This is a genomic window from Streptomyces sp. NPDC000878 (assembly GCF_053599695.1).
In genome coordinates, this window is record NZ_JBSFMT010000028.1 from 1 (window position 1) to 114169 (window position 114169).

Sequence of the window (114169 nt, forward strand, 5' to 3'; positions counted from 1 at the left end):
AAGTGGAGTCAGAACTCACCGACATCAACTGCCCACCGACATCACTGGAGTCAGAACCCACCCACAACTGGCCTCAAGACTCACCTACAAAGCCAACCAAGCGAGCGCCGCCGTGATGGCGCTGCGGTTCGGTTCACCCCCGCGTCGGCGGGGACCACGCCCGTGAGGGTGGGAAGCAAGGTCACTTCTCCGGTTCACCCCCGCGTCGGCGGGGACCACAAGATCGCCGCAGCCCTGGTCGGCCTAGGCGAAGGTTCACCCCCGCGTCGGCGGGGACCACTTCCAGTCGAGGCTGGCGTAGGTCGTGACGTCCGGTTCACCCCCGCGTCGGCGGCGAGCAGGTGGTGGGCCGCTCCATGCCGTTGACCCACGGTGGTTCACCCCCGCGTCGGCAGGAACCACGCGCGCAGTACTGCGGTGACCTCCTGGGCCTGCGGTTCACCCCTGCGTCGGCGGGGAGCACGGGTCGGCGCAGGCCAGCTTGACGAAACCCTTCGGTTCACCCCCGCGTCGGCCGGGAGCACCTGCTCTCCAGCGAGACCCGCCTGCACAGGCATGGTTCACCCCCGCGTCAGCGGGGAGCACCAGTATCCAGCCCCGAAGTGCTGCGGGTGCAGCAGTTCACCCCCGCGTCGGCAGGGACCACCCTGTCGCCCACTGCCATGCCCTCGTCGACACCGGTTTACCCCCGCGTCGGCGGGGAGCACCTCGGCGTGATCGCTCCAGTCGTGTTCCTACTCGGTTCACCCCCGCGTCTGCGGGGAGCACGGCACCTTGGCCTGGACGTGCTCGAACCAGAACGGTTCACCCCCACGTCAGCGGGGAGCACGGATTGATCACGACGACGGCGCCGGGCCACTTTGGTTCACCCCCGCGTCGGCGGAGACCACACGGCTCGTCGGCGGCAACTTGGCTTCCGTCTCGGATCACCCCCGCGTCGGCAGGGACCACGGCTCCGAGTCGCCAGCCACCTTGTTTACCACCGCTTCGGCGGGGATTATTCCAGGCACATCCGGACGTCGCGGTAAACGTACGGTTCACCCCCGCGTCGGCGAGGACCACCGGTCGGTGACGTCCCGGGCCTCGATCCACTCCGGTTCACCCCGGAATCGGCAGGAACCACCACGACAGGGGCAAACTCCGCCTTCATCGGGTCGGTTCACCCCCGCATCGGCAGGGAGCACCCGGACGCGTCGTTGAGGGCCTTGGCCATGTTTGGTTCACCCTCGCGTCGGCGGGACCACCATGAGCTTGATGCCGCGGCTCATTTCGGAGACGGTTCACCCCCGCGTCGGCGGGGGCCACCACCGTAGGGCGCATCCGGGCCGTGGACGCAGCGGCGGCGGGAACCACTTGGCCAGGCCGATAGCCCCGTTCAGGGCTGACGGTTCACCCCCGCGTCAGCCGGGACCACAGCAGCTTGGTCGTGGCCTCGGAGCCGTCCGGCTGTTCACCCCCTCGTCGGCGCGGACCACTCGGTGGACGTGATCGCGATGATCCCGGGGATCGGTTCACCCCCGCGTCGGCGGGGAGCACGCGAGGGTGGTGCGGGCGAGGTCGAGGTAGTCCGGTTCACCCCCGCGTCGGCGGGGACCACACGTCCAGCCCGATCGAGGGCTTTCACCCCGGGACGGTTCACCCCCGCGTCGGCAGGGAGCACAGCCTGTCCGCCATCCTCGGCCTCGTCGTCACCGGTTCACCCCCGCGTCCGCGGGGACGACAGTTCTGCCGCACGCTCCGCCGCCTCGATCCGCGGTTCACCCCCGCGTTGGCGGAGACCACTGCAGCAGGACGGCGATGTCCCCGTACGCGGTCGGTTCACCCCCGCGTCGGCGAGGACTACTGGATCGCGACCCTGTCCCACTCCCACCCGGCCGGTTCACCCCCGCGTTGGCGGGGAGCACGGCTGTCGTGACACTTGGTACCACGGTGGCTGCGGTTCACCCCGGAGTCGGCGGGGACCACCCGTGCCGCCGCCGGCGTGTCGACCCCGACGGCGGTTCACCCCCGCGTCGGCGGGGACCACTCATCCCTGAGACCTTCCTTGACCTCCGCCCACGGTTCACCCCCGCGTCGGCGGGGACCACGCCTTGGTGACCAGCTCGCCGAGCTGCTTCTCCGGTTCACCCCCGCGTCGGCGGGGACCACGGCTCCGTCTCACGGAACGTCGGCCGGCCGTGCGGTTCACCCCCGCGTCGGCGGGGACCACTCGTGAGGGCGTTCGGGTGCAGCATCCTCAACCGGTTCACCCCCGCGTCGGCGGGGACCACATGACCCACATCGTGACCAGCCACGGAGCCGACGGTTCACCCCCGCGTCGGCGGGGACCACCGCGACGGCGGGTCGTCCGGCAAACCCGGACGCCGGTTCACACCCGCGTCGGCGGGGACCACAGCTTCCCGCCGGGCGGGCTGACCTGGGCAGACGGTTCACCCCCGCGTCGGCGGGGACCACGCGTCCTGAGCCCGGCCGCTGACACCGACCGGCGGTTCACCCCCGCGTCGGCGGGGACCACCCGCTCTCGGCGTCGATCCGCGATCCGTTCGACGGTTCACCCCCGCGTCGGCGGGGACCACGCGGGAAGGGTGAGGGCCTCACCCACAACGGACGGTTCACCCCCGCGTCGGCGGGGACCACAACCCCCGTAAGGAAGGCACCTCATGGAAGCGCGGTTCACCCCCGCGTCGGCGGGGACCACGCGGCCTGGAGGGCTCCCGGGGCGTCGGCGTTCGGTTCACCCCCGCGTTGGCGGGGACCACCCCGCATCTGCCCGGATGGAGAACACCGTGAACGGTTCACCCCCGCGTCGGCGGGGACCACCCGCCGACCTGGCCGACGGCGACCTTGGACACCGGTTCACCCCCGCGTCGGCGGGGACCACGTCGGTGCACAGGAGGCCGTACCAGTCCGGGACGGTTCACCCCCGCGTCGGCGGGGACCACGGGGACACGATCAGGCCGAGACCGAAGCACACCGGTTCACCCCCGCGTCGGCGGGGACCACGGGCTCGGGCCCTCATCGTCGGCTGTGTCGAACGGTTCACCCCCGCGTCGGCGGGGACCACGGGGGTTCCGGCGGCTCGAAGGTCCCCGGCTCCGGTTCACCCCCGCGTCGGCGGGGACCACGCCCAGGACGCGCCGTGCCCCTCCTGCGACGCCGGTTCACCCCCGCGTCGGCGGGGACCACGCGTTCACCGAGCCCGCCCCGTGGACGGCCAACGGTTCACCCCCGCGTCGGCGGGGACCACCCCGAGGGGCTAGCCCATGAGGGTCCCCGCGGCGGTTCACCCCCGCGTCGGCGGGGACCACGGCCAGGCCCCGCCGGATGGCGAGGACGGCGGCGGTTCACCCCCGCGTCGGCGGGGACCACCGCGTGCACGGCGGGCTCCTCGGACGGGTGATCGGTTCACCCCCGCGTCGGCGGGGACCACGCGTTCACGGTGCCGTTGGATCTGGGCGGGGACGGTTCACCCCCGCGTCGGCGGGGACCACGAGTCTTCGACCTCCAGCAGGACGCCCGCGGCCGGTTCACCCCCGCGTCGGCGGGGACCACCCCGACCGGCTGGCCCTCTCCAACGCCCCCGACGGTTCACCCCCGCGTCGGCGGGGACCACTTGAGTTCGCCGCACCGAAGACCATGAATCGGCGGTTCACCCCCGCGTCGGCGGGGACCACGCCAGGGATCCGGGCAGCATGCGGGCGTACATCGGTTCACCCCCGCGTCGGCGGGGACCACATGATCGCGTCCCACATCTCGTGCTCAATCGGCGGTTCACCCCCGCGTCGGCGGGGACCACAGGGGCGCGTAACGGGTCTGAATGTTGGTCAGGACGACCGGTTCACCCCCGCGTCGGCGGGGACCACGACACCCGCGCCTCGCTCCCGGCGGCCATGTGCGGTTCACCCCCGCGTCGGCGGGGACCACGCGTCCGCGGCCTTCAGCGTGTAGCTGAGGGTCGGTTCACCCCCGCGTCGGCGGGGACCACCCCATCTGCCCGGCGGCATCCCCGAGGGACGACGGTTCACCCCCGCGTCGGCGGGGACCACCTCTTGCGCAACGCACGGCCGCAGCCCTGACACGGTTCACCCCCGCGTCGGCGGGGACCACAGCTCCGTCTTGAACTGCTGCCACCACGGCGACGGTTCACCCCCGCGTCGGCGGGGACCACGTACGCCGCCAGATCACTTCGTCGTACGCGGGCGGTTCACCCCCGCGTCGGCGGGGACCACGTCGACCAGCGCGACATGACGGAGAACACCAACGGTTCACCCCCGCGTCGGCGGGGACCACCTGGCCCTCCTCCTGGAGCTGGAGACCGAAGGCGGTTCACCCCCGCGTCGGCGGGGACCACCAGGACGAACCCGATCTCGATCTCTGCGCGGAAGGTTCACCCCCGCGTCGGCGGGGACCACGCCCCGGTGTCGACGGCTGCGAGGGTGAACCGCGGTTCACCCCCGCGTCGGCGGGGACCACCACCTCTACGCCGTCATCGACCCGACCCTCACCGGTTCACCCCCGCGTCGGCGGGGACCACACGGCGACCGTGGCGACACCGGAGCCAGTCACCGGTTCACCCCCGCGTCGGCGGGGACCACCGCAAGGCGGAGATCCGCGGGGCACTCCTGTACGGTTCACCCCCGCGTCGGCGGGGACCACATGAGCTGGCGGCTCATGTAGCGGCCGGGGAACGGTTCACCCCCGCGTCGGCGGGGACCACCCCGGCCGGAGCCTCGAACTGTGGCTGATCGACGGTTCACCCCCGCGTCGGCGGGGACCACGCGGCCGTCTCCCGCCCGTTGTTGCCCGGACCCGGTTCACCCCCGCGTCGGCGGGGACCACGTACAGGACGCCGTTGCGTCGCCGGGCCCGGTCGGTTCACCCCCGCGTCGGCGGGGACCACCCCTTGCGGTAACGGGCCTCCAGCTCGAACGTCGGTTCACCCCCGCGTCGGCGGGGACCACGATCGATCACCGTCCGGTACATCTGGGCTGACCGGTTCACCCCCGCGTCGGCGGGGACCACACTTCGTGACCTGCAGCCTAGCTCTCGCTTTGCCTTCCCTTTGCCGACCTTGGCTGCGGGTCTGCGCTCATCCGCATGAGGGTGAGGCCGTCAAAGTCGGCGGGGACACGTCGTCGAGTGCCGGCCGTTCGGATGGCGTAGCCCTGTTCCGTTGGGGCGGGGTGTACGAGAACAGCGGCGCCGTCCGCGACGACTTCGGCTACGGCGTCCCAGAGTTGGTCGCGTACGCGGGCCGAGACGGTGCCGACGAAAATGCCGGGGACGACTTCGGTGGTCCAGCGGCTGAGGGCGCCGCGGAGGTGGTCGGGGACGGCGGTGGTGGCGATGACGAGCATGGAGGGCATGTCATTCGCCGTCCGGTGCGTAGTTCACGCCTGCGGGAAGGGTGCCCGTTTTCGGGTCCCAGAGGTGGACGAGGCGTACGTCGTTGCGTTCGGTCAGGTCGTCGTCGATCTCGGCATTCGGGGTGAGGAGCGTTTGGATGTCGCCGATGACACGGGGCAGGAGGCGCAGGAGACGGAGTTCTTCGCGGAATTTTCGGCGGGCCTGCTGTTCGGGGTCGGTGGCCTGGTGGAGGGCGAAGGCGACGGGCAGAGTGGTGTCGGCTTTGTAGAGGTCGGCGATGTCGTAGACGAAGGCGTGCTGGGTGCCGGTGTGGACGAAGCCGAGGGCCGGTGAGCAACCCAGGGCCAGGACCGCGGCGTGGATGATGCCGTACAGGCAGGTGTTGGCGGCGGACAGTGCGAGGTTGACGGGGTCTTGCTGGTGCCACTGGTCGGGGTGGTAGTTGCGGCGGAAACGGCCGATGCCCTGTTTTTGAGCGTGGAGTTTGTAGAGGGCCTTCATCCGTTGGCCTTCCAGGCCGCGTAGTTGGGCGAGGGTGGTTCCGTGGGGGACGGTGTCGTCGCCGAAGCGCATCTCGTACATGCGGGTGGCGACGTCCAGTCGCTGTTCCGGGTTGGCCCAGGCGCTCACCTGCTGTTCGAGCCAGCGGGTGGTGAGGGAGTCGGGCAGGACGCCGGCGTAGGCGCGGACGCCTCCTGCGCCTGTGCAGATGACGCTGGTGCCGTGGCGGGCGAGAGTGGCCAGGGCGCGGGTGGTGATGGAGACGCCGGGGCCCAGGAGCAGGCAGGTGAGTGCGGCGGTAGGGATGTAGACGGTGTCGGTCCGGTTGTCGTCCACGCGGATCTGGGCGCAGACTCCGGTGTCGTCCTGCACGACGCGGACCATGTCGAGGTAGAGGAAGGACAGGGAGTCCGCGATGCGCGGGAGCATGGCGAGAGTGGGGGCGGCGAGGCGTCTGCGGGCGTCGCCGCCCCCGTTGTGTGTGCTCACTTACGGGGTGCAGGGGCGAGGCTGAGCAGGCCGGCGCCGTAGGACTTGGCTCGTCCGATGCCGGTCAGCACGGCGTGGGTGAGGGCTTCGGGGTCGGTGACGGTGGCGGTTCCGTCGTAGCGGACGAGGTGGTGGCGTCCGAGGGAGGCTCGGCCGGCTCGGGGGCGGGCGGGGTCGAGCGGGGTGGGCAGCATGGTGTGCAGGTGGAGGCCGGCTTCGGTGGCCCGGCGGGTCCACCACTGGTCGGCTTCCTGGCCGGTGAGCGGGATGCGCTGTCCGCGCTGTCCTTTGTGGTCCAGGGACAGGCGCTCGGTTTTGACCGGGTTGACGACGATGCGGTAGCGGATCGGGCGGTCTTTGGTCAGGGCGCCGAACATGGGGGTGAGGTCCTTGAGTTCGGTGTCACCGTAGCCGTGGGGCAGGCGGGCGGGGTCCAGGGTGGCGGCCTGGACGAGGAGGGTGCTGGTGGTGTCGGTTTCGTCGAGGCGGTAGAGGAGCCCGGCTTTCTGACGGGGAGCGTCGCCCAGGTTGTCGGGGACCAGGCGCATCAGGGTGCGGTGCATCTGGGTGGCGTCGTGCAGGTCACGCTGGACGGCACGGTGGTGCGGGTTGAGGCGGATCCAGGCGAGCGCCGCGCTCATGCGGAACCCTCTTTCGTCGCGTAGTCGATCAGTTGCCGGTGCAGGGTGTGGGGGCTCACCGCGAGGCGGGCGGGCAGGCGTTCGACCGTGCGGTAGAGGTGGCGGCGGTCGTGGCCGCGATCGTGCGGGGCGAAGCTGCGCGGCATGTCGTACAGGTTCAGCCCGTCCACGCCGCCGCTCTGGTGTGCCTTCGGGTGTTCCCACCAGAAGGTGACCGGGACGCTGTCCTCGCGGGGTGCGGGTCTGGCGGTGTCCGGGCTGAGCGGCACGTGGTGCAGCAGGTCGTCGACCGGGTCTGCCGTGTGGGTGCGCAGCAGCAGCGGCTCGTCGGGGACGCAGGAGCGGCGGCCCAGGTAGGGGGACCAGTGTGGCTGGTGAAGCGCGTCGGCGATGCGGGTAAGGGTGTCGTGGGGGCCGTCGACGGCGATGATGAAGACGGCGTCGGCCAGGTAGTGGCGGCGGGTGATGACGGCGGCACCCTTGTTGCTGCCACCGCTGGTGGCGGCTGTCTTTTCCTTGGGCTGTCCGCCGCCGACAGTGTGGTAGTCGACGATCCGGGTGCCGGGCCGGTCGACACGGACGGTGAATTGCAGTGCCCGGTAGTGCTCCAGGGCGGCGGCGTTGTGGCGGTGGATGCCTTCAGCGGCGGCGAACATGCCGGTGAGCGCGGAGCGGGTGGGAAAGGGCGCGGTGTCGCGGTCCGGGGTGAAGGCCGAGCGTTCCCCCCAGGACTGCAGGGGTCCGGCGAGCCGCAGCAGCAGGCCGCTCACGCGTTGTCTCCGGCGGTGGGCAGGGCCGTGTCCAGGGCCGCGTCGATCAGGTCGTAGAAGGAGTCGTGGGCTGTGCCCAGGGCGGCGAGGTCCACGGCCTCGTCGCTCACGGCGGCATGGCCGTGGAAGGGGCGGTTGCGGTTGCCGGTAAGCCGGTTGAGTTGGTCGGCGTGGGCGGCCAGGGCCTGGCGCGAGGTGCGGGCGAAGCCTCCGTCGCTGTCCTTGACCGGTGTTTCGAAGGCGGCGGCCAGGGAGAGAGGCCGCTGGGTGCGCACGGCGAGGTAGGCCAGGTCGGGGACGGTGTGGGGGGCGGTGCTGTTCTTCTTGGCCTGGGGCAGGGAGAGCAGGAAGTGTTCGGCGAAGGAGCCGAGAACGGTGCGTGCGGCCTTGGTGTCGCCGTCCAGGTTGGTCAGCAGGTCGGTGATGTTGACGGTGGCGTAGCGGTAGAAGACGCCGGCGCTGAACTCGCTGGTGTCCAGGTGGCCGCTGCCGGTGTCTGCGTCGCCGAGCCAGTCGTCGACGGCGGTGAAGTAGTCGCGTTGCGGCTCGGCGGCGTGGGTGGTGAAGGCGTGGGCGACCTGGGCGGCGCCGTCGACGTTGGCGCCCGGCAGTTCGGCGAGCATCCGCCCCAGCAGGCTGATGGAGGCGGTGCGCCGCTTGAGGATCTCCACGATGCGCTCCACCGGGAGGATCTGTCCGGGTTTCTTTTTGCCCAGGTCCTTCTCCAGGCCGTCACGGTGCTCGACGCAGACCGCAACCAGCTCCTCCAGGCCGCTCTCGGGCAGGAACAGCAGGACCGACGTGTGGCCCCCCTGCTCCGTGCCGATGCCCTTCTTGCCCGCGCTGGCGGCGATCTGAGCGCCGGCGAACTCGGCCAGCTCCGCCGGCCATCCCTCCCGTTCGAGGGCCTGGCGGACCTTGACCGGCACCATCCGGGTGCGGGCGGCCTTCTCGCCCAGGTCCTGCTCGACGCCGTGGCGGATCACCCGCTTCCAGGACTGGCTGGAGACCCGGATGCGGGGGGTGTGTCCGTAGCGAACGGTCTTGGGTGAGCCGAGGTCGTCGCGGTTGAGGTTGGCGGCCGGGACCGACTGGAGAGCGCTCAGGTCCAGGTACAGGGCGGCGGTCATGCGGAAGTCTCCTCGTGCAGGTCAGGGGTGTCGGTCGAAACAGCAGTGCCGGCGGGTTCGTCGGCGGCGTCCGGGTGGAGAGCGCGGAAGTAGCTCTCCAGCCAGCGGGTCGCGATGCGGTCGCGGTCGCGGTCCCACCAGGTGAGGTCCTCCAGCAGCACCGCCCAGTCGATGGCGATGCCGCCGGACAGCAGATGCCGGGTCATCGCGGGCAGCCGCGTGTACAGGGCATCGCTGCTCTGGCGGCTGTACAGGTGCAGGTCGTCCTCGGCCGAACCGGCCTTGATGATCTGGGCGTTGACCGCGGCGGCCAGGCTGGCTCCGAGATTGGGCCGCCCGTGCCACCCCCGTTCGGTGTCCGTGGAATCGGCACGTTCGGCGTCGGCGGTGCGTGCCGCGCGGGGGCGGGCGGCGATCAAGGCGGCCACCGCATAGTGGGACCTCCGAGCATCACGGTGCATCCGCTCGGGCAGGCGCCGTACCAGATGGCGATGGAGGTAGTTGCAGCGCTCGACGGGCTGGCCCAGTCCCGTACGCAGGTCGGACTGGGTCCGCTTGTTCTCACACAGCGACAGAACGTATCCGACGAACGCCTCGGACGCCCGTGGCCGGGCAACAGGTGCCGGCGCGGGCTCCGGAGGCAAGGGAGCAGCAGTCATGGATGGATTCCTTGAATGGCTGGATGGCGGGTCAGGAGGCGCGCAGAAGAGCGCGGAGGGCCGAGCGGGCGCGGGCGCGGGCGCGGACCACCCGGATGTCGGCCCGGTTGGCCGCTCCAGTGGCGTCGTCCAGGGCCATCAGTGCGACCGTCACGAAGGGAGGCAGCGGCGCAGTGTCGCGCCGGTCGTCGTGGGCCATCTGCCAGAACTCCTGCTCGGCCACGGGCCAGTAACGGCCTATGGCCGCCTTAGCCCACGGGCCGGGCTTGCGCCGGTCGAGTTTGACCGTGGTTGTCGTAGCGGCGCTGGCGTCGGTGGCGAGTCTCCAGGCCAGGCGAGCGGCGAACTCCAGGCGGTCGCCCACCTCTTCGGCGGCCTGATGGCAGCGCGCCAGATGGCGGGCCATCTGTGGATCGGTCTCTTCCTGCCAGTGCAGGATGGGCGGAGTTGTGGCCTCGAACCAGGTCGTGTCCTTCTGCTGGCCGTCCTGGTCAAATCCGTAGGCCCGAACCGACAGGCGCTGCCGCAGCCCCAGCGGCAGGCTGTTGAGGTTGCGCGGCCGAAGCGTGGCGTGGCTGCCGTCCATCAGCAGCAGCGCGTCGACATCCCGCCAAAGGGCCCGTTCCCCGTCCGCTTCGCGGATGTAGAGTTGGCCCTCCTTACTGCGATCGAGGATGACGTACGGATCACGGGCGGCGAGCCTGGGTTCATGAGTGGACCAGGTGATGTATGCGTTGACGGCCGCGGTGCGGTCCGCGGACGGCACCAGCAGCACCGCGTGCCGAAACCGTCCGGTCAAAAGGCGCCCCGGCCAGGTCAGTTCCGTCAGTCGTGCGAGCGGATGCGGCAACTCCTCTGTCTCCCAGGGGGATTCATCCGGCACGTCGGTGTCAGGGGTGTCGACTGGCACCGGGATGGCCAGCACGAGAGTGGTGAACAGGTCCGGAGCCCACGCATGGTAGGAGACCGCCTTGCGCAGCGGGCCAGCGTCCCCGCTGCCCGGGCGTACCTCGGTGATACGCCGAGGGGTGCATTGTCCGGACGGCCCGCAGTACAGCTGGGCGATCAGGTGCCAGGCGGCCTCGGCCGCCGGTACCGCCACCGGCTCGCCGTCGGTGAAGTGCCCGAACAGCACGGCCCCGTTGACCCCGGTGGGCCTGCCGAAGACCAGCTTGTTCACCCCCGACGGGTTCGAGCTGCCCTGCGCATCCACGCACTCTGCCGCCAGCCGAGGGTCCTGGAGGAAGGGCCGCAGCGGGTCGAACAGGTCGAAGCGCCCCGCGGGCACCTGCTCATCGAGGTACGCGTCGACGGCCTTGGAGTCGAACCGGCCCTCATCGAGCACACGGTCACGGGTCTCCAGCCAGGTGGCAATCTCCTCGGCCACGTCTCCGTCGTCCAGCCGCACCCCGTCGGCATCACGGGCGATGCGCGCGGCCATCGCCGCGAGGATGCGCAGCAGCCCGGACGCGGCCGGTGGCACGGGTAACTCCAGGTCCGTGATCTCGTGGGCCCGGTGCAGCAGTTCCCGCAGCCCGCACCGGCTGGACGCACCATCCGCCCACCGGACCGGAATCCAGGGCTCCTCACGCAGATCAAACCCCTGAGTCATATCCCCTCCCTTGTTCTGTTCGTCTCGCCGCACGCGGGCACGACGCGTCCCCGCGCTCCACTCTCGTAGTGACAGGCGAAGCCGTGGGCACAGTGAAGCAGCCGCCACTGACAACGCCTGACCGCAAGCAGTCAGATCGAACTACCGTGTGCCTCAGAGGGCTTGAGGCCCGATACCGCCGACACATGACGGAAGGTCCAGCCTGATGTAGAAGGTGGAGTGCCCAGCCTGGCATGGAAGGTGGAAGGTCCGGTTGGCTTTGACGGTTCTCCTGCGGCCGTTCCGGTTCCTGGGGCATCATCGGACTCGGCAGACGTAGCCAGCCGCCGTCCCCATGAGGAGGACCCCTTGTCACGGCTCATCCCATCGCTCCCGTTACCGGCCTGGCCCAGCACCTGGACTTTCCCGCTGCTGGTGCTGTTGGTCGTGGTGATTCTGGTTCTTCGACCGACACCAGTCCTGGCAACGACCTGCGGCGCAGTTCTCCTGGCGCTCACCGAGACGCACCGTCGGATGCGACTAGGATCCTCACGGGCGTGAACCAGGGCGGAGCCACCATCTCCTCGCCGAAGCGGGGGTGGCCGGATGAAGGAACACAGCCCGTGCACTGCGCACAAATCCGCAGTCGGGTCCGGCCAACTGCCAAGGCACGCCCGGCAGGAGGCGGGTCTGCTCTGTCCTACTCGCGCACGAGTCCCAACTCCGGATCCAGGTAAAGGCTCCTGTCGCCCACCGGAACCGGCTTCACCCGGCCCCCGGCGACCGGCTGCCGCAGCACGACGAGATCACCGAGCAGCGGATGCTCCACCCACCCGTCCGGAACCCGGTGGGCATCCAACTTGCCCTTGAACCAGTCGACGTTGACCGGGATGGTGCGCGCCATCACTGCCCGCACCTGCGCCGCCGCCAGGTCCCCGTCCAGGCCCAGAAGCCGCCGACCGCCCTCGGGGTCCAGGGTGGTCGTGCCGTCGGCGTGGGTGTAGACGCACAGCAGGCGCACGGCGTCGGCGCCGAGCCGGGTCGCCGCCTCCCATTCCTCCTCCGCGCCCCGCAGATGATGCAGCGCGTCCAGTCCCGGCACGCTGCGTGCCCGGGGGATGACGAGGACGTCTCCGACACTACGCTCTGCGATCTCCTTGCCCCGGTAGGCGGTCCAGGCCTCCGACTGCTCCGGATCACTCCAGACGAACCGGTCCGCACGGTCGCCGTGCACCACTTCGACCAGTTCCTGGACGTCCTGCGGAATCGCCACCGGCCGCGTGCCCCGCCGGGCCAGCACCTCCGATGTCGCCCGCAGGAGGAATTCCGCGTACACCTCGCCCCACTGGACCGGCACTCCGCGACCTGCGGCCAGCGGGTCCAGCACGACCAGCTGCGGCTGCGCCGCCCAGGCCGGTCGCTCCCGGCCCTGCGGCCGACCGTGTTTCGCCCACCAGGTCTCGTGCCGCCAGCAGCGGCCCGCCCGCTGCAACAACAAGGCCAGCGGAGCCAGGTCGCTGATGACCACGTCCGCGTCCAGGTCGAGCGACTGCTCGACGACCTGAGTCGCCACCACGATCCGCCGCTCGGGGCGCGGCCCGTGCCGCCCCAGCCCGGCCGTGACCGCCTGCGTACGCCGTTCACGGTCGTCACCCGGAAACCGGGCGTGCAGCAACTGCACCCCATCCTCACCATTCGACGGCAGCAGCTCGGCCAGACTCAGATAGGTCTGCTGGGCCTCGGCGACGGTGTTGCACACCACCAGCGCGCAGCCGCCCGCACCGTCGATCACCGGCTCCAGCAACCGCCGGATCACCGCCAGCCGGTTTCGCTGTCCCCCGCCGTCGCCGTGCACCACTGGCTCGACCCGCACCACGAGGTTCATGGGCCGCTCGGCGGCCTGCTCCTGCTGCCGCGCCGGCGACATCCGGATGCTCGCACCGTCCGCCGCGTCCACGTACAGCCATCCCGGATACGGGGCTGCGAACGTACGCTTCTTCAGCTCTGACGTGGCATGGCCCGTCCCCCGCAGGTACTCCTTGATCAGCTGGTCGCTGACCGAGGCGGGCAACGTGGCGGACAGCAGAATGACCGGCACCCCGTACGCGCCCAGCCAGTTCAGCAGCCTGCCCAACAGCACCTGCATGTACGGGTCGTAGGCATGGGCCTCATCCAGGATGAACGTCTTGCCGGACAGCGCCAGCAGGCGCAGCGCGTTGTGCCGTACCGGCAGCACTCCCAGCAGCGCCTGGTCCACCGTGCCGACCGCGAACTGGGCCAGCAGCGCCCGCTTGGCACCGCGAAGCCAGCGCCGCGGCCTCATGGCCGCCTCGCGCCGCGCCGGCCCGTCCGTCTCGTCTTCCTCGTCCCCCTCGCACGTCAGCACCCTCAGCGTGCCCGGCTCGTCCTCCGCGTAGGCGCTGTTCAGCCAGGCCATGCTGTGCGTCAGCGTGAGCCCGGCATCCGGCCCCGCCTGCCGGGCCACCACCCCGGCCACCCGCCCATACATCTGGTCGCTGGTCGCCATGGTCGGCAGCAGGAAGACGAACCCGCGCGTGCCGAACCGCGCCGACAGCACGCGCTCCGCCTCCAGAGCGGTCTCGCTCTTGCCGTCCCCCGGCGCGGCCGTCACCAGCAGGATGCCGCCCCGCCGCCCGCCCTCGGACGGGTCTTTGTACCGGGTGAAGGCCTCGGCGAGTTCCTCCGCCACCGACCGCTGCAGTGGATTCGGCTCTCCGGTGATCCCGTACGCCTCAGCGAAACCCTTGCGCTCCAGCTCCACGGGCAGCAGGCCCGCCCCGTGCACCAGGCCCTCGGCATCGACACACGACTGATGAAAATGCGCGGCCGGTGACTCATCCAACTCCCGCTGCCGCTTGCGCAGATAGGTCTCCTGGCTGACCAGCCAGTCCGCCAGGATCACGACGCCCGTCACCAGGACCGCCGCCGGTGCCTCCACCCGCTCGGGCGGAGCCGGGCGGCCCAGCACCCCGAAGACGGCACCGGCATGCGCGACCCGCTGCCGCGCCCAAGCCGGACCGCCCAGCAGATCCATGTTCGCCGGGTGCATGCCCGTGGACTCGTGGAAACGGCCGTGATGTCCCCCGATGATCTCCCCGACCCGCCGCAGAGCCCCGTTCACCGAGTTGTCGCCCTCCCGGAACCCGAGAGCCGCCAAGACCTCGGCAGCCGAGTGCATCCCGGCGACCTCGTGCGGGATACGATCGACGCCGATACGACCCCGGTCCTTGGACAGGGCGTCACTCAGCTGCTCACGAGCGCGGACATCGCACAGCTGAAAGCCCGACAGCTTCCCGATGTCATGCAGCCCGGCGCACATCGCGGTCCACAGCCGAGCCCGGCCAGGATCGCCCGGCATCCCCAACCCGGCCGCGATACAAAGCCGTTGTCCCTCGGACAGATAGTGATCCCACAGGAACAGCGCCACGGCCGCCGCATCCAGCAGATGCCGCACCAACGGGTACGGGCCCAACTCCCGATCCAGCCCCCGAGCCTTCCCCCATGCCGACTCATCCACCTCGGCAGATGCACCAAGCACCATGTCTCCTTCTCCGCATCAACCACATCCCCGCCCCCTGACACAACCACAGACCACTGACACCTCCATGTCAGCGGGATCGGCCCGCCGAAGCCTGGCCATCTCTCAGATCCACATCGGTTCGCCCCGCCTCGGCAGGGACGGCAATTCCAGCAACACGCGGGAGTTGGTGTTTCCATCGTGCGGGCGAAAAGTCGCTGAGGACGGAGACACCGCCCAGGTCCTCACCACCTTGAACGGCAACGCCGTCGAAGTCGCCGACGCCACAGATAAGGCACCTGCAGCGGAGCCCAGCGGCTTCGTGCTCGCCACAGCCAGCCAACGACACTGTTCGAGGTGGGTGCCTCCGGCAGTGAGCAGTCCCACTGGGTGTGAAGGCTGATCCAACTGGGACCGGAATAAATGCTTCCTGACCTCCATTGTTCCTTTTCGGCGATCAAGGTGAGGTGGGGGAGGTTCATGAGCAATCTGAAGGTCTTCAGGGTGAGAGGCGGGCAGGCAACGGAGGTCTTGGGAGCGTCCGTTGGGGTGGAGGTGGAGTTGCAGCGGCTGATCGAGGCCAATATGGAGGCGATGCTCGGTATCCGCTTCCTGGCCACCGAGTACCGCACCGGCCATCACGGAGGCCGGATCGACTCCCTCGGGCTGGACGAGAACGGCACGCCGGTCATCGTCGAGTACAAGCGCAACCGCGACCAGAACGTCATCAGTCAGGGGCTCTCATACCTCTGGTGGCTCCACGACCACCATCACGAGTTCGAAAGTCTGACCCGGGAGAAGCTTGGCGACCAGGCTGCCGCGGACATCGACTGGAGCACTCCACGGATCGTCTGCGTCGCCGGCGCCTTCACCCGCCACGACACGGTGGCCGTGGAGATGATCGGTCACCGGATCGACCTGATGACGTACCAGGTCTTTGAAGATGTACTCACGCTGCAGCTCATCGCGTCCGTCGGCGGTAACCGCACATCCTCACGGGGCAGAGCGTCGGGATCGACCGAAGCAACGTCTGCGTCACCGAAGTCGGTCCAGCAGTATCTCGACGAGTCGCCTCAGGATCTCAAGGGGCTGTACGCGGACCTCGACGAGCTGCTGTTGTCCCACCGAGATGTACTCAAGGAGCCCCAGCTCCACTACGTCGCCTACCGACGGATCATGAATGTGGCCACGGTGCGCGTGCAACCGCGCAACCGGCTCCTCGTGGTCAATCTGAGGCTGGATCCGGAAACCGTCGGACTACGGGAGGGCTTCTCCCGGGATATGCGCGGCCTCGGGGCCCTCGGAATCCGTGACGGCGTCGAGGTGCGGATCGGCTCGCGCGATGACCTCGTACGAGCGACCGACCTGATCCAGCGGAGCGTCGAGGCAGCGTAAGCCCCCCGCATGACCACGGGCGGTTGTTCCACCAGAGTGGTGGAACAACCGCCCGCTTCTGCGCTATGCCCCTGCTGCCGGGGCTTCCCGGTCTCACTCCTCGGGCCCGGCGAGTTCGAAGTCGCCCTGGGTCAAAGCACCTTGAAGCCGCTGCTCCGCGATGTCCGCATAGTGCTCGGAGAGCTCGACCCCTACGAACCGACGCCCCTCCCGCAGTGCGGCGACGCCCGTCGTCCCCGAGCCGGCGAACGGATCGAGGACCGTTCCACCCGGCGGGCAGATCTTCACCAGCTCCTGCAGCACTTCCACGGGCTTCTGCGTGATGTGCACGCGGTGCTTCCGGGGCTGACTCGCTGTGTAGAGACCCGGGAGGTAGACGGGGTTCCGGTTGGCATCGACGGGCCCCTTGGTTCCCCAGACGATGTACTCGCACGACTGCTTGAGTCGGCCCTTCTGCGGCCGGGAGACCGGCTTGTGCCACGAGGCGATCCCCCGCCAGGTCCACCCGGCGGCCTGGAGCGCGTCCGTTGTCGTCGGCAACTGCCGCCAGTCGGTGAAGACGAGCGCGGTGCCGGATTCGACAGTCGCGCGGTAGGACTCGGTGAGCAGGAGGGTGAGCCAGAAGCCGTACGAGCGCTGGTCGCGGTTCTCTCCGGGGAAGTTGGCGAGGTCGTGTTCGGCGTCGGCTGAGGTGTACTTCGCGCGCGCGGAGCGGCCGGTGCGCTCGCTGCTCGTTCGGCCGCCGCTGTTGTAGGGCGGGTCGGTGATCACGGCGTCGACGCTGTTGTCGGGGATGCCGGCGAGGGCGGTCAGCGCGTCGCCTCGGTACAGGGTGTACGGCATTGCGCGGTTCTCTCTTTCAGGGAGGCGGTCGTGCGCGTATTTCTCCATTCGGGGAGGGCTGCGCACGTCGGCATGGGTCGCTCCGCGGAACTACGGAAGCAGCTTCCAGGCCGAGCAATGCGCTGGAGGTTAACCCCGGATTCCGGCCGCACCCAATGAGTCGGCTCTGCGTTCAGCAACCTGAAACCGTCCGAGGCACGGGTCGTTTGGTGCGGCCGGTTTTCGTCCCTACAGTCTCGCCGTGTTCGCAGGACGGGATCTGGTTCCGCCCCTGCTGAGCTGTGTCGATGCGTGCTGTTCCGTCCAAAGGGCAGCGTGCCTGACATCCCACCGACTGGCTTCCTAATCGGCGAAGTGGGCTCCCCATGTGGCGAGTGAGATTACGAGCGCGGCTGGCTGCCGCTTTCCAGTGAGGAGCCCAGCGGCCGGGAGTTAGCAGCTCCCGGCCCTGGTTTCCCTGCCTCCCTCAGGGATTGCGAATTCATAACCGGCGCGGTGCTGGTGGCCTTTTCGACGAGAACGCCTGTTCCGCGCTGCCTACGAGTAAGGAGCTGCCGATGCAGCATGCCCAGGCGCGCCCATCCCCAGGGCCAAGTTCCCTGAACCGCCGTTCGGTGTTCGGACAGCGCCGGTGAAGAAGGTCGTTGCCATAGCGGGGGCCGTGGCTCTCAGCCCGACGTTGTTGATCGTTCCGGTCGCTGTCGCTCTCGCTGGTTCGAGCAGCGCCCAGGCCTCCTGTGCCGCCGACGGCGCGCAGGCTGTGGACAGCGCGGCGGTCGCGAAGCAGGTGGAGTCGATCCTCAAGGGCGACGGTAAGGGGTCGGTGTCCGTTTCGGGACTGGATGATCCCGAGGAGCAGATACCGAACGCCAAGACGATCCAGGCCACCGGCGTCGCGATGAAGGTGCCGGCGCGGGGGCAGATCGTTGCCCTGGCCACGGCTCTACAGGAGTCGGGGCTTAGGAATCTGGACTACGGTGATCGGGATTCGCTCGGTCTCTTCCAGCAGCGTCCCAGTCAGGGTTGGGGTACGGCTGCGCAGGTTCGTGATCCGGTGCACGCCTCGACGAAGTTCTACGAGGGCCTGCTCAAGGTCTCGGGTTGGCAGTCGATGACCGTCACCCAGGCCGCGCAGGCGGTTCAGAAGAGCGGTTTCCCCGAGGCGTACGCGAAGTGGGAGCCGCTGGCCACGGCCCTTCAGAACGCCATCGCCAAGTCGCTTGACCAGAACGGTAGTTCCGGCGAAGACGGCGACACGGGCAATGAGGTCGAGCAGGCGACCTCCTCGGCCGCTGCTGGGTGCGACACCGGCGAGGACGGGTCCTCGTTCGGCCCGATTCCCGCAGGAGCCGTCCCCGAGGGGTACCAGATCCCGACGAGTGCGCCCAAGTCGGTGCGTACGGCGATCCGTTGGGGGCTCGGGCAGCTCGGTACCCCGTATCAGTGGGGCGGCACGTGTTCCGCTCCGCACGGCCAGGACCCGATGGGCCGGTGCGACTGCTCGTCATTGATGCAGGCGTCGTACAAGGCTGGCGGCATCTCGATCTCCCGGACGACGTACACGCAGGTCAAGGAGGGCAAGGCGGTCAGCGTCGATGCTCTCCAGCCGGGTGACCTCCTGTTCACCCGCGGCACGGCCGAAGTGCCGGAACACGTCGGGATGTTCATCGGACAGGGGCTGATCCTGCAGGCCCCCAAGACCGGCGACGTGGTCAAGATCTCGACCCTTGCCGACTGGCGTGCAGACATCCTCGCCGCCCGCCGAGTCGTCTGACCGGCCTCCTCTCCCCCCTTCCCTCGCTCCGCCCCCTCCCTCTCGGGCCCTCGCGCGCCCACGTTCGCACTGGAGTTCCAAGTGAAGCTCATGCAGCACGCCCAGTACCTGGCGTACAACCCCGGCATCACGCCGAAGGAGGGCGGTCTTCCCGGCCTCAACGTGCTGAAGAACGTCATCTCCTCGATCAACCTCTTCGGGATCATCGCCGTGGTCGGCGCCATGGCCATCTCCGCCATCGTCTGGGCGTGGGGCCACCACAGCGGCGGTCACCAGGCCGAGGCGAACGGGAAGAAGGGCACGGTCATCGCCGCCGGGTGCGCGTTGCTGCTCGGCGCGGCCAACGGCATCGTCGCGTTCTTCTCGGCGATGGGGACGCAGGTCCACTGATGCCGAAGAAACGGTCCCTCATCACTCAGGAGCGCACGTACGGGGCACCGTCCTCGGTCCTGCGACGTGCCCTGCTGGGCAGTCTCGTCCTCGCCGTGCTGCTGGCCGTCGCCGGTCTCCTCGCGTATCTGACCCGCGCAGAAGGCTCCGCCCCGGCGAAGCCCTCCTCGACTCCGACGTCCACGCCGCGGGCGGCTTCGCCGACGGCGACCGACGGCAAGCGGGAGGCCGTTGCGCCGCCGCTCCGGACGAGCGACCCGATCGCCTTCGCCAAGGCGGCCACCAAGGTCCTGTGGACGTACGACACTCGCGCCTTCTCCCAGGCCGAGCACATCGCCGGGCTCAAGCGCTGGATGACCAGCGAGAAGAAGTACGCCGACTGGACGTCCGTCTCCGATCAGGTGCCCACCCCGGTGTTGTGGTCTCGGATGCACGACAACGACCAGCACGCGACCGCGAAGGTCGGCGAGGGCCACTTCCCGCAGGCGTTCAAGACCGCCCTGGCCCAGGACCCCGGCGCGATATCCGAGGCGTACGTCTACGCCGTCACGGTCACCGGCAAGCAGTCCATCGCCTGGAAGGGCGCCGGGGCCGGAGCCGAGTCCCGCTCCACGACGCTCGCCGTCCAGTGCCGCCCCGACCAGGCCTGCGCCCTGGTCGGCGTGCTGCCGAGCGTCGCGCCCTGATCGCCCCCAATCCCCGAAAGGAGGTGCCCTCATGGGGGCTTGTGACCTTCCCCTGATGGACACGGTGTGCAACACCGTCGGCGGCGTTGTCGGTTCGACCGGCGAGGCAATCACCGATGGCATCGGTGCCTGGATCGCCAAGTCGATGGGCGAGCTGGCCCAGTCCGCCGCCGCCCTCGCCTCGACGGCCGTCGACAAGACCACGGCCGTCGATCTCAACGCGGAGTGGTTCCGCAACAATTACGAGCTGCTGCTGCCCATCGGTCTCGTGCTGACCGTCGGCACGTTCTGTCTGCAGTTGATGCGGGCGGCCTGGCGTCGTGACGAGCGCGCTCTCGCGCAGGCGGTGACCGGGACGGTGGCGGGTGTCCTGTTCGCGTTCGCCGCCATCGCCTGTACCACCGTCGCACTGACTGTGGTCGACGCGCTGTCCGCCGGGCTGTTCAAGGCGGCGAACAGTTCGGTCGACGACGCGATCCGCCGCGTCATCGAGGTCAACAACCTCGGCCCGATGTACGCGTTGGGCTGGACGATCCCCGCCATGGTCGGCCTGGGGTGTGCCATCGGCGCCTTCTTGTACTGGGCGGTGATGGTCGCCCGCAAGGTCGGCATCCTGGTCCTGGTGACGCTCGCGGTGTTCGCCGGCGCGGGCGGTGGCTGGGAGGTGGCGCGCCGCTGGCGACGCGGCTGGATCGAGGCGACCAGCACTTTGATCGTCAGCAAGCTGCTGATGACGATCGTGTTCCTGCTGGGTGTCTCGGCCATGGGTAAGAGCGACGCCTCCGACGGGCTTTCCGCCCTGTCGGACGCGATGGCGGGCATCGTCGTGATGGTCCTGGTGATGCTGTGTCCCTACGCCACGTACAAGTTCGTGCACTGGGCGGCCGACGGCGGCGGCCAGGACGACCTGCACCGTACGGGCGTTGCCGGGGTCGCGGTTGCTGCCGGTGCAGCGAAGACCGCGGGCCAGGTCGCAATGCAGGCCGGCACCGGCATGCGGGCTCCGCAGGGCCCGTCGAAGGTTCCGGGCCAGGGCTCGGGCGGTGTCGCCTCCGGCATCGACCCGACCGGCGGGTCGGTCGGGGACAGCCAGCCGAAGCAGACTCGCTTCCGCTTCGGCGAGGACCCGAACGCCACCGGCGACAAGGGCCGGGCACTGATCCGACGGCCTCCGACCGATGGTGACCGCGGTCAGCCGCTGATCCAGCGCCCCGGGCAGGAGACTGCGGCCGACGCGGCACCGGTCTCCTCGGGACCGACGCCGCAGGGCGCGGGGGTGGCGCAGCCGCAGGTCACGCATCTGGATCCGCCGGCACCCCGGCGTACCGGGCCGTCCCCGGTGAGCGGGCCTTCTCCGCAGGGCGGTGCCACGCCGCAGCGGTGGGTCTATCCCCAGCCGCCGGGTGGATCGGGCTCGTAGACGTCGGCTGACGGGGCGGGCGGCGCAGGTCGCCTCCGGCGCCGCCCGCCCCGTTTCCTCTCCCTCTTTTCTTTCTTGCTCTCCACGTTCCAAGGACGGCTTCGCCATGCTCTCCGACACCTCTCAGCCTGACGGCCCGGCCACCGTGAAGTTCCCGCACCGCTCGCGGCGCGGCGTACTGCTCGGCCTGTCGGCTCCTCAGCTGATCCTCGTCACCATCACCGGGCTGCTACTGCTCGCGGTGCTGCTCACCTCCGGCGTCGCCGGGGCACTCAAGCTCATCCCGCTGTGGGCGGTCATTCTGGCGGCGGTGTTCATCCGCCACCGCGGACGGTCCCTCGCCGACTGGGCACCCATCGCCGCCCGGTACACACTGCGCCGCTTCCGGGGCCAACTGGTCTGGCTCGCCCGACCGTCCACCCGGCCGCAGCGCGAGGGCCTGCTCCATCTCCCGGGCACGGCAGCGTCCCTGCGCGTGGTCACCGCCCCGCGTGGCCGTTTCGGTGCGGTGCACGATCCCCACCACGGCACGCTCACCGCGGTCGTGAAGGTCTCCTCGCGTGCCTTCGCGCTGCTCGACCCGGCCACCCAGTCCAGCAACGTCGCAGGCTGGGGGCGCACGCTGGCCGCTCTGGCGCGCACCGGGCACATCGCCCGCGTCCAGGTCCTGGAGCGCACGGTGCCCGACTCCGGCGACGCGCTCAACCGCTACTGGCACGAGCACGGCAACGAGGCGACTCACCTCGCTGGCCCGATCTACAGCGACCTGCTGGCCGCAGCCGGACCGGCCGCAGCCCCGCACGAGGCATACGTCGCGCTCGCCCTCGATCTCAAGGCCGCCCGCCGTCTGATCAACCAGGCCGGCGGCGGACTCACCGGCGCCTTCGCGGTCCTGGCCCAGCTCACCTCCACCTTCGACCAGGCCGCCCGCACTGCCGGTCTCACGCCCGGCGGCTGTCTGGACGCGGCCGAGATCGCCGCCGTGATCCGCACCGCGTACGACCCGAAGGCGTCGGCCGCCCTGGACCAGTGGTCCTCCTCCGGCCGAGCGCAGGCCGAGCCCGCTGCCGCCGGCCCCGTCGTCCTGATCGAGAAGGCCGACCGGATCCAGACCGACTCGGCCCACCACGCCACGTTCTGGATCGAGAACTGGCCCCGCATCGAGACCTCCCCCGGCTTCCTGCACCAGCTCCTGTTCACCTCCGGCGTGCGCCGCACGCTCTCGCTGACGTACGAGCCCAAGGGACTGGACTCCGCGCTCAAGGACGTACAGCGCCGCAAGGCCACCGTGATCGCGGACGCCGCCGAGCGGCAGCGCAAGGGGCAGGTCGACTCCGAGGAGGACTCGGTCGAGTACGCCGACATCAAGCAGCGCGAGCGCCAGCTGATCGCCGGACACGCCGACGTCGCCCTCACCGGCCTACTCACCGTCAGCGCCGATACCGACGAGCAGCTCAACGCCGCGTGCGCCGCGATCGAGACGGCCGCCGTCGCCGCCCTCGTCGACCTGCGCCTTCTGACCTGGCAGCAGGCCGAGGCCTTCACCAACGCCGCCTTGCCCCTCGCCCGCCCGTAGCGCACCCGCACCACCGTCTCGCGCTCTACCGAAGGGCACCTTCATGCCGACCGAGCCCCTGCCCGAACTGGCTCCGGACTTCGTCCCGTTCGCCACCGCCGCGCTCGACTTCCACCGGGCGATCAACATGCCGGTCGCCCCGGTCGCCGCCGGCCGTGCCGAGCTCGATTCCCTGCACGCTCACGTCGTCGCGCTGTACGGGCTGCTTGATGCCCACACCGCCCGGACCACCCCGGTGGCCAGGGCGGAAGGCGACCATCTGCGGGCGTGCCGGATCCGGCTGTGGCAGGCAGCCGAGCACCTCCACGCCGCGTTCCACGCCGCCCCTCAGCCCGGATCCGGCTGCCTGCCCACCCGGAAGGCGTGCCGGGTCCGGCTGCCCGAGGGAGCGCCCGAACTCACCGTGTGTCAGCGCCACTTGGCCACCGCCACCCGCGTCCGCCGTGACCACACCCCTGCCGATCTGCGCGACCCCTTCACCGGCCTCACCCGCCACTGACCGCCAGGAGCACCACCACCATGGCTTCTCGTACCCGTGCCAGCGCCAGCCCGCTGTTCGTCCCGCGCAAGAGCGACCGCCGTACGGCGCGCGCCGCCCGTCATCAGTTCGCCGCCGCCCGCGACCAGGCCCGGCACGCCGCACGTCCCGAAGCCCGCCCGACCGCGCCCGGTCTCGATCCCGAGCTTCGGGCCACCTACCCGGCCAGCGGCCGGCCCGGTCCGACGTCCGCCCGCGGCGGCCGTCTCAAGCTTCCCGCCCACCGGATGACGACGGCCACCGCGTCCGGGGCCTACCCCTTTCTCGCGGAGGGCGGCCTCGGCGCTCAGGGCATCTACATCGGCCGTGATGTACACGCGGAAGCGGCGTTCACGTACGACCCGTTCGCCCTGTACGGGCGCCTCGACGGCTTCACGAACCCCAACATCCTGCTGGCCGGGATCATCGGCATGGGCAAGTCAGCCCTGGCCAAGTCCCTCGCCGTACGCGCCGTGGCCTTCGGATACCGGATCTACGTGCCCTGCGACCCGAAGGGCGAATGGACCGTCGTCGCCCAAGAGCTGGGCGGTCAGACCATCGCCCTCGGACCCGGCCTGCCGGGACGCCTCAACCCCCTGGATGCGCCCGCCCGGCCGAACGGCGTCAGCGAGGAAGACTGGACGGGCGAGGTCCGCAAGCGGCGCCTCCTGCTGCTCGGCTCGCTCGCGAAGACGATCCTGGGGCGCGAGCTGCATCCCATGGAACACACCGCCCTCGATGTGGCACTCGACCAGGTCGTCGCCTACGCCGAGGCCAACGGCACCACTCCGCTGCTGGGCCAGGTCGCCTACGTCCTCGGCTCCCCCGAGCGGCTCGACGCCGCGCTCGGCGAGTTGTCCGGCCGACTCGGGCATGCCGCCGAGGACCTCGCCCACGCGCTGCGCCGACTGGTGCACGGCGACTTGGCCGGCATGTTCGACGCGCCGAGCACCGTGGCGTTCGACCCGAGCGCGCCGATGCTGTCCATCGACCTGTCCCGCCTCGGCGGCGCGGGCGACGACACCGCGCTCGTCCTGGCAATGACTTGCGCCTCCGCCTGGATGGAGTCCGCGCTCGCCGACCCCGCCGGAGGCCGGCGCTGGGTCATCTACGACGAGGCCTGGCGCGTGATGCGCCATGTCGCCCTGCTGGAACGGATGCAGAGCCAGTGGAAGCTCTCCCGCGGCCTCGGTATCGCGAACCTGATGGTCATCCACCGCCTCAGCGACCTGTTGGCGGCAGGTGATGCCGGCTCCCGGGGCCGCGCCCTGGCCGAGGGCCTGCTCACCGACTGCTCCACCCGGATCATCTACCGCCAGGAAGCCGACCAACTTGCTTCAGCGGCTTCCCTGTTGGGGCTCACCGGCGTCGAGACGCAGGCCGTCTCCGCTCTCACCAAGGGGCGTGGCCTGTGGAAGGTCGCGGGCCGATCGTTCATTACTCAACATCTTCTGCATCCGCGGGAGCGCGAGTTGTTTGACACGGACGCCCGGATGTCCAAGATTACCCGTTCTTGACTTTTCCCTCGCCTCTGGCAGGGAGCCGGTGCCGTGCTCCGGTTCTCCTCTTCAGCGACGCCTCCCCCACGATTTCTGAGGAAATCCGTCTCCGTGTCTCAGCAATACAAGATCCGCTGTGCGATGCACCAACTCATCCAGCGCTACCTCAACGCGAACTGGGGATTGAGACTGGTAGGCGCGCATGAGGAGTCGCGTATTCCTCAGGGGTGGCGGAAGTCTTGTCACCATGTGTGGCCCCAGGCGCTGCCAGCTTCGGTGACGAGCCGGGGGGCGGTCTTGTCGTCGTAGCCGAGGGTCTTGGCTACGACGGTGCGGTTCCTGGCGCGGTTCATGCCGGACCTGCGGCAGGTGCGGACGGAGGTGGCGGATTACCTGGCCGAGCAGTTGAGGATCGCGGACGCCGGGGTGCTGGCGGAGTACGGCGAGCGGGACGGTACGGCCCGCTCGCACGCCGGGGAGATCCAGCAGGACGGGGCTGGCGGGACTTCGCCAAGGTCCGGGACGAGCTGGTGGGGTGGCTGCGCGAGCGGAGGGTGCTGTTGCCGGGAGTGAGCCGGTTCGCCCGGCTGGTGGCCTCTTCGCCGTACCTGCCGAGGCTCGACGCCGTGATGAGGCGGACCCGCACGGCCCACGAGGCCGAGCAGGCCCGGCGCTGGGCCCGCTTCGACCGGGAGAACTTCGAGCTCGCCGCCGAGATCCGGGCCGCCACCGCGCACCTGCACCGCTGAGCGCCGGTGCGCGGCCGGTCCGGCGAAACCGGGTGCGAGGCGGACCAACTGACCGGAAGAATCATCGGTTATGCCGCACTCCGTCCCCGCATCCGGCGTCCCGGATTCCCAGTACGTCCGGCGCATCCTGCGCCACTCTCAGAGCTCGCTCGTGGAGCTCATCGCCTCCACGGGCGCCCAGCTCCCGCACCCCCGTGACCTGCGCGAGCATGAAGGCCTCGGCGTATATGGCCCTTGGGCCCTCGCCGACGCCGCCTGGATCTCCCTTGCCCTTGGCCAGGAGATCAACCGCGCCCCGGCACAGCCGCGCGACCTTGCGCAGATCCTGGGCTTCTACCTCGCTCTGGACGACCCCTTCTACAAGGAGTCGCCGGAGGAGAAGCTGACGCGCCTGCTCCTGCGGGTAGCTGGCCAGCAGTTCATCTGGCAGGTGGACGAGTACTCCGAGCTGAGTCGCGCGGTCGCCCTCCTCACCCAGACCAGCACCCCGGAGCCCCTCAAGGTGATCGGCCCCGGCTGGGCGCAGGACGTGCTCGGGTGCTCGGTGGCCGACTACGTCGGCCTCGCCCGCTACGTCTGGGCGACCGCCACCGGCATGCCGATCCCGGAGCTCAAGGGCCGATTCATCCCGGACATGATGCTCGCCCCGGCGGACTACTCGGCCTTCTCCACGCTGCGGTCCGCAGCCGATGCGACCGCGGTCCTGGAGCGCCACTTCGTGACCGACGCCTCCGGGCTCCAGGCGACCTACCCGGCCTCTCCGGACCCGCTGCTTCGCCGCTACGGCCACAACCCCCTGCGGACGACCCCGCTGGTCGCCGGGTTCGGCGAGGGCTACCTGGTCCCGGTGCCGGCCGCGGTCCTGTCCAAGGCGAGCATGCTCGGCCTCTACTACACCGGCGGTGAGGAGAACTCCACGCCGCGCGGCAAGCTGTTCACCACCGACCTCGGGCACCTCTTCGAGGCGTATGTCGGGCGCCAGGTCGGCCTGCTCGACAATGCGACGGTCTACCCCGAGATTCGGCATCCGGGCGTGAAGAAGGGGGGCGGCGGCAAGTCCGTGGACTGGATCGTCGTCTTCCCGGACCTGGTGCTGCTGGTGGAGGTCAAGTCCGCCCGACCCAATGCCTACCTGCGCCTCGGCGCGGAGAACTACGCCCAGATGCTGGCCAAGACGCCCGGCGAGGGATTCACCCAGATCGAGAAGACCGACCGGCTCATCTCCGAGGGCAACCCTGCGTTCGCGCAGATCCCGTCCCACCTGCCGCGGAGGGGCATGGTGATCACGATGGAGCCGTTTCACCTGCTCAACACCGCCGAGCTCCGCGCCGGAATCCAGCCCACCCCGAACCCGGTGACGGGCGAGATCATCCCCATCACCACGGCCTCGATCCACGAGCTGGAGCACGCAGTCACCATCACCGACATCAGCTTGTCCCAGCTGCTGCTCACCAACCCGCCGAACGGTGCCCTAACGCTGCAGCAGTTGTTTAAGGGGCACGAGTTTCTGGAGAACAACTCGATTCTGGAGGAGGGCTGGAAGGCCATCCCCTTCCCCGGCCTCCGGCAGCGCTGACACGGCGCGACCCGGGGGTCGTTCCCCCGGGCCGCACCAGTCCACGTCATCGGGGAGGGGGCGTCAGTCCTCCCGGCGGCGCACGGCCCGGAGCGCGACGTCGTACGCCATCGCGCCGAGCGCGAGAACCACGAGCGGCCACACGAACGGGGATCCTGCCGGGACAGCACCGTGGACCAGGAGCGCACCGAGGCTGCCGGTGCCGAGCATTGCAGTGCAGGCCGGCAGGTCCGGCGGGGTGATCCGCAGCACCATCTCCCGGCGTACGGCCGGGCGCGACGGGGCCGGAGCGGGAGCGCTCATCGGCCGTTCCCCGTACCCGCCCCGGCCTCCAGAGCGCCGCCGGTGATGTGGGCGGCAAGCCGCTTCACCTTCCGGCGGACCCGCTGACCGACAACCTCCGGCTCTGGAACACCGGCGGCCATAGCAGCCTCGGCCCAGCTGCTGATTCCGCGGCGGCTGCGCCACATAACCACTGCCCGCTCGTCCGTGGACAGCGCCTCCAGGATCTCGATCAGACGCGAGTCTTCGAAGCCATCGAAGCTGAGGTCGATGGCCGGCTGTCCGGAAAGCACGTCGTGCAGGGTCATCCCGTGGCTGAGCGGGGCGTCGAGCAGTCGCACGTACTCCCTGTTGGCCTTACGGTCCCAGATCGGCTTGAGTTGCTTGTTGATGACGCTGGCCTCGGCCAGGAACAGGGCCAGGGCACCGGGGGAAAGCTGGCCTTCGTTGTGAAGCGGGTCCGCCCAATTGCCGAGCAGGGCGGTGGAGATCGGCTCGCTCCACCCGCTCCACCTTCCCAGCGCCTCCGAGGTGTAGGCGCGGATCGCGGCCCAGTCCCCGGTGAGGGCGGCCTCGCGGGCGTTCAGCGCCCGGACCACCTCGGGCACCGGGATGCCGACCGCCTGGAAGCCGGACTCGATCGTCTGGTTGGCCGGGTGGTCGGGCTTGAGCACCGCCATGCCGGTGGTGGTGGTGATCATCGTTGGAGGAGTGCCGCGATCGAACGGCTCGGGCAGTTCGAACGTACCGTCGATATCGAGGGCGACGGTCCCATCCTCACGAAGAGTCACGAGCTCGCCTCCGCTCCCGGTCCAGTCGACCGGGAACAAGGCCATGACCGCCCCTGCGGCACCCGGGTCCCAGTTGAACTCGTTGATCCGCTCCGCCACGTGGGTGTCGATGGAGTCGTCGTCCTCGACCATGTAGTAACTGGGCGTCTGGTCCTCGGTGGCCATGGGTGCCTCCTTGCGTCGCTGGAAAATCTTTCTCCCCTTGGGCCTCACACGGGCCCGATCCGACAACGCCTCCACAGATTTTCATGTGACCTGCATCACGCAACCAAGGTGCGCGCAGCCCCAGATCGCCCCGACGCCATGACGACACGGCGAGCCGCCTGGGGTTCTGCCCGGGGCCATCGGCCTCGACCTCGCCGACGACATCCGGGCCGCCGCCGGACATCTACGCCACTGAGCGCTGGCCGCCCTGACGGTGCGGCACCTGGCAGACTCAAGACCCCGGTCCGCGTATCGTCAGTCTGACGAAAAAGAGGTGGCGCCCGACACTCTGAAGGCATGCATGCCTTCCTCTCGCACAACCACCAGGACAAGCCGCTAGTCAATCAGCTGGAAAGCGGACGGTCGTCGCCGAGGCGTTCGGCGGCCTTGCCGACGTCGATGCCGTACGAGCGGAGGGCGTTCGCGTTGTCGAGCGAGTCGAGGAACACGTCCACTGCCGTGCGGATGGTCAGTGCCTTCCCGGTGGGCAGTCGCACGACGGCGGGCACCGGTCTCTCCCTTGCTACAGATGACAGGGTTGCTTCATACACGACCTCGCTGACATCGCCGCAGGTCGTGATCAACGATGCCGCAGATAATAGGGCGTTATCCGCGGGACGACTTCAGACGTGTCCTGTCTCAACGAAGTTAGTCGATGCCGGGTCCCTGACCTGGCCGGACTAACTTCGTTGAGACGGCCGAGTCGAAGGGCTGGTGAGAGCCGTGTCACCAGCCGCAAACCGCGGAACATCGAGCGTCGATCGGCGGTATGCCGTTCACACCTGATCTCTCGGACGCCCGGCCGTGGTAGCTCAGATCTTCAGTACGGCGTCGTCGAACTTCTCCCGGAGCCGGTCCGAGCGCTGCTGGGCCTGCAGCCAACGCCGGTGCAGGGCTTCCCGTGCCTCTCCCGAAGGGGTCTGGCCCGCCTCCCGAAGGATGTCGACTTCCTCGTGAAGTGACCGGTGGGCGTTGCGGGCCACGGCTCCCAGATCACGGTCCTCCTGGTAGATGCGGCGTGTTGTCCGGCCGACCGCCTTGAGGGCGGTGTGCACGACGTTCCACGACTCCCCCGTCGACCCCATCCTCTCTGCCTCAATCTCCGGCGGAGCGCCGTAGCCGGGAAGGTTGTAGCTGGAGAAGACGAACCGTACTTCTGCCTCGAACTTGTCCTGTAGGGCGTCGCAGTCGTCCTGGAACCGGTCGCAGGCCGCCCGTAGCCGGTCTTCTCGGCGGTCGGCCTCTGCCTGCCTGCGGTCCTCCTGCCGGTTGCGCTCCGTTGCCTTCGCGGTGAAGACGGGGGTGAAGATGACTCCCGCGAGAGCGATGAACGCAACGGCCAGAGTGACGGCGTTCGTTGACATCACCCCAGGGTGCCACGGATCCACAGGGCGCCGTCGTGGTTCGGAATGGTTCTGCGGTTTGCGGCTGGTGACACGTTCGGCGTTACCCCGCACGGCTAGGTTCGCTGAGACAGAAGGCCAATCGCCTAGCGGCTGAGAAGCGCCTCGATTGGATGAGACAGGACAAGACGGGTCCGGTCACCAACGCTCCGTCAACTGTCCCGTTTCACCGAAGGTTGAGCGTTCTCATCGAACTTTGACCCCCTCGCGGGCCTACTGAGCCAGGAGTACCGCGCAGGCCGGAGTTACTCATCGGGGCACCGCCGACGGCCCGCAGCCAGAACTGCATAGCCCGGCTTACCAGCTGACGCCGCTTCGTTGCCACCGCGCTTTACCTTAAATCGGCCTATGGGCAGAACGCTTGGTTGTTAGTTCACCTGATCGCATGAACTCCGCCGTCCTAGTTCGGCATTGCGCGGGACCGGGTGGCAGATTCCGTGATGCACGTCGGTGGCTCATCACCGGCGTCCGCCTCATGCCGCCGTCGGCGGAGCAGGAGCAAGTTGCGAGACGTCCAGACGCCACAGAGGCGTTGTTGAGGCTGATCGTTCTTCGGGCGTTGGCAGGTGGGCCGTACGGGGCGAGGACCGCCGTACTCCCTTCTGCAGGGTGTTGGCCCGTTCCTCGTCGGCACGAGGCTTCGGCTCTCGGGCGCGTGACACGCTCCCGAGAGACGGGAGTTTTGTGTTCGCCCGGCACGCCGGGTGAAAGGACAACACCATGGTCGCGAAACGACCTGACCGCATTTTTCCGCGCATCGGCACCGACGCCTACGGCCGGAACCTCGCGGACGCCATCGAAAACACCTGCGCGGAACTCGGGGTCGTACCGCCTCCCCGGCAGGCGATCACCGAGGGACTGGCCACCGCTCTCCCGGACACCGAGATCAAGGGCCTGATCACCAGCCGGAGCGGCAAGAAGGTGCTCAAGCCCTCGGCCTACCGCCTCGTGCAGGCCGGCGAGGAGCAGGTACTCCTGCTGATGAGTGACGTTCATGGTGCTGCGGTGATCCCGTGGGACCTCAACGACCGCACCGTCAGCTGCTGGTCGCCGCCCGTTCCTGAGGCCAGCCAGCGCGTCAAGGACCTCATCGCCACCGAGCTGGCGCTGCACGAAGCCAGGAAGACCGCGAAGACCGCCGAGAAGGAGCGGGAAAGCTGCCGCCGCGCGGCTGGTGACGACACGTACGCCGCACAGGCCCTGGCAGCGGCCACGCAGAAGCACGAAGACGCTGACCGTCGAGTGAGGGAACTCGAAGGCGAGCGCCAGGCCCTCCTCACTGCCCTCGGTGGCCGGCGGCCGCGTCCTGTGGTCCGGGCGGCGGAGGCGGACGGAGAGCCGAAGGCGGCTCTCACTCTCGCCGAGCAGCCGTACGACGTGGCCGTCCACATGCAGCGGTACGCCGCCGAGAATCTGGAGCGCGCCGGGAAAACCCGCGGCTACGACCTGGCCGAGTCCCTCGTGGACGCAGGCCAGCTCTCCAAGGGCATGAACGTCCTGCAGCAGTGGCAAATCATCCGCCCCGACGGCACGGTGTCGAAGCTGTGGCGGCTGGCCGCCGTGACTGGGAACAACCGTGCACTGGCCCGTCTCGACATCTTCCGCGTGCGGCCGGAACACCTGGTCACGGGGATGCCCCAGTCCCTCCTGCCCATGCCGAAGGGCAAGAAGGCTGATCCCGAGCTGCTGCTGCTGAGTCAGCGGGAGATCCTGAACCGGCTCTCCGACCGGCTCAACGAGGCCGTCGCCAGGCCGGAGACGGAGGCGACCGACCCGTCGGTCCGGGCCGGGAAGATTGCCACGGTCTCCGCGGAGATCGTGATCGGCTGCACCAAGCCGGCGGCTCTGGAGCACGTCCTGCGGACGCTGAACGTCAACGACCACCTGCGTGGCATCCAGCCCTACGACGAGGATGCGCGCCTGATCGCCCTGTTCGCGACGCTCGTCGACGCCTACGCCAGGGAATCGCTCCTCGCGGACGCGCTCACTGAGGCGTTTCCCGACGCGCGAGGCACGGATCTCCTCGACTTGGTCGGGGTGCGCGACGCGTTGACTGCCAACGGGCCGCTCGACCCGCTGGTGCCGCTCGTGCCTGCGGGCGACGACGCCTCACCGGCTGTGCTCCGCGACATCGCGGTGCGCGCTATCACCGCGCTCGTGTTCCCCGAGATCCCGCCCGAAACCCCGAAGCGGACGAACGCTCGCACCGTCCGGGACACGGGACGCTTCTGGCCGATCGTCAGGGGGACGCTGCAGGAGCCGGCGTGGAGCCAGACCAAGGCGAGGACGGCAGAGGCACGCACCCGCCTGTGGTCCGCCGCCATCGCCCAACTGTTCCTGCACCGGGGCAACATCCTCTCCGCTCTCGGCCTCTTCGGCGTCCCGGAGACCGCGAAGGGCGCCGGGCAGGACCCGCGGTCGCTCAAGGTGCTCCTCCTCGGGGCGGAGGCCGGCGACGCAACCGCCTGGGCCGCCCTCGTGCAGCGCATGACACCGGCGCTGATCCACGCTCCGCAGCCGTTCATCACCGCTGGTCAGGGCAGCGAGGCAGGCGACGGCCGCAAGGGCGTGCGGCGCACTCCCAAGAGCGCCCTCGCCGCCCTCATCGTGGCGTACACAGCAACCAGCGCCCCGGGCGTCAGCCGGGCCCTTCTCCTCGCGTTCGCGAAGGCCGTGCTGGAGCACCCGGACGCAACACAGCCGCCCGAGACGGAAGACGGTAAGTCTCTGATCTGTTACGGCGAGCAGCACTGGGTTGAGGGCCGGACGCCGATCACCGCGGGGATGGTGATCGCTCCTGACACCGAGGGCCGGGCCACCCACTACATCGCAGACAAGGCCTGGTTCGACGAGACCTTCCCCGTCGAACTCGGCCGCCCGGCCCCGGGCGGCGCCGGAAGCACCAGCGCTTCGTCCACGGCCGGAACCAGCACGAATCCCACTGCCGCCACCGCGCACGGTGCTCCGCCTGCCGACCCGCACGACCAGCTGGCCGCGCTGCGCCGTGAGCTGCCCGCCCGTGTGGAACTCATCGAGGGCGGCTACCAGCAGGCCGTGGACTCCGCCCACAACCTGATGACGGATTTCGAGGAGGCGCACCGCCTGCGAGTCCAGCTCGGAGAGGACGCGCTCCCGGCCGAGCAGCGGATCGAGTGGATGGAGAAACTGACGAAGGTCCGGGCCGCGGCCCAGGCCAGCGTGACGACGCTCGAACAGGTGGAAGCGCTGATCCTGCAGGTCTGACCGGCGCGGTAGAACCCGGGTCCTCGTGTACCGGCGGGCTTCTCAAGACAGTCGAGGAGCCCGCCTCCCGTCCTCACCAGAGTAGTGCCCCGGCGGGTCACGCGACTGGTCCAGTCACGTGCAGAGCGAACAGACCGACCGAGGCGACACGCACGCACCAAGCGCGGGCGGTGGGGTCGTCTCGCAAGCAAAGCGGTCGAAGTTCGGTGAGAACGCTCACCCTTCGGTGCGACGGGACATCAGCCGCCCGCCAGGACCGACGTCGGCTTCGCACACGATCTGACACGGATCTTCCTCAACCCCCGACCTCGGCCAACGCCGCTCACGGTCATATCCCCCTGGTCTCAGGTCCCGGTCGCTGCTCTTGACGAATCCCGGCGCCTCAAGGCCCGGCAGGCCGTGTCGTGCACCGAGTCAGGCCTTCGTCGTGGCTGAACCGTCAGTGACTACCGACGGCGAGAACGCCAGACATCCCACCATGGTCGCCGATCCTCTACCACGTCGGTTTCGGAGCGGCTGACTGCCTCCTCGGCCCGTCGTCCGAACGATCGCGAGGACCTTGCGGCGTTCGCCGAGGGACTGGCAGTCCGGCTGCCGGGCTCATGGGGCGTCATCGCCCGTGAACACGCGGCGTACGCGAAGCAGTTCCCTCTCGCCCAGCGAGTGTCGGACCTCGGGCATGTGAGCTGGGCCTTCGATCAGTTCGTGCTGAACCGGGACGCGGTACTCACCAGCAACGCCGGAGCCGAGCTGGTCGTCATCGACCGCCTGCGGCACAAAGACGAGTTCCTGGTCGCCGCCCTCCAGCCGCACGGCGTCACACCCACGGACTCGGTGGCAGCGCCCCACGGCATCGTCGTCAACGCGGACCCGGCACGAGCGGCATCGGCAGTGGCAGATCGGTTGCTTCCCTTCTACGAGCAGGCCGTGCGGCATGTACGGATCGAGCAACTCGCTACGGCGATGACCGCCGGAGAACGCATCCTGACCGAGTGGGACTCCGTGTCGGACAGCCTGTGCGACGCCGACCACTGGCCCCACGACGAGCGCTACGGCCTGGGCTAGCAGCAATGGGACGCAGCGATGTGGGTGCAATTCGCTCCCTTCCCTCACCCACGGCCCGGCCCTGGTCGCCCACGCCGAGGCAACGCTCCCGTTCCTGAATCCTGATGATCGTGTGGAGGGACGCTGGCCGTACCGGCTCCGGGTGCTACACGAAGCCCTGTAAGGCAGCGCACGGGTACAGGCCGACTTCGAGCTTGTTGCTGGTGCACTGGTGCCAGAACACCCTCGCGCCGCAGCGGCCTTCGCGACGGCTGTCGCCGAGCGCGATGCCGAGGGCTGGCAACTGCTCCCTGACCTGGATGGAGAACGGCGGCGCACGCGTTGAGATAACGCAGGCCGAGCGAGCCGTGCTCAGCCAGCGGGACAAGCCACCGCAGTCCGCACAGGTCGAGGCCGCCCGCTCCCGGTCTCCGCACGCGATCCACCAGACCGTCCCGCTGGCGAAAGTCTCCGCCACTACTCCGCCGCTCGGCGTCCTGGGCACGACCGCCCTATCCGATCGCGCTAACGCGGATTCCCGGCACCGCCAAATCCGTCTGCGGGCCACATCCTCGTCCTCCGCCCGCCCCCGACCACTGCGAGGTGCAACTCTCGTGGCGGAAATACCTCCGCACATCACCATCGCCCACCACGATCAGTACGGCGTCGTTGCCGCGACATCGCACGACAACCACGCCGCCGACCGCATGCTGCGGCTGGTCGGCTTCGCGCGGCTGCCCGGCAGTCACCTGTACACCCTGCCCGAGCCGGCGCACGACCTGACGCGGCGCGGTCAGCAGGTCGTCCAGTCTTTGCGCGCCGCGCAGTACAGCGTCACCTCCGACGCTGTGTTCGACCTCAAGCCCCCCACCCGGCTCCACGGCGGGCGAGGTCTGCTCGACCGGCCGGAGAACGACTCGGTGCCGGAGTCCATCGGCGGCGAGGAGGCGGTCTCCGCGTCCGCCCGCGCCCTCGACGCCGACATCCAGGCCGCCCGGATCATCGTGCACGACCAGGTCCGCGACCCCGACGGCACGCTGCGCGCGGTCGGCACCGACATGCGCACCCGCGAGGGCGTACTGCTGCACGGTGAGGGCGATCTGCGATACGTCGAGAGCCGGTTGGACAGCACCGATCTCGCGTTCGACGCGTTCTCCTACATCCGCGGGAACGGCCGTCCCGATCCGACTCCCGCGACATGGCAGCGCCGGGCCCAGGCCGCCACCGCCATCTCCCCGGCCCGCGCCAGTACCTCGGTGCCTCAACGGCCCGACGTCACCGTCTCCTACCGCCCGGCCCCGGCTGCCCAGCAACCGGTCCGCGTCCGCTAGGCCTGTCGAGCCGAAGGAAGTTTTCACCATGAATCTGCAACTCGATCCCGACGTCGCCTTCGGCGTTCACCCCGGCCTCGGGGTGGCCGCCGCCGTGGCGGACGACCGGCCGTTCATCGACGAGGTGCTGCGCAGGCACCACTTCCGCCGCAGCAGCGCCCTCGATCTCTACGTCCTGCCCGGTGACACCCCACACAACACGGCGGTGCGGACCGTGGCCCGGGCCAGCCGCGAATTCCAGGACGTCGGCCTCTCGGTCGCCGCTGATCCGCGCATCATGATGCCGCCGCCGATCCCGACGCCGGACGGGGTGCCCGTACGCCAGGCGCTGCCCGGGCAGTCGCTGACCGCCCTGACCGGGGAACTCCACGAGCTGCGCCGCTCGGCCGACGTCGCCGATGTCCTGGAGCAGATCCTCGACGAACACCACGGCGTCGTCGGGGACTTGGAGGAGTTCATCGACACGGCAGCCGCCTGGTGCGATCGGCTCGACACCGCGAACGGCCGCGAGCTGGGCCAGCACCTACGCACTATCGCCCACCACGTCGCTTTCCTCGGCGACCAGCTCGTCACCGCCCAGCTCGACCTGGCGGTCATGCCAGACGTGACCCCGGACAACGCCCCGGCCTTGGCCGACGTACCGCTGCTGCCCCGGTACGAGCTCCCGTCGGTCACGCACACCGCCCGTGCCCGCGCCGCTCTCGCATCCTCCCCGAACCGCCCAGCCGCACAGTCCACTTCGCCGGACGAAGCAGCCCGTTCACCGGTTGTCCCGCCCAGCCCCCGTCGTACGCGCTGACCTTTCTCTCGATTCCACGGAGGAGTCCGGCTCATGGCCGTCAAGAAGTTCTGGACCATCAACCACGCCTGCGGAGACACCACTCGGGCCGACCTCTCCGACCGCCCGGCCGACCGTCGTGCCGGCTACGCCCGCTGGCTCGCCGAGCGCGACTGCTCCGACTGCTCCGACTGCTCCGACTGCTGGCGTGCTGCCCAAGGCGAGGACACCGAGTCGAAGGCCGAGTGGCTGGCGAAGAAGCGAGCCGCCGAGCAGGCCGAGGCCGATGATTGGTCGACGCGGTACCGGATGCCGCCGCTGGACGGCACCGACCGCGCAGTCGCCTGGGGCACCCGCTGCCGCCACCAGCTCGTGGCCGCCGCGTACACCGCTCTCGTCATGGAGGGCACTACCAGCGAGGCGGAGTGGGCGGCGATCGAGGACGCCGTGCGGCCTCTGACGCGTGCCGGGTGGTGGCTGGATCAGCGCGATGCCGACCCGGCCGACCTGCCCGAGCTGCTGGCAGCGGCTGAGGGCGACCGGCCCACCGAGAACCCTCACTTCTGACCCGTCTGCGGAGGCCTCCATGTCCACCACGCCCGCTGTAGTGATCACCCGCGAGCCGACCGGCAACGTCACCGCCGAAGGCGGGGACGAGTTGGCCACCACGCTCCTCAAGCGCGCCGGCTTCGTCATACAGACCACACCGCGCTCTTTCTGGTATCGCCTGCCTTGGGACATGGGCGACGAGCGCGAGAACCAGATGGCCAGCCACGCCGCCCGAATGCTCGCGGCCGTCGGCTACCAGGTCGAGCTCGATCCAGGCCTGGACGTCACCCGCGTCAGCACGCCCACCGATCCCCTCGGCACGCGCGTCTACGGGCAGCAGATCCTCGCCCTGACTGACCAGCTCAACGGAGCCGCCACGTATGTGGGAGCCGCGGACCTCATGGAGCACGTCGTGGACCCGGACGACGGTGTACTCGTCCGCCTCGGCGAGTTCTTCGAGGCCGCCGCGGTGCACGCCAACGTCGCCGATACCGCAGACGGCTGGGACCTGTCCTATCTCTTCGAGGACGCTGCTTCCACGCTCACCTCGCTCGGCGATGACCTGCGCCGTGCCGGCAGCCAGATGCGGGCGCTCGGGCCGCCCCGGAAGCGCGGTTGGCAGGAGGGCGTCGCCAGCTACTACGCGACCGCCCCGAGCCCACGCACCGCAGCCGCGCCCGCCGCCTCCGAAGAACCCACCGCCACGCCGCCCGCCACGCCCAAGCCGGGCAGGACTCGCTGATCGCTCCCCCGCCTGTTCGTCCAACTCCCCTGCTCAGCGCCCCAACCGCAAGGAGCCCGCTCGTGATCGCCAGAGCAACTCGCCGCCCCGCCGCCACCCGTAGGTCCGCACCCCTCTGGATCCCGCCTTGCCATCTCCGCGTACCAGCACGCCCTCGACCACCACCGGCACCGACTTCCTCCTCTACCTCCTGATCGGCATCGCCGGTCTAGGTATGACGGGAGGCTCGCTGGCCTGGCTGTTCGGCAACCTCACCAACGCCGCGGCCGGCTCCGATCCGTGGGCCGCCTTCCAGCCGACCGATGCGCTCCTGCACCCCGAGCTCGTCTGGCCACATCTCGCCCAGCCCGCCGTCCTCACCAGTTGCTACCTGTTGCCCGCCGCCACGCTCACGGTGGCGGCCGTCGTCGGCACCCGGCTCTGGCTGCGCCTTCGCCGGAATCCCAGTGGGCTGGCCGATCGTCGGGACCTGGCCGACCTGCTGCCCAAGAAGATCGCCGCGAAGGCGATCGATCTGCGGCCCAGCCTGAAGGGGGTCAAGCCCAAGGCCGTGGTCCCGGACGACCGCGGCGTTCTGCTGGGCACGCTGAAGCCGGGAAGCACCGAGGTCCGTTCCTCCTGGGAGGACGTGCTCCTCGCGATCATGGCGCCCCGCTCCGGGAAGACCTCCGGACTTGCGATACCCGCGATTCTCCGTGCCCCCGGCGCGGTGTTGCTGACCTCGAACAAGGCGGCGCGCGATGCCTTCACGGCGACGCTCGACGAGCGTTCCCGGGTGGGTACGGTGTGGACGCTGGACCCGCAGCAGATCGCCCACGCCCCGCAGAGCATGTGGTGGGACATCCTCGCCGACGCCCATGATCTCGCCGGGGCCCGGCGGCTGGCCGGACACTTCGTGACCGCCTCCGTGGACGAGTCGAGCGCGGGCGACTTCTGGTCCACGGCCGCCGCCAACACCCTCACGGCGCTGTTCCTCGCCTCGGCCCGCGACCACCGGCCCATCACCGATGTGTTGGCCTGGCTCGCCTCCCCCGCCGACCGGACCCCCATCGACCTCCTGCAGGACGCCGGTCTCGACGCTGTCGCCGCCCAGCTCCAGGGCACTGTGGCCGGGGCCGTCGAGACCCGCGACGGCATCTTCGAGACCGCCCGGCAGTACGCCAGCTGTCTCCTCGACCCGGCCATCGCAGCCTGGGTCACCCCGCCCAACGGCCTTGAGAAAGTACGGGAGTTCAAGCCCGAGGCATTCGCGACCAGCAAGGACACCCTGTTCCTGCTGTCGAAGGACGGCGGCGGTTCCGCATCGGCGATCATCGCCGCAGCCGCCGACGCGGTGATGCGAGCGGCCGTCATCCAGGCCGAACGCGACGGCGGGCGCCTCGACGCGCCGCTGCTCGCGATCCTCGACGAGGCCGCCAACGTCTGCAAGATCTCGGACCTCCCGGACCTCTACTCCCACCTCGGGTCCCGTGGCGTCATCCCGATCACGATCCTGCAGTCCTACCGCCAGGGCGTACGGGTGTGGGGCGAGGCCGGCATGGACGCCCTGTGGTCCGCCGCGACGATCAAGCTGATCGGCTCCGGCATCGACGACGCCGACTTCGCCGACAAGCTCTCCCGCCTCGTCGGCGACCACGACGTACGCACGGTGTCCGTGTCCACCAGCGAGTCGGGCAGGTCGACGTCAGTGTCGATGCGTCAGGAGCGCGTGCTGCCGGCCGACGCGATCCGGGCCCTGCCCAAGGGCTCCGCACTGCTGCTGGCGACCGGCGTCCGTCCCGCCCTGCTCGATCTCAAGCCGTGGTACCGCGAACCGGACGCCGACCGGCTCGGGGCCGCCTCCGCCCGGGCGACCGCGGCCATCACCGAGCGAGCGCTGGCCAAGCAGTTGCACCGCGACGGCTTCGGCCCGGCGGCATGACCGCCCCGGCCCGGCGCGAGGCCCGCACGAGACGCGCGGCCGTACGGCCCACCACGTCCCCGAGCCGCTGCTCGACCTCCCCCTGTTCTTCCTGAGGTGTTCTCATGTCCCACTCCGTACCGACCTGGGCATCCGTCCGCCCGTCCGAACGGTTTGCCGGCACTCCCGCCGTACGCCGCGACGGCCACTGGTGGCTGGTCACCCCGACCGGCACCGTCCCGGCCTCGGACCCCGACTTCACCGGCGAACTGAACCACTTCGCCGCCGACATGGCCGCCGCCGACCGCGCCATCGCGAAACTGCGCACCGAGCGCACGGCCGTACGCAAGGACCGACGGTGACGCCGCTCATCCAGGCCGAGCAAGCGGTCCTGGGCTCGGTCTTCCTCGACCCCGGCCAGCTCGACCATCTCTCGCCCTGGCTGCGGCCCGATCACTTCTCCCGTCCGGCGCACGCCGCCCTCTACGCCGCGATGCTCAAGCTCCGTGCCGACGGTCACCCGGCCACAGCGGCGAAGAGTGGAGACCCGATCCCGCTGTCCTGGGTGACGGACACGGTGCAGGAGGCCGGCACCCGGACCCGTGGGCTCACCGCGCCGTACGCCCATTCCTTGATCGCCGCATGCCCGCGAACCACCCATGCGCCTGTCTACGGGCGGATGGTTCTGGAGGGCGCCATCCACCGCAGCGTCACCCAGCACGCGATCCGCCTCCACCAGGCCGCTCGTGCCGACGCCGTTCGCGGCGGAGTCGAAGAGACTGTCCGTCACGCCCAGATCCTGTCCGACGTCCTCGCCGACCTCGCCCACCGGTGGGGAACCGAGCCTCGACCGGTACAGCCTCCGGCGCCAGACACGTTGTCCTCCCCACAGCCACAGCCACAGCCGCAGCCCGTCGACGAACAGGTCCTCGCCGACGAGGAGTTCCTTCTCGGCTGCATCAGCGCCCGGCCCGCGCAACTGCTCGACGTCGTCGGCTGGCTGCATCCCGGCGACTTTGCGGACATCGGCCATCAGCAGATCTACCGCGCCCTGGGCGCCCTGCACCACCGGGGCGAACCCATCGATCAGCTGACCGTGTTGTGGGAGACGCAGCGCCGGGGTGCGCTGTCCGACGGAACGCTCGACGCCGAACGCGTCCTGCGGATCTGCGATCCGCTGTCCCTCTCCGGTGTGGCCGAGCACTTCGGCGGACAAGTCGTCCAGGCCTCGCTCGTCCGTACGGCCGCAGCCTCCGCCCGGCAGGTGCGCGCGCTCGCGGACAACGAGTCCCTGGCCCCGGGGCGGCTGATCGGCTACGCCCTGCACGCCCTCGGTCCGTTGGACGACGTACGCCGCCGCTTGCGCCTCACACACGAAGCCGAACCCGAGCCGCCGCGGCGGACCAGCGAGCCAGGTACCTCGCCGCCGGCCGCCCGTATCGATGCGGCCCGAGCCCGCAGCCACCTCGCGGCTACCCCGGCCCCCTCGGCGCCGGTCGCGCCCTCCTGCGCCTCGTCTCCCGACCGACACAACCATCGGAGTCCGTCGTGACCGACCACACCGGCCGCGCGGGCCTGGAGAAGGACGAACTCTACGCGGTGGCCCGGGAGTTCGAGATGCTCCGCTCCGAAATGGTCCGGTCCTACACGCAGAGCTCCCTGCCCGGCCTTGCGCCCGCTTCCCGTCATCTCGGCGCACTGGCAGGACTGGTGAAGGACCTGTCCGACGAGGTCCTCTTCCGCGCCACCGCCGACGACCCGGGACTCGACTTCGGCCCGGTCATCGCCGCCTACACCAGTGCGTGCGCCCCGGCGGGACGCGCCATGACCAACTTCACCGATGCCTTCGAACAGCTCGGATTCCTGCGCAGGTACGCGGAGGCCCCAGCCTCGGCAGATCTGCGCGATGCCCGCCAGGCCGCCTTCAACGTCGCACAGGACCGGCTGGACCTCACGGTGGACTCACTGCAGGAAACCTTCGTCACGCTGCGGCGCGCTGCCGACGGGATCGACGGCACCCCACCCCGTGTTCTCGCCGCGCTGAGCCGATCGGCACGCCCAGCGAACTCGATCTACCGCGTCCCGGCGAAGCTCCCCGCGACCGAGCCGATCCGTCTCGCCTACATGCCGGTGTCCCGCCGTGCGCGCTGACCTCCCGACGACACCGCCCCAGCCGTCGATCGGGAGTCTGTGCTCCGGGTACGGAGGTCTGGATCTCGGCGTCCAGGCAGTCCTCGGCGGAACGATCGCCTGGCATGCCGAGATCGACCCGGGACCGGCCCGGATCCTGTCCCGACACTGGCCGACCGTGCCCAATCTCGGCGACATCACGGCTGTGAACTGGGCCGAAGTCCCGCAGGTGTGCGTCCTGACGGCCGGCTTCCCCTGCCAAAGACGTCTCCGTCGCCGGCCGCCGAGCCGGACTGGCTGATGGCACCCGGTCCGGGATCTGGCACCACATCGTCCGCGCCGTCGAAGCCCTCAACCCCTGCCTGGTGGTGATCGAGAATGTCCGAGGGCTCCTCACCTCGCCCGCCGGTTCCCCTGGCGACGTGGAACTCTGCCCGTGGTGTCTGGGAGACACCGCAGGTCAGCCTGCTGTGCGCGCACTCGGTGCCGTACTTGGCTCCCTGGCCGACCTCCGGTTCGATGCGCGCTGGTGCGTGCTTCGCGCCGCTGACGTCGGAGCCCCGCACCGCCGGGAGCGGATCTTCCTCACCGCCTGGCCCACCGGACGGATCGCCCCTGCTCAAGACGCCGACCAGCAATTTGGGGGCCAACGGCGGCAGTCAGCACCCGGCGAAACGCAAGCAGGGCGGCCACGGCCCGAACCTGGCGGACGAGGTCGAGTGGCTCCTGCCCACCCCGAAAGCCTCGGACGGTACGAAGGGTTCGCCCAACCAGCGCCACGGCAACGGGGACTTGACCCTGCCCTCAGCTGCGGCGCGCCTACGGCCCACCACGAACGCGGACCTCACCCGTACGACGGGTCGGCGCAAGGGAGCCGCGAGTTGGACGCCATTCGCTCAGCCGCTGCCGCTGTTCGGGGATCCGGCGTCCGAGGAGGACGGACCGAGACCTGGGGCCCGTACGCCGCCGCCATCGCCCGCTGGGAAGGCCTCACCCGTCCCGCGCCACGGCCGACCGACGACGCGGGCCGCCTGAGCCCGCTGTTCGTGGAGTGGATGCAAGGCCTCCCTCCCGGTTGGGTGACCGACACACCCGGCCTGGGACGCCCCGCCCAACTGACCGCTCTGGGCAACGGAGTTGTGCCGCAACAGGCCGCCCGCGCGCTGGAACTCCTGGCGCCGCCTCCTCCCGCCTGCCGCCATCGCGCACCGCGTTGAGCTGCGCTTCTACACCCGTTTCACGGCCGGGCCAAACCCCGGTTTCTCCGGAACCTCGACACCCCACCCACCAGATCCTGCACAGGGGTAGCCATGTCTGAACCCGCCCACGAGAGCAAGCCGGTGCGCATACCGGACCACGACCTGGACGACCTCGTCGCCACGGTCACCCGCCTCGTCACCGAGAGCCGCAAACAGGGCGAGACCCTCGCCCGGCTCACCGACGACCAGCCGTCTCCGCAGGTCAGCGAACAGGCCGATGCCGCTCACCTTGGCAGCACGGCATCCGCCTCCGCCGCAGCAGAAGGTAATCCCCACACACCCGCGGAGGACGGGCCGACCTCCGTCTTCATCCTGGCGCTCGGCCCCAAGGCGTACGCCGTGGAACTGGCCGCGCTGACGAACTGGGTGCACGACCTGCTCCTGCCGGTCTACGGACGGGAGATCACCACCGGCCGCCCATGGTGTCGGCAGTGGCAGGAGCACCCCGAGGCCGTCGCCCGGCTGCACGCCCTGTGGCTCGCCTGGCAGCAGCTCACCGACGCCCAGGCCGGCCTCACCGGTCCCTCCACCTGGCACCGCGACCACCTCGACCCGGCTCTGCTCCAACTCCGCACCCCGGACGGGCCGTTCGGGGCCTGCACCACCAGTGCGGCCCGACCCCACCACCGGCTGCTGGCCTCCCCCGAGCCCGCCGGAGTCTGAGATGGCCCCCACGTACGAACTCCCTACGCCGGACTACCAGGTCGACGGCTTCGAAGCCGCCACCGAGCAGATCCGCGATGACTTCGCTTTCACCATGCTCGCGCACGGCCTGTTCATCACCCTCGCCGCGCATCACCGCGCGGATGGCCGCGACAGCTACCTGCTGCTGTACGACCAGTCCGCGATCTGGGACATCCCCGGGACGGCGGAGTACGTTGCGGTGCACATCACCCGAGACGTCGAGCAGCGCACATTCGACTTCACGTCCGAGCGCCACCCAGTCGCTCCGCTCGCGCAGAACTGGCTGAAACGCCAGGGCTGCCCGCAGGAAGCCGCCGAAGCATCCAGCCCCCACGGACCCCGGCCCGCCGACGCGCTCACAGCACGCCTTGAGGACCTGCTCCGAACCAACTCCGGCGACCGGTACGAGGTCCTCGACCACTACACCGACAACCCGGGCTCGTTCGACTTCGGCGTCGAGGTACGCACCCTCGTCTACGACAGCCACCCCGATTCCGCGCGCACTCCGTACCGCCTCTTCCTCGAAGAGACGACCAGGGACCTGCGCTCCTACACCGTGCGGGAAGGCGCCTTCACCAGCGCCGAGGAGGCCGACACGTGGATCATGGAGCGGGAGTCGCCGCTGCCTCTGGCACCTGACCCACAGGGAGTTGTCGGCCGCCGAACGTCAGCCGCCCGCGCCCGCTCCACGGTCACAGGCAACGGCCTCGCCGTAGCTCCGGCGCCCGTGTCACCACCGCGGTCAGCAGGAGAGCCTGCCCCGACCCGCTCCCGTGGGGGTACGCGATGAGCCGGGCGCGGTACGCCTTCGCCGCCCATCCCGAGGCCCTCGCCGACCTGCGTGCCGTACCGGAGACCATCCGCGACCTGGCCCTGCTCGAACTGCAGCACCTGGTCCACGGCAACGAACGCGGCGCCGCCCTGCAGCGCGAACTGGCGGGCTGCCACAAGGTCTATGTCGATCCCGAGACCCGCTGGCGGCTGGTCATCCAGTACCGGGATGCTCCCGCCTCCTCGCAGCACAAACGGGAGATCTACCTCCTGGCCGTCGGCGAGCGGCAGGACCAGGCTGCCTACCGCACTGCGGCCCTTCGACTGGAGCGCGAGCGGGAGGCCACCGCCGTGTCCCCGCTCGGCCGGCGTGCCCAGGCGGCCAGGGCCCGCTCCCCGCACCGCCACGGCGGGCCTGCCACCACCAACGCCCAGGCGCCTGCGGCACCGACCACCGCTACGACGCGTACGACGTCAGAACGCGCCGCGCGGTCCCGCTGACGGCGCTCAGACACCTTTCGGAGAACCCACCGTGCCCGACCTCTCCCGCACGCCCGCCCCTCCCACCGAACTCGTCAACCAGGCCGTCAACCGCCTCTCGCCCCGTTGGACCACCTGGACCCTGCAGACCATCCAGCACCACGGCCCCATGCGCCTGGCCGACATCAACTCCGCACTACCGTGGGTCGGAGTCCAGGCCATGGCCCAGATCGTGCGCCGCATGCAGACGAGCAGCCTCCTGGAGCGACCGCAGTTCGGGGTGTACGACCTCACCCCGCTCGGCCGCACCACGCAGCACGCCCACCGCGCGCTCACCACCTGGCACCGCGCCCACCTCAGCGACAACAAGTCGTCGGTCGCCGAGGCGGAGCGCGCGGAGGACGCCCTCGGCCGACTTCGTGGAAAGGGCACGGTCGACGTCCTCCATGCCCTCGCGCAGCACGGCCCCCTTCCCAGCGGTGTGCTGCGAAACGAAGCCGGACTCGCCACCGGTTCCTTCCACTACCGCGTCCAACAGCTCGTCACCGACCAGCTCATCACCCGCACGAGCCCCTTCTCCGGCCGAGGCGCCGAATGCCGCCTGACGTCCGCGGCTCACGGACTCGCGCCCGTGTACACCGAACTCGCAGAGTTCTCCCACCGCGCGCGCCCGGCAGCAACTCGCTCCGGCCAGCACAGCTCGACCGTTCATCAGGCGACCTGGGCGAGCGCGGCCGTGCGCCGTAGCCCTTCGGCTTCCGCCGAGCTGTTCTCTCACGCTCCCCACCCCCAGCCACGCGTCCCGGCCCATCTCACCGCACTCTCCCAGCCGCCCCGGACCAGGTGAATCCCGTGCCCTCAACCAGATCCCTCCGCCGAGATCGTGCCCGCGTGCTCCCGAACACGATCCGCCCAGCCAGCCGCGCACCACCACCCGAAGGCTCCCGCATGCCCAGCCTTGATTCCCTCGCTCTCGACCCGAACGTCGACGTCCTGGTCAGCCCCGGCTATCTCGCCGGTCCAGGCGACAGCCACAGCATCTTCAACACCCTCGACCTCGCTCCCAGTTGGACAAAGACCGTCGCCTTCGGCACCGACACCTACTTCACCAGCCCGTGCCAGCGCGTACGCGTCGCGAACCCCGTGGAGAGCTTCTACGGCGGGTGGACCATCTCCTACGCAGAAGACCCGCTCGGCGTCCCCGACTGGATCACCACGTTCGACCGCAACACACCCCACGAGATCGTGGCCACGTTCACCAAGACCCTCGTCGACGGACTGCACAACAACTTCGCCGACCACCTCAGCGGCGGCAGGCACCACACCGGCACCAGCCCCGCGTCCCTGATCGCCCGCCACCGGTGGGAGCCGGTCCACGGCTCCCGGCCCTTCCGTAGCGTCTCGCCCGACGGCCACGCGGCCTACCAGATGCGCGTCGGCTGGCTCCACGAATACGACGAGTTGCTCACGCCCGAGAAGTCGACGTGGCGCATGTCCGCCGGCACCAACCCCGTGTACACGCCGAGTTGGCAGGCCTTCTTCAGCCAGTACACCCCGCAGCACCTCATTACGGCCGCGACCGCCGTGTTCACAGACCCCACCCCCGTGCCCCGCGTCACGGACCAGATTCCCGACCGCCACCGCTCACTGGTATCGGTCACCCGCAGGGACACGAACCAGCCCAATTCGCGCTCCGCAGCGGCGCTCGCCCGCAACGCGCACGCCCAGGCAATGCCCGTCGCTGCGCCCCCGGCCGCGCCGCCCACGCTCGCCACGCACGCCGGACCCCGACGGCAGCGCTGACGCTCCTCCCCTCAGTCCTGGAGTTCCACCGTGCCGAACACCTCCCCCGACGGGGACCTGTACGTCTCGCCCCTCTACCTCGCCGGCTCCACCTTCACCGGCGACCCCGCCCTCGCGCCCCTCCTCGACCACGACTTCGACCTCCACTCCGACGAGCTGGCGAACGTGTACGTCTCCTCGCCGCAGCGGCACATACGCCTCGGCTACCTCCCCGAAGGGCCGGACTACACGCTGTGGAAAATCGCCGTCCACGCCGATCCCTTCGGGCCTCCGCGCTGGATGGCCACCTTCGACTCGCCCACCCCCACCGAACTGGTGACCGCCTTCACCACCGCCCTCGCCAGCGGCTACACCAAGGGCGCGGACAACTACCAGGCACGCAAGGCCTATCCGATCGACGAGGCCCTGCGTCCCCTCGCGGAAGCAGGGTGGACACGCACGGACAGCTGGGCCGCAACCGTGTGCACCGCCCCCGACCAACTTGCCGGACTCACCTACTCTCGCCAGCTCCCCGGCCCTGACGCTGAACTGCGGGGCGACGAACACCGGTGGCTCCTGTGGGGCGGCCAGGACGGCTACCGCTCACGCTGGTACGCGTCCTTCACCTCCCGCACGCCCATCCACCTGATCGCGGCGACCACCGCGCGCCTGGCGGACCCCGCGCCCGTGCTCCGGTACACGCCCGAAGTTCCTGCCCGAAACCGTGGCTCCGCCCGGATCACTCCGGTCACACCGCCCGTGCCAACCCCTCTGGATGTCCGTCGAGCCTCCGCCGCCCGGGCACGCACCACCATCCCCCGGACCGTGGTGCGTGCCGCCACGGTCGCGACAGCACCCGGTCCCAGCGCCGCCCTTCCTGTCCGCACCTTCCGGCGTCGATGACCGCCGCACCCCGCAAAGGGCAGCCACGTCACCGGGAGTCCACTCACCGGTTCCACCAGCCCCCGCCGACAGACACCCGGATCAGGGTCATAGCCGTCACCGACCAGTTCGGCCAACGCATGCGAGGCATGGTCATCTCCCAGTCAGGTGCCTTCGAGCAGACGCACCAGCGAAGCCGTGATCACGCGGTGGCGGCCTCCGAGGGACACGAGCTTGAACGTGCTGAGAATCTCTGGAATCGGCCAGTGCCGCTCGTCGCCTCATTCACTCCGTCGTTCAACGGAGCGGGGAGTTTCAACAAGCGTTGCGTGTCCTGCCGACCAGGGTCGCCCGCTTGTGGAGTGTGCGGGCCGTGTCGAGCGGTCAAGGATGCCTTCGGCGGCGCGTTGCGCTGGGCTTCGGCCAGCCTGAACAGCTCGCCCGCCCCTGGACCTGGCTGGCTCTCCCGGTGTGAGTAGTTGAGGTGCAGGGGATCCCGGTGAGATTGATCTAGCTGCGGCTTTCCTGCTCCTGCGGGTCGCCGACGCACCACGCGGTCAGGATGCCCTGCAGAACGGTCGTGCGGGCATCCCCAGCACGCCGACCAGGCCAGCGCCCGCGAACACGAAACGCGCGTGCCCCGGGCTGGGCTGCCCCTCTATCCTGGCCTGTTGCCCACCTGGAGGAAGACGCCATGGCCGCCTTGACAGACCCGCTCACCGAGGAGCAACGGCTCCTCCTCGACATCGTGTGGACGACGTTCGTCGAACACGAGCGCTTCCCCAACTTTTTCTACGTCTCCTACCGCATGCGCAAGAACGGCCACGACGCCGCCAAGGTCCTCTACAGCTTCCCCGTGATCGGCCAGGACCAGGTCTCAGACGGCTATCGGGCCGTCGGGTGGTGGGCGCACGGCTCCACCCCGCAGTCCGACGGGCCGGTGTACCTGACTATGGCCGGGCTCTACCACCTGCAGCACGACCAGATGGCCCGCCTCCTCGCCCGCGGCCTGCTGGCGTACTTGCAGCAGATGACCTGGGAGCAGGACAAGATCCTCGACAGCCCCTTCGACCTGCCCAATATCGACGTGAACCTCGGCGACGTCCTGAAGGAGATCGACGGCGCTGGTCCCCTTGTGGAGCGCATGGCGCAGATCGCCGACCGCGAGTGGCCCGGCATCCGCTTCAACAAGACGGCCCTTACCGGCCGGCTCGGCGAGCTGCCGTCCGCGGACTGCGACACCCTCGGCCTCTACCTCGCCGACGTCGCCGCCCATCTGTCGCCGCCCGCGCCGCCGGAGGCGCTGTCCTTCACCGAGCCGCGCGCCCTGTTGCGCGCGCTGAACTTCCTCGACGTCACCTACGAGCTGGTCTTCGGCGAAGCCCTGGTCGTCCCGCCACCCATGGACCGCTCCAGCCTCCTCGCCCTGGACGTCGACGACGAAGGGGCCTACAACTCCGGGCTGGTCGTCCTGACCGACATCCTGCGCGACTTCAAGGTTCCCGGCCGCACCCCGGGCTCGGGCCTGCTGCGCCTGGAGGAACATCTCGCCGACAAGCTGCCGGCGCTCGACCGCAACGCGGTCCACCAGGCCGTGCAGCTCCTGGACCAGATCCGTGTCATCCGCAACTCCGCCATCCACCCCAAGCCGCGGCCGGAACTCGCCATCGCCCACCATGCGCTTGGGCTGCGCTTCCCGGTCCGCGACTTCACCGCTGCCTGGGACAGCGTCCGCGCGCACGCTGAGCGGGCCGTGAGCAACCTGCAGGAGGCGATCCAGTCCGCCAGGCCCTGACGGCGGCCCGTCATGGGTGGCAGGGACGAGCGGCTATGCCGCCTGGTCACCGGCATGACCAGCGGCTTGCTGGCAGTACAAGTGCCCGTAGGTCCTGGCATACGCGTACGGGCACTTGGGCGGGCCAGCCGGGAGGATACTCACAGCCACCAGCCCGTCCTCGCAGCCGCCCGCAGACCGGTGGCCATCAGGCCGCCGGCGCCGCCCCGAGCCCATCGTCGAGCGCTGCGCGTAGCATGCTCACCGCTACCCGCCCGACCACGGCCTCGTCGTCCTGGTCCACCTCGATGCGGTTCTCCCAGTCTCCGGCGATCCGCAGCGGCCCAGACAGCAGCTCGTGGTCGGCGACGCCGTGCGGCCCTTCGAAGGGCCAGTGCAGGACCGGCGACAGTCGTGCCATATTCAAAGGTCAGCCACTGTCAAGGGGGTTGCCTCGCGGTCGAGTTCTCGGTGACCCGACCAGGTATCAAAGCTCCAGATCAGCGCCCCGCTCCCCCGCATCTCTCCTAGAGCGGTGGCGATTCTCCCGCCTGCCGTCCGCCAGTGCAGGCCCATGCGCTGCAAGGCCGTTCAACTGACCCAGATGCCGTCGGGTGAGAGTCGGCAAGCAAGGCGTCGGCCCGCAGCGCTTACGGGAGTCGACCAGGACACATCCGCAACCTTGCATCCAAAGTCGGTGGCGAGTGCCTGCACGAGCGTGGCGCCAATGCCGCGGTGTCGGTAGGCGTCTGCTACCCAAATGAGGATGATTCGGGGGCGCAGGGTGGCGTCCTCCACTCCGTACTTGGACCCGTCGGCCAAATCCCAACGACGGTGCTCGGTAGTGTCGTGAGCGGCCACGTAACCGACGATGCGCTCGTCCACTTTCAACAGATACGCGCGATAGCTGTCCGAAGTCGCCTCGGGCTCGCCCATGTGGGACCACGACGGGAAGTCGTAGTTGTCTTCCCTCTGCGGCATGCGTGCCACCTGATAGGCCAACTTGCGCCACGAAATGGGCGACTGAGTGGTAACCACTACCAGATCACCCCACCAGTCAAGGCTTTTCGGCACCCGAACGCCTAGCGCCCAATTCACATGATGTACGCGGTGGACGCTGTCTTCATCCCCCAAATCTTGAAGGCGCATTCCGCACAAGCACTCACCGCCACTCTCTGTTTCCAACTGTCGAAATTGAACTGGGATCGCACCGCGGCTCAGGTCCTCGTCGCTGCCTCCCACCCAAGGCCGGAATGGTGCATCCTCTGATTCGACGTAACCGGTCCAGCGGTCCACCCACCCCGGATGCTGTTCGGGGAACATCTCCCGAATCTGCTTCTGAGTCGCGGACAGTGTGGGGCGAACCCACACGCTGCCAGCCGTCGCCCTACCGTTGAGGCGCAAACCCCGCTTAGTGGCCTTGGGGCGCAGGAACTTCAAGAAAACCCCGGGGGGTGTGTCGAAGTCCACTCCGCGGATCAGCTCTCGCTCACCGGGAGACAGCCACTCGTCGATGGGTAATGCGAGCCGATCGGCGAGTGCGTGCAGTCCGCTGTAGTCGTGTTCGAGCTCAGCTGCGCGCAACGCTTTGACCGTAGCCTCGACGTCTCGAAAACGAGCGCACAAATCGATCCAGTGAGGGCCGCGCCCGAAGTAGAAAGCGCCCCGGAAGCCGTCATACCGAATGCAGTCCATTGCCGCATCGCGCGCCTTGTCGACTGCCTCTACGTAGTCTGCGGGTAGATCTGGTTCGCCGCCCCGCGCGGACTCGGCATCGACGTAACTATCTCGGTCGAGCTGGACAGTGGCGAACCAGCGAGAGGCCCGAACCCGGACCTTCCTGGTGTCCCGACTGCTCGGATCATCGACAAGGTGGAAAGTCCGCTCAGTCATGCACTCTGCTCCCTGGCTCTAGCCGGATCGATCAGACTGATCATTCCTGTCACTGCAAGCCTCGGGGAAGAGCGCGAGCCGAAGGGAGTCAAGCCAGAGGCGCTGGAGCGACCTCCCCTCGTACATACAGACAGGGCCGGGACGTTGCGGGACGCCGACCAGATGATCGAAGCAGCCTGGGGACACACCCTGGACGAGCTGCACACCTACCTGCGCGACGGCAAGGTGAACGACCCTGCCTTCGTGGCCGCCCTGCGGATACGCGGGGCGTTGGAGGTCGACGGCAGCGACATCACGAACGACCGCGAGCGGGTTCACCGCTTCACCCGCCGGGCCGCGTCCCGTTGTTCCACGACTGAAGGGGATCGGTTCCTCGTCCGATCTGCTGACCGCTCACTCAAGCAGCCAGGCCCGCGTTCATGCCGTTCGGTCCATCATCGACGCCTAATCGGAGGGATACCTCGCCGAGGGCCTGGCCCGGTCGTTGACGCGGTCAGCAGAGCCTCGGTCCGAGGCGGCCCTGGCACTCTCCGGCGCGCTGGCGACGAAACCGCCAAGGGACCAGCCGAGCGCCGACACCGCGGCGCACCCAAACGTTCCGCACAACAGGTCGCGCTCTGCGCGGCGTTAGCCGATATCGGCCCGCTCCTGCCGGCCCGCTCACAGCGAACCGTCGACCTCGGCGTCCACCAGCCGCGCCAGCTCCTCCACGCTCAGCTCGATCCGCCGCCCATCGGCCATCCGGGACCGGCCGACCGACGCTGCCTCGACGTCGTCGACAGCCTCGTTGTGCGCGCGGATCTCCTCACTGCCCAAACCCAGTTCCTTCCCTTCTCTCCACTCGGCTCCGTGAACGGCCGCTCCCGCACCAGCTGATAGAGCGGCCGTTTCATTCCGCGTTGGACGGACATCAGCCGTCGCATCCGCGGCCAGTTCGCCCACGGCAGACGCACACCGCGGGCAACGACTGGAGTCACCGACCAAGACCATGTCAACGTACGGGAGCCCGGAAAAACCGCAGGTCAACGAAGGGTTCTCTGTTCGTGACGCTCACCGCCACCGCTCCGTTCCAGCCCCTGGCCGAGCTTCCTCCGCATGCCCTCGGCGAGCGTGAGTGGCTTCTCGAATGCCACTGTGCCCGACCCGTCACCGACCTCCTCAAGAGCCAGGGATGGGACGTCGTCACCGACCTGGACTGCAACGTCCACTGCTCCAGCCCCGACCGGCGCGTGTACGTGGGCTTCCTCCCCGAAAGCCAGGAGGCAGCGCGCGGCGAGCTGTGGCACATCCACGTCACGGACAAGGACGGCACCACGGCCTGGCGCCAGACCTTCGGTCCGGACACCCCGGCACAGGCCGTAGCCGGGTTCCTCGCCGCGCTGGTCACCTTCCCCACCCGTTACTGCAGCTGCGTCTGACACCCAACCCTCAGCTGCCGCACCACCTGCCCCAACTCCGTCCCGGAGGCCGCCTCATGCCCCGCCACTCGATCACCGTGACCGCGTACCACGCCGACAACACCGTCTGTCCTTCGGAACACCTGCACACCAGAAGCGGCAAGCCGCTCACCGAGGGATGCACGGGACGAGACCACTTCATCGCGTCGTGCAGCTGCTCCACCTGGACGAGCAGTCGCTCGTCCACAAGGAACTACTCCACCGCACAAGGCGTGCGGCATCGCGCCGAACAGCAGCAAGCGGAGTCCGCCGCACTGCCGAAGGGCCCCGCCGTGCTCCGCGAACTCCTTCGACTCGACGCGGACGACTAAACCGCCCAACACGCTCCCGCCCAACACCCTCATCGCCCAGGAGGCTTTCTTGCCCTACGAGTTCACCGTCGGCCAGCTGGTCCGCCAGCTCCAGACCTTCGATCCCGACCTGCCCGCGTACTTCGCCATCAACCCGGACTGGCCGTACGCCCACCGTATCGGCCGCATCGTGGAGATCACCGGATCGAGCGGAGCCGTCTACATCGCCGAGAACGGCCAGGAGGGCGTGTTGCCGCCCGCCGTCCGCAACCAGCTGGACTGGGCCGCCGTATGACCTGCCACCCCCGTACGCAGCCCTCTGCGTCGCCGATCAACTCCTCGCACGACCTGATCCTCAGCGACCTGGTCCGTCATCCCATGCCTCGATCTGCACGGGGCGCCCTCCTCGGCAGCGTGCCTCCCCATCCCGCCCAGCCGATCCACACGATGTGGATAACAGACCTGGACCCCAACCCGCTCCGCCCCGGCTCCATCCTGCTCAGCTGGGAGCCCAGCCTCGGGAATGGAATGAATGTGACCGCTCACCTCAGTCTGGCCTCGGCGGAGGTCCTCCTCGCCCACTGGCCGCACCTTCACGGTGACTGGACACCCATCGTTCATCCAACGCTCTTCGAGGTAACCGGCTTGCACGCTGCCCTGACCGTGGCAACCGATGCACTGCGCCTCGCCAACCGCCTGGCCGCCAGCTGAAGATCCATCGCTACAAACAACGAGGGCTGCCCCAAGAGTTGGGGCAGCCCTCGTGGCCTTCGATGGCCTCCGTTGACGAGCGCCGGGTCCCCACAGAGTCATCCGATGAAAGGGCCCCTGCGGTACTGGTCGTCAAGAAGGGGCAGCGTCACGTTAATGCGCAGGAAGAAGGTGGGGCGGTTTCGCGGATCGTGGCCGCTGGCAGCAGCTAGCGGCCTGCCGCCGCTGCCGAGCCACAGACCGGTGATCAGGTCCGTCAGGTAATGCTCCAGACCGATGGCGCTGTTGCGGATCTCGGTGTGTCCGACGGTGAACGAACCCGTGCCGCCGGTCTTCCCATCCCGCACGGCGGCCAGGAACTTTGCTGGCAGGACCCGGACCTCGCCGCTGTCGGGGATAAGCCAGTAGGTGGCGGTGGCACTCTGGTCGAGCAAGGTGGCGAGTTGAGTGTCGTCGATCTTCCAGGTGTCGCGGTGCGGCGCGCTGGGGATCAGCGCTTTCGCCTTCTTGACCTGTACGAGGTCGCCGATCCGCGCAGTCATCCGCCCCGGAACCGCGACATCGAGGACGATGCCAACGTCCGCGCCATTGCCCTTCTCCGCGTGCTTCGTCTCCTGCCGGCTGGCCAGTTCCACCTCCGGGGCTCCGGGCGCCAGCCGCCGTCCCGCCGTGGACGCGGTGGAAAGGTGCTTCTCCAGCATCCGCAATAGGCTGGCGGTCAGTTGCTCCTCATCCTGCGAACCGGACTGGGCTACGAACACGGTGAAATCCCGGACGGCTGCAGACACGCCACCGCGTACAAGGTCCTCAAGCTCAAAGCTGGACAGCCAGGTCGAGGAGGGATGTTCCAGCGGCCGCGGGAACACCTGGCGACGGGCGTCGACCGACTGCGAGAGCGCGTCCAACAACTTCTCCTCGATTGGACTGCTGCCATCGGCGAGCGCCGTGACGCCTGCGGCACGCCTACGGACCGCGGGGATCTCGCTGCGCGTGCTCCGTTTCAGCGCGGCCCTCACGGAGGGGCGCGTCTGCGCCAGCGTCAGCGTCACGACCACATCAAGGTCATCCAGCTGAGTAGCGACGGCGAACAACCAGTCGAGGGATACGGCCCAGGCTCGTGGGCGGCGGCTTGCAATCTTCTCCACCTGGGCTCGCAGCCCTGCCGTCGCCACCGACGTCCTCTCCACCATGAGTAGGGCAACGTGGTACCACAGGTCTGCCCCGTCCCCGTTCGCGTGCCGCCGAAGCTTGTCCAGGACGGCCCGAGCCGCCCGGTCGAACCTGGACAGCTCATCGCGAGCACGGGCAACACCCACGAGTAGAGCGGTCAGGGCTGGGAGCTTCTCCGCGAACCTGTCCGGCTGCCTCAGCTGCGCCGCCCAGTCCACGAAATCCAGTGAACGACTGTGCGGCTGGCAAACGAGCATCGGAGAGTCGGCCGCCAGAAGAAGCAGGTGCTCCTCGACCACCCCTGAGTGCTCCTCAACCAGCCCTTCCAGCCCTGGGGCCAGCCCGAGATCTTGGGCTTCCCAGGACCGTTCTTTAAGGCCGTCCAGGCAACACCGAGGGCAGCACCGCTCGAAGAGGTCAGTCCTGTAATAGGGGTGGTTCGCGTGCTCCATTTGAGCGACGTTAGTCGAGGACGCCGACAATCTTGGCTGACGGTCAAATTCACGCGCAGCGGCCGATATACCCGCCGGTCTCCAGCCATCAGACTACTGAGCCAGGCAGCCGGATCCGACGATCGTCCCCTGGCCCCTGAACCGACAGAGGAGCTGACAGGTCAGTGACTGAGGGGGCCCGCTCCCAACAGGGGTACTCCCAGTTCGTTAAGCCAAATAGGTGCCAGCGAGCGTGCCGTCGTAGCCCGCGGCCTGAACTGCGGCCTCCAAGCTCGGGTAGTCCTGGCCTCCGACGTCGATCATCGCCTCGTAGTCCGAGCGGGTCAGTTCGCGCTCGACCCACTGGTGTGCGCAGCGGCAGCGGATGCTGATCTCGTTGCGGTCGCAGATGACCATCCAGTCACGCCGGGCGCCGCACTGCGGGCACATCACGGGGATCCCGGTGATGACGATTTCCTCGGGATGGGCGGTGGCACGGAGACCGATGTTGCCGTCGCCGAGCTGCGTCTCCTGCTGGAGCCGTAGCAGGGGGTCGTCGCCGAGGACCGTCTCCGGCAGAACGGTTCTCTGGGGGTGGATGCCTTCGTTGAGTATCTGCATCGTCTCCTTCTCCATTCAATCAGCCCTAACAGGCGCAGACCGTCGTTGTCCAGCTCTTTGCGCTGCTCAACGCCTCGGACCTCGGGAACGAACATCGGCACGGTGGGTCTCCGCCAACGTCTCGGGCGCCAGCGGCGGAGTCGGGTGAGGGCGCGACTGCGCTGCCCGCGCGTTCGTACGGACATGGGGTGAGTCCATGGTGGCGGGCAGTTTGCCGATGCGTCGCAGTCGCCAGACGAGTACGTCGGTGACGTTGTCCGCGGTGTCCAGTTCGCGCCATTCGATGGCCCGCTGGAGCAGGTCCTCCGGGTCGTGTCCCGCGCGCTCGGCCTGGTCCAGGGTGGCGGCGAGGGCGTCCCATCCCGATTCACGGCGTACGGAGTCGGCCTGCTCCGGCAGGACGGATTCGAGAGCGCCGGCGTACCTCTGTCGTACGGGCTCGGGGAGGAGTCGGCCGTGCTCGCGCATCACGCCCATGGGGGCTGCGGCGGCCGACCGGTAGGCGCTGCGCAGGTGTTGAGCGGCTTGTTGGGCGGCTGCTGCCTGTTGTGCGTGGCTGCGGGCGGAGTGCCAGTGCACGGCGGCGATGGTGACGAGGACCATCGTGGACAGGAGCATCGCGGTGGTGCCGCCGTCTTCGCCTTTGCCGAGGGCGTTGCCGGCGCGGATGATGCCGCGGGCGGCGGAGCGGATGGCTAGGTTGTCGGCGCGCTCGGCGCGGATGTGGGAGCGGGTGGCGCGTTCGAAGGCGCGTGCGGCCTCGGCGAGTTCCTTGCGGGTCGAGGCTGGGGCGGTCTGGGCGAGTGCGTCGAGGAGTTCGCCGACGCCAGCGAGTTGGGCGGCGGAGTCTTCGTCGTCGTCACCGTCGAGGACCGATACCGCCCGTTCGGCGACCGGGGCTGCCTGGCGTCGGGCGCGGGCCGGGCGAGGTTCTCGTTCGTCGGCATGGTCGGTGACGGGCTCGTCGTCGGGTCGTCCGGCATCGAGGCGCTGGCGGATCCTGGGGAGGGAGAGGTCCGGCGCGAGTTTCGAGCCGGAGAACCAGACGGGTTCGCCGTCGCGGTTACGGTCGCCGGGGAGGGCGACCTTGTATCCGAGAGTGTCGCCGGACGGGGCGATGCGTTGTTCGACCCGAAGGCCAGCTTCGGCAAGGCGGTGGAAGAACTCCTCCTCGCTGGCGGCTCCGGCCAGGGCGTGGCGGACGCTCTCCCGCAGCGTCTCGCGGGGTGTCTCGGTCCGGCCGGCTCGCTCAGCCTTGGAACGTTCGGCGCTGGTGGGGCGCTGGGCGGCCGTGCGGTCGCCGCCGTTGAGGATCTGGAGGCCGAACTCCTTCTCGATCTCACGGCATTCGGCCTGGGCGCGGATGCCGTCCTGGTGGCGGCGGGGGCGGCGGCCGTCTTCGCGGACGAGGGTGGCGACGAGGTGGATGTGGTCGTCGGCGTGGCGTACGGCGATCCATCGGCATGCCTTGTCGTCGCCTTCTTCGGCGATGCCGGTGGTGTGGACGATGCGGCGGGCGACCTCGGCCCATTCGGCATCGGTGAGGTGACGGTCGCCGGGCGCCGTACGGACCGGGCAGTGCCACACGTGCCGGGCCGGACGGCGGTTCTTCGGGAGGGCGAGCACGGGCAGGTCGAGTCGGTCGGTGAGCTGCTTGAGCGTGGCGGACGGGTCACGTCCGGGGTCGGTGGCGAGCCCGGGCATCCAGGACGCGACGAGGTGCGGGTCGGTGTGCTCGTCCCGACGGCCCGGTCCGTAGAGGTAGTTGAGCAGTCCGTACGTGCGGCTGCCGGTGGAGATGTCGGGGACCACCGTCAGCGCCGCGCCATCTCGGTCGCGGCGGCCTCGACCCGGTCTGCGGCCCTCAGGACACGAGCGACCGCGTCGTCCGCGTACTCCACCTGACCGCCGGAGTTGAGAATGCGGGCCACCTGGTTGAGGTTGTTGCCGGCGCGGGCGAGCTGTGCGCTGGCAGCCATGAGTTCTTCGACTCGGCCGCGCTGGTCCAACAGCCATGGCTGGGCACCTCCTTGGGCCTGGGCGACCGCGACCGCGGCGTCGGCGAGGAACCCGGCGGTCTTCAGGCCGACGGCTTCCGCGGTGCGCTTCACCAGGGCGAGTTCGTCCTGGGTCAGGCGGACGCTGCGGACTTGGTCGCGGTGGACGCTCTGGCGCAGGCGAGGGCGTGTACGCGTCGGAGCCAGCGGGTTCGGCTCCTCTCCTGGCTGCGATCCGCCCCCGGTCGCAGCCTCCGAGCCCGGCACCCCCTGGTGCCCGGTCTCCCCCACCCCACCTGGGGCGGGGGTAAGCCCTTCCGAAACTCCTTCGCGGCCCTGGGCGGCGAAGGAGTTTCGGAAGGTACAGCTTGCTCGGCTGCGTGTCGGGCAGTGGTCTTGCTGCAGGTCAGAGGTGATGTCGGCCGACTCGGGGCGTGTCATCGGCGTGTCTGGGCCTTCGTACGGCGCACGTCGTGGAGGACCTCGGCGACGAAGTCGAGGGCGAGGACCGGGTGGTGCAGGGTGCGGGGCGTGCTGGTCGGGGTCAGTTGCACGGTCCAGGTGCCGTCCGGGCCGGGTTCGGCGTGGTGAAGGTGTCCGTACTTCCTGAGCACGGTGATCCAGGCGTCGGCTTCGGCAGGGGTGGCCGGTGTGGTGCGCATCGTTTGTCTCCGGGGCGTGTGGAACGTGATGGGGTGCGGGGCGGGCGGCCAGCTTGTTGCCGTTGGCCGCCCGCCGGTCCGGGCTGTTCGGTCAGCCGGTCTTGGTGACCGCGTCCTGGCCGGTCTCGGCGCGGAGCTGGCGCATCAGGGCGGTCAGCCGGTCGTTGGCCAGGGTTTTGCCCTGTCCGCGAATGGCGTCCGCGACGACCTCCCGGGTGACCTTGCCTGCTGCGGTGACCGCCTGGCGGGCGATCGGCAGGAGAGTGTCCGCCGACGGGGCGGTGTCCGGGCCGCCGTTGTCCGAGGTCTCCGAGGCGGTGTCCGGGCCGGTCTCCGGCTCGGTGACCGACGGGGCGGCCAGCCGCAGGCGGGCGACCGGGGAAGGTCTGCTGACCGGCTGTCCGCCCAGGTCAGCGTCGTCTCCGCCGTCCGCCGGCTCCTGCTCCGGCGCGCTCTCCGGGTGTCCGGACGGTTCCTCCCGGTCAGGCGTCCGCGGCGTGTCCGGGCCGGAGGTAACCGCAGGACGGCTGCTCTCCGAGGCGGAGAGGGCGGCCGAGTGTCCGGAGGTGACCGGGACCGGCCGGTGTCCGTCCGCCTCGATCGGAGTCTCCGGCCGGTCAGCGGTGATCCGGTCGGTGCGGACACCGAAAGTGTCCGGGTGTCCGTGGTGACCGGCTTCGGCCACCCGTCGGGCGATGAGGATGTACAGGTGGACGGCTCCAGCCAGGGCTAGCGGGGCGAGGGTGGACAGGGCGCCGACGGTGACGTCGCCGAGTCGCAGTCCGCCGCCCTCGGGACTCTGCTGGTTGAGGCGTACGGCGTGCAGGGCGTTGGCCCAGATACTGGCGGCCGTCGCCGTGCCGAACAGCATCCACACGTACAGGCGAGCGGCGAAGGAGGCGGTGCGCAGGACCAGGAGGGCGCGTACCCCGTAGGCGATGAAGCCGTCGATCACCAGGGGGAAGACGAACGTGAGGGGGCCTCGGACGTGGATGGCGGTGGCCATCTGCTGCAGGGCGTCGTACGAGAGCGCGCAGCCTGCGCCGCCGAGGGCGACGATGGCGGCCCGGTCCCAGCCGGTGATCCGCGCCGGTATCGGCGCGTTCTGGCTCACGCGGCCGTCCCGAGGTCGCCTCGTGCGGGGGTCTCCGCTGCGGGTGCCTTGAGCACCTTGGTACGGCTCTTGGGCTTCTTCTTCCCCTTGTTCGTCTTCTTCTGCTGGTCGACGGCCCGGTTGCGGATCTCCCGCCGGGTGCGGCGGTAGAGCTTCTCGGCGTGCTCCTCGGTGACCTTGAGCAGCCAGGCGAGCCGTTCGGCCGGCATCTCGTCCTGGTAGGCGGCGCGTACGACGGCGTCACGCTCGGCCTGAGTGAGGTGGATGTCGCGACCGGCCAGCACGGCGTTGACGCGGGCGTAGTCGAAACGGCTTTGGAACTTGCGGTGCAGCGGGTCGCGTTCCTCTTCGGTCAAGCCGCCCCGGATGCCGTCGCGGTCACCGTTTTCGAGGGCGGCGTCGAGGCAGGTGGCGCGGACGGGGCACTGCGCGCACAGGGCCTTGGCGGCGCGGATGCGGTCCATCTCGTCCGGCTCGGGGAAGAAGAGGTCCGGGTCGACCTGGTGGTGAGTCGTCGAGCGGCAGGCGGCGCTCTCGTGCCAGGTGAGGTCGCCGAGGGTGCGCGGCATCTGGTTCTCGGTGCTGTGCATGTGGGTGTCTCCGGTCGCCCCGGGCGCGTTTTGGGCATACGCGACCCGGGGGTTGGTGCGTGAAGGAGGCGGAAGCGGTCGCGGCAGGGATCAGGCGGCAGGGATACGGCGACGATCGGCTGCGAGGGCTCTTCTGCGGTCGGGGCCGTCGAGGATGACCTTGTCGCTCATCTCGGTCAGCCGGGAGGCGACCCGGTCGCCGATGTGCTGACGCAGGTCGGCCATGCCGAGGTTGGTGGTGATCAGCGTCGGGAGCATCTCGTTGTAGCGGCGGTTGATCAGCCGCATCGTGATCTCCTCGGTCCACTCGCTGTTCTTGGCCGCACCAAGGTCGTCGATTATCAGCAGCGGGCAGCGGGCGAGGTCCATCAGCTCCCGCTCACCGTCGTGCCCGGGGCGGGGCCGCAGCTCCGCGTACAGGTCGGCGGCCGTGGTCGCCTTCCAGCGCAGCCGGACTCCGGCGATGAGCAGCGACCGGATCGCGCCGTACGCCTGGTGGGTCTTGCCCGTGCCGGTGGTGCCGACGATCAGCAGCGAGCGGCCCTGGGCGATGCCCGGGGCTCCCTCCGGTCCGGGACGGCCGGCCTCGGCGACCTCGCGGACCCAGGCGGCGACCGCCGGGTGGTCGGCGATGGCGGTCTGGTAGCGGGCCGGGATGCGGGCCTGGGCCGCCTGGAGGGCGGGGATGGGCTCGACCGGGTCGGTGATCGGGGCGGCCGGGTCGATGCCCCGGGAGGTGAGGATGGCGGCAAGGCGGCGGGCGATGCCGCCGATGGGCTGGGCGTCGTGGTCGCGCATCACAGCTCCTCGGCGTAGGCGGCGGCAGGGTCGGCAGGATTGGCCCAGGCCCGGTGACCGGGCACGTTAGGCCGCGATTCCGTCCGCACCAAACCGGCGGAGGTGGCGTTCATCGCCTCGTGGACGAGGCTCGGCAGGGTGCTCGGGTGCAGTCCCTTGGTCCGGTGGCGGGCCAGCCCCGCGCGGATGTGAGCGGGGTCGATGCCCTCGGCGAGGAGCTTGGCGGTCTCCCGTCCGAGGTGACCGAGCACGCCGCTGGGCGGGCGGTGGGCGCAGGCAGCGGCGTACTCGGCCATGAGCTGCTGAGTCGAGACGGTCTCCGGTGCGGGGGCGCCTGCGCTCCCCGAAGGAGAAGTAGTTCCTAGATCCAAGTTCCTAGGTCCTAGATCCGGACCGTGAGGACTCGTGGAGGGCTCACTGAGTCCTCCACGACGGCTCCGTGAAGGCTCATGGAATGTGCTCTGAGCTGCTGCTTTCCGATGCTCGGAGAGTTCCTGCGCGGTACGTGAGCCCTCGCTGAGTCCTCCGTGAGCCTTCAGGGAGGACTCCATGACATCTCCGTGAGGTTGTGGTGCGCCCTGGCTGAGCTGTTCGACGTCGTGGTCGGGGCAGACGGGGAAGCGGACGCCGCTGGGCCGGTTGATCTTCTGGTGTTGGCGCCAGGTGACGATGTGCAGGTACCGCTTGCCGTCGTCGCCCTCGTAGCGGCAGATCAGATGGGCGGAGGCGAGCTGGGTCAGGTCGTCCTCGACGTCCACGGGGCCGTGCTCCGGGCGCAGCGACCACAGCAGTCCGGTGATGACGGCGGGCTGGTCGCGGAAGCGGCCGTGGTCGTCGGCCTGGGTGAGCAGACCGAAGAAGGTCCGCTCAGCGGTGAGGGAGACCGCGGCGAGCGACTCGGACGCGAAGGCCTCGGGCTTGATCGTTCGGATCCGGGCCACGGGTCAGCGGCCCCCGTCCGATGGAGCGCAGGCCCCGACAGCGGGCTGCAGGATCCCGGTCGCCAGGTCGAGGTCGTGCGCCTCGTCCCAGTTCTTCTCGGGGAAGGCTCGGATCACCCAGCGGGCGGTGGCTACGCGCTGGGTCCGGTTGAGAGGTATGGGTTGCCCCCGCTCGTCGTACGCGCGGGTGTAGGGGCTCGGCCAGGTCTGGCTGGGCTGGTGCTGCGAGACGCGGATGATGCGGGCACCGGGCACCATGTCCGTCAGGAGGGCAGCCAGGCGGTGCTGGCGGATACCGTCGGTGGGTGCAACGGCCTTGGCGGGCTGGGCGGCGAGCGCCCTTCCGCTCCGGGATGCGGGCATGCGAGAATTCCTCACTCGTAGGTGGGGTGGGGCGGCCGTTCTCGTCGAAAAGGTCAGCCGACTCGCCCCGGTTATGAATCCGCGCCCTTCGGGGTGGCGATCCCGGCGTCCGGAAGCTGCTAACTTCTGGACGCCGGTCCCATTTCCCTCTGAAAATCGCGGACTTGGCGATTGACGCGGTCCTGGTTTCCCTCCTTCTCGCATGGGTTGCGACCCGGCGATTTCGCCGGCGGAGCAGCAACATATGCCTGGCGTTGCCAACGTTCCAGCGGGCGGCGGGCATTGGTCCATTTCGACGCCAACTCGACATATATTTACGAGACTCGATGCGCAATCTCCCCAGGCATGGCGTCAGGAGTTTCGCGGCGTGGCGCATGAAGCGCCGGAGCCCGTACGAACGCCGGGCAGCGCCTGTACCGGGGGGGCGCTCTTCAGCACGGACCGGGCAGGACTCCGCATCCTGGATTGGTACGCGTGAAGTCCGTCGGCGCACATGAACGCAATCAACCCGGCCTGAACTCCAGAGACGCAGAATCGCTACGCAGTTGAGGCTGCGTCAAGCAGATGATTGACCCCACCCCAGCAGGCCGCGCGTAAGTACAGGAACGTCACAAGTCGCTTAACGAATCAGTCCCGGCAGCGACCGGAATGCCATCCGCGATGGGAGACATGGAACACCCCTCCGTGTGGTGGCAACCACCAAGTCCCGTACAGGGACAGGGAATAGCCGTCCGAGCAATCACAGAGCCCAAGCAAAGGGGCGAGATCGCATACTGTCCGACGCCCGGGAAACGCGAATGCTCGGGCACCGGCTGCGATACGGGAACGCTCCGCCCGCGGGGCTGCCCGAGCCTCGCGCGCCCTCCCCGCAACGCCGAGACGCTACAGAAGGAGCGGCGGACGAAGACCTGAGCAGGCGTGCGGGGCACCTCGTTTTTCGCTAAGATGAAGCTATTGCGATTTACAGAAAAAGTCAACGCGCCGACGTTTCTTCGGTTTGAGTAAAAACGAGGTCCGATGTCCGCTCGCCACTTCGACAGAGGTCGTCTCCGCGCGGTGCGTCGAGCTGCCGAGATCACTCAGACCGAGGTGGCCGACGCCCTCGGCGTGGGCGACTCGACCGTCGCCGGCTGGGAGACCGGGCTGGCGACCCCCGACCCGGAGAAGCTGCCTGCCCTGGCCAGGGTGCTCAAGCGCGACCTGAACGATCTGTTTCCGCGTTACGGGCTACCCAACTTGGCGGATCTGCGCTGCGATGCCGGCCTCTACCAGTACGAGATGGCCGCGGTGATCGAGATGAAGAGCGCCGGCCCGGTCGCCGGAGCGGAACGGGGTGACCGTCCGCTCCGGGACAAGTACATCCCGGCCTTGGCAACGACGTACGACGTGACCGAAGAGGAGCTGCGGCGGGCGGCGGACCGTTCGATCGCCGAGGCAGAGGAGCGGAAGAAGGGGGGCGGAGAACCCGAAACGCGTGCCGTGGCAGCTGCCCCAGTCGCCACCGGATCGCCCGGCTCTCTCGCTGAGAAGATCACTCTGGTCCTGACGAGCTCGTACCCGGGACCGCAAGGGCCCCCGTCCGACACTGAGATCGCCGACGCGGTCAACGCTCACGCCGGGTCGCAGGTCATTACCGAGGAGGGGGTTCACGCGCTCCGGACGGGCACCGAGGAATCCACCTCGCCCGTCGTCCTCGATGGCCTGGCCGCCTTCCTCGGCGTGTCCCCTATGTACTTCCAGCCGGACGACGCCGTGGCCCGCCAGGTCTACGAGGGTCTGCGGCTCTTGGCCGCGTCGAAGAAGGGGTCCGTGGGCCGCGTCAAGGGCCGAGGCATGGGGGCTCAGGGCCTGCCGTCGGACGCCATGAAGTTCGTCAACGACTTGGTCGCGGAGCTGGAGGAGCGGGAGCCGGACGCGGACGAGTAGTGCCTGTCCAGAGCCCTGCGGTACCGCCGGACAGGCAATGAGCAGCTACGACTGCTGCGACGCCTCGCGCGGCTCGTACCGCCGCCCCGCTGCGACGACGGTGAGCACCGCCTTCAGCGCGTCGAGATCATCGAGGGGATCCCCGCCGACCACGAGCAGGTCCGCGCGGAAGCCGGGGGCGATCTGCCCCGTCGTCTCACCCAGCCCGAGCGCATCGGCCGCGTCGGCGGTCGCCATGTCGAGGATCCTGCTGTTCGGCAGGCCAAGGTGCGCGTAGAACGACAGGGCGGGCACCAACCCGTCGAAGCCTGCGCGCTGTACTCCTGCGTCGGTTCCGGCGATGAGCTTGACGCCTGCCTCGGCCATCTGGCGCACGAGATCGAACATGGCCGCCGCCCGCTCCTCACCGAAGAACCGGGGAAGCATCTGCCAGTGAGGGCTGACGGCCGGGCAGACGGCGATGTCCCGGTCGATGATCTGCTTCAGGACGTCCTGGCGGAGGTCGAAGCCGTCGTTCGTCATCCACGTGCAGTGCTCGATCGTGTCTACGCCCGCTTCCACGGCCGCGGCGATGCCGTCCGTCCCGTGCGCGTGGGCGGCCACCGGCAGGCCGGCCTGGTGAGCCTCGTCCACCAGGGCCTGGAGCTCCTCCGGGGTGAACTGGCTTTGCCAGCTCTTCGGCCCGTCCTTGGTCAGGCCGCCTCCGGTGACCATCGCCTTGATCGCGCCGGCACCCGCCGTGATGTTGCGCCGTACGAGGTCACGGACCTCGGTCACGCCGGAGACCTCGCCCCCGAGGAAGTGGCAGTGTCCCCCGGGCGGGGTCGCGGGCGTGCCCGCCGAGACGATCCGAGGGCCCGGCGTGCTGCTGCGGGCGATCTCCTCGTCCAGGCGGAGGACGAGGCCGTTTCGGTCGCCCAGGTCACGGGCCGTGGTCACGCCGCTGAGCAGAAGCTGTTCCGCACGGCGGCGCATGTCCTCCAGGAGGGTCTCGTCGCTGGACTCGTGGAGCGTGGCCACGGGGTCCGCGCCTCCGTCGAACGCGAGGTGGACGTGTGCGTCGATGAGACCCGGCAAGACCGTTCCCTCGGGGAACGCGAGGTGCACCGCGTCCGCGCCAGCCTGCTCCACGATCTCTGCCCGCGGTCCCACCGCCGTGATCGAGTCACCCTCGATGAGGATGGCGCCGTCGTCCAGGTACGTCCCGGAGCCGACGAGGACTCGGCCTGCGGTGATCAGCATCTGGTCTCTCCTTGGTACTTCAGTGGTTAGGCAGACAGGCGCAGCGCGTCCGACACGGCGATCAGCTGACGGACGTCTGCCTCCCGGTTGTCCTCCTTGGGCACCGCCAGCGGTACCGCCGGACGTGGCGCAAGGGCTCCCTCTCCAATCGCGCTTACGGCATGCCGAAGGCGGTGCGCCAACACGGCAGGGGGGAGTTCGAGCACTTCGGTGTCCTCCGACGCGTCGGCCAGGAACGGGCTGACGTCGACCAGTCCGTCACGACACTCCACTATCCGTCGGTGGTAGCGGCGGTGCACGCCACGCGCCCGCCACCGGTCCCAGAGTTCGGAGGAGGCAGGCTTCAGTACGTTCTCGGGATAGGCCTCGGCGAGCAGTTGCCACAGCGGAGCCAGCCGACGGTGGTCGCGGCGGCGTCGCAGCCAGAGCCGTACCGACGTGACCCTCGCGCGGGCCCCGGGGTAGGTGACGCCCACGAAGAACAGCAGGATCGACACCACGAGGAGGAACGCAACGCCCGCCATGAGCGGCTGCGGCACGGTCTTACCGCTCCATCGGATGACGACGAAGACTGCGCGGACGGCGCAGGCCACCGCCATTGTGCTGAGGCCGATGGCGGCCATCCACAGGCCGGTGGCGTGCGGTCGCCGCGACATACGGGCGTAGCGGCGAGTCCACCGGCCAGCGACGCCGAGGGCGTACATGAGGTACAGGCCGGCGCCGGCGTAGAAGAAGGCGATCTGCGGGATGGTCATGTCCGCCGTGCTGAAGGAACCGGCGAACACATCGTGTGGAACCGACAGTGCGGCAACCGTGATCGCCACTGCCACGGATCCCACGATGAGGGCTTCCCGCCTGGCGCGGAGACGCCCAGCCTGCTCGTCGGCCGAGTACAGGTAGAAGCACATCAGGAAGTAGACCGTGAGCAGAAGCAGCACGTTCTGGATCAGTTTCGCAGTGCCGTGTCCGGCCACGGTGTCGACGCCCGAGGCACCGCCGGGCATGGCCAGCGGATAGGACAGCGCGGCGCTCAGCAGGCACAGGGTGACGGAACGAAGCGGCGCGTCATGGGGTGCTCGCGACCACTGGTACAGCTTCCAGACGACGGCAGCGGCGAGGCCCAGGAGAATTACTCCGGTCACGGGTCAGAGCCACCCTCGTCGGTCGCCCAGCGCCGCCTGGACGCGTCGGAGCGAGGGGTCCTCGGACATCGGGGTGACGTGATCAAGCACCGACGACCACTCCAGGATGATCGTGGCCGCGAGTTCGACGGCGCACTCCTCCCCGTCGTCGTACGAGCACCGACGGGCCACGCGCCGGATCAGCGCGGGGTCGAGCACCGGGATCATGCTCGCCCAGCCCTCGACGAAGTCGTCCGGGGCTTCCTGCTCTTCCTCGGCCGGCCCGTCCTCGGCCACGATGATGTGGAACACCTCGTGCAGGATGATGTGGTCCTGGTGCAGAGGGGTCGTTTCCTGCTGGAAGAGGACCACGTCCATCTGCGGCGTGTCGACCCACAGCCCCGACGGCCCTGGCTTCTCCAGCGGGAAAGGCCGCAGGACGATCGGGCGTCCCCGTCTCTCGCCGAGTGCCCGACACAGTTCCTTCACGTCCAGCGGGGGCTGGATGCCGAGGTCCTGAAGCTCTCGCCGCAGCCGACGGTGCAGGTCTCGCTCCACCGTCCGATTCTGAACAGTGCGCCACCGCCCCAACCGCCGACGGCGCACCGCGCCCTGCGCAGGAACCTTGGCTTCAGCCGCGTCACGGTCACTTCTTCCCGACCACATCAGCAATCCTTTTCGTACCAACCGTGGATGGCTCGTCCACGAAGCCGGGCAACGACCGCGCCCGTTTTCATCAGGTCCAGTCCCCGTCGCACGACACAGCCGAAAGTGATCACGGGCATCGAAGGCGGCGCGTCAAACCAGGCTGCGAACGCCCCGGCCGATGGGCCGCAAGGGGTGCACGCCCAAGACTCCTCACCATCGAGAGTCGCTAGAGCGAACAGGTAAGGACACGACATCAAGCGCCCTAGGCGGGCTTCGGGAACTGCATCGGACACTACGTGAAGCTCATGTCGAGATCTGGCTGGAAGTCGCCTCCCAGGCTCCACCGACCCCCACACAATAAATCGCACCAAATCGGCACAGCTAGATATGGATCATGCTTTTGAACTGGCATTTCTCGCACCTGACGCGCCCACGCCAACCATCACGAGAGGCGCCGAGTTCGTCACCGATCCGAGATTTTTGCACCATTAATACATGGGTCAAACATCTCTATTAATGCCTAAACCCCTCGACTCCTGAGCCAAGGGGCGAGGTGTGGCCCTAGCCACTTTCAGACAGCATGGACATCATTCGCGATTAGGCTTTCCGGCCATGCGCACCGAGATAAACCGCCAAAGTGATGGCTACCTGGAGTTCTGGAACGAGTACCACTTGTGCACCCTGACGACGCTTCGGCCGGACGGCCGCCCGCATGTCGTGCCGGTTGGGGTCACCGTGGACGCCGACGCCGGTACAGCTTTGGTTATCACTCGCAAATCGAGTAAGAAAGTCGCCAACCTTCAGGCAGCGTTGCCCGGCCAAGCACGCGTCGCCGTCTGCCAAGTGGACGGAGGCCGCTGGGCGACGCTGGAGGGCACGGCCGAGGTCCGCACGCACCCAGCGGCTGTGAACGACGCCGTGGTGCGCTACGGCAAGAGGTACGGGCGGACGCCGGCCCCGGATCCGGAGCGCGTGGTCATCGAGATCACGATCGACCGGGCTATGGGGCATGTCGATGTACCCAAGTCCAAGACCACGAACGCTGCGGCCTGACAGAACTGTGGGCCTGCTGCGACGCCCTGGCGCTCCCCGGAGGCGGGAAAGGCCTGTCGTCGTCGGCCACCCGGTTACGTCAGCGAGGCTCGCACCGCCTCCACCAGCGACGCCGCCCGCGTATCGTCCGGGTCCTCGATGCGCCTGGCACGATGCCCGGCATGAGCCCGACACCAGAGCTGACGCAGAAGACCCTGACCGAACGCGGCTTCCGCGGCTTCGTGCCGTTCCGTGAACTGCCCGACAGCAACGTCCCCACCGGGCACGGAATCTACGTAGTGATCCGCACGGACACCTCGCCCCCGTCGTTCCTCCCCACCAGCCCCGCCGGACACCTCAAAGGCCGCGACCCATCCGTAACCGCCGACAAGCTCGGCGCTGCCTGGGTGGACAGAGCAACGGTCGTGTACATCGGCAAGGCCGCGGGCCAGGACGGACTGAATCAACGGCTTGCCGACTACCGCCGCCACGGCACCGGTCTGCTGGCCGGCCACTGGGGCGGACGCTACATCTGGCAGCTGGCCGACTCGGACGCACTGCTCGTCGCCTGGCGGCCGACGACCGAGGACGACGGCGCGGGTGAGGCTGAGCAGGACCTGATCGACGAGTTCAAAGAACTCCACGGAGGAGCTCTGCCCTTCGCCAACCTCAGGAACAACGCCCGAAAGACTCCGGAGACAGACGCCAGTCTCAACTAATCCCGGTCACCCTGTACCGCCCGGGGGCTGCGCGCCAGCGGCCGCTGCTTCGCTGAGTCGCCGTTTAACCTCGTCGATGAAGAACTGAGGCGCGGTCGCGCCCCGGTAGGGATGGGAGTAGTGGCAGTGGCCTGTCTCCTCATCAAACCCGAAGTACGCCGTCCACGTTCCCCTGCCGGAGTTGGATCGAATCTTTGCTTCCACGTTGAAGCCGCTCGTGGAGACGCTCATGATCTTCCCCACGCTTTCTGCGGCAGCGCGCACGATGGCGGCGAACTCAAGCTCCGCGGGTGTCGGAACGCTGGCATCGAGTGACTCGTCGGTCTCGACGTCCTCGGTGGCGTAGTTCTTCTGGGCGAGCTTGATGAGCAGGCCGCCGACCGCGACGACGGCCACGGCGCCGATGCCGAGGACGAGGAGGAGCTTCTTCTTGGACAGGGGCTTGGCGGTCTCGACGGAGGCGGCGTTTTCGCCGTTCTTGTCGGGGGTGCTCGGGTCGGGCACGGCGGCCTCCCTTTCCGGTTCAGAAGATCTGCCGCCAGAGTAGTTGGCTCGGTTCTCGTATAGCTACGGCCAGGTGTCGTCTGCGGGGTATCCGTCCTGTTCAGGGGCCCGGCCGTCCGTCGCGTGCGGGCCACCAGCGTGCAAGGAGTGATTCGCCTTGCCAGTTGCGGTCCCCGGGCGCGTTGGCCTACTACCGGTAGTTCGTTAAATCCGGTGGTGGCGTGGGTTGACGACAGACCGGGTTGGTCGTAGGCCGGTGGCAGAAGTCAACTGCCTTGCTGGGGGCTGAAGATGACTGCTCGCCGTCCGTGTCCGCCTGCGCCGGGTCCGTTGGAGGACTACGCGGCCCGGTTCGACGACATCTTCTTCAGCCTGGCCCAGCGGCGAGGTTTTCGCGAGTACCTGACCGGGCTGCTGGCGCCGAGGGAGCGGAACAAGACGATCACCTGCCTGGCCGGGGCGGAACCGGTCACCGGCGCGGGGATGCCGGGGGTGCAGCGGCTGCAGTTCTTCCTGTCCGAATCGCCCTGGGAGGCCGAGTTGGTCAACGACCGGCGGCTTGAGCTGCTGCGCGAGGAACCGGCGACGGCTCCGCACGATGGCGGGGTGATCGTGATCGACGATTCCGGGGACCGCAAGGACGGCACCGCGACCGCACATGTGGGCCGGCAGTGGCTGGGCCGACTGGGCAAGACGGACAACGGCATCGTCACGGTGACCACGGTGTGGACCGACGGCCGCGTGTACTACCCGCTGCACGCGACTGCCTACACCCCCGCCCACCACTTCGCCCGCGGCCGGTCCGATCCGGCCTTCCGCACGAAACCGCAGCTGGCCGCTGCTCTCGCGGCCCGAGGCAAGGAGGCGGGCTTCGACTGCCGGGCCGTGGTCGCCGACTGCGCCTACTCCGTCAGCGACACCTGGTACCTCGCACTGCGCGAGGCCGGCCTGGCCTACGTCGTCGCACTCAAGCCACACCGCGGCACCTGGGCCCCGGCCGACCAGCCACACACCCCCATCGAAGCAGCCCACGCCCTGACCTGGTGCGATGCCAGGGATCCCGGCGACTGGACACCTGTGGAACGTCACTTCCGCGACGGGCACACCGAGACCTGGTGGGCCGCCGACGCCCGCCTGGGCGGCTACGGCCCCGACTCACCCTGCCGACTGGTCGTGGCCACCACCGACCCAGCCGGCCTGCCGGAGAAGGCCACCTGGTACCTGGCCACCAACCTTCCCCACTCCGACGCACCGCACGCCACCACCGGCCCGCACCCGCCGGCCGACCTCGCCGAGATCGTCCGCCTCTACTGACTGCGGCCATGGATCGAGCAGAGCTACAAGCAGATCAAGGACGAACTCGGCTGGGCCGACTTCCAGGTCCGCTCCGCCCGCGCCATCCGCCGCCACCAAACCCTGGTCAACTGCGCCTTCTCCTTCTGCTGGGACCAGTGGTTCACCCCACCCGGCCCCCTGGATGCCACCGCGCCGGACCCCTGCCCCGACGACGGGCCAGAGAGGGGGACCAACCCCGTCCCACCAGCCCCAACCGCCCTGCTGGCCCAGGGCCTTACGCGCCATCCGCTCCTGGCTCACCCCCGCCGTCACCCTCCACCGGTGGTGGCAAGCCTGGACGGACAAGGACCCACCCCCCGACCTGCAGGCCCTGATCGACGCGGTCACCACCGGACACGGCATTGACCTCTACCGCCGGATTTAACGAACTACCGGTAAGCACCACACGAGCTGTCGAGGACATCGTGTGCTTCCCTGGGGCCCGTTAGTTCAGAGAAGTCCGGCGCCGCGACGTACGGATACACGACGGCTTCGCCGTCAGGGCGTAGCGCATCGTCGACTGTCAGCCGGATACGGTCCTGCGGTCCGCCGGCGAAGAGCACCCGGCTCACCCGCCACTGCCACCGGTTATCGCTTCCCATACCGACGACCCTGCTGTCCGGCAGCCCCGGAGGCGCACGCGTACCTCGTTCCACCAGGACTACACCGGCAGGATTCCGAGGACGGATGGCCACCCGAGATAGCAGGCTCGGTAAAGGAGTTGATCCCGTACGAAATCTATTGATCAAGGTGTTGAGCCCTTGCCGAACGGATACCTTGCTGCATATGGAATCGAGTCTGCAGCGGACAGCCGACCAGGTATTGGCGTGCGGCGAGGGGGCAGGGGCATTGCGCGATTGGGATTGGTCCGGTTCGCCGGTCTCGTGAGTGACGTGGTGTCATGTCCGTTGTGCGTCAAGGGACTCCGGAGAGAGGGCAGGCACGGTGCTGGTGATCATGTGGTTGTCGAGACCCATGAGAACCGAGCGAGACCGTGCCTGCCCGAACATCATCGCCCATCCCTTCCGCACTGGGGCAACTGGGCTCCCCGACTGATCCCCTCACCTCAAGCGATATCGCTGACCTGCGGCGTTTCCTGATTCTGGTCGCCGATCCCCGCGATGCGCGAGGGCTGCGGTATCCGGCCCTCGCGTTGCTGTGCGCAGCCGCCTCGGCGGTGCTGACCGGGGCTCGCTCGCTCATCGCGATCAGCGAGTGGATCACGGATGCCCCGCAGCATCTTCTGGGTGTCCTCGGCTTCGCTGCAGATCCACTTACCGGTCTGCGGCCTGTGCCGCACGCCGCAACCGTGCGCCGCCTGCTGCAGCGTGTGGACGGTGACGCGCTGGACGCGGCGATCAACGCGTATCTGCAGGCCAGAACTCCGCCCCCGGTCGATTCGGACGCGGAGAATGGGTCGGTGCGACGGGTGATCGCGGTCGACGGCAAGGTGGTCCGCGGATCGCGAACCGCAACGGCCGCGGCGATACAGCTGCTGGCGGCGATGGACCACCACGGCGTCGTCCTGGCCCAGCGGCAGGTCGCCTCCAAGAGCAACGAGATCCCCTCCTTCACACCCCTGCTGGACGGCCTGGATCTGCAGAACTCGGTGGTGACCACCGACGCCCTGCACACCCAGCACGACCACGGGGCCTTTCTGACCAGTCGCGGCGCGTACTACGTGGCTGTCGTGAAGAAGAATCATCCGGGCCTGTACGCCCAGGTCAGGAAGCTGCCCTGGCGGGACATCCCGCTCGGGCACCGCACTCGCGACCACGCCCACCACCGCGATGAGATCCGTCGGCTCAAGGTCGCCGCGTTCAGCCACCTTGACTACCCCGGCGCCCGCCAGGCGATCCAAGTCGTACGGTGGCGACGCGACTTGAGCACGGGGAAGCTGACCATCGAGCGCGTCTACCTGATCACCAGCCTGGACATCTACGACGCCACCCCGGCCCAACTCGCCGCCTGGATCAGAGGCCACTGGGGTATCGAGAACCTCCTGCACCACGTGCGGGACCGCACGTTCCGCGAGGACGACTCCAAGGTCCGCACCGGCACCCTGCCCCGCGCCATGGCCTCCCTGCGCAACCTCGCCATCAGCGTCTTCCGCCAGGACGGCCAGAGCAACACCGCCGCCGCTCTCCGCCACACCGGCCGCGACTACCACCGGCCCCTACGAGCCCTCTGACTCACGTGACGAACCCAGTACTACAGCAGCAGATCTTGTGACGGTTAGTCGGTGCTGGGGAGTGTCTAATAAACGGCGGATCCCGGGGTGTGGCGTCGTACGGTCCGGTGCTCGTCCAGGCGGCGCACCGTACGACGTGTCATGAGAAGTCGCCCTGGGGGAAGGTGCTGAGCCGGCTGGCGAGTTCGGTGCGGGAGCGAACGGAGAGTTTGGCGAAGATCCGGCTGAGGTGGTACTCCACCGTCTTGGGCGACAGGAACAACGCGGCGGCCACTTCAGGAGTGGTGTGGCCTTTGCTGACGAGGACTGCCACCTGGGTCTCGCGCTCGGTGAGCGGGGCCGTGGCACGACCGTGGCGGGCGGGGGTTCTGGCTCCGGCTGCTCGAAGCTCTTCCTCGGCGGCGGTGGTCCACGGGTCGGCCCGGAGCCGCTCGAACACCTGCCGGGCGGCGAGGAGCGGGCGACGGGCGGCACCGCGCCTGCGTGTCCTGAGCAACAGTCGCCCGTACGCGAGATCGGTGCGCGCCTTGGCGAAGGGGTCCGGCAAGCGCTCGTGGTGCGCTGTCGCCCTTCGCAGCGCATCCTCGTCGGCCCGCACCAACCCCTGGCATCGTTCACTGACCGTCTGTCCCCACACGGAGGGCGCTTGCCGTACCTGCCGCAGCAGTTCGGCCGAAGCCGCCTGCGCGGCGGAGGGGTCACCGGCAGCGAGCGCCGCTTCCACGAGGTCGGGCTGGTGCTGCAGCACCGTGGGTTCCGCCAGCCCTGATCGCAGCACGCGCTGCTGCAGATCGGTCAGGCGTGCGGCGGCCTCAGCTGCTTTACCGGTACCCAGTTCGAGCAGGCCGAGTGCGGCTTCGATGTAAGGGCTGACGAGTTCCGCGCCCGTGCCGTCGAGTAGCAGGCGAAATCGGTGGGCGTGCTCGACGCACTGCGCGGATTGTCCTCGGGCGGCCTCGATCCGGGCCAGTACGGAAAGGGCGTAGGCCTGGAGTACGGGCTGCTCGGTCTCCTCGGCGAACATGACTCCCTCACTCGCCAGGGCGCAGGCCTCGTCCCAGTAACCGGTACGCATCTGCGTTTCGGCCAGAACGGTCAGAAACGGGGCGAGCCGCTCGAAAGCGCCGAACTTGCGTGCGCGCCGAACCGCCCGCTCCAGCAGGGTTCGCGCCGCCGGAAACCGCTCGAGCCACATGAGGTCCATGGCGGAGAAACTCGTCACCTCGATGCCGATGGAGAGCGGATCCATCCCGGTGAGGAATCCCTCGCAGGAACGGAGCACCGCGGCGGCGTCGCCGCGCTCGCCGACGAGCATCATCGTATGGGCCCGCAGGACGACCGCGGAGCGGCCGAGGTCGCCGTTCCGGTGGTGTCCGGCCGCGGCGCACGCCCGGTCCGCCGTCGCACGGGCCTGGAGGACGGCGCCGCCCATACACGCGGCTCCGGCGGCGGCCACCAGCAGAGGCACGGCCGCGGCCGGGTCCAGCCCCTCCGCCGCGTCCGCCAGTTCGTCGTGCACCTCCCGCGGTTGGCGGCGCAGGAGCAGGACCTGACTGCGCAGTCCCAACGCGCCGTTGAACACGGCGACATCATCCGTGGCGTCCGACGCCGCCCCGGCCAGTCTCAACGCCTCGTCCCCTCGGCCGACGAGCTGGGCCACCTCGGCGGCGGCCAGGAGGCAGCGCCCCTGAGCGGTCGGCGAGGACGTGAGTTCAGCGGCACGCTCGTAGGCGCGGAGCGCGGCCGGTAGGGCGCCACGGGCGCGGGCGCGGGCGGCGGTCTCCGTCAGAGCGGTCGCCGCCGCCGCGTCGGGGCCGTCCGCTGCGGCGGCGAGATGCCAGCTGCGCTGGTCACGGTCGACCGGGCCGTCGCGTTCGGAGAGCGCGCCGGCCAGGGCGCGGTGCGCTTCGCGCCGCAGCTGGGGAGTCGCCCCGTGGTAGGCGGCCGCCCGCAACAGCGGATGCGCGAACCGGAAGGCGTTCCCGGCCAAGCTGACCATCCCCGCGGATTCGAGTGTCCGCAGGATCGCGGCGTCGAGGGCGAGGGCGTCGAGTGCTCGGATGAGAACGTCGGCCTCCTCGGTGAAGCCGGCCGCCGCGACGGTCACCGCCCGGCGACCCGGTTCAGGCAGCGCCGCCAGTCGGGAGGCGTAGGCGGCAGTGAGTCGCGGGCCCACCGGCAGGGGGCTCTCCGGTTCCTGTGTGACCCATCGGGAAGCACGCAGAGTCGGCGCCGCCTCCAGCAGGGCCAGTGGGTTGCCGGCGGTCTCCCGGTACAGCTTCCCGATCGTCTCGGGGTCGACGGCCGCGTGAACGGACCGCTTCACCAGCGCGGCCGCGTCAGCGGGCGTCAGACCGGTGAGTCTCAGCGTCGGAAGGTTCGCGTTCGCCTCGGTGAAGGCGCACCGCTCGGCGTCCCGTGCGGTGACCAGCACGGCAACGCCCTCGGCCTGCATACGCCGGAAGGCGAAGAGCAGCGCCTGGGCGCTCGTCTCGTCCATCCAGTGCGCGTCGTCCACCGCGACCAGCACGGGTGCCGCCGCCGCGGCATCGGTGAGCAGCGTCACCACGGCGGCTCCCAGGGTCAGCCGGTCCGGCGCCTTCCCGTCCTCCAGTGACAGGGCGACACGCAGAGCGCGCGCCTGAACCTCCGGCAGGCCACCCACCAGACCCTGTACGGGGCGGATGAGTTCACTGAGGCCGGCGAAGGCGAGTTCCGCCTCCATCTCGATTCCCGTCGCCCTGAGAACCCGCATTCCCACAGTCACGGCCTCGGTCACCGCCTCTTCCAGGAGCGCGGTTTTGCCGATTCCGGGTTCGCCGCGCAGTACGAGGAGCCCGCTGCGGCCTTGCCGCGCGTCGGAGAGGAGCAGCAGTAACCGGTCTTTCTCCTCACCACGTGACAGCAGCCCGTGCTGTTCACGGCCAGGCGTCATGGCAACCCCCTGGAAAAGCGACGGCCGACGGTGCTGACGCGCGAGCACCTGTCTCCATTGTGGGCGCTCGACGGCGGCTGCGGCGGAGACTAGGGAATTTACGGATATCCCTCGGTCGGCTCATCGCGCCAGAGTTGTTCTTCTCCAGCCCGCCCGGGCCGGAAAAAGAGAAGGGGATCGCGATGAGCAACCTGTACACGGGGCAGATGGCCCCGCCCCCGCCGCCCGTGCCGACGGTCACCGGCCAGCTGATCAACGACGTCCGTCCATTCGGGAATGCCAGCGGCACCGTCGCGGCGGCCACCCAGCTGGCGTGGTTCGTGGGGCGGGGCGTTTGGCGAGCGATCGGCAAGTGACAGGGGACGCCGTCCTGCGGTGGGCCTGAGGGCACCGGCCTGGGACGCCCCCGCCCCGGGCCGGTGCCCACCGTTCATGACGCCCGCCCCGGCAGCCACCGTCCGCTGCCCGGCAACGACCGGGAACGACCGAGGAGGCCCCCCTCCGAGAGCCACCGGGAAACGCCCCTGAAACGGCCGGCAGCAGCCGACACCAACTGAGAAAAACCAAGAACGACCGAGAACAGCCAAGAACGACCGAGGAGGCACCATGTTGTCCGACAATCCGATCGCAGGGCCGGAAGCAGACCGATACGGTTTCGGCACCCACGCCAAAATCCTCTGCGACGCGATATCCGCGGCCGACGACCTGCCACTCACCATCGGCGTCTTCGGCCCCTGGGGGATGGGAAAGTCGAGTTTCATGAAGGTGTGCGAGGGATTGCTCAAGGCACACGACGTCAGGACGGTCTGGTTCAACCCGTGGAAGTACGACCAGAAGGACGAGATCTGGCACGCCCTCATCCAGACCGTGCTGGCTGAGATCGCCCACGACCTCGAGAAGCGACGGCAGTCCGGCGAGGAGACGCTGCGGGACCGGCTGACGCCAGCCCTGGACACCGTCAGGAAACTCAGCCGGGCGGCGGCCTGGCTGCTCGCCCGCCGAGCCGCCGGCCCTCTCACGGCAGGACTGCTGGCCCCCGAGGACATCGATGCCGTGCAGACCGCTCTCACCGCACCCGGAATGGACACATACCTGCACGTCAACCGCTTCGAGCAGGACTTCAGGGACGTCGTCGACACGTACACCGACGGCGGCCGACTCGTCCTGTTCATCGACGACCTGGACCGCTGCACCCCGGATGCCGCGATCACCGTGCTCGACTCCCTGAAGCTCTTCCTGGGAGACGGGTCCTGTGTCTTCGTCCTGGCCATGGACTACCAAATCGTCGCCGAGGCGGCCGCCAAACGTTTCGACAACGAACACACGGACGGCGTACGCGGGCGACAGTATCTGGAGAAGCTGATCCACTTCCCGTTCCATCTGCCCGGAGTTCCCTTCGAAGCCCTGCACCGGAATCTGCACGACCGGGTCACCGCGCTCGCGTTGACGGGGTCGCGGGAGCTGTGGGAGCTCATCGAGGTCGCTTTCGCGGCCAACCCGCGACGGGTGCGCCGCTTCGTCAACGGCCTGAACCACTCGGCCCTGACCCTGCACCAGCACAGCGACGCCCCAGGGCGCGAACGGCTGCTGCACGCGGGCACGCTGCTCGCCTTCCAGATCAAGCACCCGGACTTCTTCACCGCCCTGCAGAACGATCCGGGCGTCTGGGCGCGGTTCGACGAGGCCGAGTTCGCCAAGTCCGAACTCGGCGGCGGGGACGCGGAGCTCGCCAGGAACAACCCCGGTGCACGGCGGCTGATCGCCGCCGTGTCCTCGCGGCGCACGGGGTTCGACTTCCCCCCGCCGCCGACGCCCGCCGTGATCAGGCTGCTGACCGAAGTGCTGACGGTGAGCGGCGGAGCGGCCCCTGACGAGGTGATGACGCGTGGAGAGTGACATGGAACCCGACGTACGGTACGCCGTCGGCCTGGACATCGGTGACGGGGAGAGCTCCCTGTGCTGGCTGGAGACCCGTGGTCGCGGTGAAGCACGCGTGTACGACAGGGGGACCGAGGGCGCTGCGATCCTGACGGCCCTGGGCCGCGAACGCCTGGATCAGGGGGATTACCGGCACCTCATCGGTGAGGCGGCCGTACTGACGCGGAACGTCCTGCACTTCAGCGTCAACTTCAAGAACCGCCCCGACCCGGACACCTTGAATCCCCCCGACGCCGTGCGGTTCGCCCGGATCCTCCTCACCGAGTTCTTCTCCGAGCACCCGGAGGTCCGGAGGGACTGCGTGGTGTACGTGGGCCATCCCACGGGCTGGGACGCCGTGTCCGTGGCGGCGTACCGCCGGCATCTCTCGTCGACGAATCTGCCCGTACGTCTCGTAGCCGAGTCTCAGTCCGCCCTGGTCCACGTCCGGGACCGAAGGAGCGAACGGCGCGACACACACGGTCTCGACCGGGTACTGGTCGTCGACATCGGATCGTCCACGACCGACTTCACGTTCGTCGAAGACCTGATCCCGCGCAATCTTCCGCTGGGCTCCGACCTGGGCTGCCGAGTGATCGACGACAGGCTGGCCAGGATGGTGCGGCAGGCGTTCGCGGGAGACAAGGCGTTCACGGAGGCTCTCGATCAGGACGGCGCGGAGGAGACGTTGCGCCTGCTGTGTCGCTGGGCCAAGGAGGCGCAGTTCACGAGGGACGATGTGCGCCTCCAGCATCTCCAGGCTGGGTGCGACACCCGCTTCGTCCCCTTCATGAACCCGTCCTTCGGCTGGCTCAGAGGAGTGGACATCCCGCTGCGTGTGGTCCGTGCCCCTGGTGGCTGGGCGGAGCGCTTCTCGGACGTCCTGACAGGGGTGCGCGACGCGCTCGGCTCGGCAGAACCCGAGCTGGTCGTGCTCACCGGCGGCGGTTCGCGCATGCCCGTGGTACGCGAACTGTGCCTGAAAGCGTTCCCGAACGCGTCCGTCGAGCATGACGAGGCACCGTCCCTCGCCGTGACCCGAGGACTTGCCAGCGTCGGACGTCACCGGGTCAACGTGGCCCGGTTCCGGCACGACATCCTGGCGCTCAAGGACCGGCCGGAGTTCGAGGACAGGATTCGTACGGGCCTGCTCGACGCGTTCGACCAGGCCAGGAGCATCCTGCTGACCCGCCTGCTGGAAAAAGCCGAGGCGGAGCCCGTCGACGACCAGGACGAACAGGACATCGACGCGCTCATCCACCGGCTGACCGGGATGGACGAGGTCCTGGCCCGCCTGCGGATACGGCTCAACGCCGAGCTGACCCCCATGGCACTGGGCATCTGCCGCTCGTACGACATCCGGGACGACCAGTTCACCCTGGACATCGTCCTGCCCGGGGTCATCGGTACCGCCATCGGCGCACGGATCCGCCCCAAGTGGCGGACGCTGCGCGCCGCTCAGGGCGTGCTCAAAGCCTACGCCAGCCTGGGAAGCGTCGGCTTCTACGCGCTGCGGTTCGCGACGGCGGGCGCGAAGTGGTCCAGGAAGATCGGCGTCGCGGGAGCCGCGGTCGCCATCGGGCTGGGGCTCCCTCACGCCGCACTGACCGGCGCCCGCACGCTCATCCGCACGACGCTGGAGAAGGCGGAACTCGACCCCGCCGAGGTGACCGACGTCGTCGCCCAGGTGGCCGACCGGATCACCGCGCAGATGGATCGCCGCGCCCAGGAGGTGGAGCGCTTCGTCTCCGCCACGGCCCTGCCCTGACCGGGCGGTCGCGGGTGGTCCGGCCCGGTCACCGTCCCGACGGTGACCGGGCCGTGCCGGTCCTCGCGGCAGCCGCCCGGCCGCAGCGGCCGCGCCTGCTGGTCGCCGCCCGTGCGGAGGGCTCGGCCGGACGAACCCGGCCGAGCCCCCGACGGCGCCACTCCCCCGGCGCACCCGGCTCAGAAGGCGTTGCCGCGCGGCCGTCTCCTGTATTCCCGGACAACGGCTCCGGCCGCACGGCCCTCCTGGTCGTCTACTGGTCGTCTGCGCCGACTTCCAGTCCGCGGCCCGTGGCGACCGCCCTGACCCGACGCCCGCGCTGCGGGCACCAGCTCGCTGATCGCGATGAGCGAGCGAGCCCCGGTCAGCACCGCCGAGGCGGCTGCGCACAGCAACGCGAGGGCCGGATACCGCAGCCCTCGCGCATCGCGGGGATCGGCGACCAGAATCAGGAAACGCCGCAGGTCAGCGATATCGCTTGAGGTGAGGGGATCAGTCGGGGAGCCCAGTTGCCCCAGTGCGGAAGGGATGGGCGATGATGTTCGGGCAAGCACGGTCTCGCTCGGTTCTCATGGGTCTCGACAACCACATGATCACCAGCACCGTGCCTGCCCTCTCTCCGGAGTCCCTTGACGCACAACGGACATGACACCACGTCACTCACGAGACCGGCGAACCGGACCAATCCCAATCGCGCAATGCCCCTGGGCGAGGGGGACGCTGCGTGGGGCGCCGCCGCCCGCCGGGCTGCTCGGCTCCTCACCCAGAGGTGGCCGACCGAGGACTCCAGCGCGGTGCCCACCTGGTCCCTCCAGACCCTGGCCCTGTTCCTCTACGTTCATTTTTCCCTGTGTTGCCAGCGCAAGTGGTACCTCTGGGTATCAATATTGACCTGAATGAGCGAATTCAGTGATGCGCCAATAGTCCGAGCGCTTCAACGGGGAATGAAGCAGTTCATGGTCATCGGAGGAATTATTATTGGCGCAGTCGTGGGATTCGCGGGTCTGGTGTTTCTCGGTGTTGGACTCATCCTCTTCGTTCAAGGATCGGTGCGAGATCGCACCGCGCCGCGAGCGCAAGGGGTCGGTGAGGACACAAGGACGCCTTGGCAACTGATCTTCTGGCTGCTAAAAAGGTTGATCTCCATCATTTTTGCTGGCAAGGGGTATTCTGCTGGACAGCGGGGGATGGCGCACGGCCTAGTGCTTGCCGTCCTAGGAATTGTGTTGCTCTTCGGTGGGCTTGGCACTATTGCGGGCGTGGTGGCGACTGACCAGGCGAAAAAGGAAGCTGAAGAGACGGTTCAGTCTGCACCTCTTAGATGATTCACTGACGGTAGATCTTTCCCACTACGGCAATTTCGATCGGTACACCGTCAATGTCAAGCGGGAGATCGGGTCGGTCGTCCTTGCTCACAAGATTGACCTTGATCTTATAATTACCTCCACTTCCTCCGATGCCAACTCCATTCACTCTCCGGTCGTTGGCGAGGCGCGCAGCAAGGACCTTCTTTGCAACGCGGGCGGTTTCCAAGTCGGCCATATGTTCTCCGGTGTCACGACAATTTTGCTCTGAGTTGGATGAGTACTGGCTTGAGTGGGTTGACGTACGTGAGACCCGCACCGTTGGTCCCACCCTCATCACTGCCAGCGAACAAGAGGCCGATAGCCCCTTCGGAGCCAGGGTGCCATACCAGCGATCCGCTGTCGCCACCTTGGCTGAACGGGCTAGCGCCGGTCCCCTCGACCTCGATCTGCCCGTCGAAACGCAGAAACCCTGTTTCGTCGCCGTAGTCGATCCATATGTCATCCATGTCGATCGCAGTCACGACACCTGTTGTGCGCCCGGTCGTCCGACCGTCCTTGGCCACGAGCATGTCGCCCATCGGTTCGCGGACCCCGGTGAGATTGGGCTGCGGAGGGTCGAACGGGACGTCGTCGTTCAGTCTGCAAACGGCAGCGTCCATGACGTTCGCGCTCGCTCGTCGCGACCGCAGTTTCTCAACCTTTGACAGCGTTCCGATCGGGGTGGCTGGGGCGGCATTCGTCGCGTCGATGGGGCCAGGGTGCAGGATCGGATCACCTGGCGATCCCCGATCGCAAGCCGCGAGGACGTGATTGTTCGACAGAATGTAGACGCCGGTCTCGTCGGCCAACTCAACGAACGCCCCCAGGCTACCGGCAGTGACCAGCTGGTGACCGATAGATGCTCCTGGCTGCAACGGCGTTGCAGTGCCCTGCGCCTTGACTCGTCCGATGAATCGAATGTCGGACTCACCCGAAGCCTTCTTGTGAATCAGGGAAGCCAGCTGTTGAGTCTCGGGGGCCTTCCTTTGGAGGCGTACAGCAACCCCGTACTGCTTGGCACCCAAAACGGCAACGCCGATTCCGACACCACCCGTGTCAGGGAACATCGCTATCGGCAAATTTAGCGGGTGAGCGGCCATCGCCGATACACGTCTCCCGATTCGGGGGATAGCTGACTCCTCGCTTCTGAACTGGTCGAGAAGCTCATCCTTGAGTGCGCGAGCAGATTTGAGTTCCATGGCACCTCCTATTTAGAGGGGTGCGAAAGATTATCACTTCATGATGCGTTGCTCCGCGCGCAATTCCTGGTATCGCACTCCAGCTTCTTTAAGTATCTCTCCGCGGGCTCAACTTCGCGAACTGGAAAATTGACTGGAACAACGGCCAACACAATGAGCCGAGTTGCTGCTGAGGGATCAGGCAGCAGGCGAGCTTGAGGAACGTTTTGTGGATGCCGGCCCTGTGTTCCCATCGGATGCGCAGCCGTCGGGAGCCGTGGAGCCGCAAGGATGGGTCGGCAGCGCGGCGAGGTGTGCACCACCTAGCGCGACGTTCCGTACCGTCCGTGGTGACGACGCGGTGCGCTGCCCCTGATCCTGTGTCGGCGTCGGCTTAACGCGGACCCTCTGACGGCGCATCAAAAGTGACTCATGTGGTGATCTTCGTCTGACTCTGGCCTTGTTGATCAAGGTCAGGAGGAAGAGATGATCCTTGTGGAGGACTGGGCAGAGATCCGTCGGCTGCACCGGGCCGAGCAGATGCCGATCCGGGCGATCGCCCGGCACCTGGGCATCTCGAAGAACACGGTGAAACGGGCGCTCACGCATGACCGGCCGCCGAAGTACGAGAGACCGCTGAAGGGCTCGGCGGTCGACGCGGTCGAGGTACAGATCCGCGAGCTGCTCAGGGAGACGCCGACGATGCCGGCGACCGTGATCGCCGAGCGGATCGGCTGGGAACGCGGGATGACCATCTTGAAGGAGAGGGTGCGCTAGCTGCGGCCCGCCTACGTTCCGGTGGATCCGGTCTCGCGGACGGTCTATCGGCCCAGTGAACTGGCCCAGTGCGACCTGTGGTTTCCGGAGGCGGACATCCCGCTGGGCTATGGGCAGAGCGGCCGGCCGCCGGTCTTAGGCGTCGATCAACACTTGCTGTCCTGCCTGGCTTATCTCGGCGGTAGGGGCGTCGGCGACCATCTCGACCGTCACGTGCACCTTCCCGGGATCACCCACTTGCGCCGGGTATGCGGGATCGATGGGATAGCCGAGCAGCGTGGGACGGAAGGCGCGCTGTAGGCCATCAATGGGAATGTCCCATTCCGGTGTACTGGCCTGGGAGTTCTCGAGCGTCTCATTTGCAGGCCTCGGCGCTTCCTTCACATGATCCTGTCCCTTGAGGGGCCTCACCGCTCTGTCCCTTTCGCCATCTGACCGGCCAGATCCACGAGTTCGACCGGCTCATCGCTCGGACCCTGGAGTAGATCACCACCTCGCCCGACGGTTCGGGCACAGGGGACGGGCTCGAACCGTGAATCCCGCGCGCATGCCCAGTCCCCGGCTCCCACCCCGGCCGCTGGCCTGCGTTCACTCCACGCCGATGAGCAGCAGCATGCTCTGCTTGCCGCCCCGGTACACCACGGTGTCGACGGCGAGGTAGGACTCCCGGACCCTGGCCTCTAGGTGCTCGGCGACGGTCTCCGGGGCCTCGTCGCCGACGACCAGGGTGACCAGCTTGGCGCCGGCCTGGAGCATGCGGTCCAGGACGGTGACGGCGGTGGCGGTGACGTCCGAGCCGATCACCGCCACATCGCCGTCGATCAGGCCCAGGACGTCCCCGGCCTGGCAGATGCCGGCCGCGGTCCGGGACCGGGTTTCAGCGACGACGACGTCGGCGTAGCGGGTGGCGCCAGCCGCGGAGGTCATCGCGACGACGTCCTCGTCGAACGGGCGTTCCGGTTCGTGCACGGCCAGGGCGGCGATGCCCTGGACCGCCGAGCGGGTCGGGATCAGGGCCACGCGGATGCCCTCCGCCCTGGCTTGCTCGGCCGCCGCAACGGCCGAGCGGCGTAGGTCGACGTCGTTGGGCAGCAGCACTACCTCGCGCGCGTGGGCCCGCCGTACGGCCTCGACAAGTTCCCCGAGGGCGGGCGGCTCCCCAGGGCGGGCGAGCACGGTGGTCGCGCCAGCCTCGATGTGGAGCCTGGCCAGGCCCTCGCCGGGCACCACGGCGACCACGGCACGCTGAACACGCTCGCGTGAGGGTCGGCCGCCCCCGGTCGGCTGCCCCTCCGTACGCAGCAGTTGCAGCGACTCCTGCTCGGTGTCGTCGAGTGGAGCGAGCCGCTCGACGTCCGGCTCCTCTCGCATGATGATCTGCTCATCGGCCGGCGGCTCAGGGGTCTGCCCGATACGCACGGGCTGCTGATCCACGGTGTCATGGGACGCGGAAATGTCGCCGTAGACGTCCAACTGATCGGCGACCGCGCGCAACAGTCCGGCGATCTTCTTTCCGGACGCCCGGTCGGGGTAGCTGCCCCTTTTGAGCATCGGGGTGATGTTCTCAAGGAGGGTCGTCAGGTCCTGCATGATTAAGGCCAGTTCGTCGGGCTTCTTGCGTTGCGTCAGGGCAGCGGGGATTTCTGGAGCAGGACGACCGGGCAGGTGGAACCAGGCCGTGACCTCGCCCTCCTTGAGCTCCAGCCGGGCCGAGGAGTAGCGCTCGGGTTCGATGAAGCTGCCACCATGCCTGATCGCATCCTCGTACAGGGACTGAGAGGTGACGAGCACGAGGTTGGACCCCTCGGCGTCGAGCAGATGCCGGGCGACGGCGGAGTCGGCGAGCCGGCAGGCGAGGTCGATGGCGCGTCCGTGGATGCCTCGGGCGTCGTGCCGGACCGGGCCGAAGTTCATACCGATCCGCAGTCCCAGCGGCGCGCGTAGGAGACGGTTCTCGTGACGTAGGTTCTCGTGCACCTGGACCAGCCACAGGCCGATCAGTTGGGTCACCGGAATCCGCGCGGACACGGACACCGACAGCAGTACGCCGTCGCCGCGATCCTCCATGTGGACGGCGTCCGGCGCCACGTTGGCTTGGGTGAATGCCGTCTCCAGCACCCGGTATATCCGCTCGTGCGTACGCGGCATGTCCATGTCGCCGTACGCGCCTGAACGCTGGGCGTCGACGCTGATCACCAACTCGTAGCGCGCTTCGACGAGTTCCAGAGCATCGTGGTTCCGTGTCCACTGCCTGCCCTGTCCGCTTCCGCTTGCCGTCTCTATCAGAGTCTTGTGCTGCCCCAGCCCGCTCGGATGGACTGCGCGGCTACCTGAGGCCCTGGCAAGAAGCGAGCGGAAGTGGCGCGCCAAGGTGCGGTAGAGCTCCGTGGCCTGGGGGTTGCCGTCCGGTATCTCCGGAATGGTGGCAGCAGCGCCGCGTTGTGGTTTGCTCGGCGATTCTGCTGTTAGGCCAGCCGCAGGGCGGCGTCTGGTTTCGGGCAGAGGATCCGTTGCCTCGACTCCCAGCAGCCGCGCCGTAGTAGCCGCCGCATAGGCAATAGGGCGGATGCCCGTCGCCAGGGTTTCATCAGCGTGGGGAGAATGCAGGACAACCGGGATTCCGTGAGGTGTTTGAAGGTGGGCGGCGAGGTGGTCGCTGAGGGCGAAGTGAGTGTCCCAGAGTTGGTCTCGGGTGAGCAGGCTGGTCACGTGGGCGGCTGCCGCGGGGTGGAAGTGGTAGAGCATGTCGGCCGATTCGCAGCGGGTGGCAGTGAGGAGGCCGGCGGTGAGGAACTCGGCGGTGTCGGCCAGGGTGGCTTCCGGGACAAGGCGGTCGCGGAGCACGTCGAGGACGGGCAGCGTAAAGGAACCGAGTGGGGAGGCCGCGATGGCGAGGCGGACTGCGGGAGACTGCCGGTCGTCCGTGAATGCCTCGGCATGGGCGCGTACCTGGTCGTTGGTGAGTGCCGCGTCGGGCTGGCTGGTTGGGCCTTGTTGGCGGCGTCGCAGGGGTGGCCGGCCAGTGGCGGGGACAAGGACGGCCTCGCAGCCGGACGGGTCAGTGCGCATCAAAGTGCGGGCCCACTCGAGGACCTGGTCGGGGGCCAATTGCAGGACGGGCAGCGCTTGCCAGGGTTTCGTCCTCTCGGTTTCACGGAGAAGACGAGGGCGGCGGTAGGACAGGAGACGGCCGGGAGAGGCGGGGACGGTCGCGGTCGCTGTGGTGTGGGGGAGGTCGAGGCCGGAGCGCTGCCAGAGCCGCTTGGGCAGCGGGTTGATGAGGGCGACCGGGGCGGTGCGACCCCAGGTGTGAAGCGTCCGCCACAGGGCGTCTTGCCGCCAAGCCGGTGCAGCGCAGTCGGAGACGACGAGGAGGAGGCGGCGCGCTGGCTGGGTGTGGTGGGCGGCGTCCGGGTGCATGGAGAGGGCACTGCCGTGGTGGTCGTGCAGGACTGGGGTGTCGGCGGCCGGGTGCTCGAGGTGCCAGACGCGTACGTCACGGAAGGCGGCCAGGGCGCGCAGCATTTTGGTGAAAGCGCGGACCGTCTCGTCCCACACCGCCATGGCGGTACCACGGTCAAGGACAACGATCACCTCCAGCCATGGCTCCGGCGCCGGAGTGAGCCGGGGGATGAGCATCCCGGTACGGGTGTAATGCTCGACGGTGGCGTCGATGTCGAGGCGACGATGGACGCCTGAGAGCCAAGGTCGGCGCAGCGGGCGCAGCGCACGGCCGATGTCGAGGGCGTCGGGGAGGGCATCGGCACGGCCAACGCTCACTCGTTTTCCGGGAATCGTGTGAGCGCCGACCTGGTCCCCGAGCCACACCGAGGCAACAGGCTCATGGGCGGTGTCCGTCGCGCCCCCACTTCCCGATGCCTGGCTGCCTTCTGCCTGGGTGGTGGTGTCGGCCTGGCCTTGTTTCCGGCGCTGCGCCGTGGAGTCCGCGGCATCGGGGGACGGGCTGCTGGGGCCCCAGTCGGCGTGTGCCCAGGCAGACGCGAGGAGGACTGCGTCGAGGAGCTCCTTGACGTCGATGTCGCCGCCGCCCGCCAGCGCAAGCCGGGCCAGACGGGCGGCGGCGTCCTCAGCCACGCCCCAACCCTCGCAGCAGCATGTCCTCCAAGCGCTGCCTCTGGCCCAGGTCCGGTACATGGTCGCCGCGCAGAAGATAAACGGCGTTCAGGAGCTGGTCGATCGCGACGTACTCGCCGTCGTTCAGCTTCTTGAGGAAGGTCTGCACGAGGGCGACGGTGGCGCTGTCCTCAATATCGCCGAGATGGGCGGCGACGATACCAGTGAGGGTCTCCTGGGAGAGGGGTGGCATCTCGAAGCGGATGCAGCGGCGCAGGAAGGGCGCGGGGAAGTCGCGTTCGCCGTTGCTAGTCAGCACGATGACCGGGAACTCGGTGCACTGGACCCAGCCGTCCTCGATGGTGCGCTTGCCGTCCTTGTCGGCGGTGCGGACCTGGATGTCGGGCTTGGGATGCCTGGCCAGGTCAGGGATCTCGAAGCCGCCGCGCTCCAGGACGTCGAGGAGGTCGCTTGGCAGGTCGAGGTCGCTCTTGTCGATCTCGTCGATCAGCAGTGCGCGGGGGCGGTCGCCGGGGAGGAGCGCGGTACCCAGGGCGCCAAGCTGAACGAATTCGCCGATGTCATCCTCGTGGTCGTCGCCCTCTGGCCGGGCCTTGCCATCGAGGGTGCGCAGGTTGTGGGCGTGAATGCGGCCGAGAGCGTCGTAGCGGTAGAGCGCGTCGCCGAGCGTGCTGCGGGAGGTGATGTGCCAGTGGAGTACCTCGCCCAGGTCGAGCTCGGCAGCGATCTGGCCAATGATGGTGGACTTTCCGGAGCCCGCGCGGCCAGTCAGCAGCAGAGGACGACGCAGATACAGCGCGGCGTTCACCGCGTCGACGAGGTCGGGGACCGGGCGGTAAGTGGTGGCGGGGTCCTTGCGCAAGTCAGTTTCCTGCTGCCGAGCGGGGGCGCGCCACGGGGGCGGTGCCGGCAGCTCGGCACGGATCTTCGGGGGGACTCCAGTGCCCCTGTAGTACGGGGTCCAACTCATGCTCGCTCCTTGGACGTCATCTCGTCGGGTGCTCTTACGGCCGCCCTCGCCCGTCTCCGGCAGAACACCTGCCAGTCGTTGTCATGCCAAGCGACGCGCACGGCCGCAAGAGGACCGAGATCATCATCGCGGCTCTGGCCGACCCCACTCAGCTGCTGCCGGTAGGCGTGCGCGATCTGCTGTGGTAGGGCCTGCCAGTGTTTCCCAACAGATGCCTTGGTGACCTGCTTGTCGCTGACATCCTTCTGCCGTGGCCAGACCAGCGCGGGTGTGTGCTCAAGGAGTTCCTGCGCCACGAAGTCCCAGTCCGTTTCCGGCAGGGAGGTCAGCGCCCATACTTGCTGTCCGAAGCCGTGATTGCTCAGATACTCCTGCAGTTGTTCAACGCTCCCCAGCTGTTCGACACGGAGCCATTTGGGGCCGGAGCAGTTGCTGTCATCCAGGGAGACCAGCAGTTGTTCACCCACCTGGAGCATGTCGTCGACCGTGGCGCCAGGAGGAGGCGTCAGCAGGCCGGACCAGCGAGTTGTGACGGTGTAGTTGACACCGAGCTTCTGTCTGCGGACGACGTGCTCCTCCGGAGGGCAGTCCAGTAGCGCCAGGGTGGGCACGGCCACGTCGATGTACCGCAACCGCTTCCCCGCGATGTTCGCCCAAGGGGCCACCCACGCGACGGCTTCGGTCAGGGCCGACTTCAGATCTTCGTTTCTGGGACCACAGGGGAAGCGCTGGTTGCCGAGCACGGCTTGGCCGAAGAGCAACCAGGCATCCACGCGGACGACTCTCTCGCCTCCGTCGTCGGCAAGCACCAGAACCAGCCGTGGGGCCCATTCGCCGTGGGGTTGGTGGTTCAGCTCGCGCAGGCGACTGTTGACCGTGGCGGTGAGCTCGAGGTCCTGCGCCCAGATGACGACATCTTCTGGCAGCTGATCTCCGTGTCCCGTCACGTGGGTCATGGCCGCAACCAGATGAGCCAAGGCGCGGTGCTGGCCCGCTGCGGTGCCCCCATGATGAGCGGCGTACTCGACTACATCCCGAAGTGTCCGGGGTGGTTCATGCTGGACGAAATGCAGAGGAAGGCCGGCCAACATACTGGCCAGCCGCAGGCTGTCTTCGGTCAGGCCCGGGCCGAATACCTTGTTAGCGACGTTCAGCGTCTTGCGGCCAACCTCCAGCTCGGCCTGCACCTCGCGCAGCCGGTGGACAGCGGCCCAGGAGCCGCCGCATGCCGTCTGCTCGTTTTCCTTCAACCATGCAGCAAGCTGGTCTTCTGTCGACAACCGCAGGTTGGCGTCGATCCTCCGGACGGCGTCCCGCACCGCCTTACTCGCGATCGATCCGAGTGCGCGGTTGAGGAATGCGGCGCGATTCCGGGCCAGCCAGAGGGCATCACCGAAATACGGGCCTCCGTCGAAAAGGCTCCGCCCCGGCTGCTGCCCGTGGATCCGCTCGCGGAGCTGCTCCATCAAGTCGTCGTCAACCTTCAGGACCTTCCCGGCACCGGGCAGACCCTCCTCGATCAGACGGGTGAGTTCCGTACTCAGCCGCATGTCGAACGCCTCCTCCTTCGCGGTGGCCGCGAAGAGGAGGGAGAACCGCACATTGCCCTCCTGCCGTCCGGAGGTGATCACCGGAGTGGCCGGTACCGCGCCGCCGGAGAGGCAGGTATCGACAATGGCGATCACACCCGTCAGACCAGGGTGGTTAAGGGCGTCGCCAAGCAGGGAGGGGACATTCACGTTGGAAAGCGGCGGGGCGTTCTTCCTGCCGGACGTTACGAAGTACAGCGGAGCGCCCTCAGCGCCCTCGCCATGACCGAGCAGGGCGAGTACGAGGGGACCGCCGTCCCGCTGTGCGACCTGAGCGGCCTGCTCCACGGCTTCATGCACCTGACTCTTGCCCAGGCTGGTGCCGATCAGCAGGGAGTCCGCACCGCGGTCCACGCAACCCCCCAGCTTCGGGTCCACCAGGACGGCGTGCAGGGCACGGGCAGCATCCTCCAGCCCGTCCAACCTTGCACCGCCTTCACACTGTGCGCCCACGACGAGCACGTTGCGCGGCGGGTTCGTAGCAGCGGTCACGGCCGGAGGGCCTCGATCACCGGGCGGGCCACAGTCCCGTGCTCCAGGTACTTCGTGGCGGTGTGCGTCCACAGCCCGCGGGAGTCAACGCGCTCTGTCACGGCCTTGACACCGCTCCGACTCGGGTGAATCCAGTCGGCCAGATGCGGGCGGCCCACCACGATGTCGTCACGATCCCAGAAGTTGAGCCAGGAGGCGACGTTCGCCGGGCAGGCCGCCGGGGTTGGCACCAGACGATCCAGAACCACCGCTCCCAGAGCCAGAGGCGAGCCCAAGGTCATCCAGAGAGGGACCGCTCCCTCGTACTCGTGCAGCGCCTCGTAGGCAACGACGGTGCCCAGGCTGTGCGAGACCACCACGAGAGGTCGATCAGAGTCCAGGCCGTCGAGCACCCGTGCACGGATAGCCGTCCCCAGCTCCGCCTTCCTGGTCCGGCGGTCCAAGTAACGGCCGACCTGGGCAAGCTGGGACAGGACCGCCCAGCCGTTCATCCACTGCGCCGCTTGACGCACCCCCGGGAAGCGCAGCATGGTCGTTGTGACGCCGACCAGCCGACGGGCTATGTCTCCCACGCCTTGGGCCTGTCTCTCCTGGACCGCGGCGTCGAGCTGGAAACGCGCGTCACGGATGACCCGGGCATCCTGAGGGCTGCTCTCGAACGGGAACTGCTCGGCGAGCTCCTCCAACATCGAGTCAAGTAGCTCTGCAAGGAAGGGAACTTCATGCTCGTGGAGTTCACCGCCTGCGTCGCCCTGGGCTCCTCGGCGGTTGAACAGGTCGCTGTAGTTGGCGAACGTGACGTCCGCCAACCAGCCCTGTGTCAGCGCGGAGATCGCATCGGCCATCTCGGCGTCCCGCGCTCCGGCGGCCAAAGCTTCCAGCCACCTGCGGCGGTCAGTGGCGGTGTGCCGAAGGTCGCCGATGCCGTGCACGAACAACAGTTGAGGCTTCCCCGTGGCCATGACGCCCCCTCTTTACTTGGCAGAAGAACATTCTGCTGTATCTGGGATCGCGGGGCAGCAGAACCACACGTTTGTGCCAGTAGCTTCAAGAAGGGTTGACACCACGTCAGGAAGCGGACCTTCTACCTTGCCACAACTCCTCTCGGCTGCCGCAGCTGACCGTGCCATCCCTGTTCTGTATCCGCGCCGCCTCCCTGATGGCGCTGCTCTCGTGGGCGTTGTGGAACGTCCATCAACCGCCTCACCCTGACGGTCTCGGGCTTCGCGGGTAACCAGCCAGCGGTGTACGCCACGTCCTGCTCACCGGGGTCGGTGAGCCGCACTCGATGCTGGGCCGTGGATCAAGAGCACTCCCTGGAGGTCTCGTTCCGGCCGCTGCCACGGGGCGAACCATCAGTCAGAAGCTTGTCTCACCGCGCTGTCCCTTGGGACGGACAAAGGGCGCCCACAATAAGAAAGGGACGCGCGAAATACGAACCTACACGTGCGCGAGGGCCAGCAGCTCATCGTCAACCCCCGCCTGCGGCAACAAGTATGCGTTCGGAAGAACGGCTTCGTCGTGACCGCACTCCCGGGCAAGCGGATAGGAGCGAACGGCCTCCCGGTACGCGTAGATCTGCAAGGGTCCCGGCACCAGAGTGGAGGCGTAGATCTGGATGCACCGTGCCCCGTGCCATGGCACTCCCCAAATGCTGGGCAGGCCCAGATCTGACGACGGCCTCGCCGAGCCTGCGTTCCGGCGCGTCCCGTTCCGCACGCTCGCTGTCATCGCGGCCACTGTCCGTACACCAAGGCGTCCCCCTATATGCCGTGTGCGACTGATGTCATTGCTCAACACCGCTGGAATGCTGCGCAGTTGATAGCCGCGGGTGGTCATGAGGTGTCCCCGCTCGCCCCGAGGGCCGTGAGCTCGTCTTCGAGGCCCTCAAGGTCACCGAGCAGACGGCGAATGGCGGTCTGGCGCTCGCGCCAGTACCGCTTCAGATCCACCTCCGCGTCTTGAGGCAGGTCGTACTCGGCGGTGGTGGCGCCGTAGAAGCTGAACAGCATGTACAGCAGTGCGATCCGGGCACAGGCCCGGACCTCTCGCATCGGCAGGCTGGGATGCTCCGAGCGGTAGGCACTCACCATGGCCAGGGCGCAGGCAGTCCACTCGGTGCTGGTCGCGACCGTGCGTGGGTCGAACGCCGCTCGCCCCAGCTCCCAGACAGGCAGCGCGCTGGCGCAGCGGAAGTCGATGATGCCGGTGACGGCATCATCGAGGGTGATCAGATTGGTGCGGGTGAGATCCGCGTGCAGCGCCTGCTCCACGAGCGTCTCGGGCAGTTGTTTCCTCAGGGCGGCGGCGTGAGTACGTAAGTCCGTACGCCGCTGGTCGAGGTCCACTCGTAGCTGGTCAAGGTGGTCGTGGCCTTGCCGTGTGGCTCTGGCCATCACGGTGTCGCACTTTGCTACCGCGCCCTCGACGGACTCCGTCCGCCAGCGGGTCTGCTGCATGCGCCTGGGCAGCGGGTACGCGGCGAGCGCACGGTGCATGCGTCCCATGACGACGCCGATGTGTTCGGCGAGGGGGATCGTCATCGCTGATGTGGTCACCCGGCCCAGGACCTCGTCGACAACCGCCCATGCGCTGCCTTCCGCGATGGTGACCAGGTTGTCGTCGGCGTCGGGCCACACGCGTGGAACTGGGAGTTCTGCGGCTCGGCAGTATTCCGACATGTCCCACGCGTTGCGTGCCTCGTCCAGGTCGGCCATCGCCGGGTACTGCTTGACGAACAATCGCAGCCCGTCGTCGGTCAGGACTCGTCGGTTGATCGTGTCCGTGCCCATGTGTACCGGCTCGACGAGGTCGACGACGAGTCCGTACCGATCCTCCAGCACGTCAGCGACCAACGCCGCGCCCTGCTCTGCTTCGTCCATAGGGATCACAGGCCTTCGTTTGCCAACGGACGACGTGCCGTGAGGAGGGTGAACGCGTTGCCCTCCGTGAGCACTTCTCCGTCGGCGAAGGGGGTAAGGGCGACGGGGACGCCCACGGGAAAGCGTCGGTAGCGGGCGGACATTCCGGCGAAGGTATTCACGCGCGCCACCCGCTCCACACGCTCTTGCCGGTCTCCAGGCGCAGGTTCTCCAGCATGGTGTGGGCTTCGTCGACCAGGCCGATGTCGTGATGCTGGATACCCCAGGCCAGGGAGTCGACAGCATCCAGGGCCCCGTACGCCCGGCACGCCGCCAGGTCCTCCTCGGTGAGCGTGCTGCCGTACCCGTGGTGGAACGCGGCGTTGAGGTCCGGGTTCTGATGCAGGATCCGGTAGCGCAGGCGGCTGAGATCCCGGCGGGGTGCCGGCTGGAGCTCGGCGCGTTCGAAGTCGATGACCCTCAGCAGTTGCTCGGACTCGTCCCACATCCAGTTCTTCGGCATGTAGTCGCCGTGCCCGGCGACCTGGGGCAGCCGTGGGGGCGGCACGCTCAGGAGGGCTCGTACTGTTGAGAGTTGGTCCCTGGGCACGTACGCCGTGGCAGGCACGAGGACCTTCGACACCGTCTCTTCCCACTCGCCCTCGGTCGTGTCCGCAGTGGGTTCGCCGCTGGCCGCCGCGTGATGGCGAGCAAGGAGCTCACCCGCCTGCTCGTAGGCCTTGCGCTTTTGCTCGGCCGGCAGCCGGAGCGAGTCGAGGCTGCGTCCGGGCACAGCGGTCACCAGGACGGTGTGTGAGACGGCCTCGGAGGCGACGAGGTCGGGCGTCCGGCCCTCGCCGAGGGAGACCGTCCACTTGCGATAAGCATCGACCTCGCGTCGGTGCAGCTTGGGGCCCACGTGCTGTTTGGCGAACCAGCGTCGGCCCCCGGGCGCGTGGACTTCCCAGAGGGACGGCCTGATGGTGCCGGGGCGGGGGTGCTCGGCAACCACGGTGTACGTCTTGGTTACCGACTCCACCAGTTGGTGGAGTGCGCCGGGCATGTTCGTCACCTCGGTGCGCCCTTTCGTTCGCCAAGCCACCCAGCCATATGCGCGCACAGTATGTGACTGGGTGGATTCTTTAGGTATTCGCGTGTGCGTGCGTAGCCTGCCAAAAGGCACTGACAACGGGCGCTGAACTGGGCGTTTCCCACTCGATAGAGCCGACCCTGTACGTGCCCGTATCCCCGGCTCAGCCGGGTCGGCGCATGGGCTGCAGCCGCACAGGCACCGTGCGGTGCCCGTTGACGAGGAGGCTCGCCACCGGTTCGAGCTCCTCGGGCGGCACGGCGAGAGCAATGTCCGGGAAACCGTCGAAGAGGGCAGGCAGCACGGCTCGCGCTTCTGCGCGGGCCAGGGGAGCGCCGAGGCAGAAGTGAGCGCCGTGTCCGAAAGCGAGATGCTGCTTGTCCTCCCGCATGACGTCGAAGGCTCCCGCGGTGGCGCCGTGCAGGTTCGGATGGCGGCCGGCGGCGCCGTACGAGGCGAGGATCGCCTCGCCCTGGCGGATCACGATCCCGTCGGGGAGGGGGATGTCCTCGACGGCGTATCGAAGCGGCAGGTGGCTGATGGGGGCGGCGTAGCGGAGGGACTCCTCGATCACGTCGTCCCACGACGCGCGCCCCGCGCGGACGTGAGCGAGCTGGTCGGGGCGGGTGAGCAGCGCGGTGACGGCTTGATCGAGCAGGTTGACGGTCGTCTCGTAGCCGGCGCTGATGATCAGGAGCAGCGTGTCCAGGAGTTCCTGCTCCGTGAGAACGGAGCCGTCGCCCTCTTCGTCGCGTACGTCGATGAGCGTCGACGTGATGTCCTCGCCGGGGGTGGCCCGCTTCGAGGCGACCAGTTCGATGAGGATGCCGTACAGGGCCATGGTGTTGGCGCGGGCCTCCTCGCTGCCGAGCGTGGTGTCGAAGACTCCGTCGACCACGGTCCGGAAGCGGGGCCACACGTCCTCGGTCAGACCCATGAGATCGCCAATGACCTGGATTGGCAGGGGGAAGGCGAGGGCCTCGCGCAGTTCGACGACCTCGCCGGGCTGTGTCCGGGCTATCCGGTCGATGAGGCGGTCCGTGATCTGTTCGATGCGCGGCACCATCTCAGCGGTACGTCGGGCGGTGAACGCCTTGCTGACGAGACGCCTCAACCGCCGATGGTTGTCTCCGTAGGCGGTGAACATGTTGTCCACGCCGACCCACAGGGCCAGCGGCCACTTCTCGGTGATCTCGCCGCTGATGAACGCCGGCCAGTGCCTGCTGGCGTCCTTGGACACCCGGGCGTCGTTCAGAAGGCCTTTGAGGACGGCCGGGTCGCTGACCGACCAGGCGGTCACGCCGAGGATGTCCACGAGCGTGGCGGGACCGGCGGCGTGGAGGGCGTCTTCTTCGGCCGCGCGCGCACGGCCGATGGGGTCGAGGACGAGGGGCAGGGTGCGGTCCATGTCGGGTTCTCCCTAGCTCAGAGTGAGGCGCGGCGACGGGGGGAAGTGGACCGGTAGGCCGGTCAGGGAGCGGTGGAACGGGCCGGGGCGGTAGGTGAGGTGGGCGGCGGGGACGGCAAGTTCCATTTCTGGGAGGGCGTCGAGGATCTGCTCGATGGCCACCTGGGCGATGAGGTAGGCCAGGGGCTGGGCGGGGCAGCCATGGGGCCCGGCGCTCCACGTCAGGTGGGAGCGGTTGCCGGCCCGCTGGTCGGAGATGACTGCGGGGTCGTTGTTACAGGCGGCCATGCTGATGACGACCGGCTGATGGGCGGGCAGGACAACGCCGTCGATCTCAACCGGACGTGGCGGATACGACACGCAGAAGTTGGCCAGCGGAGGGTCCACGAAGAGCAGCTCGTCGAGAGCGTCGCGGACGCTGAGGCTCCCCCGGAGCACGTCGCCGGAGTACCGCTCGTCGCTGACGATCAGCAGAAGGGTGTTCGCGATGACGTTCTGCTCAGGCTCGATGCCGGCGCCGTAGAGGGTGACCAGCTGGTGTATCAGCTCCAGCTCGTTCAGCTGCGTCGGGTGGCTCAACAGGCCGGTGGTGACATCCATGCCCGGATGGCGGCGCTTGAGGTCGACAAGTTCGCTGAGAGCCTCGGAGAGCATGGCGTTGCCGGCCTCGGCGTTCACGCCGTCGAAGATCGCGGCCATCCCGCCGGCTACACGCTGGCCGATCTCCGGTGGGCAGCCGAGGATCGCGTTGAGGACCTGGAAGGCCAGAGGTTGTGCGTACTGCGTCAGCAGGTCCGCATGGCCCGCCTCGCACATCTCGTTGATCAGGGGAATGGCGATCTGTTCCACCATGGCCTGCAGTTCGTGCTGGCGGACATGGTCGAGGGCGGACGTGTTCGCGGCACGGTAACGAGCGTGAGCGGGACCGGAATTGCGCAGCGCGTTGGGGCGGTGCTCCAGCATCGGCAGGACTGGGCAGTGTGCGGGGACGCCTTGTTGCCAGACCCGCGGATCGGCGGGGAACCGCAGGGGGTCGTGAAGGATGCGGACCGCGGTCTGATAGCCGATCACCAGCGTGGCGGGCACATCGGGGTCCAGGTAGACCGGGGCCAGTGTTCCGTGTTGGTCCCGCATCTGCGTGTAGAAGCGGGAGGGATCAGCTGCGAACTCCGGTGCGTACATCGCGAACCGCGTCTGACCGACGTGAGCGCGGTGGCCGGCTTGCGATGGTGGTGGCGGCATCGTCACGACAGGTGCTCCAGTCGGCTGGATCGGTGAAGGTATTCGACGAACGCGATCAGCGCGTGGATGGAGGACACTTCGTCGCGGGCGTCGCAGGACGTGACCACCACGTCGTCGTCGAGGGCCAGGGCCCGGCGGACCTCGTCGAGGTCGAACCGTTGAGCGCCGTCCCATTCGTTGACGGCGACTCCGAACGGCAGGCCGCGTTCTTCGAAGAGCGCGAGAACCGCGTCGGAGTCCTGGAGCCGACGGGTGTCAACGAGGACCAGCGCGCCCAGCGCCCCGTGGAAGAGGTGCTCCCAGAAGGGGGTGAACCGGTTCTGTCCGGGGGTGCCGAACAGGTAGAGGGCCAGCCGGGGGCTGAGGGTGCGGCGGCCGAAGTCGAAGGCGACCGTCGTCTCCGTCTTGCTGGGCAGGCCGGCGAGGTCGTCGATGCCGGTGCTGGCTTCTGTGATCGGCTCCTCGGTCCTCAGCGGTCTGATCTCCGACACGCTGCCAACCAGAGTCGTCTTGCCTGCTCCGAAGTGGCCGGCGATCAGGATCTTTGCTGACCGGGTCACGGTGGCTGGGAGGTATTGGTGCTCAGACGAGAGCACGGAGTCCATTGAGCACTTCCTCAATAACGCTGATGTCCGGCTGGTCGGCCGGTGCCGGGGCGTTGAGGTGGCCGGTGTCGAGAAGTCCGGAGACGACGATGAGAGCGACGGTGGGAGGCAGATCGAGGAGCGAGGCGATCTCGGCGATCACGATCGGCCCGTTGCAGATCCGCAGGACCCGCCGGGCTTCGACGTCGAGGCCGTGGAGCGGGCGGTCTGCGGCGCGAACCAGAGTCGTCAGGGTCAGGCCGTCGCGGGACGGTGACGAGTGCCCTCGTGTCCGGACATACGCTCGGACCATGTCGGGATCGCGCCGCAGAGCGCTCATGGCCGAGCGCCGCCTTCGTCACCCTTGTCCCGTGCCGGGCTGGACAGTTCCGCACCAAGGCGCTCGGTCAGTCCGTTCATCCGGTAGGTGAGGATTTCGGCGTCCACCGTCTCGGTCGTCGAGACCGCCAACAACGCGTTGTGGCCGACCGTCTTGACGAACAGGAGTCCCTCGTCGAACTCGGCCACGACCTGGCGCAGGCCGTTCTTCTTGCCACCGGTGTACGGGGCCAACGCGACGCCAATGGAGTGAAAGCCGCTGGTGGACGCGGCGACCTTGTCTGCCGTGTCACGGTCCACCGATTCCGAGTAGCCCAGGGCGAGACCGTCCGTGGCCAGAAGGACGGCGTAGCTGACATCCGGCATGCTCGTGAGGTCCCCGAGCATCCAGCCGAGCCTGTTCACCTGCGTCGTCATGATTCGAGGGGCCTTTCTTGCTGGTCGGGGTGTACGTCGGTGTCCCTGGCGCGATCCTGCGGGGGTGCGGCCGTGCCGCGAGCCTGTCTGTTTGCCTGCTGCCAGGCGCCGATGACCGCGGGCCGGGCCGGTTCGGTACTCGTACGGCGCCCGGCAGCAGCCTGTTGCTGCGGATGCACCGGTTGGCGAGACGTGCGCGTCGGCAGTCCGTTCTCCGTCAGAGCGGGGGAGGAAGGCGCAGGCGCCGCGACGTGGGCGGGCCGCGGAGCCGGTTCGAGCTCAGCCGCAGCGGTGGTGAGAAGGTCCTCGGGCAGGAAGACCGAGGCGCACATCCCGCCGTAGCGGTTGGAGTCCGTGAGCACCACCTTCATGCCGTACCGGCGGGCAAGGAGCGCGATCACCGGGAAGCCGACCCTCGGGTGCGCCTCCAGGGTGAGGATGTCGACCTCCTGGCGGCCGTCCAGGATGCGCCGCGCGCGCTTCAGTTCCTCCTCGCTCATGCGCTTGCCGGCGTCGTCGATGAGGAGAGTGATTCCGTGGTGGCCGTGCTGGGCGTTCACCTCCACCTGAGTCTGAGGCGGCGAATAGCGTGCGGCGTTGTCGAGGAGGTGGCTCAGGATGAGCTTCACCGGCCCGACCATGCGGGCGATCACTGCCCGGTCAGACGCGTACGGGTGGACCCGTGCGTAGTCGGGAATCGCTCCCTGGGCCGCCCCTACGATGTCCGTGAGTGTGCTGGCGGGCCACCGCTGCCCGAGGAGCCCTCCAGCGAGCACGACGTATGACTGTGCCTGGTGGAGCATCTGCTGGACACCGTGATCGATCTTGGTCAGCGTCGCGAAGACGGCACTGCCGTGATGTCGCCGGAGCGCCTGGGCCACCTCGCTGCTCACGTTGATGCCGGTGCTCACCATCGCGGTGGCGAACGCCTTGACGGCTGCCTTCGCCGACTCGCGCGCCTCGGCTTCGACTTGCTGACGTGTCGAGACCGCCGTCGCGCCCTGCACTCGATGCAGGTCAGCGACATACTCCTCGCCGAGGATCCGGAGATTCTCCACGAAATCCGAACCGGCGAGACAGTCCGGGACCACGAACACCGCCGAGGCCGGCTCTGTCGACTGGAGCGAGGCCGCGACCGTTTCGAGGCCCTGCGAAAGCAGCGCGACCAGGGCCAAGTCCTGGGCAACGGCGGTCTCTTGCCAATGCACGGCCTGGGCACGGTGCTTGGCGGAGAGCCATGCGAAGTATGCGGCCAGCCCGAGCGCGACAACGAGCACCGCGGCCAGACCAACGGATGCCACGACGGCTGTTTCGTGTCTCATCGGATCTCTCACTGGGGTCGAAGTGGACTGCGACAGGGCAACAGGACCGGCAAGTTGATGGACCGCCGGGCTGGCGACAGTTGGATGGAGTCCAAGGGGGCCCGCTCGTGTCGCCCAGGTCATCGGCGGTGGCCTAGAACTTGATCCCGCCGATCATGCGCGCCAGGCTCGTTGTGGCCTCAGAGATCGTTGGCGCGATTGAGGAACTGGCCAGGTAGAAGCCGAGGAGGGTGCAGACCACCGCGTGCCCGGCGTTGAGCCCGCCCTTCTTGACGAGCAGGAACGTGATAATCGCCAGGAGGACGACGGCCGAGATGCTAAACGCCATGCAGGGCCTCCCTGTTGCGCACGCCGGCCGACCGTGTCAGGGCGAGCCAGTGATGGAGCGCGGCGCTGTCGGTGCCTTCCGGATATCCGTCAGGGGGAAGCAGCCATACCGTCGAGCAGCGCGAGTACCCGGCGATCTGTCTGTCGAGCGCGCATTCCCACAGGCGCCCCGCACGGCACACGGTCTGTGGAACGTGCCACCGGTATGCCGTGCCCGCTTCGACCGGGATGTGGATCCGCGAGTGCGCGTGACAGCAGAGCACCGGCCCCACCGGGAGCCCACGGCGCCGGGCGCCCTCGACCGCACGTAAGCCGACGAGCAGGCCCGCCTGCACGACATCGATGGACCCGAGTCGCGGCACCGGACGTGGGGCGAGTTGAATCCTCCAGGGCAGTTCGGTCTGCGCGCACGGCTGCGCCGGCTCCTGGGAGAGGGGGCGACGTTGCAACCGCTGCCAGCCATCCAGCGGCACCACAGGTGCGACTGGCCGCTGGGCAGCGGGCGGATCAGGGACGGCTTCAACTCGGCCTAGCGACGCAATCACCGGGATCTCCTGTGCGTCCGGACACACTGACTGAGCCGCTTGACCAAGTAACTGCTGTCACAAGGACGTTGGCTGATCCCCAAGACTGTTTTCCGAAAGGCGATTACGCACATTCCGAGGGTGATATCACTGAGGTGATTCCGGTACCGGGAAGACCAGGAACCGCATGCGCGCGGCGAGCGCCAGGCGGCACTCGCCGCGTTCGGAAGAGCCGCGGAAAGACCACCGCCGACGGACTCTCCACAGCCGGAGCCGGCGTGGTCCTCGACAGTCTCGAAGACGTCCCACGGCTCCTCGACGCGATCGCCGCAACGACCCTCGGCTGCGTCTGACAGCGGCGGCCCAGCAGCGTGCCTCAACTGCTCGTATTACATGAGTGATACCGGCACGCGCGTACCCCGCCTACGCTGTCGGGCGCGAAAGGGAAACGGGGGTGCCATGCCAAGGCCCGCTCGCGTATGCGCTGACTGCGGATGCCGCCTAAGCCAGTACAACGATGAGGACCGATGTTCCGCGTGCGCGCGCGTCAGGTTCCTCGACACCCCCCTTCAACGCCGAGTTCCAGACATCGTCTGGCAACTTCCGGAAGTCCACTCCGCCATCGCGGCATGGGACTTCGGGCGCGCGAGCCGCCTCATCCGCGAGCGGGCGAAGCTCCGCCAGGACGACATGGCCCGCCTGACGGGGCTCAGCCAGGGTTTCCTGTCCATGCTCGAAGCAGGAACTCGCCGACTGACGAGCCTCGACAAAGTCGCGAGATTCCTCAACGGCATGGAAACACCGGACGCCTTGCTCCCCCCACCGTTCCGTGACCATCACGCAGTCCTCAAGCCACTGCCGTTGCCGCACCCAGGACCGTCCGCAGTCGATCTCCAGGTCGCGACCGGCGAGCAGGCAGCGGACCTCTATGAGCTCGCGACACAAGCAGCAGCCCAGTCGCTGCAGTTCGCGGAAGCAGCTACGAGGAGCAACGTGAGCGCCGTCGAGCTTGAGGGGCTGGAATCCAGGATCACTCGGATCGCGACGGACTACGTCCACGCTCCCCTGTACCCGCTCTTCCACGACCTGCTGTCGACGAGAGACCGGCTCTTCGCGCTGCTGAGCGGCCACCAACCTCCCGGCCAAACAAGGGAGTTGTATCTCCTGGCCGGCGCGAGTTGCCTGCTCCTCTCCCACGCGTCACAGAATCTCGGCGACCAAGACTCCGCTATCGCCCAGCTCCAGACGGCCGGGACCCTTGCCGAGCATGCCGACCACGACGATCTCCGGGCATGGGTCAAGGGCACAGCCGCACTGATCGCGGAGTGGTCAACTCACCGGCACACAGCCCTCAAGTACACACAACAGGCGATCCGGTTCGCCCCTGTCGGCGAGACCCGGGTCAGAACTGCGGCGATCGGAGCCAGGGCTGCGGCTCGTGTCGGCGACCGGAACACGGCCCTGGCAGCGCTCAAGGAACTTGAGCAGGCCCGCGAACAGCGAACAGCTCCCAACGGGCTCACCAGATTCGGAGGGTTGCTCACTTTCCCGGAAGCCAAGCAGGAGTACTATATAGGCGGAACGTACGCCCTCCTCGGCGAACACAAGAGGGCCGAGCAGCACGCCGCCGCCGCGATCGATCTGTACGAGATGGGCCCGAAGGAGCAGCGGTCATACGGCGACGAGGCGCTGGCGCGCCTGGACATCGTCACAGCGCGCATCGCCGCAGGAGAGATCGAGGGAGCCGGCGAGCAACTCCAGCCCATCCTGGAACTGCCGGTCGACCGCCGTATCCGACAACTCGGCGACGCCGTGCAGGAAGTAGCTACGCTTCTCGAAGAACCACGGTTCACCCGAAGCCGGGTCGCCCGCGAGCTCGCCGATGCCACTCGCGGCTATCAGGTGATCGACACGAGAGCGAAGGCCCTCACCTCATGACAATGACGGCCTCCCCCGAGTCCGCCGCCCGCGAGGCCTGTCAGGCGTCAGGTCTGACGGACCACTCCCTCGTCCCGCTTCACCACCACGCCACTTCCGTGTTCCTTCTCGCCGCAGAAGACGTTGTGGTACGCGTCAGTCCCGCCTTGCAGCAGCATCGCCTCGCGACCGCCGTCACCCTCACACGCTGGCTCGTCGCGAACGACTTCCCGGCGACAGAGCCTGCGGATGTGCCCCAGCCAGTGGTACACGGCCCTCATGCCGTCACGTTCTGGCGGCACTACCCGCAACCCGAACACGGGGCGCCTCCGCCCGGACGGTTGGGCGATCTGCTGAGGACTCTGCATTCCCTACCGTCCCCGCCAGTGTCACTGCCGCGCCACCAGCCGCTTGCCTCGCTCAAGACCGGCGTGGAAGCCAGTACCTACCTGACGCCGAACGAACGGGCGTGGCTCATGGAGCGCAGGCAGGAACTCCTCCACGCATACGAACAGCTGGATTTTCCCTTGGGGTACGGGCACATCCACGGCGACGCCTATCCGGGCAACACGCTCTGGGACGGCGAGGACGTCAGGCTCGGAGACTGGGACGAGGCAGCATTCGGCCCGCGAGAGATCGACCTGGCCAATACGTTCCAAGGAGCCCGCTTCGGTCGAAGCGTCGGAGAGCTGGATGATTTCAGCGAACGGTACGGCTACGACATCCGGCAGTGGACCGGTAAATCGGTTCTCTGCGAAATCCGAGACCTTCACACACTCGGGTCCTTCATTCGACGTGCGGATCAAGGAGACACCGCTGCCGCCCAGCAGTTGTCATACCGTATCGAGACTCTCAGAAAAATGGATTCCCAAGCTCAATGGGGCGCCGCCTGAAAGAGCGCGGACCGGACAGGGGGCGGGCCGAGGCTCAGGCCCGTTCTGCCTCTTCCGGTACGAGTCGGCTCGTGAAGCCGTCGCGACGCAACCGTTCGAAAGCCGCCGCCACGTCGTCGGGAATCTCCTGCTCGATCATGAACCCTTGCCGTGGGTACACCATGAGCCGCTGCTGGGCCCCCACCAGCATGTCGATGACCAGACGGGCGTCCTGGATCGAATCGACGTACTCGGAGAGCTCCATGGGCGTGGAGGCGCTCACACACTCGACATCCGGCCAGAGCTTTCGCGCCGTCGCGTACGCCCGTCGCTCCTCGTACGGCTTGCTGACCAGCAGGACCGACGAGACGGGAACACGCTGTGCTTCGAGCAGAACGCGGGAGAAGCGGATGTTCTGGCCCGTGTTCCGGGCCTTCGGCTCGACGATGATGGCGCTCTCAGGAACCCCGAGCGCCACGGCACGGTCCCGATAATGTTCGGCCTCGCCTCGGGGCATCCGCTCACGCGTCGTACGGCTGGTCGCTCCGGTGAAGACGATGAGCGGCGCCATGCCACGGTGGTAGAGGTCCGCGGTGGTGTCGGCTACTCCCAGGTCATGGCTGCCGAGTCCGATCGCCACGGAGCAAGGTCGCAGCTCGTGACCCATCTGCTGGAAGTCCCACAGCCGCCGAGCATCCGCCCATGCCTGCGTTGAGATCACTTGCCTTCGCCCTCCGTCTTCGCCGAGGACCTGCTCCCCGCCGTTGAAAACGTACAAGCCCGTGTCTCCCCGGCGTCACTCGGAGATCAGCCGATGACGAGCACCCTTCCGATGGGGATCAGACTACGTTCCGGATCACAGACGTCCTCGGGGCGCCTGGAGTTCAGGCGCCCCGATGAGCGGACTGCACCGGGCCTGACCCTGGGCATGGAGCACCTCATGAACGGAGTGCAGGCAAGCCAGGCCCGCCTGGTGAGCGAAGAGAGCTGAGGGGTGTGCTGCCTCGTCGGTGAGCGCACTCGGAAGGCGTCGCGGAGCGTGCGGTCGGCCTGGCGCGGGTCGTGGGTGATGATGCCGATCTCCTGGCCTCGGCCGCTGTGCTGCACGATGCGGGGTATGCGCCCAGGCTCGCTGGAACTGGCTTCCGTCCGCTGGACGGCGCCCGATTCCTCCGTGACGTCCACGGGGCGGACGACCGGCTGGTGCAGCTGGTGGCAAACCACTCGTTCGCGCTGTTGAAAACCCCCTTGCTGGTGGACGCGCCGGTCTACTGCGACATGACCACGACGCCGGACGGGGAACGCACCGCTGCCGGGTCCCGGCTGGCCGAAATCCACGGACGTTATGGAGTGGACAGGGTAGTGGGGCGGTTCATCCGCCGGGCGTCACCTGAGATTCTGGCCTCCGTCGGGATGATGGAGGCCGCCCTGGCTGCTCAGCCGAGGTAGGGATAGGTGCCGGCGAGGTAGTCGCCGATCTGCTGCCGCATGCTGGGGTGGATGCCGTTCTGGTCGAGATCGGCGGGCTGGACGTAGAACCTGCGCGCCTTCTCCAATCTGACCAAGGACTGGACCACCCCGGAAGGCGCCTCACCGAAGCGGCACTTCACCGACGTCCACGATCCGCTTCGACGTCGTGGCAGTCCAGGAGACGCGCGGAAATCTGCGGGCTCTGCGCGACCTTCTCAAATTCCTCGGGGACGACTGAGCGTTCATCCTCACCGGCGTAACCCTCGGCAAGCAAGGCAACGGGGAACGGCTGGCGTTCCTGTTCAACACCCGCCGAGTGAAGCCACCAGCCAGCCCCGCCTAGTAGGGATTCCGGCAGATATTCCGGGCAGCAAAGCGCGGAGCCCACCAGTGAATTGGTGGGCTCCGCGAGAGAGTGGAGCTAGGCCCATGAGTTGTGGCCGATCCCTGCCCTGATCAGCGCAATCGCCTGCGGAGATACAGGAAGTTCACTGATACTGCCGGTCACGCTCGCCCCGGTCTTCGTTCCTGCCGCGCGGCCAGTAACCCCGTCACGGTATCTCCGAGCAGGAGCTCGGAATGGATGTCGAGCCACTCGTTCAATTCGTCTGCGACGTTCCCGTCAGAAATATTCTCTTGGAACGAGCGGACCTTCGGCAGCAGGATATTTATCGTGTTGAGTTCAGAGTCTCCGTCCACGCGGACAACGTGATCGAATTCTCGCCTGTCCAGGCCTGCAGTCAGTGCGTCCAGGTAACGGCCACGTTGCTCACGGGCCACCTCCAATGCCTGCGTGCGAGTGAGGCGGAAGCATCGCAGTACGCGCACTACCACAGCGTCGGCACGCAGCAGAGGGGGTACCTCGCGAGCGTTGTCCTCAATCGCCTTGCGGGCGACCTTCATGCACTCAAGGGCGATGGCCGTCGATCGCTCCGGGGTGCCCAGCTCCTGGTCCACGAATTCCAGCAGTCTCGACGCAAAGAGAAGGCGCAGCGTGAGGTTGATTCCGGGTTCCTGGTTGACAGGATGGTGATCCGTGCGGGCAATGTCGAGGAGGGCGAAGATCCACTGCCCTTTGGCTTTCGGTGGAGCATTCCTCAGCGCCTGGGGGAGTTCAGCCGATTCGATTCTGATGAGGGTACGGTAGTCAATCATCAGATCGTTCATATGCGATCACCACCCGAATTTTTCGATTGCGTCCTCGGGTACGGTTACGCCCGCTTTCCGGAAGGCGTCTACGCCCGACTGGAGGAAAGAAGGGACATCGTCCTCGAGCCAGGGAAAGTAGTGGCCACTCTGGTCAGTGATACGAGTGACCCTCCCGCCCGCGAACGTCACATCGCCTGCTCCCTGCACCGGTGCCCCGCGGAACATTACTGAGTGTTTGATCTTATCCGATGCGTTGAAGAGGATACGGAGCTTGCCGTTGGATCCGACGGCCCACAAGTAGTCGCCGCCGTCTCTCACTGCTTTGTTGAAAGCTGCGCTGCCTGCGCTGATGGGAGACACACCCGCCGTAATCGCGTCGGCCAGTTCCTTGGCGAGGCTCTCAGTGTTGCTTCCGTAATGGTTGGGGAAGGTACGCGGACTTTCACCGATGGGGAGCCGGCCTTTGAGCCATGTGAAGGCAGGACCAACGAGACTGGTGCTGCCTCCGCCTGCCGCACCGATCAGCAGATCCCAGGGCCCAGTCGGCCGGCACTGAACCTCGTTGACGGCCCAGGAGTATCCCGCACCCACACCCGCGTTGACGGCCGCCGACGTGGCGAGTGCCCGTCCGCCGCTGAGGCCGAGGCCCCGGGCTGCGAGGTTTCCGGTGCCGGGCATGAGGGCGCCGGCGATGGCTCCAGTGAGGGCTCCCTTGCCGCCTGCCTTGGCGAGGCCGGTCCAGGTGAAGCCGCCGTCGCGGTGTTCCCAGGCGTACATGCCGCCTTCGATGACGGCGCCGAAGGCGGCGCCGATGCCGACGCTACACAGCAACGCGCACCGGCCGGATGGATCGGCTTGGTTGACCGGGTCGTTGCCCGCGTAGGCGTACGGGGAGGGGTTAGTGCTGTCGGTTTCGGCGGGGACGGGGTCAGTGGTGGTGAAGCGGCCGACGGCCGGGTCGTAGCTGCGGGCCCGGAGGGCGAGACGGCCGGTCAGGTAGGGGTCGATGTACTGGCCTGTGAAGCCGAAGGGGCTGCTCTGGCCGCCGGTGGTGGCGGGCGTTCCGGTGGCCTCGCCCCACGGCGTGTATGTGTACGTGTAGGTTGCCGCGCCTGTGGCGTCATGGACTGAGCGGATGGAGTCCTGGCGGTCGTGGAGGAGGTAGTAGACGCCTGCGGTCCTGTTGACCGCCTGGGGAATGCCCGCCGGGTTGTAGTTGTAGTCGGCGATCTTCGCCCCGGTGCCGTCGGTGTCCGTGGCGATCTGGGCGAGCGGGTTGTTGAGGTCCCAGCGTGTGGTGCGATCCAGGGTGCCGTTCTTGTTGGTGAGCGTTCGGTTGCCGTCGGCGTCGTGGACGAAGGTGTAGGAATTGGCGCCGATGGTCGCGGACTTGACCCTGCTCAGGGCGTCGTAGGCGTAGGTGCCGGTGGCGTCCTTGGTGAGGTTGCCGTCGGCGTCGTAGGTCAGGTTGGTGGTAGTGGATCCAACGACGCGCTTGGTCAACTGGTTTGCGGAGTCGTAGGTGTTGGTGATGGAGGTGCTGCCGGTGACGGACGTGGCGAGGTTGCCGGTCTTGTCGTAGGCGTAGGTGGCGCCGGCAGTTCCGTCCAGACACGAGGTGGTGGAAACGGTGTCGGTGCAGGTTCGGGTGAGTCGGCCCGTCGAGTCGTAGCCGTAGCGGCTGGCCAGGCCGGTGGTGGTCACGTCCGTGTACTGCTCGGCGACGAGTCGGCCGTCCGGGTCACGGGTCAATTGGCGGGCGCCGGTGCCTTCAGTGATGGAGGCGAGTCGGCCCGCGCGGTCGTAGGTGCGGTTCTCGGTCAGTGCCGTGGTGGTGGGGAACTGCGTGGACAGGAGGTTGCCCGCCACGTCCCAACCGTAGGTGGTGGTCTTGCCGCTGGTGGTCTGCGACGTGATACGGCCGTCTGCGTCGTAGGCGTAGCTGATGGCGTAGTTGTCGGGGTAGGTGCGGGTACTGACCGTGCCGTCGTGGTTGTAGGTGTACCTGAACGGGTTGGTGGCTCCGGGTGAGGTGATGGTCAGGGGCCGGTTCTCAGCGTCGTAGGTCAGGTTGCGGGTGCCGGTGCCGTCGGCAAGCGTCGTGATCCGCCCGGCCGCGTCGTAGGTGTAGCTGACGCTCGGTGTGCCGTCGGAGTAAGTGACCTTGGACGGCAGGCCGCGCGCGTCGAAGTCGCCGGTTGCGGTCTGACCTCGGGCGTTGGTGACGGTGGCGGGGTTGCCGTCGGCGTCGTAGGTGTAGGACGTGGACCGGTTCAGCGCATCGGTGACCCTGGTGGGGCGGCCGGTCTTGTCGTAGGCGTACGAGGTCGTTTGTTGGTTGGCATCGACGCGCGAGGTCATGTTGCCCACGACGTCGTAGCCGAGAGTGGTAGTGCCGCCGTCGGGCGCTGTGACCGTGGTGAGGCGGTCAAGGGCATCGTAGGAATAGGCGGTCTTCTTGCCGCGAGCGTCGGTGGTCTCGACGAGGTTCCCGACCGTGTCGTAGGAACTGGTTGTCGAGTTGCCGAGCGGGTCGGTCTGGCTGATGGCGTTGCCGGCGGGATCGTAGGAGGTGCGCCCGGTGTACTGGGCGGGATCAGCGCCGGCGACATTGCCACGGGGTTCGACAACGCTGGTGAGGCGGCCGTCGGCGTCGTAGGCATAGGTGACTTTGTTACCGAGGGGTGAGGTCTCGGTTGCGAGTCGGCCAGCGGTGTCGTAGGCGTAAGTGACGGTGTTTCCGGCTCGGTCCTTGACCGTTGCGAGCTGGCTGTTGGCGTTGTACGTGTTGATGGTCGTCCGGCTCAGGGCGTCCGTGGTGCGCAGGACATTGCCCGTACCGTCGTAGGTGTACTTCCGGACGTTGCCCAGCGGGTCGGTGACGGAGGCGGGCTGGTGGTCGGCGGTGTACGCCGTGGCGGTGGTGTTGCCGAGAGGGTCGGTGACCGTCGTGGGATTGCCCGCCAGGTCGTAGCCGTACCTCCAGGTGTACTGAGCGGCGTTGGCGCCGGCGGCGTTGCCTCGTGGGGTGGTCATCGACAGCGTGCGGCCGGCTTTGTCGTACGTGTAGGTGGTCTTGCCGCCCGTCGCATCGGTCGCGGAGAGGCGGCGTCCCATCGTGTCGTATGACTGCTGGGTCGTGTTGCCTGCGGGGTCGGTCACGCTGATGGCACGGTTGGCGCCGTCGTAGGCGTATGACGTCGTCTTACCCGCGGGGTCGGTCAAGGAGGTTTGGTTGCCGACGGCGTCGTAACCGTGCTTCGTGGTGCGGCCCTTGGGGTCTGTGGTTGTCAGCAGTCGGTTGGCAGCGTCGTACGTGTACGTCGTGGTGAATGCTGCGGAGTCAGCACCTGGGACGTTCCCGCGCGCGTCGGTGCTGCTGGTCACCCGCCCCGACGCATCGAAACTCTGCGTGGTGATGGCCCCGCTCGGAGACTTGACGGATGTCTGGTTGCCGGCCGCGTCGTATCCGTAGGTCGTCTTGTTCTGCAGCGGGTCGGTCTGCGTGGCGATCTGCCCGGTGGCCGTGTAGGTGAAGGTAGTGGCGTTACCCGGGGCGTCTACGGCAGTGGACAGATAACCCTTGGCGTCGTACGTGTAGTTCGTGGCGCGGTTGTTACCGTCCGTGTATTTACTGAAGTTTCCGCTGGAGTCGTAAGCGAATCTTTCAGTGTCACCTTCGCCGTCAACAATACTGGTGAGCCGTCCGCTGTTGTCGTAGGCGTATGCCGTTGTGTTGTTCAATGGGTCGATTACATGGTTGAGGTTGACCTGGCCGTCATAGGTGTAGAAAGTTTTGTTGCCGAACGGGTCGTACTGTGCGGCGAGTATGTTCCCGATGTGGATATCGGTCCATATTCCGCCGTCCGGTGCCGTTGTGTCGGTTTCCGTTCCGCTGTACGTGAAGGAGGTGACGCGCCCCTCGGCGTCCTGCTGGCTCTCTACGCGACCTTGACTGTCGTAGGTATTGCGGAACGGGTAGTTGCCGTTCTGGTCCTTGGCGAAGTCGAGCTGGCCGTTTGCGGTGTAGGCATAGGAGACTGAAGTCTGGTCCGTCCCGCTCACGCTTGAGAGTCGGCCCGAAGTGTAGAAATAATCCACGTCTCTGCCGTCGGCCAATACAGCCTGAGACAGAACGCCATTGGAATATTTCAGAGTCGTGACACGTCCAGTGCTGTCAGTAATGGAGGTGACATTCGCACCGGTATACTGGTAGGTAACTCCTTGGCCGGAAACATTCTTGCTGGAGCGCAGAGTGCCGTCCGCGGCGAAGGCCAGTGTCTGCCTCAGTCGGGTGGTGAGGGTATAGGAGCCGTCTGGGAGCTGTGACAGAGTGGCGCGGCTGGTTACCGGTGCGGTGTAGGATGAGCCGTTCTTTACATAGGTGACGCGAGAGCCGCTATCGGAGACAAAGGTCACGCTACCGTTCGCCGCGACTGTCAGATGAGCGTCCCAGGGCAGGAGCCAGTTGGGTCCAGCAGACCCGACAGGCTGTGCTTCTGCAGTCAAGGAGCCTGAGGAGCCGTTGACTTGAGCGTATCTACGAGTGAGGTCGAGACCGCCTCCGGGCGCAAATTCGCTGACATCAGTGTACTGGTGAGAAAATCCCCCCGTGGCCGTGTTCACCCCACTCCCCCGATAAGCCTGGGGCTGGGGGAATCCCGTTACAGCACCACCGCAGTCCGTCTCACATCCCAGCGTCTGATCATCCGAAAGGCTTTCCACCAGGTAAGCGCCGGCGGATGTGAGGCCCGCACCGCCTCCAGGGTCGGTAACCTCGGCCTGAGCCATTATCTGAAAGGACGGGCTAAAAGGATTTTTCAGCCCTTGGGCACATTGTTCCGGATCTACTGCGGCAGTGAATGAGAAGATCGGGTCATCTGTCTGATTGTAGGCAGCGTATGCGGCGGAGTGTGTAATCCCAACCTGGTTGAGATCGTATTCTTTTTGCACTCCCTGGCACTGAACAATCCAGGTGACCTTGACCGTATGCAAAACATCGATCGGATCATTGCTTGAATCAAATGCTTGATCAGAGTTCTGTACAAGTGTGGTAGCGCTGACGTTTTCACCCAGCACCACCTGCCCGTTAAAGGCCCCCCGGCTCTCGGTGCTCGCCCTCAGGCCACCCTCGGAACCTACAACTCTTGTATACTGAGGAATTCCCCAGAAACTGGCCAGAGCACTCGCCGAAGCGTCCTTCGGATCCGCCAGCGCTGCATCGGATCGAGCCCTGGATGCGGTCTTCTCCGCCTCGGCTACCGCCTCTGCGGTGGACTTCCACTTGGGCTCAGCAGTCGAGGCAGGCGCCTTGAACCGCTGTTCGTCTACCTGCTTGTGACGCTGCTTCAGCGTCATCGGCTTCTGAGGTTTCGCCGGTCTGGGCGGGTGTGCTGCGACCGCAGGTGATAACGATCTCTCGACCCGCTCTGCCGGTAAAGCAATCGCAGCACCGGCCATGAGCATGGCCCAAGCAGTTACGACACTCACAACCGCACGCACAAAAACGGAACTTGACACGTTCACAGCCCCTCCCCCGGGCCCGCACGCTTTGGATGCGGGGTAACTCGCTGCAATCATGAAGTAGCTGAAGGGACGATACATAGTCAGTCATGGACATGCCCGGCTGCGTGTTTCCAGTGGCTGAGACTGATGGCCGATCGGCCGGAATTAGTGCACCCGCGTGGCTGGAGCGCTGCCCGGGAAGCAGAGCCCGCACAGTCTCACCCGTCGGTGACAGCAGGGCGCCCGGCGGAGCTTCCCGAGGGCATTGCATGATCGGGATCTGTCCATTGCGCAGCAAAGCGGCAGCGCCAAGCCGGACGGCAACCCCGCTAGGTTTCCCGCGCTTTGCGCGAGGTAGCGTGGGCCCATAGAGAAGCAGCACTGCCCCAGATCCGCGCGGTAGAGGCTGCACTGCCGGGTATCCGGCAGAAGGACCTCAGGAAAGGACCAGGTACGTGGACACCAATCTGCTCGACAGGCGGAGATGACAGCCTGCGCCTGTCCGTCTTGCTCCTGGTCTCGGCCGCCGCCATCGCAGCCGCGAAGAGGGAGGCATGGGCAAGTGTTCTGGGAACTGCGGTCACCCTGTACTCAGTCCTCACCACCGGCAGCCAGGACCGGAGGCGAGTTCATTTGCTCTCGCCCTCCGTCTTCGCCGAGGACTTGCTCCCCGCCCTTGCCCTCCGCTGAGGTCCGCCTACGTTCCAGATCACAGGCGCCCTCAGATGACGGTTCTCCTGTCCCCGCGCGCTCACGCCGTGTGAAACTCGATCGAGCAGGCTGAGGGGAGCACGCCAATGCGGGGAATGACCGACCATCTTCCGTTCGGCAAGCGAGTCCGGTTCTACCGGAAACGCCGAGGTCTGAGCCAGCGGCAGCTCGGCGAACTGCTGGGGCGCTCCGAGGACTGGGTGTACCGGGTCGAGTCCGAACGCCTACCAGTGAACAACGTGAAGATGCTCGCGGACCTGGCACACGCTCTGCGAGTGCACGTTGAGGACCTTCAGGGCACGCCGATGCTCCTGGACGACCGCGGTCGTCACACGGCCAGCATCCCGGCGATTCGCACCGCACTCATGCAGTCACGACGGCTGGCGGGCTCGCTGTACGACGGTCGCGAAACCGTGCGCCTCGAACGTCTCTCCTTCGCAGTCGACGAAGCCTGGCGGCTCTTTCAGGATTGCCAGTTCGCGCGCCTTGGAGAGTGCCTGCCCGGGCTACTCGCGGACGCCCGGCTGGCAACACAGGAGCGCACGGCCGGCGCCGAACACGCCGAAGCACTCCGGTTGTTCGCACTGACCTGCCACGTGGCAGCGGTACTTCTCCGAAAGTTGGGTGAGACCAACCTGGCCTGGACCGCTGTAGACCAGGGCGACATGGCGGCTGCGGAGTCCGAAGACTCCGCCACAATGTTGGCGCTGCGCCGAGGTGTCGCGCATGTTCAACTCGGCGCCGGCATGGCAGCAGAGGCAGTGAACGTCACCCTTGACGCGGCGGACGACCTCGCACCCGGTTGGTGGCGCTCCACGCCGGCTTCTCTTTCCCTGTACGGGACCCTGTTCCTCAACGGAGCCGTCGCAGCGGCCCGCATGCGGAACCGGGCGCTGGCAGACCACATGATGGGTAAGGCCCACGAGGCAGCGAACCTGCTCGGCGGGGACTCCAACGCGATGTGGACCTCCTTCGGCCCCGGCAACGTCGAGATCCACCGGCTCGCGCTCGCCCTGGAATTCGAGGACGTCCAACTGGCCGTGGACGTAGCGCCGACAGTCCGAGCGGCAGGGCTACCGGTAGAACGACGGGGACGGGCGCGACTGGACGTTGCGCGTGCCTATGCTGAGGCCGGGCGGACAGATGAGGCGATAGACCATCTCAAGCACGCCTACCGAACTGCTCCCGAGCAGATCAAGGCACATGAGTTCGCTCGGGACCTAGCGCGTCGGCTCCACAAGCGCTCCCTCCGTCAGGACGTCCAGGACCTGGCCATGCGGCTCGGCGCCATCAAGTAGCGCTTACTGCAGAGAGGTTCGTTGGCAGACCCGGAAAATTCCTCCGGGTCCGCCTCCCCGTCGGCTTCTACGGTCGTTGTGACCAAGCCACTTGTACGGGGAGGCATCGCAGTGCCTGTGACGTGTCAGCCGGATGACGGCGCTGGTCCCGATAGCAGAAGTGCGGTGGTGCTCCGCTGGAGTCGCCATCCGCGCTGCGTCGGCGTTGCACGTCGTGAACTCCGTAAGGTGCTGGACGGTTGGGGCCTCTCAAGTATTGAAAACATGGCCGTCCTCGTTCTCTCCGAGCTTTTAACCGACACGGTGCGCCACGGAATTGCACGGCCAGGCGCGGAGATCGAGACTCGATACCTGCGAGTCAGAAGTGGCCTGCGCATCGAGGTTTCTGACACCGCCCACAAATTTCTCCAGTTGACGGCAAGTCCCTCGGACCCAGATAGAAGTACCCGACTGAGCCTCTTGGACGCGCTGGCCGACCGCTGGAAAACGAACGAACCTATCGAGCTTCGCACATCGGCGTGGGCAGAGATCGACTTCCCGCCGCAGAACGGTGCCCCCGATGTCGAATGATGCTCGCCATCGCTTTCCGCTCGCCTTGGCGGTAGACGAGGAATCCGGCAGGATCCGGACACTCGCAGGCGCAACGACGGTTGAGACAGGGATCCGGGAAGGAAGCCCTTCGCCTTCGTCCGAGACGGATTCCATTGAACGCCATAGCCGACAGTGTCACTGGTGTCGACGCCCCCTGAGCCGATACAACAATGAGCAGTTCTGCAGCGCTTGTTCGCGACATGTACCAGCTCCTCCTGGGCCACCGCCCCAGGTAGAGCCAGAGGTTTGGCAGCGAGCAGACGTCCAGGCAGCTCTCCAGGCCCGTGACTTTGGCCAAGTGTGCCACCTTGTGCGAACCGGAAGCTCACTACGCCAGAGTGACATGGCAGAGCTCACGGGCCTGAGCCAAGCCTTCCTGTCCATGCTGGAGTCAGGGGTACGAAGACTCACCAACGTCGACAAGATCGTTGAACTACTTGCAGGGCTCAACGCTCCGACGGAACTCACTGGCCCCATGCTCCAACCGGCCGACAGCGGAAGGTCGGCCGCGCGGCCCGTGACTCACAGGGAAAAAGAGGGACGGCCTGCGTGATGCTCGGCCCGGTTGACCACTGCAGC

Annotated in this window: 97 protein-coding genes, 7 pseudogenes and 1 CRISPR repeat array; of the genes and pseudogenes, 51 read left to right on the forward strand and 53 right to left on the reverse strand. The window is 68.1% G+C overall.

Annotated features, from left to right (window positions below; all coding sequences use genetic code 11):
* The first annotated feature begins 1385 nt into the window (after nucleotides 1–1385).
* A CRISPR array of direct repeats spans nucleotides 1386–5022; the repeat unit is 29 nt; unit sequence CGGTTCACCCCCGCGTCGGCGGGGACCAC.
* A gap of 17 nt (nucleotides 5023–5039) precedes the next feature.
* The 8 genes from cas2e to cas3 form a co-directional block, all read right to left on the reverse strand.
* Complete coding sequence (cas2e, locus tag ACWDR4_RS24280; RefSeq protein WP_450411551.1) at nucleotides 5040–5366, reverse strand: type I-E CRISPR-associated endoribonuclease Cas2e; 327 nt, start codon at nucleotides 5364–5366, stop codon at nucleotides 5040–5042.
* Nucleotide 5367: 1 nt separating this feature from the next.
* On the reverse strand, nucleotides 5368–6297 hold the full coding sequence (gene cas1e / locus ACWDR4_RS24285) for a type I-E CRISPR-associated endonuclease Cas1e (RefSeq protein ID WP_450411730.1): 930 nt from the start codon (nucleotides 6295–6297) through the stop codon (nucleotides 5368–5370).
* 56 nt (nucleotides 6298–6353) lie between these two features.
* Nucleotides 6354–6998, reverse strand: a complete 645-nt coding sequence (gene cas6e, locus ACWDR4_RS24290) for a type I-E CRISPR-associated protein Cas6/Cse3/CasE (RefSeq protein WP_450411553.1) — start codon at nucleotides 6996–6998, stop codon at nucleotides 6354–6356.
* The gene (gene cas5e / locus ACWDR4_RS24295; protein ID WP_450411555.1) at nucleotides 6995–7768 is read right to left on the reverse strand and encodes a type I-E CRISPR-associated protein Cas5/CasD; all 774 of its coding nucleotides are present in this window, start codon (nucleotides 7766–7768) and stop codon (nucleotides 6995–6997) included. Before cas5e ends, cas6e begins: the two co-directional genes overlap by 4 nt.
* Complete coding sequence (gene cas7e, locus ACWDR4_RS24300) at nucleotides 7765–8898, reverse strand: type I-E CRISPR-associated protein Cas7/Cse4/CasC (protein WP_450411557.1); 1134 nt, start codon at nucleotides 8896–8898, stop codon at nucleotides 7765–7767. Before cas7e ends, cas5e begins: the two co-directional genes overlap by 4 nt.
* Complete coding sequence (gene casB, locus ACWDR4_RS24305) at nucleotides 8895–9557, reverse strand: type I-E CRISPR-associated protein Cse2/CasB (RefSeq protein ID WP_450411559.1); 663 nt, start codon at nucleotides 9555–9557, stop codon at nucleotides 8895–8897. The genes cas7e and casB overlap by 4 nt, the downstream gene beginning before the upstream one ends.
* Before the next feature lie 31 nt (nucleotides 9558–9588).
* Entirely contained in the window at nucleotides 9589–11169 is a 1581-nt protein-coding gene (gene casA / locus ACWDR4_RS24310; RefSeq protein ID WP_450411561.1) for a type I-E CRISPR-associated protein Cse1/CasA, read from the reverse strand.
* Nucleotides 11170–11848: 679 nt separating this feature from the next.
* Nucleotides 11849–14710, reverse strand: coding sequence for a CRISPR-associated helicase Cas3' (cas3, locus tag ACWDR4_RS24315; protein WP_450411563.1), 2862 nt, complete (start codon nucleotides 14708–14710; stop codon nucleotides 11849–11851).
* Between the two features lie 456 nt (nucleotides 14711–15166).
* On the opposite strand from cas3, the gene ACWDR4_RS24320 reads away from it, so the two are divergent.
* The gene (locus ACWDR4_RS24320; protein ID WP_450411565.1) at nucleotides 15167–16081 is read left to right on the forward strand and encodes a DUF5655 domain-containing protein; all 915 of its coding nucleotides are present in this window, start codon (nucleotides 15167–15169) and stop codon (nucleotides 16079–16081) included.
* Between the two features lie 93 nt (nucleotides 16082–16174).
* On the opposite strand, the gene ACWDR4_RS24325 is transcribed toward ACWDR4_RS24320, so the two are convergent.
* Entirely contained in the window at nucleotides 16175–16924 is a 750-nt protein-coding gene (locus ACWDR4_RS24325; RefSeq protein WP_450411567.1) for a DNA-methyltransferase, read from the reverse strand.
* Nucleotides 16925–17555: 631 nt separating this feature from the next.
* Here ACWDR4_RS24325 and ACWDR4_RS24330 point away from each other — a divergent pair.
* The 10 genes from ACWDR4_RS24330 to ACWDR4_RS24375 all read left to right on the forward strand — a co-directional run bounded on the left by ACWDR4_RS24330 (nucleotide 17556) and on the right by ACWDR4_RS24375 (nucleotide 27111).
* A complete protein-coding gene (locus ACWDR4_RS24330; RefSeq protein ID WP_450411569.1) occupies nucleotides 17556–18698 on the forward strand; it encodes a C40 family peptidase in 1143 nt (380 codons plus the stop codon).
* A 90-nt stretch (nucleotides 18699–18788) separates the two neighbouring features.
* Nucleotides 18789–19088 carry a DUF6112 family protein gene (locus ACWDR4_RS24335; RefSeq protein ID WP_363173011.1) on the forward strand — a complete coding sequence of 100 codons (300 nt, stop codon included), beginning with the start codon at nucleotides 18789–18791 and terminating at the stop codon, nucleotides 19086–19088.
* Nucleotides 19088–19774, forward strand: coding sequence for a hypothetical protein (locus ACWDR4_RS24340; protein ID WP_450411571.1), 687 nt, complete (start codon nucleotides 19088–19090; stop codon nucleotides 19772–19774). Before ACWDR4_RS24335 ends, ACWDR4_RS24340 begins: the two co-directional genes overlap by 1 nt.
* Nucleotides 19775–19805: 31 nt before the next feature.
* Entirely contained in the window at nucleotides 19806–21194 is a 1389-nt protein-coding gene (locus tag ACWDR4_RS24345) for an SCO6881 family protein (RefSeq protein WP_450411573.1), read from the forward strand.
* A 106-nt stretch (nucleotides 21195–21300) separates the two neighbouring features.
* A complete protein-coding gene (locus tag ACWDR4_RS24350) occupies nucleotides 21301–22770 on the forward strand; it encodes an SCO6880 family protein (RefSeq protein ID WP_450411575.1) in 1470 nt (489 codons plus the stop codon).
* Between the two features lie 43 nt (nucleotides 22771–22813).
* Nucleotides 22814–23269, forward strand: a complete 456-nt coding sequence (locus tag ACWDR4_RS24355; protein WP_450411576.1) for a DUF6238 family protein — start codon at nucleotides 22814–22816, stop codon at nucleotides 23267–23269.
* 20 nt (nucleotides 23270–23289) lie between these two features.
* Nucleotides 23290–24804, forward strand: coding sequence for an ATP-binding protein (locus ACWDR4_RS24360; protein WP_450411578.1), 1515 nt, complete (start codon nucleotides 23290–23292; stop codon nucleotides 24802–24804).
* A gap of 300 nt (nucleotides 24805–25104) precedes the next feature.
* Entirely contained in the window at nucleotides 25105–25359 is a 255-nt protein-coding gene (locus ACWDR4_RS24365; RefSeq protein ID WP_450411579.1) for a DUF4158 domain-containing protein, read from the forward strand.
* The gene (locus ACWDR4_RS24370; RefSeq protein WP_450411581.1) at nucleotides 25356–25535 is read left to right on the forward strand and encodes a hypothetical protein; all 180 of its coding nucleotides are present in this window, start codon (nucleotides 25356–25358) and stop codon (nucleotides 25533–25535) included. Before ACWDR4_RS24365 ends, ACWDR4_RS24370 begins: the two co-directional genes overlap by 4 nt.
* 151 nt (nucleotides 25536–25686) lie before the next feature.
* Entirely contained in the window at nucleotides 25687–27111 is a 1425-nt protein-coding gene (locus ACWDR4_RS24375) for a hypothetical protein (RefSeq protein WP_450411582.1), read from the forward strand.
* A gap of 63 nt (nucleotides 27112–27174) precedes the next feature.
* On the opposite strand, the gene ACWDR4_RS24380 is transcribed toward ACWDR4_RS24375, so the two are convergent.
* The 4 genes from ACWDR4_RS24380 to ACWDR4_RS24395 form a co-directional block, all read right to left on the reverse strand.
* Nucleotides 27175–27414, reverse strand: coding sequence for a hypothetical protein (locus ACWDR4_RS24380; protein WP_450411584.1), 240 nt, complete (start codon nucleotides 27412–27414; stop codon nucleotides 27175–27177).
* Entirely contained in the window at nucleotides 27411–28349 is a 939-nt protein-coding gene (locus ACWDR4_RS24385; protein WP_450411586.1) for a hypothetical protein, read from the reverse strand. The genes ACWDR4_RS24380 and ACWDR4_RS24385 overlap by 4 nt, the downstream gene beginning before the upstream one ends.
* Nucleotides 28350–28732: 383 nt before the next feature.
* Nucleotides 28733–28897, reverse strand: coding sequence for a hypothetical protein (locus ACWDR4_RS24390; RefSeq protein ID WP_450411588.1), 165 nt, complete (start codon nucleotides 28895–28897; stop codon nucleotides 28733–28735).
* Between the two features lie 303 nt (nucleotides 28898–29200).
* Nucleotides 29201–29752, reverse strand: coding sequence for a hypothetical protein (locus ACWDR4_RS24395; protein WP_450411590.1), 552 nt, complete (start codon nucleotides 29750–29752; stop codon nucleotides 29201–29203).
* A 759-nt stretch (nucleotides 29753–30511) separates the two neighbouring features.
* Between ACWDR4_RS24395 and ACWDR4_RS24400 the strand changes: the two genes are divergently transcribed.
* The 20 genes and pseudogenes from ACWDR4_RS24400 to ACWDR4_RS24495 all read left to right on the forward strand — a co-directional run bounded on the left by ACWDR4_RS24400 (nucleotide 30512) and on the right by ACWDR4_RS24495 (nucleotide 49161).
* Nucleotides 30512–33034, forward strand: a complete 2523-nt coding sequence (locus tag ACWDR4_RS24400; protein WP_450411592.1) for a hypothetical protein — start codon at nucleotides 30512–30514, stop codon at nucleotides 33032–33034.
* A 681-nt stretch (nucleotides 33035–33715) separates the two neighbouring features.
* The gene (locus ACWDR4_RS24405; protein WP_450411594.1) at nucleotides 33716–34099 is read left to right on the forward strand and encodes a hypothetical protein; all 384 of its coding nucleotides are present in this window, start codon (nucleotides 33716–33718) and stop codon (nucleotides 34097–34099) included.
* Between the two features lie 593 nt (nucleotides 34100–34692).
* Nucleotides 34693–35409, forward strand: a complete 717-nt coding sequence (locus ACWDR4_RS24410) for a hypothetical protein (RefSeq protein ID WP_450411596.1) — start codon at nucleotides 34693–34695, stop codon at nucleotides 35407–35409.
* 28 nt (nucleotides 35410–35437) lie between these two features.
* A complete protein-coding gene (locus tag ACWDR4_RS24415) occupies nucleotides 35438–36208 on the forward strand; it encodes a hypothetical protein (protein ID WP_450411597.1) in 771 nt (256 codons plus the stop codon).
* Nucleotides 36209–36241: 33 nt separating this feature from the next.
* Nucleotides 36242–36754, forward strand: a complete 513-nt coding sequence (locus ACWDR4_RS24420; protein WP_450411599.1) for a hypothetical protein — start codon at nucleotides 36242–36244, stop codon at nucleotides 36752–36754.
* Between the two features lie 19 nt (nucleotides 36755–36773).
* The gene (locus ACWDR4_RS24425; protein WP_450411600.1) at nucleotides 36774–37478 is read left to right on the forward strand and encodes a hypothetical protein; all 705 of its coding nucleotides are present in this window, start codon (nucleotides 36774–36776) and stop codon (nucleotides 37476–37478) included.
* 127 nt (nucleotides 37479–37605) lie between these two features.
* Nucleotides 37606–39399 carry a type IV secretory system conjugative DNA transfer family protein gene (locus ACWDR4_RS24430; protein ID WP_450411602.1) on the forward strand — a complete coding sequence of 598 codons (1794 nt, stop codon included), beginning with the start codon at nucleotides 37606–37608 and terminating at the stop codon, nucleotides 39397–39399.
* 104 nt (nucleotides 39400–39503) lie between these two features.
* Nucleotides 39504–39740, forward strand: coding sequence for a hypothetical protein (locus ACWDR4_RS24435; RefSeq protein ID WP_450411604.1), 237 nt, complete (start codon nucleotides 39504–39506; stop codon nucleotides 39738–39740).
* A complete protein-coding gene (locus tag ACWDR4_RS24440; protein WP_450411606.1) occupies nucleotides 39737–40930 on the forward strand; it encodes a DnaB-like helicase N-terminal domain-containing protein in 1194 nt (397 codons plus the stop codon). Before ACWDR4_RS24435 ends, ACWDR4_RS24440 begins: the two co-directional genes overlap by 4 nt.
* The gene (locus ACWDR4_RS24445; RefSeq protein ID WP_450411607.1) at nucleotides 40927–41529 is read left to right on the forward strand and encodes a hypothetical protein; all 603 of its coding nucleotides are present in this window, start codon (nucleotides 40927–40929) and stop codon (nucleotides 41527–41529) included. The genes ACWDR4_RS24440 and ACWDR4_RS24445 overlap by 4 nt, the downstream gene beginning before the upstream one ends.
* Nucleotides 41519–41809: a DNA cytosine methyltransferase gene (locus tag ACWDR4_RS24450; protein ID WP_450411609.1), complete on the forward strand. Its 291-nt coding sequence runs from the start codon at nucleotides 41519–41521 to the stop codon at nucleotides 41807–41809. The genes ACWDR4_RS24445 and ACWDR4_RS24450 overlap by 11 nt, the downstream gene beginning before the upstream one ends.
* Nucleotides 41802–42053, forward strand: a pseudogene (locus tag ACWDR4_RS24455) (DNA cytosine methyltransferase); the annotation flags it as partial. The gene ACWDR4_RS24450 and the pseudogene ACWDR4_RS24455, both read left to right, overlap by 8 nt.
* A 336-nt stretch (nucleotides 42054–42389) precedes the next feature.
* On the forward strand, nucleotides 42390–42725 hold the full coding sequence (locus ACWDR4_RS24460) for a hypothetical protein (protein WP_450411611.1): 336 nt from the start codon (nucleotides 42390–42392) through the stop codon (nucleotides 42723–42725).
* Between the two features lie 93 nt (nucleotides 42726–42818).
* Nucleotides 42819–43430: a DUF4913 domain-containing protein gene (locus ACWDR4_RS24465; RefSeq protein WP_450411613.1), complete on the forward strand. Its 612-nt coding sequence runs from the start codon at nucleotides 42819–42821 to the stop codon at nucleotides 43428–43430.
* A gap of 1 nt (nucleotide 43431) precedes the next feature.
* On the forward strand, nucleotides 43432–44241 hold the full coding sequence (locus tag ACWDR4_RS24470) for a hypothetical protein (RefSeq protein WP_450411615.1): 810 nt from the start codon (nucleotides 43432–43434) through the stop codon (nucleotides 44239–44241).
* Complete coding sequence (locus ACWDR4_RS24475) at nucleotides 44238–44723, forward strand: type II toxin-antitoxin system RelE family toxin (RefSeq protein WP_450411616.1); 486 nt, start codon at nucleotides 44238–44240, stop codon at nucleotides 44721–44723. The genes ACWDR4_RS24470 and ACWDR4_RS24475 overlap by 4 nt, the downstream gene beginning before the upstream one ends.
* Nucleotides 44724–44754: 31 nt before the next feature.
* On the forward strand, nucleotides 44755–45549 hold the full coding sequence (locus tag ACWDR4_RS24480) for a winged helix-turn-helix transcriptional regulator (RefSeq protein ID WP_450411618.1): 795 nt from the start codon (nucleotides 44755–44757) through the stop codon (nucleotides 45547–45549).
* A gap of 101 nt (nucleotides 45550–45650) precedes the next feature.
* Entirely contained in the window at nucleotides 45651–46505 is an 855-nt protein-coding gene (locus ACWDR4_RS24485; protein WP_450411620.1) for a DUF317 domain-containing protein, read from the forward strand.
* A 30-nt stretch (nucleotides 46506–46535) separates the two neighbouring features.
* Complete coding sequence (locus tag ACWDR4_RS24490; protein ID WP_450411622.1) at nucleotides 46536–47387, forward strand: DUF317 domain-containing protein; 852 nt, start codon at nucleotides 46536–46538, stop codon at nucleotides 47385–47387.
* Between the two features lie 673 nt (nucleotides 47388–48060).
* Nucleotides 48061–49161, forward strand: a complete 1101-nt coding sequence (locus ACWDR4_RS24495; RefSeq protein ID WP_450411624.1) for a hypothetical protein — start codon at nucleotides 48061–48063, stop codon at nucleotides 49159–49161.
* 187 nt (nucleotides 49162–49348) lie between these two features.
* Here ACWDR4_RS24495 and ACWDR4_RS24500 read toward each other — a convergent pair whose 3' ends face one another.
* The 3 genes from ACWDR4_RS24500 to ACWDR4_RS24510 form a co-directional block, all read right to left on the reverse strand.
* Nucleotides 49349–49561, reverse strand: coding sequence for a hypothetical protein (locus ACWDR4_RS24500; protein ID WP_450411626.1), 213 nt, complete (start codon nucleotides 49559–49561; stop codon nucleotides 49349–49351).
* A gap of 170 nt (nucleotides 49562–49731) precedes the next feature.
* On the reverse strand, nucleotides 49732–51033 hold the full coding sequence (locus ACWDR4_RS24505) for a GNAT family N-acetyltransferase (RefSeq protein ID WP_450411627.1): 1302 nt from the start codon (nucleotides 51031–51033) through the stop codon (nucleotides 49732–49734).
* Between the two features lie 660 nt (nucleotides 51034–51693).
* Nucleotides 51694–51849, reverse strand: coding sequence for a hypothetical protein (locus ACWDR4_RS24510; RefSeq protein ID WP_450411629.1), 156 nt, complete (start codon nucleotides 51847–51849; stop codon nucleotides 51694–51696).
* 227 nt (nucleotides 51850–52076) lie between these two features.
* Between ACWDR4_RS24510 and ACWDR4_RS24515 the strand changes: the two genes are divergently transcribed.
* The 4 genes from ACWDR4_RS24515 to ACWDR4_RS24530 are packed head-to-tail and all read left to right on the forward strand — an operon-like array spanning nucleotide 52077 to nucleotide 53491.
* A complete protein-coding gene (locus ACWDR4_RS24515) occupies nucleotides 52077–52451 on the forward strand; it encodes a DUF317 domain-containing protein (protein WP_450411631.1) in 375 nt (124 codons plus the stop codon).
* Between the two features lie 56 nt (nucleotides 52452–52507).
* Nucleotides 52508–52801 carry a hypothetical protein gene (locus tag ACWDR4_RS24520; protein ID WP_450411633.1) on the forward strand — a complete coding sequence of 98 codons (294 nt, stop codon included), beginning with the start codon at nucleotides 52508–52510 and terminating at the stop codon, nucleotides 52799–52801.
* A gap of 49 nt (nucleotides 52802–52850) precedes the next feature.
* Nucleotides 52851–53075, forward strand: a complete 225-nt coding sequence (locus ACWDR4_RS24525) for a hypothetical protein (RefSeq protein ID WP_450411635.1) — start codon at nucleotides 52851–52853, stop codon at nucleotides 53073–53075.
* Nucleotides 53072–53491, forward strand: a complete 420-nt coding sequence (locus ACWDR4_RS24530; RefSeq protein ID WP_450411637.1) for an esterase — start codon at nucleotides 53072–53074, stop codon at nucleotides 53489–53491. Before ACWDR4_RS24525 ends, ACWDR4_RS24530 begins: the two co-directional genes overlap by 4 nt.
* A gap of 98 nt (nucleotides 53492–53589) precedes the next feature.
* Here ACWDR4_RS24530 and ACWDR4_RS24535 read toward each other — a convergent pair whose 3' ends face one another.
* The 10 genes from ACWDR4_RS24535 to ACWDR4_RS24580 form a co-directional block, all read right to left on the reverse strand.
* Nucleotides 53590–55113, reverse strand: a complete 1524-nt coding sequence (locus ACWDR4_RS24535) for a hypothetical protein (protein WP_450411639.1) — start codon at nucleotides 55111–55113, stop codon at nucleotides 53590–53592.
* Between the two features lie 207 nt (nucleotides 55114–55320).
* Nucleotides 55321–55713, reverse strand: a complete 393-nt coding sequence (locus ACWDR4_RS24540) for a hypothetical protein (RefSeq protein WP_450411641.1) — start codon at nucleotides 55711–55713, stop codon at nucleotides 55321–55323.
* Nucleotides 55714–55779: 66 nt separating this feature from the next.
* Nucleotides 55780–57525, reverse strand: a complete 1746-nt coding sequence (locus ACWDR4_RS24545; RefSeq protein ID WP_450411643.1) for a relaxase/mobilization nuclease domain-containing protein — start codon at nucleotides 57523–57525, stop codon at nucleotides 55780–55782.
* Between the two features lie 2 nt (nucleotides 57526–57527).
* Nucleotides 57528–58001, reverse strand: a complete 474-nt coding sequence (locus ACWDR4_RS24550) for a plasmid mobilization protein (RefSeq protein ID WP_450411645.1) — start codon at nucleotides 57999–58001, stop codon at nucleotides 57528–57530.
* 146 nt (nucleotides 58002–58147) lie between these two features.
* Complete coding sequence (locus tag ACWDR4_RS24555; protein WP_450411647.1) at nucleotides 58148–58372, reverse strand: hypothetical protein; 225 nt, start codon at nucleotides 58370–58372, stop codon at nucleotides 58148–58150.
* A gap of 91 nt (nucleotides 58373–58463) precedes the next feature.
* Nucleotides 58464–59486: a DUF2637 domain-containing protein gene (locus ACWDR4_RS24560; protein WP_450411649.1), complete on the reverse strand. Its 1023-nt coding sequence runs from the start codon at nucleotides 59484–59486 to the stop codon at nucleotides 58464–58466.
* Nucleotides 59483–60076 (reverse strand): WhiB family transcriptional regulator, encoded by a 594-nt coding sequence (locus ACWDR4_RS24565; protein WP_450411650.1) that lies wholly within the window; start codon nucleotides 60074–60076, stop codon nucleotides 59483–59485. Before ACWDR4_RS24565 ends, ACWDR4_RS24560 begins: the two co-directional genes overlap by 4 nt.
* Nucleotides 60077–60166: 90 nt before the next feature.
* Nucleotides 60167–60874 carry an ATP-binding protein gene (locus ACWDR4_RS24570; protein WP_450411652.1) on the reverse strand — a complete coding sequence of 236 codons (708 nt, stop codon included), beginning with the start codon at nucleotides 60872–60874 and terminating at the stop codon, nucleotides 60167–60169.
* Nucleotides 60874–61815, reverse strand: coding sequence for a hypothetical protein (locus tag ACWDR4_RS24575; RefSeq protein ID WP_450411655.1), 942 nt, complete (start codon nucleotides 61813–61815; stop codon nucleotides 60874–60876). The genes ACWDR4_RS24570 and ACWDR4_RS24575 overlap by 1 nt, the downstream gene beginning before the upstream one ends.
* A gap of 3 nt (nucleotides 61816–61818) precedes the next feature.
* A complete protein-coding gene (locus tag ACWDR4_RS24580; protein WP_450411657.1) occupies nucleotides 61819–62178 on the reverse strand; it encodes a hypothetical protein in 360 nt (119 codons plus the stop codon).
* Nucleotides 62179–63234: 1056 nt separating this feature from the next.
* On the opposite strand from ACWDR4_RS24580, the gene ACWDR4_RS24585 reads away from it, so the two are divergent.
* Nucleotides 63235–64104 carry a helix-turn-helix transcriptional regulator gene (locus tag ACWDR4_RS24585; protein ID WP_450411659.1) on the forward strand — a complete coding sequence of 290 codons (870 nt, stop codon included), beginning with the start codon at nucleotides 63235–63237 and terminating at the stop codon, nucleotides 64102–64104.
* Between the two features lie 45 nt (nucleotides 64105–64149).
* On the opposite strand, the gene ACWDR4_RS24590 is transcribed toward ACWDR4_RS24585, so the two are convergent.
* The 3 genes from ACWDR4_RS24590 to ACWDR4_RS24600 are packed head-to-tail and all read right to left on the reverse strand — an operon-like array spanning nucleotide 64150 to nucleotide 67025.
* Complete coding sequence (locus ACWDR4_RS24590; protein WP_450411661.1) at nucleotides 64150–65346, reverse strand: amidohydrolase family protein; 1197 nt, start codon at nucleotides 65344–65346, stop codon at nucleotides 64150–64152.
* 26 nt (nucleotides 65347–65372) lie between these two features.
* Complete coding sequence (locus ACWDR4_RS24595) at nucleotides 65373–66488, reverse strand: MAB_1171c family putative transporter (protein ID WP_450411663.1); 1116 nt, start codon at nucleotides 66486–66488, stop codon at nucleotides 65373–65375.
* A gap of 3 nt (nucleotides 66489–66491) precedes the next feature.
* On the reverse strand, nucleotides 66492–67025 hold the full coding sequence (locus ACWDR4_RS24600) for a hypothetical protein (protein ID WP_450411664.1): 534 nt from the start codon (nucleotides 67023–67025) through the stop codon (nucleotides 66492–66494).
* A 702-nt stretch (nucleotides 67026–67727) separates the two neighbouring features.
* Here ACWDR4_RS24600 and ACWDR4_RS24605 point away from each other — a divergent pair.
* Both ACWDR4_RS24605 and ACWDR4_RS24610 read left to right on the forward strand, forming a co-directional pair.
* Nucleotides 67728–68168 carry a pyridoxamine 5'-phosphate oxidase family protein gene (locus ACWDR4_RS24605; protein ID WP_450411666.1) on the forward strand — a complete coding sequence of 147 codons (441 nt, stop codon included), beginning with the start codon at nucleotides 67728–67730 and terminating at the stop codon, nucleotides 68166–68168.
* A 161-nt stretch (nucleotides 68169–68329) separates the two neighbouring features.
* Nucleotides 68330–68866, forward strand: a complete 537-nt coding sequence (locus ACWDR4_RS24610) for a hypothetical protein (RefSeq protein ID WP_450411668.1) — start codon at nucleotides 68330–68332, stop codon at nucleotides 68864–68866.
* A 6-nt stretch (nucleotides 68867–68872) separates the two neighbouring features.
* On the opposite strand, the gene ACWDR4_RS24615 is transcribed toward ACWDR4_RS24610, so the two are convergent.
* Entirely contained in the window at nucleotides 68873–69370 is a 498-nt protein-coding gene (locus ACWDR4_RS24615) for a hypothetical protein (protein ID WP_450411670.1), read from the reverse strand.
* Between the two features lie 291 nt (nucleotides 69371–69661).
* Between ACWDR4_RS24615 and ACWDR4_RS24620 the strand changes: the two are divergent.
* Together ACWDR4_RS24620 and ACWDR4_RS24625 are read left to right on the forward strand one after the other, a co-directional pair.
* A pseudogene (locus ACWDR4_RS24620) lies at nucleotides 69662–71071 on the forward strand (IS701 family transposase).
* Between the two features lie 628 nt (nucleotides 71072–71699).
* Entirely contained in the window at nucleotides 71700–72896 is a 1197-nt protein-coding gene (locus ACWDR4_RS24625) for an ISAs1 family transposase (RefSeq protein WP_450411672.1), read from the forward strand.
* 139 nt (nucleotides 72897–73035) lie between these two features.
* On the opposite strand, the gene ACWDR4_RS24630 is transcribed toward ACWDR4_RS24625, so the two are convergent.
* Nucleotides 73036–75831, reverse strand: a complete 2796-nt coding sequence (locus tag ACWDR4_RS24630; RefSeq protein ID WP_450411674.1) for an AAA family ATPase — start codon at nucleotides 75829–75831, stop codon at nucleotides 73036–73038.
* 182 nt (nucleotides 75832–76013) lie between these two features.
* On the opposite strand from ACWDR4_RS24630, the gene ACWDR4_RS24635 reads away from it, so the two are divergent.
* The 4 genes from ACWDR4_RS24635 to ACWDR4_RS24650 all read left to right on the forward strand — a co-directional run bounded on the left by ACWDR4_RS24635 (nucleotide 76014) and on the right by ACWDR4_RS24650 (nucleotide 80841).
* On the forward strand, nucleotides 76014–76187 hold the full coding sequence (locus ACWDR4_RS24635; protein WP_450411676.1) for a hypothetical protein: 174 nt from the start codon (nucleotides 76014–76016) through the stop codon (nucleotides 76185–76187).
* A gap of 250 nt (nucleotides 76188–76437) precedes the next feature.
* Complete coding sequence (locus tag ACWDR4_RS24640; RefSeq protein ID WP_450411677.1) at nucleotides 76438–77727, forward strand: KAP family P-loop NTPase fold protein; 1290 nt, start codon at nucleotides 76438–76440, stop codon at nucleotides 77725–77727.
* Between the two features lies 1 nt (nucleotide 77728).
* The gene (locus ACWDR4_RS24645) at nucleotides 77729–79516 is read left to right on the forward strand and encodes an Hsp70 family protein (RefSeq protein WP_450411679.1); all 1788 of its coding nucleotides are present in this window, start codon (nucleotides 77729–77731) and stop codon (nucleotides 79514–79516) included.
* 896 nt (nucleotides 79517–80412) lie between these two features.
* Nucleotides 80413–80841, forward strand: a complete 429-nt coding sequence (locus tag ACWDR4_RS24650) for a hypothetical protein (RefSeq protein ID WP_450411681.1) — start codon at nucleotides 80413–80415, stop codon at nucleotides 80839–80841.
* Between the two features lies 1 nt (nucleotide 80842).
* Here ACWDR4_RS24650 and ACWDR4_RS24655 read toward each other — a convergent pair whose 3' ends face one another.
* Both ACWDR4_RS24655 and ACWDR4_RS24660 read right to left on the reverse strand, forming a co-directional pair.
* Nucleotides 80843–81058, reverse strand: coding sequence for a hypothetical protein (locus tag ACWDR4_RS24655; RefSeq protein ID WP_450411683.1), 216 nt, complete (start codon nucleotides 81056–81058; stop codon nucleotides 80843–80845).
* Between the two features lie 13 nt (nucleotides 81059–81071).
* Entirely contained in the window at nucleotides 81072–82061 is a 990-nt protein-coding gene (locus ACWDR4_RS24660) for a hypothetical protein (protein ID WP_450411685.1), read from the reverse strand.
* A 465-nt stretch (nucleotides 82062–82526) separates the two neighbouring features.
* Between ACWDR4_RS24660 and ACWDR4_RS24665 the strand changes: the two are divergent.
* Nucleotides 82527–82937 (forward strand): annotated as a pseudogene (locus ACWDR4_RS24665) (helix-turn-helix domain-containing protein); the annotation flags it as partial.
* Nucleotides 82938–82952: 15 nt separating this feature from the next.
* On the opposite strand, the gene ACWDR4_RS24670 reads toward ACWDR4_RS24665, so the two are convergent.
* The 16 genes and pseudogenes from ACWDR4_RS24670 to ACWDR4_RS24745 form a co-directional block, all read right to left on the reverse strand.
* A complete protein-coding gene (locus ACWDR4_RS24670; RefSeq protein ID WP_450411732.1) occupies nucleotides 82953–83201 on the reverse strand; it encodes a hypothetical protein in 249 nt (82 codons plus the stop codon).
* 204 nt (nucleotides 83202–83405) lie between these two features.
* Nucleotides 83406–84098: pseudogene (locus ACWDR4_RS24675) on the reverse strand (DAK2 domain-containing protein); the annotation flags it as partial.
* A gap of 1365 nt (nucleotides 84099–85463) precedes the next feature.
* Nucleotides 85464–86972, reverse strand: a pseudogene (locus ACWDR4_RS24680) (SAV_2336 N-terminal domain-related protein); the annotation flags it as partial.
* Complete coding sequence (locus ACWDR4_RS24685; protein WP_450411686.1) at nucleotides 86905–87882, reverse strand: AAA family ATPase; 978 nt, start codon at nucleotides 87880–87882, stop codon at nucleotides 86905–86907. The gene ACWDR4_RS24685 and the pseudogene ACWDR4_RS24680, both read right to left, overlap by 68 nt.
* Nucleotides 87879–89894: a vWA-MoxR associated conflict system protein gene (locus tag ACWDR4_RS24690; protein ID WP_450411688.1), complete on the reverse strand. Its 2016-nt coding sequence runs from the start codon at nucleotides 89892–89894 to the stop codon at nucleotides 87879–87881. Before ACWDR4_RS24690 ends, ACWDR4_RS24685 begins: the two co-directional genes overlap by 4 nt.
* Nucleotides 89895–89959: 65 nt before the next feature.
* A complete protein-coding gene (locus ACWDR4_RS24695; protein WP_450411690.1) occupies nucleotides 89960–90925 on the reverse strand; it encodes a hypothetical protein in 966 nt (321 codons plus the stop codon).
* An 873-nt stretch (nucleotides 90926–91798) separates the two neighbouring features.
* Complete coding sequence (locus tag ACWDR4_RS24700) at nucleotides 91799–92845, reverse strand: phosphotransferase enzyme family protein (RefSeq protein WP_450411692.1); 1047 nt, start codon at nucleotides 92843–92845, stop codon at nucleotides 91799–91801.
* Nucleotides 92846–92850: 5 nt separating this feature from the next.
* On the reverse strand, nucleotides 92851–92988 hold the full coding sequence (locus ACWDR4_RS24705) for a hypothetical protein (protein WP_450411694.1): 138 nt from the start codon (nucleotides 92986–92988) through the stop codon (nucleotides 92851–92853).
* Between the two features lie 14 nt (nucleotides 92989–93002).
* A complete protein-coding gene (locus tag ACWDR4_RS24710; protein ID WP_450411696.1) occupies nucleotides 93003–93887 on the reverse strand; it encodes a phosphotransferase enzyme family protein in 885 nt (294 codons plus the stop codon).
* 190 nt (nucleotides 93888–94077) lie between these two features.
* Entirely contained in the window at nucleotides 94078–95322 is a 1245-nt protein-coding gene (locus ACWDR4_RS24715) for a cytochrome P450 family protein (protein WP_450411697.1), read from the reverse strand.
* A gap of 12 nt (nucleotides 95323–95334) precedes the next feature.
* On the reverse strand, nucleotides 95335–96504 hold the full coding sequence (locus tag ACWDR4_RS24720; RefSeq protein ID WP_450411699.1) for a cytochrome P450: 1170 nt from the start codon (nucleotides 96502–96504) through the stop codon (nucleotides 95335–95337).
* A gap of 62 nt (nucleotides 96505–96566) precedes the next feature.
* Nucleotides 96567–97169, reverse strand: coding sequence for a GTP-binding protein (locus tag ACWDR4_RS24725; RefSeq protein ID WP_450411701.1), 603 nt, complete (start codon nucleotides 97167–97169; stop codon nucleotides 96567–96569).
* Nucleotides 97147–97488 (reverse strand): DUF742 domain-containing protein, encoded by a 342-nt coding sequence (locus ACWDR4_RS24730; protein ID WP_450411703.1) that lies wholly within the window; start codon nucleotides 97486–97488, stop codon nucleotides 97147–97149. The genes ACWDR4_RS24725 and ACWDR4_RS24730 overlap by 23 nt, the downstream gene beginning before the upstream one ends.
* Nucleotides 97485–97904, reverse strand: a complete 420-nt coding sequence (locus tag ACWDR4_RS24735) for a roadblock/LC7 domain-containing protein (RefSeq protein ID WP_055522486.1) — start codon at nucleotides 97902–97904, stop codon at nucleotides 97485–97487. The genes ACWDR4_RS24730 and ACWDR4_RS24735 overlap by 4 nt, the downstream gene beginning before the upstream one ends.
* Nucleotides 97901–99349, reverse strand: coding sequence for an ATP-binding protein (locus tag ACWDR4_RS24740; RefSeq protein ID WP_450411705.1), 1449 nt, complete (start codon nucleotides 99347–99349; stop codon nucleotides 97901–97903). The genes ACWDR4_RS24735 and ACWDR4_RS24740 overlap by 4 nt, the downstream gene beginning before the upstream one ends.
* A 10-nt stretch (nucleotides 99350–99359) precedes the next feature.
* Complete coding sequence (locus tag ACWDR4_RS24745; RefSeq protein ID WP_351770386.1) at nucleotides 99360–99554, reverse strand: hypothetical protein; 195 nt, start codon at nucleotides 99552–99554, stop codon at nucleotides 99360–99362.
* A gap of 1213 nt (nucleotides 99555–100767) precedes the next feature.
* Between ACWDR4_RS24745 and ACWDR4_RS24750 the strand changes: the two genes are divergently transcribed.
* Together ACWDR4_RS24750 and ACWDR4_RS24755 are read left to right on the forward strand one after the other, a co-directional pair.
* Nucleotides 100768–102015: a helix-turn-helix domain-containing protein gene (locus tag ACWDR4_RS24750; protein ID WP_450411707.1), complete on the forward strand. Its 1248-nt coding sequence runs from the start codon at nucleotides 100768–100770 to the stop codon at nucleotides 102013–102015.
* A 2-nt stretch (nucleotides 102016–102017) separates the two neighbouring features.
* Entirely contained in the window at nucleotides 102018–102887 is an 870-nt protein-coding gene (locus tag ACWDR4_RS24755; RefSeq protein WP_450411709.1) for a phosphotransferase family protein, read from the forward strand.
* Nucleotides 102888–102921: 34 nt separating this feature from the next.
* Here ACWDR4_RS24755 and ACWDR4_RS24760 read toward each other — a convergent pair whose 3' ends face one another.
* Nucleotides 102922–103587, reverse strand: a complete 666-nt coding sequence (locus ACWDR4_RS24760; protein ID WP_450411711.1) for a YdcF family protein — start codon at nucleotides 103585–103587, stop codon at nucleotides 102922–102924.
* Between the two features lie 266 nt (nucleotides 103588–103853).
* On the opposite strand from ACWDR4_RS24760, the pseudogene ACWDR4_RS24765 reads away from it, so the two are divergent.
* Nucleotides 103854–104315 (forward strand): annotated as a pseudogene (locus ACWDR4_RS24765) (HD domain-containing protein).
* Here the strand turns inward: ACWDR4_RS24765 and ACWDR4_RS24770 are convergent.
* The 3 genes and pseudogenes from ACWDR4_RS24770 to ACWDR4_RS24780 form a co-directional block, all read right to left on the reverse strand.
* Nucleotides 104303–104401 (reverse strand): annotated as a pseudogene (locus tag ACWDR4_RS24770) (NUDIX hydrolase); the annotation flags it as partial. The pseudogenes ACWDR4_RS24765 and ACWDR4_RS24770 overlap by 13 nt on opposite strands.
* A gap of 439 nt (nucleotides 104402–104840) precedes the next feature.
* Entirely contained in the window at nucleotides 104841–105503 is a 663-nt protein-coding gene (locus tag ACWDR4_RS24775) for a hypothetical protein (RefSeq protein ID WP_450411713.1), read from the reverse strand.
* A gap of 6 nt (nucleotides 105504–105509) precedes the next feature.
* Nucleotides 105510–110843 (reverse strand): RHS repeat-associated core domain-containing protein, encoded by a 5334-nt coding sequence (locus tag ACWDR4_RS24780; RefSeq protein ID WP_450411715.1) that lies wholly within the window; start codon nucleotides 110841–110843, stop codon nucleotides 105510–105512.
* A gap of 953 nt (nucleotides 110844–111796) precedes the next feature.
* Between ACWDR4_RS24780 and ACWDR4_RS24785 the strand changes: the two genes are divergently transcribed.
* The 3 genes from ACWDR4_RS24785 to ACWDR4_RS24795 all read left to right on the forward strand — a co-directional run bounded on the left by ACWDR4_RS24785 (nucleotide 111797) and on the right by ACWDR4_RS24795 (nucleotide 114143).
* Complete coding sequence (locus ACWDR4_RS24785) at nucleotides 111797–112999, forward strand: helix-turn-helix domain-containing protein (RefSeq protein ID WP_450411717.1); 1203 nt, start codon at nucleotides 111797–111799, stop codon at nucleotides 112997–112999.
* A gap of 165 nt (nucleotides 113000–113164) precedes the next feature.
* Nucleotides 113165–113569 carry an ATP-binding protein gene (locus ACWDR4_RS24790; protein ID WP_450411719.1) on the forward strand — a complete coding sequence of 135 codons (405 nt, stop codon included), beginning with the start codon at nucleotides 113165–113167 and terminating at the stop codon, nucleotides 113567–113569.
* On the forward strand, nucleotides 113559–114143 hold the full coding sequence (locus tag ACWDR4_RS24795; protein WP_450411720.1) for a helix-turn-helix domain-containing protein: 585 nt from the start codon (nucleotides 113559–113561) through the stop codon (nucleotides 114141–114143). Before ACWDR4_RS24790 ends, ACWDR4_RS24795 begins: the two co-directional genes overlap by 11 nt.
* Nucleotides 114144–114169: the final 26 nt, after the last annotated feature.

What these genes read in the sequence shown, in the direction of transcription:
- cas2e (WP_450411551.1), bottom strand. Translation starts at nt 5,366, where the DNA reads ATGCCCTCCATGCTCGTCATCGCCACCACCGCCGTCCCCGACCACCTC.
- cas1e (WP_450411730.1), bottom strand. Translation starts at nt 6,297, where the DNA reads ATGCTCCCGCGCATCGCGGACTCCCTGTCCTTCCTCTACCTCGACATG.
- cas6e (WP_450411553.1), bottom strand. Translation starts at nt 6,998, where the DNA reads ATGAGCGCGGCGCTCGCCTGGATCCGCCTCAACCCGCACCACCGTGCC.
- cas7e (WP_450411557.1), bottom strand. Translation starts at nt 8,898, where the DNA reads ATGACCGCCGCCCTGTACCTGGACCTGAGCGCTCTCCAGTCGGTCCCG.
- casB (WP_450411559.1), bottom strand. Translation starts at nt 9,557, where the DNA reads ATGACTGCTGCTCCCTTGCCTCCGGAGCCCGCGCCGGCACCTGTTGCC.
- casA (WP_450411561.1), bottom strand. Translation starts at nt 11,169, where the DNA reads ATGACTCAGGGGTTTGATCTGCGTGAGGAGCCCTGGATTCCGGTCCGG.
- cas3 (WP_450411563.1), bottom strand. Translation starts at nt 14,710, where the DNA reads ATGGTGCTTGGTGCATCTGCCGAGGTGGATGAGTCGGCATGGGGGAAG.
- ACWDR4_RS24320 (WP_450411565.1), top strand. Translation starts at nt 15,167, where the DNA reads ATGAGCAATCTGAAGGTCTTCAGGGTGAGAGGCGGGCAGGCAACGGAG.
- ACWDR4_RS24325 (WP_450411567.1), bottom strand. Translation starts at nt 16,924, where the DNA reads ATGCCGTACACCCTGTACCGAGGCGACGCGCTGACCGCCCTCGCCGGC.
- ACWDR4_RS24335 (WP_363173011.1), top strand. Translation starts at nt 18,789, where the DNA reads ATGCAGCACGCCCAGTACCTGGCGTACAACCCCGGCATCACGCCGAAG.
- ACWDR4_RS24340 (WP_450411571.1), top strand. Translation starts at nt 19,088, where the DNA reads ATGCCGAAGAAACGGTCCCTCATCACTCAGGAGCGCACGTACGGGGCA.
- ACWDR4_RS24345 (WP_450411573.1), top strand. Translation starts at nt 19,806, where the DNA reads ATGGGGGCTTGTGACCTTCCCCTGATGGACACGGTGTGCAACACCGTC.
- ACWDR4_RS24350 (WP_450411575.1), top strand. Translation starts at nt 21,301, where the DNA reads ATGCTCTCCGACACCTCTCAGCCTGACGGCCCGGCCACCGTGAAGTTC.
- ACWDR4_RS24355 (WP_450411576.1), top strand. Translation starts at nt 22,814, where the DNA reads ATGCCGACCGAGCCCCTGCCCGAACTGGCTCCGGACTTCGTCCCGTTC.
- ACWDR4_RS24360 (WP_450411578.1), top strand. Translation starts at nt 23,290, where the DNA reads ATGGCTTCTCGTACCCGTGCCAGCGCCAGCCCGCTGTTCGTCCCGCGC.
- ACWDR4_RS24380 (WP_450411584.1), bottom strand. Translation starts at nt 27,414, where the DNA reads ATGAGCGCTCCCGCTCCGGCCCCGTCGCGCCCGGCCGTACGCCGGGAG.
- ACWDR4_RS24385 (WP_450411586.1), bottom strand. Translation starts at nt 28,349, where the DNA reads ATGGCCACCGAGGACCAGACGCCCAGTTACTACATGGTCGAGGACGAC.
- ACWDR4_RS24395 (WP_450411590.1), bottom strand. Translation starts at nt 29,752, where the DNA reads ATGTCAACGAACGCCGTCACTCTGGCCGTTGCGTTCATCGCTCTCGCG.
- ACWDR4_RS24400 (WP_450411592.1), top strand. Translation starts at nt 30,512, where the DNA reads ATGGTCGCGAAACGACCTGACCGCATTTTTCCGCGCATCGGCACCGAC.
- ACWDR4_RS24415 (WP_450411597.1), top strand. Translation starts at nt 35,438, where the DNA reads ATGAATCTGCAACTCGATCCCGACGTCGCCTTCGGCGTTCACCCCGGC.
- ACWDR4_RS24420 (WP_450411599.1), top strand. Translation starts at nt 36,242, where the DNA reads ATGGCCGTCAAGAAGTTCTGGACCATCAACCACGCCTGCGGAGACACC.
- ACWDR4_RS24425 (WP_450411600.1), top strand. Translation starts at nt 36,774, where the DNA reads ATGTCCACCACGCCCGCTGTAGTGATCACCCGCGAGCCGACCGGCAAC.
- ACWDR4_RS24435 (WP_450411604.1), top strand. Translation starts at nt 39,504, where the DNA reads ATGTCCCACTCCGTACCGACCTGGGCATCCGTCCGCCCGTCCGAACGG.
- ACWDR4_RS24465 (WP_450411613.1), top strand. Translation starts at nt 42,819, where the DNA reads ATGTCTGAACCCGCCCACGAGAGCAAGCCGGTGCGCATACCGGACCAC.
- ACWDR4_RS24470 (WP_450411615.1), top strand. Translation starts at nt 43,432, where the DNA reads ATGGCCCCCACGTACGAACTCCCTACGCCGGACTACCAGGTCGACGGC.
- ACWDR4_RS24475 (WP_450411616.1), top strand. Translation starts at nt 44,238, where the DNA reads ATGAGCCGGGCGCGGTACGCCTTCGCCGCCCATCCCGAGGCCCTCGCC.
- ACWDR4_RS24485 (WP_450411620.1), top strand. Translation starts at nt 45,651, where the DNA reads ATGCCCAGCCTTGATTCCCTCGCTCTCGACCCGAACGTCGACGTCCTG.
- ACWDR4_RS24495 (WP_450411624.1), top strand. Translation starts at nt 48,061, where the DNA reads ATGGCCGCCTTGACAGACCCGCTCACCGAGGAGCAACGGCTCCTCCTC.
- ACWDR4_RS24500 (WP_450411626.1), bottom strand. Translation starts at nt 49,561, where the DNA reads ATGGCACGACTGTCGCCGGTCCTGCACTGGCCCTTCGAAGGGCCGCAC.
- ACWDR4_RS24505 (WP_450411627.1), bottom strand. Translation starts at nt 51,033, where the DNA reads ATGACTGAGCGGACTTTCCACCTTGTCGATGATCCGAGCAGTCGGGAC.
- ACWDR4_RS24520 (WP_450411633.1), top strand. Translation starts at nt 52,508, where the DNA reads ATGCCCCGCCACTCGATCACCGTGACCGCGTACCACGCCGACAACACC.
- ACWDR4_RS24530 (WP_450411637.1), top strand. Translation starts at nt 53,072, where the DNA reads ATGACCTGCCACCCCCGTACGCAGCCCTCTGCGTCGCCGATCAACTCC.
- ACWDR4_RS24535 (WP_450411639.1), bottom strand. Translation starts at nt 55,113, where the DNA reads ATGGAGCACGCGAACCACCCCTATTACAGGACTGACCTCTTCGAGCGG.
- ACWDR4_RS24540 (WP_450411641.1), bottom strand. Translation starts at nt 55,713, where the DNA reads ATGCAGATACTCAACGAAGGCATCCACCCCCAGAGAACCGTTCTGCCG.
- ACWDR4_RS24555 (WP_450411647.1), bottom strand. Translation starts at nt 58,372, where the DNA reads ATGCGCACCACACCGGCCACCCCTGCCGAAGCCGACGCCTGGATCACC.
- ACWDR4_RS24565 (WP_450411650.1), bottom strand. Translation starts at nt 60,076, where the DNA reads ATGCACAGCACCGAGAACCAGATGCCGCGCACCCTCGGCGACCTCACC.
- ACWDR4_RS24570 (WP_450411652.1), bottom strand. Translation starts at nt 60,874, where the DNA reads ATGCGCGACCACGACGCCCAGCCCATCGGCGGCATCGCCCGCCGCCTT.
- ACWDR4_RS24580 (WP_450411657.1), bottom strand. Translation starts at nt 62,178, where the DNA reads ATGCCCGCATCCCGGAGCGGAAGGGCGCTCGCCGCCCAGCCCGCCAAG.
- ACWDR4_RS24590 (WP_450411661.1), bottom strand. Translation starts at nt 65,346, where the DNA reads ATGCTGATCACCGCAGGCCGAGTCCTCGTCGGCTCCGGGACGTACCTG.
- ACWDR4_RS24605 (WP_450411666.1), top strand. Translation starts at nt 67,728, where the DNA reads ATGCGCACCGAGATAAACCGCCAAAGTGATGGCTACCTGGAGTTCTGG.
- ACWDR4_RS24610 (WP_450411668.1), top strand. Translation starts at nt 68,330, where the DNA reads ATGAGCCCGACACCAGAGCTGACGCAGAAGACCCTGACCGAACGCGGC.
- ACWDR4_RS24630 (WP_450411674.1), bottom strand. Translation starts at nt 75,831, where the DNA reads ATGACGCCTGGCCGTGAACAGCACGGGCTGCTGTCACGTGGTGAGGAG.
- ACWDR4_RS24635 (WP_450411676.1), top strand. Translation starts at nt 76,014, where the DNA reads ATGAGCAACCTGTACACGGGGCAGATGGCCCCGCCCCCGCCGCCCGTG.
- ACWDR4_RS24640 (WP_450411677.1), top strand. Translation starts at nt 76,438, where the DNA reads ATGTTGTCCGACAATCCGATCGCAGGGCCGGAAGCAGACCGATACGGT.
- ACWDR4_RS24645 (WP_450411679.1), top strand. Translation starts at nt 77,729, where the DNA reads ATGGAACCCGACGTACGGTACGCCGTCGGCCTGGACATCGGTGACGGG.
- ACWDR4_RS24650 (WP_450411681.1), top strand. Translation starts at nt 80,413, where the DNA reads ATGAGCGAATTCAGTGATGCGCCAATAGTCCGAGCGCTTCAACGGGGA.
- ACWDR4_RS24655 (WP_450411683.1), bottom strand. Translation starts at nt 81,058, where the DNA reads ATGGCCGACTTGGAAACCGCCCGCGTTGCAAAGAAGGTCCTTGCTGCG.
- ACWDR4_RS24660 (WP_450411685.1), bottom strand. Translation starts at nt 82,061, where the DNA reads ATGGAACTCAAATCTGCTCGCGCACTCAAGGATGAGCTTCTCGACCAG.
- ACWDR4_RS24685 (WP_450411686.1), bottom strand. Translation starts at nt 87,882, where the DNA reads ATGAGTTGGACCCCGTACTACAGGGGCACTGGAGTCCCCCCGAAGATC.
- ACWDR4_RS24695 (WP_450411690.1), bottom strand. Translation starts at nt 90,925, where the DNA reads ATGGCCACGGGGAAGCCTCAACTGTTGTTCGTGCACGGCATCGGCGAC.
- ACWDR4_RS24700 (WP_450411692.1), bottom strand. Translation starts at nt 92,845, where the DNA reads ATGGACGAAGCAGAGCAGGGCGCGGCGTTGGTCGCTGACGTGCTGGAG.
- ACWDR4_RS24705 (WP_450411694.1), bottom strand. Translation starts at nt 92,988, where the DNA reads ATGTCCGCCCGCTACCGACGCTTTCCCGTGGGCGTCCCCGTCGCCCTT.
- ACWDR4_RS24710 (WP_450411696.1), bottom strand. Translation starts at nt 93,887, where the DNA reads ATGCCCGGCGCACTCCACCAACTGGTGGAGTCGGTAACCAAGACGTAC.
- ACWDR4_RS24715 (WP_450411697.1), bottom strand. Translation starts at nt 95,322, where the DNA reads ATGGACCGCACCCTGCCCCTCGTCCTCGACCCCATCGGCCGTGCGCGC.
- ACWDR4_RS24720 (WP_450411699.1), bottom strand. Translation starts at nt 96,504, where the DNA reads ATGTACGCACCGGAGTTCGCAGCTGATCCCTCCCGCTTCTACACGCAG.
- ACWDR4_RS24725 (WP_450411701.1), bottom strand. Translation starts at nt 97,169, where the DNA reads ATGGACTCCGTGCTCTCGTCTGAGCACCAATACCTCCCAGCCACCGTG.
- ACWDR4_RS24730 (WP_450411703.1), bottom strand. Translation starts at nt 97,488, where the DNA reads ATGAGCGCTCTGCGGCGCGATCCCGACATGGTCCGAGCGTATGTCCGG.
- ACWDR4_RS24735 (WP_055522486.1), bottom strand. Translation starts at nt 97,904, where the DNA reads ATGACGACGCAGGTGAACAGGCTCGGCTGGATGCTCGGGGACCTCACG.
- ACWDR4_RS24740 (WP_450411705.1), bottom strand. Translation starts at nt 99,349, where the DNA reads ATGACCTGGGCGACACGAGCGGGCCCCCTTGGACTCCATCCAACTGTC.
- ACWDR4_RS24745 (WP_351770386.1), bottom strand. Translation starts at nt 99,554, where the DNA reads ATGGCGTTTAGCATCTCGGCCGTCGTCCTCCTGGCGATTATCACGTTC.
- ACWDR4_RS24750 (WP_450411707.1), top strand. Translation starts at nt 100,768, where the DNA reads ATGGCCCGCCTGACGGGGCTCAGCCAGGGTTTCCTGTCCATGCTCGAA.
- ACWDR4_RS24755 (WP_450411709.1), top strand. Translation starts at nt 102,018, where the DNA reads ATGACGGCCTCCCCCGAGTCCGCCGCCCGCGAGGCCTGTCAGGCGTCA.
- ACWDR4_RS24775 (WP_450411713.1), bottom strand. Translation starts at nt 105,503, where the DNA reads ATGAACGATCTGATGATTGACTACCGTACCCTCATCAGAATCGAATCG.
- ACWDR4_RS24780 (WP_450411715.1), bottom strand. Translation starts at nt 110,843, where the DNA reads ATGACGCTGAAGCAGCGTCACAAGCAGGTAGACGAACAGCGGTTCAAG.
- ACWDR4_RS24785 (WP_450411717.1), top strand. Translation starts at nt 111,797, where the DNA reads ATGACCGACCATCTTCCGTTCGGCAAGCGAGTCCGGTTCTACCGGAAA.
- ACWDR4_RS24795 (WP_450411720.1), top strand. Translation starts at nt 113,559, where the DNA reads ATGTCGAATGATGCTCGCCATCGCTTTCCGCTCGCCTTGGCGGTAGAC.